Raw genomic sequence first — 108,678 nt, 5'->3', positions numbered from 1 at the left:
AGCTTCAAAACCAGCCCAAAGTGGCTGAACAGGAGATCAAAAGTCCTCTGAAAAGGGCCTCAGAGGCAATTTACGGTAAAAGGCACTCTTTTCTGCTCACTGCCTCCGGCTCAAACCCCGTTTGTCCAGAGATTCCTTAGGCAAGTGCACAAAGCTCGTGGGCTAGCTGTTCGCCGCTGCGCAGGGCACCCTCAATCCGCCCAAATCCCACCCCCGCAATGAAGTCGCCGCAGAATCCCACCCGGCTGCTTGGGCAGCAACTGAGTTCGGAGGGCAGCCCGGGCGCCAAGGGAAAAGCGGCACCCCAGCGCATCAGCTGGCGATCAGCCGTGGCCAGGTTTAGGCCAGGCAACCAGGGGGCCATCACCTGCTCAAGAGCGGTGGTGAGGGCAGCGATCACCGTATCTTCGCGGCCCTCATCGGGGGGCAGCTGAAGCATGCGGGCCACGGCGGAATGGGTGCCATAGACATCAAGGTGATCGGCGGCAAAGGAGTGGCTGGAGTGGGCCACCACGGCGCAGCGACCGTCGGACAAGGGCTGAACGGTGATCCGCTGCAGCCCCCAGCGCTGCTGGGCTGCCGCATCGAAATGGAGCAGGCTGAAAGGAAGACTGGCCCAAGGTCCTGCCGCGGCTGCCTCAAGCAGCACCAGCAGATTGCTGCGGGCCTCAGCGCGGATGCCGGCGATCACAGTGAGGGCATGCTCCAGCCGGAGGTCGCCCAGCCGTTCTGCAGCCTGCTTGAGGGGTACCTCCTCCCAGCCAAAGATCTGCCTGCTGCGCGGATGGGCCAGCAGGGTGCTGCTCAGCACAAGCCAATGGGCCTGCCCCAGTAACTCCCCCTCCCGATCCAGCAGCTGCCAGAGACCATCCTTCCAATCGAGGTGGCGCACCAGGGTGCCGTAGTGGGGTTGCCACGCTTCGCCAGCCTCGCCGGCAAGGCTCAACAGTCCTTTGCAGAGATGATCCATGCCACCCCGACCCCGGTAGAGCTGGCCGAGCCCCAGGGCATCAGCCTGGCCTGGCCGCAGGGTCGCTTCCCCCTGGAGCTGGGCGATCAAACCAGGCCAAGGCTCAATCCAGCCCCCCGCCAGCAGGGGCTGCAACAACAGCGGCTCCATTGCGCCGGTGATGTTGAGCAGGGGCGCGCCGTGATCGATGCGCAGCCCACGATCCTGGCGGGAGCGCCGGGTGCTGGCCCGTCCGCCCGGGCCTCGCCCTGTCTCCCAAAGGCTGAAGGTTCCAGTGTAACCCAAGCGGCGCAGCTGGGCAACGAAAGCGCAGCCCGATACCCCGGCCCCGATCACGGCGATGGATTCCGGGCCCGAGCTGGGCATACACAACAACTAAACCGCTAGGCCTTCAGGATGACAGCGATCTCCAAGGCTGCAGCCGATGATTGGCCCCCCGGCACTTGACCATCCGGTACTGGTGTTTGACGGAGGCTGTCCCTTCTGCCGCCATTTCGCGGAGCTGGCGGAACTGCGCAGTGGCATCCCGAACTTGGCGATCCGCGATGGCCGCAGCGATAGCGAACTGAGGCGGCAGCTGCGGCAGCAGGGCTGGGACCTGAGCCGGGGTGCCGTGGTGTTGGCAGAGGGCCGGGTGCTGCATGGAGCCGAGGCGATTCAGTGGATTTGCAGCCGGCTGGAGCCCAGCGCCACCCTGCTGCAGCTGCTCGGCCCGCTCCTCGCCACACCGGGAAGAGCAAAGCGCCTTTACCCGGTGCTGCTGCTGGCCCGGCGCCTCGCCCTGGCCGTGCAGGGATTACCTCTGGATCCGGACCAACCAGCTGGGCAGGCTGCAACAGGTAGCGTGAATTGATAAGGGAGTGGCTGTGGCGCGGTTTTTAGTGGTGCTCAAACCCGGCGTGCCGCTGGAGGCCGCCGCCATGCTGGAGGCCCTCCAGCCTGTACTAGAGGGTCTCAGAGCGGAGATCGAGCACCGCACACCAGCCCACCTCAGCGCCATGATCCGCGGCGGCGGTGAAACCCAGCGCATGCAGCTTTTCGCCGATGTGCAATCAAAAGCAGATGGCAAGGTGCTGGAGCTGGTGCTGCTGAGTCGCGAAGCCATGGGCACTACCGCCCCCCACACCCGCGAGGTTTTCAAGCTGCTGCTGGAGTTGATTCAGCGACATGTGCCATCCATGCCTCTCACCTTCCGCTCCGACCGGGACGGCCCACTGCCAATCGGAGCCTGAGCCAATCGGGGACTGACCGGCCATCCCCGAAATTTAATAAAGGCTTAGGATTTGCTGGTAGGTCCTGGATTTGCTCCGTGAACGAGAACCACCCCGTGCTGCTCTCGCTCGACGCCGAGCTCGATCACCTGCGCAGCGCCTACATCCAACAGCCCAACGAGCAGACCCGCTACCAGCTGGTACGCCTCGAACAGCTGATCCAGCAGTGGGCACCGGGTCACTCCAGCAACGGCTGAAATTCCTCAGGGATTGCACCACGGGCAGTGGCCCGGATCGGCTGAGGAGAGTCCATCTCGGCGTGGTCGCTCCACCCGAACGATTCGATCCCAGCCGGGGCTAGCGTTTTACCACCTACGCCACCTGGTTGATTCGCGACGCCATCAACAATGCCCTGGCGGCTTCAGCTGCTCAATGAACTGCCAAAACAGGAAGCCGAGCTGCTGCGATTGCGCTACGGAATAGCAGCAGGGAAACCTTTGAGCGTGAGCTCCACGGCCCGGCAGATGGGCGACACACGAGACACGGCCCGTGGGCGGGAGAGACGAAACAATGCCTTGATCCGGCGACTTTCGGTGCGCTTCATTGATCACCTTGAAGCCTGACCCCATGACCTGGCACCCCCACCTCTGGCATCCCACCACCCAGGTGGCCAGCAGCCCCGAGCCGCTGCAGGTGCGTTCAGCCCGGGGCAGTGAGCTGGAGCTCAGCGATGGCCGCCGCCTGATTGACGCGATCAGCAGCTGGTGGGTCACCCTGCACGGCCACGCCGAGCCAGCCATTGCGGCGGCGATCGCCCGTCAGGCCCAGCAGTTGGAGCAGGTGATCTTCGCCAACTTCAGCCACGAACCCGCCGAGCAGCTCGCCACTCGGATCAGTGCGCTCACGGGCCTCGAGCGGCTGTTCTTCTCCGACAACGGCTCCACCGCCGTGGAGGTAGCCCTCAAGATCGCCTGGCAGTGGTGGCGCAACCAGGGCAGCGAACGCCGCCAGGTGATCGCCTTTGAGGGGGCCTACCACGGCGACACCTTCGGAGCGATGGCTCTGGGGGAGCGCTCGCTGTTCACCGACCCCTATGAGCCACTGCTATTTGCCGTAGCCCGGGTGGCCTGGCCCCACAGCCACTGGGGCGACGACGCAGTGGAGCAAAGAGAACAGGTCGCCCTTCGCCAACTCGAACAGGCCCTAGAGACGCCCACCGCGGCCGTGATCCTCGAACCCTTGATCCAGGGGGCGAGCGGCATGCGGGTGGTGCGGCCGGCCTTCCTGCGGGCGGTGGCCGAGCGGGTCCAGGCTGCTGGAGCCCTGCTGATTGCCGATGAGGTGTTCACAGGCTTCGGCCGCACCGGCGACCTGTTCGCCTGCCGGCGGGCCGGTATTCAGCCCGACCTGATGGCCCTCTCCAAAGGCCTCACCGGTGGCTTCCTGCCAATGGGGGCAACGATGGCCAGCGAGCGCCTCTATCAGGGGTTCATCAGCGAACGGCCGGAGGCCACCTTCTTCCACGGGCACAGCTTCACCGCCAATCCCCTGGGATGTGCAGCGGCCCTGGCCAGCCTGGATCTGCTCCAGGCCAACCCCGAGCGCTTCCAGCAGTTCGAGGTGCGCCACACGCCACTGCTGGAAGTTCTGTCCCGACACCCGCTGGTGCGGCGCCCCCGCTGCGTCGGCACCATGGCGGCCTGGGATGTGGACGCCGGCGAAGCCAGCTACCTCAATCCCGTGGGCAAGCAGATCCAGCGCCACTGCCTGCAACAGGGCGTGTACCTACGCCCCCTGGGCAACGTGGTGTATCTGCTGCCGCCCCTGGGCATCAACGAAGACCAGCTAGATCGCTGCTACTCAGTGGTGAAGCAGGCGATGGATACGCTGATGCCGGTCTGAACCCCCTAGCTATCCAGCCTGCAGGGTCGACAGACGCCGGCCCAGCAACAGCAGACCCAGCACGGTGGTACCACTCACCATCAGCACTAAGGCAGAGAACTGGGCGGCGGTGATCACCCCACTGGCCAGGGCCGTGGAGGCAAACACCAGACCAGGCAGGCCCCGGGGGATAAGGCCAAACACCACCACCCAGCGATCCACCCCGGCCGCCTGATCTCGGCTGCTGATACCAAGCCCGCAGATCAACTTGCAGCCAATCGCCAGCAGCAACAGCACCAGGGCCAGCCACCAGGCCGAGGGCTGCAACAGGGTGGCCGCCTGGATGCGCATCCCCACCCCTAGGAAATAGAGGGGCAGAAACACCTCCGACAGCAGGGCCAGGTTGCCCCGCAGCTCGCTGGCCTCGGTGCTCCCTTCCCCCATCGGCGCCAGGCGATTGAACAGCACCCCACCCCAGAGCGCCCCAAGCAGGCTGGTCACCCCGGTGACCTCACCGATCCAGCTGCAGCCGATCAACAGCAGCAACATTCCTAGGGGCCCCGGCTGCCAGGGCCCGTGGCGCCGCAACCACCAGCTCGACAGCGGCACGCTCAGCAGGGCCAAGACCGGACCGAGCAGCACCAGCCAACCTGACCCGGCCAAACCGGCAACACCACCCTGACCGGCGCCCGCCAACAGCATGGAGCCAGTGAGGAGGGCGATGGCAGGCAGATCGTCGAGCACCGACACCCCCACCAGCAGGCGACCGGAGGGGGTTTTCAAGGCACCAAGCTGGCCTAGGGCCCGCAGGGTCACCCCGGTGCCCGTGGCACTGAGCACGGCCACAAAGAGCAGGGTGGTGGCCGTGGAGAGACCGAAGCCCTGCTGCAGCGGCCACCAGGCCAGCAGCGGCGTCAGCGCCGAGAGCAACACCGTGCGCAGCACTGCCGCTGGCCGGGAGCCCAACAAGCCGCCGCGCACCTCCAGACCCACCTGAAAAAACAGGGTGAGCACCCCCAGCTCCAGCAGACCGGAGAGGGAGCGGATCTGCTCGAATGGCAGCACGGTGTTGCCTAGGGCAAAGCCCACTCCCAGCTCCAGCACGATCGCCGGCACCGCCCAGCGGGCGAGCCGGGTTGCCGTCAACCGGGCCAGCAGGGCCCCCACCAACAACAGCAGCAGGGTCGTGAGCAGGGAGGAACCCAAGGGAGCCAGCGGGGCGAGGGTGGCGAAGGTGGATCAGCCCGGCAGGATCACGCGATCAATCACGTGCACAATGCCGTTGTCGCAGGCAATGTCTGCGGTTACCACTGTGGCGTTCTTCACCTCAAAGGGCTCGCTACGGCGGATCGGGATCGGAGCCCCCTCCAAGCTCGGCCACTCGGCCTGGGCCACCAGGGCCTCGCGGGTGTAGGCACCAGCCAGCACGTGGTACTTGAGGATTCGAGCCAACTGGGGTGGGTTGTCTACCAACGTTTGCACCGTGCCCGCAGGCAGTGCAGCAAAGGCATCGTCCACCGGGGCAAACACCGTGAAGGAGCCCGGGCCCTCCAGGGCGCCGCGCAGGCCGGCGGCATCGACGGCCGCCAGCAGGGTGTTGAAGGCGCCGGCGGCGAGGGCGGTTTCCAGAATCGTGGCCATGGCAGCTCTCCTAGCGGTAATCCTGGGTTTGAATGTCGGGAAGGCGCGCCTCGGGCCGCAGGAAACGATCCATCTGGGCCTCAAAGAAGCGGCGGTTGGCCGCAAGATGCTCCGGGTCGGTGTCGTCGAGGGGATAGAGCAAGGCACAGCGCAACGCCTGGATCACTGCCGAAGTCACGTTGTACATCGAGCGCTGAAAGGTGATGCCCAACTGGATCAGCTGGTCTTCCTCACCGCGCTTGTGGGTCTTGTACATCTCCTGCAAATAGGGAGGCAGAAAATGCAGCATGTCCTGCATTAATAAGGTGGGAGGAATGCCGGCGGATCCCACCGGGAACACATCGGCATAGAGGATGCCGTAGTGGAAGTCGGCTTGATCAGCCGGCACCTGATAGGCCTGGGCGTTGTAGCTCTTGGTGCCGCGGAAAGGTGAGGTGCGGTAAAACACCGCCTCCACATAGGGCAACGCCGCCTCATAGAGCCAGGTGAAGCCCTCGCTCTTGGGAATGATCTCGAAGCACTCGCCCCGGATGAACACATGGTGGTAGATCGGCCGCCCCGCCACCGCGAAGATGCCGTTGACGAGGAAGTCCATCGCCTCGGGAACGGAGGTGAGCTTCCCCTCGTCGTAGAGGTCGCTCATCTCAAAGAACACCGGCGCCATCACCTCCCAGAACAGGCCGAGGTTGGCGTAGAAGGAGAGTTGCTTGACCTGCTCCATAAACATATCCGGGAACAGCTTATAGAGCCCCAGCATCACCAAATTGCCCTTGAAGTAGGCCTTGATCGCCCGATCCGCATTGGCCTTGTAGACGTCGCCCTCCAGGAAGTCGTTGAAGCGGCCTCCCATGCCCTGGTGCCAGAACATGGCCTGCATGCAGGCCTCGGCAAATTCCATATTCACCCGGTCGTGCCAAAGGTGATGCAGCAGCTTGGGCATGCGGCGGGTCTCACCCCGCTCCATAAACTCCAGTAGCTCCGGATGGGCCTTTTCACCGCCACGCCAGATCCTCAGCTTGGATTGATCACCGGCGTAGCTATTGGGGAGATCGAGATACTCCTTAGAAATAAAATACTTGAATGCGGGAAGCGGATTGAGAAATACCCGCTCAGCTATATATAAAAGATCGCGCCAATAAAAATCCATCGGCACGGCGTAGGCCTTATAGATACCGATGATCTGCTGCAGGTTCTCGGGGGTATCAGGCAGCATTGATCCTCCCGCCTCAAGCCGGTGGATCACCTCTGCGTAGGGATGGGTTGAGGGAGGAATCAGGGGTGTGCGGACACCCGGGGTCGAAACGATGGGTGTCATACGGGCAGTTGGGTGCGGAGGGCAAGGGCAGCGGTGGCGGTTTCACTCCAGCCGGTGAGGCCTAGGGGCCATAGGCCGGTGAGCAGCACCAGCAGGGTGAGCACAACGGCCGGCAATCGCTCGCCCAGGCTGGTGCCCTGCCAGTCAGCTCGGGAATTATCGAGCCGGCCAAAACCAACCCGATTGAATAGCCGCACCGCATAAACAGCAGTAAAACCAGAGGCCACCAGGCACACCAACGTTGCCCTGGGAAAGACGGTCCAGCTGCCCTCAAACACCAGAAGTTCTGCAGGGAAGCCAGCCAGTCCGGGAATGCCAGCGGCGGCCATCAGGGCAAGCAACAACAAACCCATCGTGAATGGCAGGCCCCGAATCGGATTGAGCAGGCCGGATAGCTCGGCAATAACCGTGGTGCCGGTCTTGCGCTGGATTAGCTCAACGCAGGCAAATAGCAGGGCCACTATTAAGCCGTGAGCAATCACCTGAGCCATCACCCCCTGCAGGCTCAAGGGGGTGGCGGCAGCCAGAGCCAATACCAGCAAGCCCATATGGCCAAGCGAGCTGTAGGCCATCAGGCGGCGCATATCTGTAGCCGCAACAGCGTTAAGGGCGCCATACACGGCGCTAATGGCACCAGCAGCAGCGATCCAGGGGGAAAAAGCGGTCCAGGCGTCTGGCAATAGGCCCACACCGAAGCGCAGCAGGCCGTAGGCACCAAGTTTGGAAACGGCCCCCCCCAGCAACATCACCACCGGAGCCGGTGCCTGGCTGTAGCTAAAAGGTTGCCAACCGTGCAGCGGCACCACGGGCAACTTCAGGCCAAAAGCAAGCAGCAGCAGGGCCAGCACCCAGGCCTGGGCAGCTGGAGCGAGGGGCGTTGCCGCCAGGGCCTCAAAACTGAAGCTCACGGTGCTGCTCGCCGCGCCCTGACCCAACCAACCGAAGGCCAGTACCCCACCAAGCAGGCTGAGGCCAGAAACTGCGCCATAAAGCAGGAAGCGCGTGGCAGCTCCTGCTCGTCGCTCCCCTCCCCAGATAGCCACCAGCAGCGTGGTGGGGATCAACACCAGTTCAAATGCCAGCACAAACAACAAGGCATTGCGGGCGAGGAAGGCGCCCACCACACCGAAGTTGGTGGCAAGCATTAAGGAGAAGTAGAGGCGCGAGCGGCCCTGGTCGGCAGGAGAGGCCAACACCGCCATAGCAGTAAGCAGGGCGGTGAGCAGCACCAGGGGCAGGGAGATGCCATCGAGACCGAGCTCCAGGGCAAGGCCCAGGCGAGGCAACCAGGTAAGGCTGAGGTCGGCGGGGGGCTGCAGCCAGCAGTACACCCCAACCAAAAACTGGGCCAGGGCGGCCAGGGCGGCCAGGGAGCGCACCAGGGCGGGACGACCCTCCGGCAATCGGGAAAGCAGCAAACCCGCAACCCCGGGGATCAGCAGCAGTAGCAGCAGCGGGGAAGAGGTCACGGCAGCAAGGACAGGGGTAAGGGTGCGGGGCTGGCCAACAGCCAGGCAGCCATCAGCAGCACCCCCAGCACCAGGCTGAGGGCATAGGCCTGGGAGCGGCCGGAGGTGGTGAGGCTTAGCCGGCGGGCTCCAGCCATGGCTGCGGCCCCGGTGCCACCACTGAAACCATCCACCAGGCGGCTATCACTCCAGGCGCCAAAGCGGGCTAGAGCCAGCACCAGGGCCACCACGGTGCGGTGATAAAAGCGCTCGGTTTGCATGTCATGGGCGAGCCACTCCTGCAGGCCTGATAGGGCCTGGGGCAGCCGGGCCAGGCCGTGGGGCCGCAGGTAGAAGGCAGCGGAGAAGCCCCCTCCCACCAGGGTGGATACGAGAAGAGGCCAGGCCAGCGGTCCCCAACCGGGCAGGGGAGTGAGGCTGAATACGCCATTGCGCACCAACAATTGAGGCAGGTGCAGCTCCATACCCATCAACACGGTGGTGGGCAACACCATCAACCACAACACCTCGGCGGAGCGCTGGGTGAAGGGTGTGGGGCGACCGCCCCAGATTTGGCCGAATACACGGATCAAGCCTGCGCTGATCAGGCAATTGGTGAGCAGCACCAAGCCACCCAGCAGCCAGGGGTGGCCGCTGGCTGCTGTGAGAGCGAGCAGCTCGCGCAAGGCGGCAAAACTGGCGAAGGGAGGCAATCCCATCAGGCCAGCAGCCCCGGTGAGGAAAGCCAGGCCCATCAGCGGCCGCCGGCTCCAAAGCCCACCCAGCTGGGTGAGGTTCTGGGTCACGTTGCTGATCACGATGGTGCCAATGGACATCAGGATCAGGGCCATCGGCAGCGGATAAACGAGCAGCAGGTGATCGGCCACCGCTGTGCCACCCAAACCCACCGCCACAAACAGCAAACCAAGCCAGCTGCTCACCAAGAAGGAGAGGGCTCGCTTGACATCCACCTGAGCCAGGGCAATCAGCGAGGCCACCACCGCCGTGGTGCCGCCAACGGCAACCAGCACGGCCTGCACCAGCGGGCTCAGTTCGATGAGGGGCTCCAGGCGCAGCAGCACCCAGGCACCACCAACCACCACTACCGAGTTGCGCAGCACGGTGGAGGGCAGGGGGCTCTCCATGGCCTCATCCAGCCAGAGGTGCAGTGGAATTTGGGCGCACTTGCCCATGGGGCCGGCGATCAGGGCTAGCAGGATCAACGTGAATCCGGCCGGCAGGGGTTGGCCGTTGTTGGTGAGATCGGCGGCCCATCCCTGCAGGCCATGAAAATTCCAGGTGCCGCTCACCGGCAACAGGGCAATTACCCCCGCCAGCAAGATCAGGTCGCCGATGCGCTTGGTGAGAAAGGCGTCGCGAGCCCCTTTCACCACCAGGGGTTGGTTGTACCAGGTGCCCACGATCAGGTAGGTGCCCAGGGTTAGCAACTCGAGAATTACGTAGCTGAAGAACACCGAATCTGTGAGCACCAGACCACACAGACCCGCCTCAAAGAAGCTCAGGCAGCCAAAGAAGCGGGGCCAACCCCAGTCCATTTCCATGTAGCCGATGGCGTAGATCTGAACCAGCAGGTGCAAGCCGGTGATCACGGTCATGGCGATCAGCACTGGCTCGGTCACCAGCCCGTCGAAGCCGACCCTTAGCCCTGCCGTCTCGAGCCAGGTCCAGCTGAAGCTCACGGGCCTATAGAGGGCCTGGGCCCCAGCAGCGGCATTGGTGTGCAAGGCCGTTAGCGCTAGCAAGCTGTGGCTGAAGGCCACGGCCACCATGGCCAAGTTGAGGTAGCCGCAGGGGCGCGGGCCGGTGCGGGAGATCACCCCCGGCGACCAGGCCAGCGACAAAAGGGCCGCCAGCAAGGGATAGAAAGGAACCAACCAGGCGGTTTGAAGCAGAGCAACAGTCATCGTGTCAACCAGGCAATAGAAATCTCAACGGCTCAGGCATGTGAAAGATGACGAATACGCCTGCGGATCGGTAACGATAGAAACAGACGCATCGGCTTGGGGCGGCAAAAGTAGATCAAATCCAATCGGTGTCAGTAGAAGTGCTTATCAATCGTCGAGATCACTTGGAGTCCCTCTCAGCTCCAAACTCCTCCACTCTGTAAAAACTTCTCCACTTTGTAAAAACCATGGCCTGCCCAAAATGCGGCTGCCGCCTACTCACCAAGGTGGGGCGCTCTAAGAAGATGCTGATCTGCAGCGATTGCAGCAACCCACTCGAACAATCATCTGATCAGCTTGCCTCCCAGTGGCGCCATCTCTCAACGCTTATGGTTGTGTTGATGGTGGCTGGAGTGCCTGTGTTTCACACCCTGGTTTCAGGTATGGTTAGCTCCACGTCCACACCACTAAGTAGGGAATCTCAAATAGAAAAGATCAACTAGCCAGGTCCATCGGAGTTTTGGCCCTAACTCTCACTGCCAGCGGCCCGGCTGCGCAGCTGCCACACCCGCAGCAGAGCCACCACTCCACAGACGAGCGCAATCTCCAACACCAGCTTGATCCCTCCGGCCCAGGGGGCCAGCAGCCCCTCCACCTGGCCGTAGGCCTGGCCCATCTCCCTGCCCGCCAGGGTGAGCAAGGTGGTCCAGATCAGGCTGCCCGCGGTTGTCCAGGCGAGAAACTTCGCCTGGGGCATTAATTCAATGCCAGCCGGCACGGACACCAGGGTCCGCACCCCTGGGATCAGTCGTCCCCAGAACACCACCGCCGAACCATGGCGGTTGAACCAGCGACGGCTCCTGGCTAGCCAGCCAGCCAGCGATCCGCTCCTCATTTATCCAGCGGCCGATGCCATACCAAAACCAGGCCCCCAGCACGGTGCCCACCAGTCCGGCAGCCACCGTGGGGAGCAATTGCAGCCGGCCCGCATGCACTAGATAGCCGGCGTAGGGCATCAAAACTTCTGAGGGAATGGGCGGAATGAGATTTTCCAGCAGCATCACCAAAGCAACCGCTCCATAACCGAGCAGGGGGTTGGTCTCTACCGCGGCGCTGATCAGGTCTGGCAGCCCGTCGATCAACTGCTGAATCAATGGTGAAATCCCGGCACAGGACTGTGACTAGGGTAGGCATCACCAACGCAACATCAGCCTGACCAGCACACCCTGGAACGCTCTTAAGACCTGGCGCCAGCGCCTCACGGTGCCCCAATTCACCGTGGTCACCGGTGCTCTGGTGATCGCCGTCGGCACGGTGCTGCTGGCAAGCCCGCTTTGCTCCACCGATGACGTGGGGCTATGGCAAGCCCTGTTCACCGTGACCTCGGCAATCACGGTAACTGGCCTTTCGATCATCGATGTGAGCCGCGATCTGACGCCCTTAGGCCAACTGACACTGGCGGGATTGATCATCACCGGCGGCCTTGGCCTAATGGCGATCACCACCTTTTTGCAGGGCTTCGTGCAGGGAAATTCAGGGCTGCGCCAACGGCTAGACAAGGGCCGGGCCCTGGATGAATTCGGGGTAGGCGGCATCGGCCCCACCTTCAACAGCATCCTGATCACGGGCTTCTGTGTGATGGGGATCGGCACGGTGGTGCTCTACGCCTTTGGCTTCACCGACATCGCCAATCCGCTTGAGCGCTTCTGGGCTTCTCTTTTTCACTGCATTAGCGCTTACAACAACGCCGGCTTTGGCCTCTGGGGCGACAACCTGGTGCGCTACCGGGACAACCCGGTGGTGAATGGCGTGATCGCCTCGATGATCGTGGTGGGCGGCATCGGCTGGCGGGTGATCAACGACCTCTGGACCAATCGCGCCCGCCTGCAAGGGCTGCGCCGGCTCAGCCTGCATACCCGGCTGGTGCTGCGCAGCACGGCCTTGTTAATCGTGTTTGGGGCCCTGGGACTGATGTTCACCGAACAATTCGCCGCCGGTGGCGTAATCGAAAATCTGCAGTGGTGGCAGGATATTCAAGTCACCCTGTTCCAGTCGATCTCGGCGCGCACGGCAGGGTTCAACACCGTGCCGCTCTCAATTAAGACCTTCTCGGATGCGGGCCTGCTGCTGCTGATCGTGCTGATGTTTATTGGTGCCAGCCCGGGCGGCACCGGTGGTGGCATCAAGACCACCACCTTCGCCACCTTGATGGGGGCTACCCGCTCCACCCTGCAAGGGCGCGAGGAGGTGGTGATCCATCGGCGCCAGATCCCTGACACCGTGGTGCTGCGTGCCGTGGGGGTCGTCATGGCATCAGCAATCTTCGTGATTTTGATGGCCCTGCTGCTGGGGATTGGCCCAACAACCTCCGGGGAGCCCACCCGCACCACCTTCAACTTCCTCGAAAAGCTGTTCACCTGCATGTCGGCCTTCGGCACCGTGGGCCTGGATCTGGGGGTTACCGCCCAGCTCAACCGCTGGGGCCAGCTGGTGCTGATGGTGGGCATGTTTGTAGGCAGACTGGGCATCCTGCTGCTCCTTTCGGCGATCTACGGCAGCCGGCCCCAACCCCGCGTGGGCTATCCCCGCGAAGAGATCTACATCTGAATCCCCTGAACAGGTTGACTCCATGACGAACTGGTGGCATTGGAATCCGTCTGAAGGCGCCATCAAAGGTGGCTTCGCTGTGATCGGAGTGGGGCGCTTTGGTTCCGCCGTATGCAGCGAACTGATCAAGGCCGGAGCTGAAGTGCTGGCGATCGATCTCAGCCAGCGGGCCATTGATGAGCTGCGTCAAATCGAGCCAGCCATCGAGGCGCGGGTTGTGGACTGCACAGACGAAGAAGCCCTGAGGGCCGCCGGCGTGCTCGACATGACCACCGTGGTGATAGCCATGAGAGAGCCGATCGAGGCCAGCGTTACCGCTGCTTTGATCGTTAAGGACAGCCCCGGCAGCCAGGTAAAGCAGGTAATCGCGCGGGCCACCAGTGATCTGCACGTGAAAATGCTGCAGCGGGTGGGCGCCGATCGGGTGGTTTTTCCCTCAAAGATGCAGGGTCAACGCTTAGGAATAGAACTGGTGCGGCCAAACATGTTGGAGCGCCTGCGCCTCGACGACCGCAACAGCATCGAGGAGATTCGGGTGCCCGAAGCCTTCATTGGCCAGTCATTGCGCGAGATCAATTTGCGCAAGAACTTCAATGTGAGCGTGCTGGCCGCCGGGCCTGACAACCAGCTCACGGTGAACCCGCCCGCCTCCCACGTGCTCGAGGCGGGCGAGCTACTGGTGGTGATGGGCGCCAGTGAAGCCTTGGCCAAACTGCCGGGCAGCTGAAAACCGGCATCCTCCTGGCCTAGTCAGGAGAGTTGCCCTCCATGGCATTCACCAGATGACGTGGTGAGTGCCTGAGCGAGCGGTCTCAGGCCCGCTGCCTCTGACGCATGGAATCCCAGAAAGCTACGACGAGGAGGCCGATGCCTATAAGCCCGGCGCACCATTCGGGTACATGAACGTTGTGCTGGGCCAAGGGAATCCCGGCCAGCATCAACAACCCCAGCGCGCCGATGGCGTAGTGGGCTCCGTGCTCCAGATAGATCAACTGGTCGAGGGCCTTCTCCCGGCTCAGCATCACCGTGAGCGAGCGAATAAAGAGCGCTCCTAGGCCCAGGCCCGTGATGATCAGCGCCAGATCGGTGGTGATCGCAAAGGCGCCGATCGCGCCATCGAGGCTGAAGGAGGCATCAAGCAACTCGAGGTAGATCAGGCTGGCAACACCGCTCTTGGCAGCCATACTTCCCGCCGCCGGATCTCCGCCGCCGAAGAATTCCGCCAGGGAAGTGCTGAGGATCTGCAGCACCAGGCCGATCAGACCGGCAAAAAGAACATCGCTGCGCAAACTGCCAGGCAGGACAAAGGCCACACCCATCAAAATGATCAACCCCAGAGCGACCTCCAGGGAGGGAACCCTTCCGGCGCTGCTCAGACGCACCTCGAGCACCTCCACCCAGTGCAGCGTTTTGGCCTCATCGATGAAATAGCGCAGAAACACCATCAACAGAAACATCCCCCCGAAGGCGAGGATCCGCGGTTCAGCCAACTCCAATAGCGCGTGGTATTCCTCGGGGTGATGCAGAGCCGCGTCGAGGGCTTGCCCCAGACCGATCCCCCCAGCCAGGCTCACCAGCAGCAAAGGCCCCAGAAAACGCACTCCAAACACCGGGATCACCAGACCCCAACTGAGAAAAAAACGCTGCTGGCCTGGGGTGAGGTGCTCCAGCACCCGCGCATTCACCACCGCGTTATCAAAGGAGAGGCTGATCTCCAGCGCCAGCAGCACCAGGGTGAGCCAGGTGGCCTCAAGACCCGCAGGGCTCAGACCACCATGGCTGACGAAAACTGCCACCAGGCCCACGGCACAGCACAGCAGCGGGAAACGCACGTAGCGCAGCAGGCGGCCCATGGATGTACCCAAACCCTATGAGCTTGAAGCCTGATAGACCCGCTGGCTGGCCGATGACATCAATTGTCGGGGCCTGAAAGCGAGCAAAACGCCCGAGACCGGCCAACCAACCTCAATCTCCCTAAATCCCATCTAGTAACCGATGTATATTTTCGAGTGTAGGGGTTGTGCCTTATGAATGCTTTTCTTACCGCCGCCATGGAGCCCTCTGGGGCCATCACCCTGGCGGTGTTTGCCCTGGCGATCCTGCTGTTCGTGACCGGCTGGCTAGCCCCTGAAGTCACTGGGTTACTGGCGGCAGCCCTGCTTGTGACCTTCCGAGTGCTCAAGCCCGATGAGGCCGTACAGGGGTTCGGCAGCCCAGCCCTGATCACCTTGATGGGCCTCTTCGCCGTGTCGGCGGGCCTGTTCCGCAGCGGTGGCCTGGATCGTCTGAGAGCCCTGATCGCCAGCGATGCCATCCGCAGTCCAAAACGAATGATTGCCCTGATGGTGGCAGTGGTGGCGCCGATCTCCGGATTTATCCCCAACACCCCGATCGTGGCGACCCTGCTGCCAGTGGTGGAAGGCTGGTGCCACCGGCGAGGGGTATCGCCTTCGAAGGTATTGCTGCCGCTGTCATTTGCGACGGTGTTGGGCGGCACCATCTCCCTGCTGGGCACCTCCACCAACCTGCTGGCCAGCGATGTGAGTAGCCAACTCGGCTTTGGTCCCCTCGAGCTGTTCAGCTTCACAGCCATCGGTATCCCCGTCTGGCTGCTGGGGGGGCTCTACATGTTGTGGGCTTCCGACCGGCTCCTACCGGATCGCGGCCTCGACGACGGCGATTTGCTGGGATCCCTCGCCCGGGAGGGCTATCTCACCGAGGTACTGGTGCCGGAGGGCTCCGAGCTGGCGGGCCAATCGCTGCACAACAGCCGTCTGCAGCGCCGCTACGACGTAGACGTGCTCGAACTGCAGCGCGGTAGCGAGGTCTTCAGCGCCCCCTTGGCCGACCGCACCCTCCAGGTAGGCGATCGTCTTGTGCTGCGTTGCAACCGGGAAACCCTGCTGCGTCTCCAGCAGGAGCGCACGGTGGTGCTGTCACCGCCGGCGGAGCAAGAGGAGGCCCTTGAGGAAATGAAGCATCCCGCGGTCACCAGCATGCGCATGGTGGAAGTGCTTCTTCCGAACGGCTCCACCATTACCGGCACCAGCGTGCGAGACCTTCGCTTCCGTCAGCGCTACAACGCCACCCTGCTGGCGGTACGTCGCGGCAATCAGGTGCTGCGTGAATTGCTCGGTCAAGTCGTGCTTCAAGCCGGCGATGTGTTGCTACTGCAGGCGCCCCTTGATGCCATTCGCGGCCTGCAGGCCAACAACGATCTGGTGCTGCTGGACGAACTGGAAAAGGACATGCCCACCACCAACCGCAAATGGGTAGCGGTTCTGGTGGCATCCCTGGTGATCATCCTGCCTCTGTTCAAAGTGCTCAACCTGATGGCCGCTGTTCTTCTGGCAGTGGTGGTGATGGTGGCCACCGGCTGCCTGCGACCCGGGGAACTGCAGCGATCCATCCGTTGGGACGTGATCTTGCTGCTGGGTTCGCTCTCCTGCTTCAGCGAAGCGATGCAGAAAACCGGCCTGGCCGAGGCACTGGCGCAGGATCTGCTGCATGGCCTTCAGGGGTGGTCGGCTTACGGGGTCCTGTTCGTGGTCTTCGTGATCGCCCAACTCTTCACCGAAGCCCTCAGCAACGGCACCACCGTTGTATTGCTGATGCCAATCGCCACCGCCATAGCCCAGGGGCTTTCGCTGCCACCGATGGCGTTCATCTTTGCCATTACCTTCGCGGCCAGCCAGAGCTTCCTTACCCCGATCGGATACCAAACCAACCTGATGGTGTTCGGGCCTGGGCGCTATCGCTTTCTGGACATGACGCGCTACGGGGCGCCACTCACCATCGGACTGGCGATCGTGGTTCCCTGGCTGATCTGCCGCAAATTTGGGATCTAAGCAAAACTAGATAGAACACTTGATTCAGCAATTAAGAACGCCAGCGGAATTTCTTGCAAATCCACCTCAACAGCAGCCACAGCATTCCCCCAACTACCGCCCCAAAAAGGATCCCAACTAGAACGCTGGTAAATGGTTTAAGAGCAGCTGCAACACCTGCGTAACCAGCCCCAAGGGTCTGACCGGCAACGGTTAGCAGCAGGATCCAAATCAGGCTGCCTGCCGTAGTCCAAATCAGAAACAAAGGCTGGGGCATCATCTCGATGCCAGCTGGCAACGACACCAACGTGCGGACCCCGGGGATAATCCGCCCCCAAAACACCACCGCTACTCCGTGGCGATTGAACCAGCGGCGGCTGCGGGCCAGGTCCGCAGGCCTCAAACCAAACCAGCGGCCATGGTTTGCCAACCACTGCTCCAGCTGCTCCTCGTTGATTAGACGGCCGATTCCATACCAAAACCAAGCCCCCAGCACCGTGCCCAACAGGCCTGCAAGCACTACAGGAAATAGCTGAAGCCTTCCCTGCTGGATCAGAAAGCCTGCCAGCGGCATCACCACCTCCGAAGGAATAGGTGGCACCAGATTTTCCAGCAACATCACCAGGGCAATTGCCCCATATCCCAGAAGCGGGTTGGTGTCCACCGCCGCCAGGAGAAGCTGGGGAAGCTTCTCCATCAAGGCGGACAGCTCGGCCATCAACCCATTGCGGCAGGGGTGTTAGCCCGGCGGCGGTTCCACCACTGCCGGAAAACCTTCTCAGCCTCGAGGTAGGTGAAGAACAACAGGCTCACCCCAACGCACACCATCAGATCGACAAGGGCCAGGGGCTCTGTACCAAAGAAACGGGAGAGCCAGGGAACATAAAGCAGCAGCAACTGGAGGCCACTGGTGAATACCACAGCCCAGAGCAGCCAGGGATTACTGAAGGGGTTCACTTGCAACAAGGGGCGCTCACTGCGAGCCGAAAGGGCATGACCCATTTGGGCCAGGCACAAGGTGGTGAACACCATGGTTTTCCAGGGGCCGTCCACGCCCTGGGTGCGGTAAAACCACACCATCATGGCAATCGTCATTAAGCCGAACACCAGACCAACTCGCACGATGTAGCGACCAATGCCCCTGGCAAAGATCGATTCACCCGGCCGAGCAGGGTCCCGGTCCATCAGGCCGGCCTCCGCCGGCTCGAGGGCCAGCGCTAGGGCAGGCACCCCGTCTGTGACCAGATTCATCCAAAGGATCTGCAAAGGAGTTAGAGGAACGCCAATCAGTCCAACCAGGGGAGCCGCCGAAATCGTGACCAACTCGCCGACATTGCTACCCAAAATGTATTTAACGAAGCGGCGAATATTGGCGTACACCAGTCGCCCCTCCTCAACCGCGCTAACAATCGTGGCGAAGTTGTCATCCAGCAGCACCATGTCGGATGCCTCCTTGCTCACCTCCGTGCCGGTGATGCCCATGGCTACACCGATATGGGCTTGCTTAAGGGCCGGGGCGTCGTTGACCCCATCTCCCGTCATCGCTACCACTTGGCCATTGGCCTGCAGGGCCTTAACGATGCGCAGCTTCTGCTCAGGCGGCACCCGGGCATAGACACTGCAGCGAGCTACCACCGCGCGCAGCTCCTCATCACTGCAAGCTTCCAGTTCCCGCCCCAGCACCACCTCACCATCGAGGGTGGTTAGACCAATTTTTGAACCAATGGCCCTGGCGGTGAGCGGGTGATCGCCGGTGATCATCACGGGCCGAATGCCAGCACCGCGGCAGATCGCCACCGCCTCAGTGACCTCGGGCCGTGCCGGATCCAGCTGGGCCATCAGGCCAATCAACACCAAACCCGAGAGGTCTTGCTGCGGACTGGAATGGTGGGGAGCACAGGCAAAGGCCAGCACCCGCAAGCCCGAGGCCGCCAGGTCGCGGGCTTGATCGATCCACCACTGGAGCTGATTGGGGCTGAGCGCCACTACCCCGGAACCATCCAGCCAGCTGCTGCAGCTAGCCAGGATCACTTCAGGGGCACCCTTGCTGATCATCAGCTGACTGGAGCCTTCTGCCGCTGCCCCGAGGGGAGCCTGGAGGCTGCCGTCCGGATCATTCACCCATACCGCCATCAACTGACGCTCTGAGCTGAAAGGAATCTCGGCCTTGCGGGCATAGCGCTGCCTGAGCTCGAAATCGTCGAAACCAGCCTTACCAGCCACCACGGCCAAGGCTCCTTCCGTGGGGTCGCCAAGCACCTCCCAGGCCCCCTCTGCTCCTTGGCGCAACTCGGCATCACTGCAGAGCACACCGGCCTGCAGCAGCAGATTCTGCAAACCAGGATGGGCCCCGGCCAAGGGAGCCTCAGGTGCTGCCAGGAGCGCTGTCGTGAATTCGCCGGTGGGCTCGTAGCCCTGGCCACCCACCAGCACCGATTGATTGCCGAAGCGCAGCTCCTGAACAACCTGGCGATTTTGGGTGAGGGTACCGGTTTTGTCTGAGCAGATCACGGTGACAGAGCCCAAAGCCTCCACCGCCGGCAGACGCCGAATCAGGGCAGCACGCCGCACCATGCGCTGGGTGCCGATCGCCAGGGTGACGGTGATCACGGCCGGCAAGCCCTCGGGCACAATCGCCACCGCCATCGACAGGGAAACTTCGAGCAGGTCGAACGGGTCTTGACCCAGCAGCAACCCAAGACCCACAACAATTGCCACCAGGGCCAGGGCTGTGCCAACCAGCACCTTGGCTAGACCATCGAGCCTCTCCTGCAGGGGGGTGCTCTCGCCGCCAGCGGTGTTGATCAGGGTGGCTATCTGACCCAGCTCAGTGGCCATGCCGGTAGAGGTCACTACCGCAACCCCCCTTCCCCGCACCACCTCGGTGCCCTGGAACATGCAGTTCTGTCGCTCCAGCATCGGTGTGGCTGAATCCAGCACCAGCTCGGCTCGCTTAAACACGGCCTCCGACTCACCAGTGAGGGCGGCTTCTCTCACTCCCAGATCAGCCGTCTCGAGTAGGCGCCCATCAGCCGGCACCCGATCGCCGGCCTCGAGGCGGATCAGGTCGCCCGGCACCAGCTCCTCACTCGACAACTTCTGCCACTGGCCGTCGCGGCGCACCTGCACCTGGGGTTGGGACATATCGCGCAGTGCCAGCAGCGCCTTCTGGGCCCGGCTCTCCTGCAGATAGCCCAGTAGGCCATTGAGAGCAACGATCACCACAATCGCGATCGCATCCTTAGGGAACTTCTGCTCCACATAGGCCACGCCGGCGGAAACAGCAGCAACCGCCAGCAACATGATCAACATCACGTTGCTGAACTGGTCCCACAGGATCAACAAGTTGCTGCGACCAGCTGCAAGTTCAAGCCGGTTGGGGCCAGTAGCGGCCAGACGCCGGCTTGCCTCTGCCGTGCTCAGCCCAGCCTCCCCGCTCTGCAGCTCCTGCAGGCAGGATTGCCCATCGATGGCATGCCAGTTCTGGGGCATGGGAGTTGTCATGAAATCAGAAGTAGTTGGAATAGATGATTAGGGAGGACTCAGCTGATCTGGCTGAGGAACTGCTTACTGCGCTCATGGCGCGGGTTAGTAAAAAACTGCTGCGGCGGCGCCACCTCAACCACCTCGCCATCAGCCATAAGCACCACTCGGCTTGCAACCTTACGCGCAAAGCGCACCTCATGGCTTACCACCACCATGGTCATGCCGTCGCGGGCCAGCTCCTGCATAACTGCCAGCACCTCCTGCACCATCTCGGGATCTAGGGCACTGGTGGGCTCGTCAAACAACATGATGCGGGGCTCCATGCAAAGCGAGCGAGCAATCGCCACCCGCTGCTGCTGACCGCCGGAAAGCTGGCCTGGAAATTTGTGGGCCTGCTCGGCGATCCCAACCCGCTCCAACAACTCCAGGGCCTGGCGCTCCACCTCAGCTTTAGGGCGCTTGCGCACCTTCACCGGCGCCAGGGTGAGGTTGTCGAGCACCGTGAGGTGGGGAAACAAATTGAACTGCTGGAACACCATGCCAACCTCCCGGCGGATCGCATCTATGCGGCGCAAATCGTCGCTGATTTCAATGCCATCCACCACGATTGAGCCCTTCTGAAAATCCTCCATGGCATTGAAGGTGCGCAGGAAGGTGCTCTTACCTGAGCCCGACGGACCCATGATCACGACCACCTCGCCCTGGTGGACGCAAAGATCAACTCCCCGCAGGGCATGGAAGCCGTTGGGATACCACTTCTCGACCCCACGGGCCTCGATCATCAGGGCGGGGGAGCTGATCATGCCTGGGGCGCAGAGGGGGAATGGGGATTAAGGCGAGTTTCTAAGGCGCGACTGCCCAGCCCAAGGGCCGCGCAACAACTCCAAAACAAAATGGCGAGCACTAAGTACACCTCCGCGTTCTTACCAAGAAACATTGGGTTGGCCATCACCGTACGGGCGGTGCCGAGTAGGTCAAGCAGGCCGATCAAGGAGAGCAAGGTGGTGTCTTGCAGCAGGGATATGAATTGGCCCACCGTGGCTGGCAGAGCAACTCGTAGGGCTTGGGGAAGAACCACATGCACCAGAGCCAGAGGCACCGACAAGCCCAGGGAGCGGGCCGCCTCCAACTGACCCGCAGGCACCGCTACCAAACCTGATCGCACCGCCTCAGCCACATAGGCAGCAGCAAAGAAGGTGAGCACCCAGGCAGCCCGCCAAACCCGATCGGGAGCCAACCCCCCTGGCAGGAGGAAGCCGAGGATGTTCTGCCCCAGAAACAGCAGGGTAATAAGTGGTGCACCGCGGATGAACTCGATGTAGATCACCGAGCCCCAGCGCAGCAGCGGCAGCTCGCTACGGCGACCAAGGGCGAGCAGAACCCCTAAGGGAAAGCAGAGCAGAATGGCAAAAGTGGCCATCAACACCGTGAGCAGCAAGCCACCCCACTCAGAAGGCGGCACCTGGACCAGACCCAGGCCACCACTAATCAGCACCATCCCCACCAGGTAAAGCAAGGGCCAAAGCAGGGGAATCAGCCGGCGGAAAGCCTGGGGAATGGCTGGCCCGTAGCGCCCCGCCGCCCAGCGGGCCAGCAGCAACAGACCCGCAATCCCCCACCAACGCGCCTGGATGGCAAGGGTTAGCTGTAGGGCCATGGGCCGCCAGAGGGCGAGCACCCCCAGGATTGCGGCGGCCCAGCGGTCGTTGCGGGGCCAAAGAGCACGAACAGCACCGGAGCCGGGAAAAGCCCTCAACAGACCCCAACTCAGCCCAGTTGCCAGGGCCAGCAAGGTAGTGAGCAGCCATAGGCGCCACTGCTGCTCCACTGGATAGCGACCTACAGCAAACAGGGTGCTGTTGGCACTGAGCACGGCCCATTGGGCCTGGAATAGGGCCCAGCGGAAAAAGCCCAAGGCCGCTGCCAGCAGGGCGGCCAGCAGGGCGATTGAAATCAAGCCATCGAGTCGGCTGCCAAAGAGCTCCTTTTGCAATCTGCGCAAGGGACTCGCTCGCACCACCAGAGGAGCTGTACTTGCCATTTCAGCGTTCTCTCAGCTGCACCAAGCCATTCAGCCCGTTCATCAGGGCAGAAATCACGAGGTCGATCACTAAATAAGAACCCAACAAGATCAACATCACCTCAATGGCACGGCCGGTTTGATTCAGGGTCGTTTCCGAAACTGAATAGAGATCGGTGAAACCGCAGGCCACTGCCAGTGAGGAATTCTTGGCCAGTGAAATGTATTGGCTGTTGAGCCCCGGCACAATTACGCGCAAGGCTTGGGGCAAAACGATTCGCCGCAGGGTCAGCAGGGGCGGAAAACCCAATGAGGTGGCTGCCTCCCACTGTCCCTTGGGCACAGAGGCAATACCGCCGCGCACCACCTCGGCGATAAAGGCAGCGGTATAAACCACCAGCCCGGTGAGCAGGGCCCCAAATTCAACGGTGAAGCGCAGAGGGGCCTGCCAAACCCCATCTACCAATTCGGGGGAGCCTAAAAACAGTCCTGATTTAGCGAGCACTAGCCCCGGCAGTTGCAGAGCGTCACGGCCATTCGGCAAGGCCAAAAAAACTACGAAATACCAAAAGATCAGTTGCAGCAGCAGGGGAATATTGCGAATCACCTCCACATACACCCGAGCCAGTCTGCGCAGCAGCCCATTGCTGCTGAAAGAAGCAGTGCCTATAAGGGTGCCGAGGACAGTCGCACCCACCAAGCCTGCGATCACTACCCGCAGGGTGTTGACCAATCCCGCCAGCATGGCTCGCCAGTAGGGAAGGCTGGCATCAAACGGCAGGATTGTTTCAGCCAGATCAAATCCCGCTGGTTGCCCCAGCCAGCTCCAGCTGAGCAGCAGGCCCCGGGCGGTGAGGTTGAGCAGCAGGTTGGTGAGCAGAAATGCCACCACCACCCCAATTACCAGAGCCACCGCCCCCTGAACAAGCCAGGGTAGGTAGCGGCGGTTGCGCCACCAGGGGGTGACTTCAGATCGGCTCGTCATGGCAGTGTGCCGGCGCTAACGGAACTCACAGGAAGGGAGGCGAATACATCAAGCCCCCTTGACGCCATTGCTGATTCACACCTCGCTCCAGCTTGAGGGGCGATCCCGTGCCCACATTGCGCTCGAACACCTCGCCGTAGTTACCCACAGCCTTCACGGTCCGAACCACGAAATCGGCAGGCAACCCCAGCTGCTTGCCAAGATCGCCCTCCACTCCAAAAAAGCGGCGAAGCTGGGCAAGGTTTTTGTTTGCTTTGGCCTCAGCCACCTTTGCGTCGATGTTGGCGGCAGTGATGCCCATCTCCTCAGCCTGAATGAGGCTGTAAACGACCCAGCGCACGGCATCAGCCCAGGCCGGATCGGCATTAACAGTGGCAGGGTTGAGGGGCTCCTTGCTCAATACATCTGGAAGCAGGATGTGTTCAGAGGGCTTCGGGAAACCGGTTCGCTTTGCTGCTAGCTGGGAGCGATCGGTGGTGACGGCAACGCAGCGGCCCTGCAGATAGGCCGCGTAGGTCTGATCTCCCGACTGAAATTTGAGTGGGGTGTAGGTGGCATTGAGCTCCCGCATACGGTCGGCCAGGTTGAGTTCTGATGCCGTTCCGGTCTCCACGCAGATCGGCTTGCCGGCAACGTCCTTAAGGGATCGAATGCCGCTGGTGGCGGGCACCATCACGGCCTGGCCATCAAAGAAGGTGGTGGGGGCAAAGGCGAGAGCATTACCGCCAGGCGCATCGCGACTGAGGGTCATGGTGGTGTTGCGGGAAAGTAGGTCAACTTCACCGCTGCTCAGAGCCGCAAAGCGTTCGGTGGCACTGAGGTCGCGGTAAGTGACCTTGGCAGGATCCGATAAAACCGCAGCCGCTGTTGCCTTACAAATGTCTACGTCCAGGCCGCTGTAGCTGCCGTCAGGACTCACAAAACTGAAACCCGGCAGCTTGCCGTCCACACCACAGATCAAGCTACCCCGAGCCTTAATTGCGGCCATTTTCTGGCTTTGAACTCCACCCCCATCACTGGCGCAGCCCACCAGGGCCAGGGACGCGATCAGGGGTACGGCGGCAGTGAACCGGTGAAGCTGGACCATGGATAATTCCGCTGTCGGACCAGTGTTACATCAAGGGTAGGGTGGCGCCATTAATGCTATTGATCAGAGCTATGGCTAACCGTCAACAACGCCTCGAGTGGATATTTGAGCGTTGGCTGTGGCGCTTCCGGCTGATCGCGATTGTGCCGGTGGTGATGAGCCTGCTCAGTGCTGCAGCCGCATACCTTGCCGGCACCTTGGAGGTGCTTGGGGCCCTGAAAGCGCTGCTCAAAGGCTCAGGCGACACCAGTTACGCAATCGCCCTGCAGCTGGGCAAGTTGGTGGGAGGAGTCGACCTTTACTTGATCGGCATCGCCCTGATGATCTTTGGCTACGGGGTGTATGAGCTGCTGATCTCCAACATTGAAGCGGCGCACGAGGACGGCAAAGACGGCGGCAGCGGCCTGCTCGACATTCGCAGCCTCGATGACCTCAAGGAAAAGTTGGTAAAGGTGATCGTAGTGGCGTTGATAGTGTCGGCCTTCAAGGCCATGTTGGTCTTCCCAATCCATAGCACCACCAACCTGCTGGTATTCAGCGGCAGCGTGTTGTTGTTGGCCCTGAGCGCCTGGCTGGTGGCTGGCGGCAAAAAGCCCCCCACGCCTAGGTGAGGGCCTTGGTCCTTGATCCTTGGCCCTTCAGCGCCCACCAAGCCGGCAGGGCAAACAGACAGCAATAGAGGGCCGGCCCCCACTGCCAGCCCTGCTCCTCCAGCAGCCAGCTGCACACCACTGGAGCGGTGCCAGCAAATAGGGCCATAGCCAGGCTGTAGGCGATCGAAAAAACTGTGCAGCGCTGTCGCACTGGCACCCACTCCACCGCCAGCACCCCCTGCCCGCCCATGGACATCATCACGGGCAACACCCCGAGCAGCTGACCCATAACTAGGCCGCTGGGGCCGGCCAACTGCACCACAGGCAAGGCGATCGGAGTAACTAGGGCCAGCAGAAGTGTGCCGAGCCGGTTGACCTGCAACTTACCCCAGCGATCCGCCAGCACGCCGCCCAGCAGCACCACGGGCAGGCCAATGGTCTGTATCACGGTAGAGGTGCTATTGGCCTGGGCCAAGCTTGAGCCGGGCTGGTGAGCGCTGTAGTCGACCAGGTAGACAAACAGCACATAAAAGACGACGTTGGCGAAGGAAACCAACGCAATGATGCGCAGCACCAGCGGACCCTGCTGACGCACCTCGGCCAGCCGCCCCCCCATCGCCCGCAGCAAGCCAACCGCACCAGCAGGTTGCGGATCGCTGTGATGGGGCTCCAAGGTTTCTGGCATGCGCCGCCGCATCCACAGGCCCAGGAAAGCCACCAGCCCACCCAGGGCGAAGGGGAGCCGCCAGCCCCAGGCATCCATGGCGGCATCGCCGAGGGAGCGGGCCAGCAAGGCCACGGTGAGGGATCCCAGGCTGAACCCCACCAGGCCACCGGCGGTAGCCAGGCTGGCCAGCAAGCCCTGCTGACCAGGGGGGGCCGCTTCGGTGGCGTAGGTCATCGAACCGGTGAATTCACCACCCACCGAAAACCCTTGCACCATGCGTAGGCCCAGCAGAGCCAGCCCAGCCCCCGCACCCCACTGGGCATGAGTCGGCAACAGGGCAATCAACAGGCTGGCGGCGCCCATCAGCACGATGCTGAGGCTGAGCATGTTGCGGCGGCCAAGCAGGTCGCCGATTGGGCCGAGCACCAGGCTGCCCACGGGCCGCATCAGGTAACCCACCGCAAACACGCCGAAGGCGGCCAATGCCTGCAGGCCCGGATCCTCGGCCGGGAAAAAGGCATGGCCGAGGGGGGTGGCTACATAGCCGTAAACGGCAAAGTCGAACCACTCGAGGGCATTGCCCAGCAGGGCGGCCAGGGTGGCGGCGCGCCGCTGCTGCGGTGTGAGATCCATTGTCAGAGACCGTTACTTGAATCGAGTTGGCTGCTCTCCCACCCTTCGAGGATCCGATCCAGGGGCACCCAACGCCCACCGAGCCGGGCTAGGACAATGATCATCGTAATCGGGAAATCGCGGTTAACTATTAACGGAACCACCATGAGGCCCTCGCCAGCAGAGGCCACACCGCAAAGACCGACCACCACCAAGACGTTAAAAATATTTTTACCCAGAATTTTGCTGATGGCGATATCGCCGCAGTCTTGAATCGTGGAGATCAAACTCTCAAATACCCCTGGCACGATGGTGCCTAGAGACACCACTGTGGGGGCGATCACAATCTGGTTAGTACTCAACAACAGAGCAAGGCAGAGGAGCCACCCGCTCACAAACAACTCGCCACTGGCCAAAGTGGCCTCGGTGAGGGCTGCCGAAGAATCGATATTGGGATTCTGTACGGTCCAGCCGCCGACAGGGGCCAAGCCGGGGACTGCGACCTACGATTTCTCTAGAACTTAGGCAGACATTTCGAGTGATTGATCCGGACGTCACAATTGCCGCAGCTGCCTCGGCCCAGTCCGATGAGCTCGAAAGCCTCTTTAGCTTTCTGGGCCAGATTCAGCAGGATGGTGCCCTGCGAGACCTGCTTAACGATGTGATATCAGCTCCCGATGTGGTGGCCATAGCCGCCGATCAGGGCTTCAACTTCCAGGCCTCCACATTGCTGGGACTGTTCGAGCGCTGCAATGAAGCGCCTCTGGCGCGCCAGGGGCTGATGGACGAAAAGTTGATTCGTGTCTACCTGCAGCGGCAGCGCCTGCAGGCCCCATGACCGCAACCAAACGCCAAGCTCTGCTTGGTCTCTGGCAGCAGCAGGTCCAGGCATGGGCCCAGAACGGCGAACTTGTGAGCGCCGCTGTCCATGCCCTGGGATTGGGTAAGGAGCCTTTGGCTCTGACCGCTTTGGCTGAGGCCTTAGCCCAGGGCGATTTCAGTGGTCTGCCAACGGTGGAGTTGATGGCAGACGACGAATTGCCCGGGGCCCGCAGCCATTTTTCAGAAAGCAGCCAAACGGTATTTCTCAACACCAGCTGGCTGGCTGGTTCTGACCAAGACGCCGTACTGCATGAGTTGACGCTGCGCTGGGGCGAGCATCTGGATGTGCTGTTAAACACCTCCGACACCCCTGGAGACGAGGGCAGCCACTTTGCGGCCCTGCTCAGCGCTGGCCTAGCAACTCCTCCCAAGTGAGCGGTTGGGAGGGGGGACGTCCTTGGGGACGGGAGTGCAGCGGGCAGCTGGGATAGCTGGTGCGGCTTGAGCGGGATGGGGACGGGGAAACAATAAACATGGAAAAGTGAATCGATATGGATCTCGCACCGAAGGATTGCCATTCCCCTATGGGGAATTCACACGGAGCAATCGCTAAGCAGAACAATCAAACTGGACTGAGCTGACTTGGCCAACAGATCTGACTTGGCAGACTGATTGGCCTTCCCCAGGAAGCGCAGGGGATGCATGGTGCTTGTTCTGGCCTGCGCAAGCTCTTAGAGCTAGCCGGCTTCCGCCAGACCCATCCATCATAGCCCGAGAGCAGGCACCCCTTCGCTTGAGCAATTCAAATGATGGGTTTGAGCAACAAAGCACCCACGAATAGGGCCGTATAAATGCTGAGCAGCAGCAAACCCTGGTACCAGGTCAGGGAATCCCCTTCCGTCACCCAGTGCACGGCAAAGGCGGTGGCCCCAAGGCAGGCAAGGGCCTGGGGCGGGAAGGTGAGGTGTAGGAAACGCCCCATTAGCGGTCCGAGCAGCACCAGGACGGGCAATACGAACAACATCAACTGGACACTGGATTCGACGGTGCTGGCCATCGCCAGGGCCATGCGACCTCGACTGGCCGCCCGAAAGGCGACCAGAGCTTCTGGAATTGCAGAAAACAACGGCAACAACAACATGCCTACAAATAGGGGGGTGACCGCACTGCCTTCGACCAGTTCTTCGAGCCCAGCCACCAAGTGTTCCGAAACCCCGGCAATGGCCAGGGCCACCAAAACCAGCACCCCCACAATTGCCAGCAGCGACGACTGGGACTCGCTGGTAGCACTAGCTTCTGCGATCTCCCTCTCAACAGCAAATAGCCGCCGATGGGTACCAAGTTGATATAGGTAGGAAAGCAGATAAGCCAGCATCACAATCACCGCTACAACCAGGGAGTAGACGGCAAACAGATCAAATACTTTGCTGCCCTCGGTGATCGGGTGCATCGAGTCCCAGAAAAAGATCGAGGGGACCGACATCAAAATCACACTTATCAGCAACTGGCGGGTGCTCAGGCCACGACTGTGGCGATTGAGATCCACCACCAACTCCCGCCTCCCAGCCACGATCGTGCTGATTCCGAGCACCAACAGACTGTTGGTGATCACGGCACCGGCAATGCTCAACACCACCAGGTCGTAAAGGCCACTTTTCAAGGCCGTCAAGGCGATCACCAGCTCAAGCAAATTGCCCAGGGTGACGTTCAGCAGCCCTCCCAACCGCTCACCAACGCGGTGCACAAGGCGATCGACCAGCTCAGCTGTGATCTGGGCCAGGGGGATCAGGGCGAGGCCGCAAAGCAGGAAATAGGGGAGCTTGAAAGGGCCCGCCGCCTCAGGCGGCACCACAATCGCCACTGCACTCACCAGCAGCAGCAGCTTCCAGCGACCACTCAAAACTTCTCGAATCAGCACCGGGCAAATCCAACCAAAATCAATGGGGGCAGGGGGACTTGAACCCCCACAACGTTGCCGTCTGCGGATTTTAAGTCCGCTGCGTCTACCAATTCCGCCATGCCCCCTTCGTGGCCATCCTAAATTGGTGGCAACAAGAAGGTTTGCCGTGCAGCTGCCCGGGTTTCTTCAATCCGTTTCGCCTGATCTACTGCTGGTGCTGGTGGCCTATGCCCTGATCGGAGGCGCCTATCTAGTGGCCGTGCCCCTGCTGCTCTACGCCTGGATGATCAAGCGTTGGACGGTGATGGGCAAGCTCGAGCGCTTCGGGGTCTACGGGCTGGTGTTCCTGTTTTTCCCTGGTCTGATCTTGTTTGCTCCCTTCATCAACCTGCGCATGGCAGGTCAGGGCAACGTGCTCTCATGACCAACGGTCGGGCCCTGCTGCTGGCCCTAGGGGTATTCGGCTTGGGCGGCGGCGGTTATTGGATTTTTCAGGCCGGGGGCTTTGAGGGCTTTTCTGCTGGTATCGCCGCCTCTGCCCTGCTGATGGTGCTGGTACTCGCCTGGACGGGCAGCTACCTGTTTCGGGTGGTCACAGGCAAAATGACCTTTATCCAGCAGCGGCGCCAATACCGCGAGGCCTACGACGCCTTCACCACTGAGGCTCTGCAGCGCAAGTTTGACGCCCTCAGCCCCGAAGAGCAGGAGCGACTCCTGCGCGAAACGGGCCAGCTGCCAGAAGCTCCCCAGGGAGAGACATAGGCTCACTGGCCGAAGCCCTTATCGCTGCTGTGTCTGCTGCTTTGTCTGCCTCCCCCACCCAAATCCAGCAGCGTTTCATCTCCCTTCGCCAACAGGGACGTTGCGCCCTGATGCCGTTTTTGATGGCGGGCGATCCGGATCTGACCCACACCCGGGCCAGCCTGCTGGCCCTGCAGGCCAATGGCGCCGACCTGGTGGAGCTCGGCATTCCCTACAGCGATCCCTTGGCCGATGGACCGGTGATCCAGGCCGCCGCCAGCCGAGCCCTGAAAGCTGGCACCACTCCAGCCGGGGTGCTGGAGATGCTTAGCTCCCTCAAGGGTGAACTGACCATGCCCGTGGTGCTGTTCACCTACAGCAACCCCTTGCTCAACCGCGGCATGGAGGCCTTCTGTGCCGCCGCCGCCGCCGCTGGTGCCGCTGGCTTGGTGGTGCCCGACCTACCCCTTGAGGAGGCCGAGAAACTCTCAGTAATCGCAGCAGCTGCCGGCCTCGATCTGGTGCTGCTAGTGGCGCCCACCACACCAGCCGAGCGCATGGGAAGAATCCATCAGGCCAGCCGCGGCTTCACCTACCTGGTGAGCGTCACCGGCGTGACCGGGGTGCGCACAAACCTTGAATCCCGGGTGGGCGATCTGGTGGGCCAACTCAAGACCATGGGAGATACGCCAATCGCCGTGGGCTTTGGCATTTCCGGCCCCGAGCAAGCCCGTCAGGTGCGCGACTGGGGCGCCGATGGAGCAATTGTGGGTAGTGCCCTAGTGAAAGTGATGGCGGCCGCCCATGGCCAGCAGGGCGACGTTGCCGCCGCGGCCGGGAGCTTCTGCGCCGAGTTGCGGGCCGGGCTCGACGCTTAAGCCCCTCATGCTGTTTTCCCCCGCCTGCGAGCGCAACAAAGGGCCGATCCTGGCTGTGCTTAAAGAGTGGTTGCCGGCCCACGCCCAAGTACTTGAGATCGGCTCAGGCAGCGGCCAGCACGCAGCTTTCTTCTGCCAGCAGATCGCAGGGATCGGCTGGCAGCCCAGTGAACGCCAAGAGAGCCTCACGGATCTGCAGGCCCAGCTGGAGGCCCTTAGCCCCACGCTGCCAGCCGCCATAGCCCTGGATGTCACGGACGCTGGGCAGTGGCCATGCCAGAGCTTCGATGCTGTATTCAGTGCCAATACGGCTCACATCATGTCGGCCGCGGCCGTAACCCATCTATTAGCCGGAGCCTCGCGGGTGTTGCGGCCTAGCGGGCTGCTGCTGCTCTATGGCCCCTTCCACGACGGCGGCATACACACTGCCGCCAGCAACGCCGCCTTCGACCAGCACCTGCGCAGTCTCGATCCAGCCATGGGGGTGCGTGATGCCATTGAGCTGGTGCAGCAAGCCCAAAACCTCGGTCTCGAGCTCCTAGCCGATCTGCCCCTGCCGGCCAACAATCGAATGCTGGTGCTAGAGCGTCGATGAACGAGGCAACCAACGAGGCAACCAAGCTATTCAGCGCGGTGGCCGCGTCCTACGCCCGCCACCGGATCACCTACCCCGCAGCCTTCTTCGAGGCCTTCCTGGGCCACCTGGCCAGCAACCCCCTGGTGTGGGACTGCGGCTGCGGCAGCGGCCAGGCCGCAATCGACCTGGCAACCGCCGGTGCCCGGGTGATTGCCACAGACGCCAGTGCGGCCCAGCTCTCAGCCGCCCGCCCCCACCCCCAGATCCGCTATCAGCTAGCTGAGGCATGCAGCAGTGGTCTGGACAACGCCAGCGTCGACGGGGTGCTGGTGGCGGCCGCAGTGCACTGGTTTGCCGGCGATGCTTTCAACACCGAAGTGCGGCGAGTGTGCAAATCGGGGGCTGTAGTGGCCTGGATTGGCTACCTGCCGTTCCGCTTGGCGGATCCACGACTCCAGTCAGCACTAGATACGTTCCACAGCGTCACCCTGGCCCCCTGGTGGCCCGCCGAGCGCCGCTGGGTGGAGCAGAGCTACGCCGGTTTGGCCTTCCCAGCTGAGGAGTGGCCGTTTCCGGCGGGGCTATGGATCGAACGCCACTGGACCCTGGCCGAACTGATCGCCCATATCGGCACCTGGTCAGCGGTGCAGCGCAGCCGTGAGGCCGGTAGCGATCCACTCCCTAACCTTCAGGCTGAGCTGGAGTCCCTATGGCCCGAGATGGGTCAGGCTGCCCTGCTGGTGCGCTGGCCCTTTATTGGTCGCTGGGGCCAGCTGTAGCCAGTAGGCGGCGTAGGCCGCTGAACAGCCGATCGAGGGCCTCAGCCAGATCCGCAGCGTCGAGCAGGCCGTAGCTGAGCCGCAACACCGGCCCAGCGTCGTTGGAATCCAGCCCGAAGCTGCCGCCGCTCAGGGTCGCCACCCGGTGCTCGAGCACCAGCCGCCGCATCAGCGTGTCCGCATCGAACGACAACGGCACAGCAACTTGCAGCAGGGCGTAGAAGGCCCCATCTGGCTGGGCCAGCAAGCGCACCGGCAAGCCCTGGGCCTGCTGCTCTGCCACGGCAGCCAGCAGCTGCAGGCGCAGCTTCGCCAGGGCTGCGATCCTGGGCGCGCACCAGGCCGGTCCGGCAGCTAAGGCGGCACGGGCGGCGTGCTGGGTGAGTCGGGGCGGACAGATCAGCACCGTGTCCTGCACCTTCAACAAGGAAGGCAGCAGCGCCTGCGGTACGGCCATGTAGCCCAACCGCCAGCCCGCCAGGCCATAGGCCTTCGAGAGCGAGTGCAGCGACACGGTGTGGGCGGCGCTGCCCGGCAGGGAACCGGCGCTCCAGTGGGGCTCCTCGCCGTAAACGAACTGCTCGTAGGCCTCATCGCTGATGTGAAACAGGCCGTGCAACGCACAGAGCTGGTTGATTGCCGCCAACACCCGGGCCGGAATCACCACGCCACTAGGGTTATTTGGCGACACGGTGACGATGGCCCTGGTGCGCGGGGTGATTGCCGCCGCCAGCCGCTCCGGATCGGGTATCAGGCCCGCCTGCACCGGGACTGGCACCGCACCGGCCAGCTGCACCGCCATCACGTGGTTGAAATAAAAGGGCACAGGCAGGATCACCTCGCTGGGTTCCCCTGGGGGACCCGCTGCGATCACTTGTGCTACCGCGTTGAAAGCCATGTTGCTGCCGGCTGTGACCAGCAGCTCAGCCCCTATGAGATCGAGGTCGTTCTGGTTGGTGAGCTTGGCGGTGATTACCGCCAGCAGCTCTGGATCACCCAGGAGTGGCCCGTAACGGTGCAGCGCTGGCCCCCCGGTCGCCAGGGCCTCGGCCACGGCAAGCGCTACGCCCGGTGGCGGATCCCAGCCCACCATTCCCTGGGCCAGCGACAGGGTGCCGGGGGTCTGGTGCACTAGGGCCGCCAGCTCAGGAATAATTGGGCTGAGTACCTTCGCCAACCGCTGGCTTGGGCCCGGTAGGGGGTAAGCGGGATCGCTCACAGCCCTAAGGGTCAAGGGTTGTATTTGGCAGTTGACTGCTTAACGCAGGTCGCCTTGGCTTGATCCAAGCTTTGGCCTTTGCTGTAGCCGTCGGCAATGCAGCCACAGGTCTCGTCGACCATGCCAGCAGGTGGTGTTTTGCCTGCCTTCTTGAAGTCATCCTGCATGGCGCTGGAGCATTTGCCGACGATGATCTGCTTGATCATGTTGGCTTGGGCAGGAGCCGCGAAAAAGGCAGCGCTAGCAAGAACGAGACAGGAGCGAAGCACGTTTATTTGGAAACTTGTCGAACCCGTCTTAACACCATTGATCGGCAACCAGTAAGTCGGTAACCCCGTAATGTCAGGCCCCGATCACTCCCAACACCATGCGCTTCGTGCTCTGGGGTACCTACTGCGATGACGCCCTCGAAAAACGCGGCCCCTATCGGGAAGAGCACCTGGCCGGACTGCAGGGCCTTAAGGACGCCGGCACCCTGATCACCCTGGGCCCCACCGAAGGCAGCACCCATGTGTTCGGGATCTACGAGGCCGACAGCAAAGAGAAGGTTGAAGCCCTGGTTAAGGCAGATGTCTACTGGCGCAATGGCATCTGGACTGAGGTGCAGGTGTATCCCTGGATCCAGGCCTTCTGAAGCAAGTTCAGACCTTGGGCCAATCCAGCTGGGCCTGCTGCCACACGTAGCCCGCCACCGCCTCTGCTCCCCCTTCCCCAAGCACGGCTGCATAACCAGACATCTGGCCCTGGCCGGCGGCGGCAATTACGGCGATCCGCTCCGGACCATCGATGCCATTTCGCTCCAGGGCAGCCAGGTGCAAGTTTTTGCCGCGGCGAATGATGTTGCCCCCATTTACGTGGCAGCCAGCGCAATGGTTGGCAAACAGCTCAGCCCCATCCGCCGCAGGGGCAGCCCAAACCGGGCCAGCACTTATTACCAGCGCCGCCATCACAACGGCAAACCATCTCAACCTGGCCAACCCCAACCCCCGCAACAACTTCTGCAGCATCTTGGCAATCTTGCTATTGATGATTCCAGTGTGCCGATGATTCCAGTGTGCGCCTGCAGGCGCTAAACAGGGTCCTACGCCGCCACCTGGGTCCTGGCTAGCCCCTTGCCACCCGTCACCCTGCTGCACAGCGCCGACTGGCAGATCGGCAAGCCCTATGCCCGGGTCAGCGATCCAGACAAACGCGCCCTGCTGCGCAAGGTGCGGCTCCAGGCAATCGGCCGTATCGCAACCCACGCCGCCGTCACAGCAGCTGACTTGGTAGTGGTAGCTGGGGATCTGTTCGACTCACCCACGCCTGGTGCAGCGGATGTGAGTGCCGTGTGTGCCGCCATCGGCACGATCCCTTGTGCCGTGCTGGTGATCCCCGGCAACCACGACCACGGTGCCCCAGGCAGCGTGTGGCATACGCCCTATTTCCAGGCGGAGCAGGGGCGCCGCGCCGCCAACCTGCAGGTGTTGCTGGAGGCCACACCCATCGAACTGGAGAGAGTGGTAGTGCTGCCCTGTCCGCTCCTGCGTCGCACTGATGCAAGCGATCCCTGCGGCTGGCTCAACGGCCTCAACTGGACTGAGCTGCCTAAAAACAAGCCCAGGTTGGTGCTCGCCCATGGCTCGGTTCACGGCTTTGGTGCCACCGACCTTGATGCCGCTGGCGAGCCAGACGACGACAACCCCGGCGATGCCAGCAACCGGCTGCGGCTGGAGGGGGCCTGGTTGGAGCATGTTGACTATGTGGCCTTAGGCGACTGGCACGGCCTCAAACGGGTATCAGAGAAGGTTTGGTATAGCGGCACCCCTGAAGCAGATCGCTTTCCCCGCAGCGCCGACTACCGCTGCGGCCAGGTGTTGCAGGTGCAGCTTGGGCGGGGCGTGGTGCCCCAGGTGAGCCCCTTGGCCACCGGAAACCTGGGCTGGCATCCCCTGCGCATCCAGCTGCAGCAGGACAGCGACCTCGAGCGTCTGGAGGTTCAGCTAGATGCTCTGCTCGGCGGGCGCATCGGCAGCGACCTGCTGCTGCTGGAGGTGGACGGCAGCCTCAGCCTGGCTGGCCATCGCCGCTACGCGGAACTGCTGGAGCGCCTGGATGCCCAGCTGCTGCGCCTGAAGCTGCGTGGACGCTGTGAAGCGGCGCCCGGAGATGCCGAACTAGCCGAGCTCACCCAGCGCCCCGGCGATCCCCTGGTTGCCCGGGTTGCCCAAGAGCTGCATCGCTGTCTTAAGGCCCCTGGCGACGCCGACCCCACGGTGGTGCGTCTAGCCCTCAGCGAGCTGCACCAAACCGTGGCCCAGTTGCAGGGGTAAACATGCGCCTGCTCCACACCACCCTGCGCCAGGTGCGCTTGCACCAGCAGCTCGAGCTCCAGTTCGATCCCCGCTTCACCCTGCTGGGCGGCCCCAATGAGGCGGGCAAGAGCACGGTGGTGGAGGCCCTGCACAAGGTGCTGTTCCTGAAGGCCACTGCCACGGGCCGGGCGGTAGACGAAATGCGCTCCCGCCTGCACAGCGGCCTGCCGGAGGTGGAACTGGGCTTTGAGGCGGCCGGCGCCCGTTGGGAGCTACGCAAGCGCTTTTCCGGCGCAAGTGGCACCTGCCAGCTCAGCAGCGATGCTGGCCTGGCCCTGCGGGGGGCGGCGGCGGAGGAGCAGCTGGCCCGTCTACTGGGGGTGGATGGGCCAATCGAGGGCAGGCGCCACAGTCAGTTGCCGCTGCGCTGGGCCCACCTCTGGGTGCGCCAGGGGGAGGCCGGCACCAACCTGCTGGGCAGCCCCAGCGAGGCCTACGACGTTGAACAGCTGGTACAACAACTGCAGCAGCGGGGCGCGGCGGCTGCGGCCCTGGAATCCCCCCTCGACCGCCTGGTAAGCGAGCAGCTGCAGGCCCGGCTCGACCAGCAGTTCACGGCCACAGGCAAGGTGAAAGCCGGCTCCCCCCTGGCCGCGGCCCGCCAGCGCTGCTCAAGCGCCCTACAGAACCTGCAGCAGGCCCAATCGCTCCAAGCTGAGCTGGAAGCGGCCATGGAGCAGCTGCGCCAATCAGGTCAAAGGTTGCAGCTGATCGAAGCCCAGGAGCGACCGCAGCTGCAGCGAGCTCTCCAGCTGGAGGCCCAGGTGCGGCTGCGGCGAGCCCAGATCGAGCCCCTGCGCCAGCAACTGAGCAATCTTGAGCAGGCCCTATCGCAGCTGCAAGCGGTGCAGCGGCAGCTGGGCGAACTAGGAGCGCAGCAGCAGGACTGGCAGCTGCAACGCGCCAGCCGGCAACAGCAATCCCGCAGCTTGGAAGCCAATTGCCAAAGCTCAGAGCAGGCCTGCCAGAAGCTGAAAAACCAGCAGCAGCAACAGGTCGAGCGTCTAGAGCTGGCCCAGCAACTGCTCGATCTAGCCAACCTCGAGCGGGAAGGTCAGCAGCTCCTAGAGCATCAACAACAATTTCAGCGGCTCCAGCTCCAGGCGGAACAGTGCAAGCAGAGCCTTGCCCAGCTGGCCCCGATCGATGCCGCCGCTGTGAAGGCCCTGCGGCAGGCCGAACAGCAATGGGCCCAGGCCGAAGCCCGCAGCCAGGCCATGGCGACAGCGATCTGTTTGATTGAGGCGGATCAGCCCGTAAGCCTCGCCGGCCAGCCCCTATCGCCTGGAGAAACGGTTCAGCTAAATGGCAGCGCCGAGCTGGCGGTGGGCTGCGGGGTAAGGCTGCAAATCAGCCCTGGGGGAGGGGAGGCGACCGCCCAAGCTGCGGCTGCCCTGCAGCACAGCGGTGCGGCCCTGCGCGAGCTGCAGAGCTCAATTGGCGTGGCCAACAGCGAAGCGGCAGAAGTGATTGCCCAGCAGCGCCAGGCCCTGGAGCTCGAGCTGGCCAACCTGCGCCAAGCGGCCAGCGCCATCCCCTGGAGTCGCTTGGAAGAGCAGATCGCCGCCCTTGAGCCGAGGCGTCAGCGCCTGCTCAGCCGGCTGGCACACCTTCAATTGCAGCGCCAGCGCCTGGCCGAAAGCGGCGAGCTGCCCCAGGGGCGCGCGGAGCTCGAGGCCTGGATCGAGGAGCTGCGGCAACAAGCCAACGAGCTCAGTCAAAAGCAGCAGCAGGCCGAAGCCGAGCGCACAAGCTGGCGCCAGCAGCTGGAGCAGCAGCACCGAAGCAGCCAGGAGCTGGAGCGAAACCTCGAGCAACTCACGGGCTCCCTGAGCACCTTGGCGGAACGCCAACTAGCCCTACAAGCCAGTCACGGTGATGCGCAGCAACTAACTGATGCGGTGAACAGCAGCCGCCAGGCCCTGCTCATCCAAGAGGCGGAGTTGTCTGCTCTGGATAAGGAACTGCTCGACAAGCTGCCAGCTGGCGGCGCCATCGAGCAGCGCCTACGCCTGCTCGATGGCGAGAAAGACGCCCTGCTCACCAGCCGCGGCCAAAACGAGCAACGCTGCCTCACTCTTAGCTCGGATGATCCAACGGCATTAGTGGAACATCGCCAGGCAGCCTGGGAGTCGGCCCAGGCAGATCTGGAGGCGCTGGAGCTCCAAACCCAGGCATTGCAGATGTTGCAGAACCTGTTTCACCAGACCCGCCAGGATTTCTCCCAGCGCTACAGCGAACCGCTGGAGCAGGCCATTGGGCCCTACCTCCACTACCTGCAAAACGGCAGGCACCAGGCAAGCCTGGACTTTGACCCCAAAAGTGGGTTTGGCAATTTCGAACTTCAGCAGGGCCAACACCGCTTTGGCTTCGAGCAGCTAAGTGGAGGCATGCGCGAACAATTAGCCGCCGCCCTGCGCTTGGCCATTGCGGAGGTGCTCCAACCCGCCTACGACGATTGCCTGCCGTTGATATTCGACGACGCCTTTACCAACAGCGATCAACAGCGCCTGCAAGCGCTGCAGCAGATGCTGCGCCGAGGGGCCAACCACGGCATGCAACTGATCCTGCTGTCCTGCAACCCGAATGACTATCAGGAGCTAGCTGTCGAGCTTGGCAGTGAGATCGCCCTAGCCGCCTGACCAGAGAGTCGTGGGCGGCAAGACAAAAAAAACCCCGGACCAGCCGGGGTAAACAATCAATAGATGCTTAAGCAGGGTCCAGTGGGGACGCTGCTATCACTCTTCGTCTTCGTCGGTGGCACCGGCGGGAATCAGGCGGATCTGCTTGCGGCCGAGCTTGATCTCGAACTCATCGCCGGGCTTGAGATCAAGCAGTGCCGTATAGGCCTTGCCGATCAGCAGGTTGCCATTGCCTTGCACGGTAGCGATGTAGCTGAGTTTGCGGCCGCCCTTGCCAACCTTGCCAGCACCGCCAAGCTCAACGCCCTTGGCTTCAAGCAGGGCCTCATAGAAGGCAGTGAAATTAAGGCGCTCTCCGCCGTCCTTCTTATTGGAGACATAGCCGCAGGCCCGGACGATCTCCGACTTACCCACATCGCCAAGCTCTTTGACCTTGGCAAGCAGTTCTGATCCTGTGAGCATCGATTTAGGGGATTGGTGGGTGAATTGGCGGGGCTTAAGAGGTTTGCCCCTGGGAATTACATTCAGAATTTACACCATTAACTGCAGCTGCCAAGCTTTGCCAGGCAATTCAATGCCTAAACATTCAGCCCATTTCGATGCTGGCTGGCAGCGGTGATAGAAAGCAGGCTGAACCCAGCAACGGGATGGAAAACCTGCGGGTGCTGCATCCCGTCGATCTCGATCAAGTAGCAGCGGTGTATCACGACGCCGTGATCAGCCAAGCCAAAGGCCTTTATAGCCAAGCTCAGATTGCGGCATGGGCCAACCATGCCCACACCAGCAATGCTGTTCGCGAAGCCCTGCATAGGGGCTATGGCCTAGCCAGCTGCGCAGCCAACAACCAAAACATTATTGAAGCTTTTGGGGTGCTTGATCCGCCGCAACGGCTATCGCTTCTCTATTGCCGCGGCAGGGCCTCCCGGCAGGGAAGGGGCCGCCTAATCCTGCAGTCCCTTGAAAGCCACGCCTGGCAACAGGGGGGCCGCCAGTTGCACACCGAGGCGAGCCAGCTTTCCAAGCCGCTTTTGCTCCAGCTCGGCTGGCAGATCGAGGCCGAAGAGAAGGTGATATTTGCTGGGGAATCCTTCCAGCGATGGCGGATGATCAAAGACCTGAGCCAGCAAAACGAACGGGGCCGCGATGGCTGAAGCCCAATTGCAGCAATTTCTCGAGAAGGTACGCCAGCTGAATGCCTTCGTGGCCCTCAGCGAGGCCGAGCCATCCCTGCGCCAGGCCCTGAGGGACTGCAGTGATCACCACGGGGTGGTGGAACTAGCCCGCAGCCGGGGCTTCGAGATCGGCCGGCGCTGGGGTGAAACCGATTCCCCCCGCCAACCTGAAGCCAATCTATTAACTACTCCCTGCCCTCTTGAGGGACAGGAAATCAGTGTCGTTTTAGTGGATCAAAAAAACTGGCGACTTGAGCGGATCCACTCCTGCCTAGCAGCCAGTCCTGAGGGTTTTTGGTACGACCAAGAGGAACACGAGTGGGTAACCCTGCTCCAAGGCAGCGCCCTGCTTGAGCTAGACGGTGAGACGGTGCCTGTAGAGCTCTGCCGAGGTGACAGCCTGCTGATTCCAGCCCACCGGCGGCACCGGCTGCTCGCTACGGATCCTGCTCCGGGGACCGTATGGCTGGCCCTGTTCTGGCGGGAGGCTGGCGAATGTTGACGCTGCGAACCAGCCAGAACGCCGCCGCTAGGGCGAGCACCGCAATACCTAGCCCGCCGAGAAGCTCAGGCTTGTTTTCGGCCCCGGGGGGCAGCACGATCACCTTGCGAGCTACAGCGGTCATGGCTGTGAGCAACACCAGCTCGATCTGCACCACATGACGGCGCAGATAGGAGGTCACGTTTTGGAGCACCTCCACCGCAATTAGCAGGGTGAGCAGATCGCCCAAGACCGCATTGATCTTGCTGCTGAGCCAGGGCGTATCGGGCTGGAGCACAGCCGCGGTTACACCGATCGTTAACTGCACGGTGCCAGCTACCAACACCACCAGCAACACGAGGCCAAGCAGCTTGGCCAGGGATTGCTCGCTGCGATCGATCAGCTCGAGATAGGTGGCGTCTTGCCAGAGCCGGCGCAGTTTTTTGATCACAGTCGCCAATTAATTCTTGAACTGCTCATAGATAGGTCGGGCTTGGGTGTCGCTGGGGGAGCTTTCCAGCTGGGTGTCACAAGTGATGGATCCATCCGCTGCTGTGACGCAATTTTTGGGCTTGACCTTGGTGGATGGCCCCACGGAACTGCCCGGGCCCAAAAGAAAACTTTCCGCCTGGGCAAAGACCGGAGCCACGGCGAGCAAGGTGCTGGCGGCAAGGATTGTCAAAGAAACGCCTGGGAGCAGCATCGAAGCAATAGCTGTTATTTGCCCACTCTGAACGGCCATGCTCAGGTTTGCTGGTCTTGGCGAATTTCCTGCAACAGCAGATCTAGCTGCCCCAGCGAAGCCTCCAACCCCAGCCGACCCGCCCCCTCGCTCTGGCCCGCTCCATCTTCATTTTGCCAGAGCTCCTCAACGCCACACAGCTGCTGGGCGAGGCCAGGCAACCCGTCGCGGTTGTGAGTGCGTTGCAGCACCTCAAGCAGGACGGGCATCCGAATCGAAGCAGCTTGCAGAGCGCGCCTGAGATCCGCCTGGGTGCGTCCGGTGTGGCGCAGCCAGTCTTTGAGAAAGCTCTGCAGATCATCGAGCTCTGCACCTGTGAGGCTGGCCATCGCTATCAGCGGTTCAGGGGAAACCATTGATCCAGTCTGCGCTGGGCCCGCAACTGCACCGCCGGGGTGCGATGGCGACTGCACAAACCAAGCAAGGCCGTAACGGCCACAAGATCGTCGCTGAAGCCCGCCGCCGGAATGAAATCTGGAATCAGATCTAGGGGCACCAGCAGGTAGGTGAGCGCGGCCAGCACGGTGAGTTTGGCCGGTGCAGGGGTCTGGGGGTCAAGCAACAGCTCCAGACATTCCAGGGCCGGCCTGGCCAGGGTGCGGCCAGCTCGGCGCAACAACTTGAGCAACACCACCTCATTCACCTCGGTGCTCTCCAGCACCTGGGCATCAACGACGGGAGCATCCGTTGCGGAAGCATCCCCTGAGGTCGGATCTACAAACACGGTCACGGCAGCACTGCAGCCAACCTGCTCATTCAAGGAGCAAACGACAGCTACTCGGCTTCCACCAAACCGCTATCGATGCCGGTTTTCCGCAATTTGCGCAGGGCCCGCTGCAGCACCTGGCGGCAATACTCCCGGCTGCAATCGAGCTGGCGGGCCACTTCAGCCAGGGTCCGCCATTCATGGCTGCTATCGAGACCGAAGCGCTGCATCACCACCGTGAGCTCCTTAGGGGTGAGGTTGGCGCGTTCGAGCAGTGTCCACACCGCGGCCGTGCGCTCGGCAAGCTCAACGCGCTCCATCGGCGGCAGCTCCGGGCTGGGCAACACATCAACCAGCTCAAAGGGATCAGACTTCGATTTCACCACCCCCTGCAGGCTCACGGTGATGCTGCGTAGTTCGCAGCCCAGCAAATCATCCACTGCCGCCTGGGGCAGATGCATCATCTGGGCCAACTGGGCTGGCCTAGGTGCAACTCCGTTGGCCTGGAGATAGCGAGCTTTGGCAGCCCGCAATTTTGTGAGTTTTTCATTCACATTGACGGGAATGCGAATGGTGCGGCTCTGGGTGGATAGGGCGCGGGTTAGACCCTGTCGAATCCACCAATAGGCGTAAGTACTAAAGCGATGACCGCGGCTGGGATCGTATTTCTCCACGGCGCGAGTGAGCCCAAGGGTGCCCTCCTGGATTAGGTCCAGCAGCTCTAGGCCCTTGTTCTGGTAGCGCTTGGCCAGGTTGACCACCAGCCGCAGGTTGGCCGTGATCATTTGGTTTTTGGCCAGCTCACCGGCTTTGAGGGTGCAGCGCTCCAGATCATTGAAGTCGCAAGCAGGTCCCGAGCCACCGGCATCACGGCAGCGCTCCTGCAAAAGGGCCATGGCCTGCACCTTGCGACCCAAGGTGAGCTCCTGCTCGGGTGTCAACAACTGATGACGGCCAATTTCACCTAAAAAGACGCTCAAGGAGCTCGCCATGGATCACCTAAGCAATGAATTGAACCTAAGGGCAATCAGCAAGCACAAACGGACTAACAGAAAAGCTTCCGACTTTCAAAATTCCATCGCAATCCCCGTGCTTGTTCAACTTTCACAATGGCTGCTGATTTCAGCTCCCTGTTGGGCAGGGCAGCAGGCAAGATGACTGGCCGGTTACGGTTGGCAAGATTTGCCTACTACATATGCCTGGCTTGGCTGCCATCCCCCCTGAAGTGCTCTCCCGCGCTGGGGTGGCCTACGTGCACTACGTGAGCTTCATGCTCTGTTTTGGCGCCTTGGTGCTGGAGCGGCGCTTGATCAAGCCAAATCCAAACAAGGCCGATGCCACCTTGATGGTGATCACCGATGTGGTGTATGGCCTGGCAGCCCTTGCCCTGCTGGTGAGCGGGATTCTGCGGGTTCTGTACTTCGGCCAGGGAAGCGAGTTTTATACGGAGAACCCCCTGTTCTGGTGGAAGGTTGGGCTCTATCTAGGGGTGGGAGGGCTGTCGCTTTACCCCACCATCACCTACATCCTCTGGGCTATCCCGCTGCGCAAGGGCGAGCTGCCCCAAGTAAGCGAAGCTCTCGCCACCCGTCTGGGCTGGATTCTCAATATCGAGTTGGTGGGCTTTGCCCTTGTGCCCCTACTAGCCACCTTGATGGCCCGCGGCGTCGGCCTGCCTGCCTGATGCTGCGGCGATTAAGCCGGCGATTAAATCGAGCGAGTTTGCCGGCTTGCGGCCTGGTGCTTGCTCTGGCCCTTTTTCCAGTCAGGGCATTGACAGCCGAAGCAGCTGCAGGTGATTACCGCCAGCGGCTGGTTCCCACATCCCACGGCTGGCCCAAGCGCCAAAGCTGGTGCGTGTGGATCGAGCCCGCCGCAGCGACCGGGCCTGCCGCCCGTTGGGATCAGCTTTGGCTGCAAGCCGTGGAAGCGGCGCTGGCAAGCTGGGCTGAATTGGTCACGATTCACCGCAGCGAAAGCAGGGAATCGGCCCAAGTACAGATATTGAGGCGCCGGCCACCTCTGCAGCGGGGCCGGGCCAGCCATGGCCGAGCCGAGCTAGCTCTGGCGACGAACAAGCCAGGCGCCCCCCCCAAAATCGAGCCGCGGGTACTGGTGAGCATCAGCCCTGGGCAGCGACCTGACGCCATCCAGGCCACGGCCCTGCACGAACTTGGCCACGCCTTCGGGATGTGGGGACACAGTGATCAGCCCCAAGACGCCATGGCGGGCGTGCCCGGGCCAACCCCCGTGCTGCAACTCACGGCCCGGGATCGGGCCACTTTTATATGGCTGCAACAGCAGCCCGGTCTTCCAGGCAGTGACGCAACTGCAGCCGGGGACCAGGTCGGCTGCCATTAATTGCGCAATGTTGCGCATTGTCAAGTTGTCTGATGATCCAACGAATCTTTTAAAGAGCGCTTGAAAAAACTTATACGTTGCTCGCCTTGAGGATTTTTCACCCCTGTGCCCTTGCCCGTTCTGGCCACCAAGCCACTCACCAACAGCGCTCGTGTCAGCAGCTTTCTGGCCGCCGGTGAGGAAAGCCCCCGCCAGATCGACACCGCTTGCCTGGTGCGGGATCCGGCAGCCACCGATGCTGTGATTGAGCAGGCCTACCGTCAGATCTACTTTCACGCCTTTAAAGTAGATCGTGATGCGGTGCTGGAATCCCAGCTGCGCTCCGGTCAGATCAGCACCCGCGACTTCATCCGCCAACTCCTGCTCTCTGAGAAGTTTCAGAGGGATTTTTATCGCTGCAATAGCAATTACAGGGTGGTGGAACAGGTGGTGGGTCGGGTATTTGGCCGACCGGTGCATGGCCAAGCTGAACAGATCGCCTGGTCGATCGTGATCGCCGAGCAGGGGCTGCCCAAGTTTGTTGACGCGCTACTGAATTCCGACGAATACCGCGACAACTTCGGCGACAACCTGGTGCCTTTTCAGCGCTCGCGGGTACTTCCCGGCCAGGCCGTAGGCACCATGCCCTTCAACCAGCAAGCCCCCCGCTACGACTCCTACTGGCGAGAAGCGATGGCCAGGCGCGCACCCGCTGGAGGATTAAACCCCTGGACCGACGGCGGCGGCTGGGCGCGCCCAGCCTGGCTGGAAGGCCAGCCCACACCAAGGGTCCAAGCTATCTGGCAATACACCGTGGCAACTGGTGGCTTTGTGCTCACCGGCCTGGTGATCTGGATTGCTGCGGCCATGCTCAGCACGGGCTGAGGCGGCCCTCAGTCCCGCCGGGGCGCGCCGCGGCGGGCGGCCAGTACCTGCTGCACCTGCCGCCAGCTGACTCCGTGGTGGGCAAGGGCTACCTGCAGGTGGAAGACGATATCGGCCGCTTCAGCGGCGATCTCGTCGGCGTTGTCGTCCTTGCAGGCCATCACGAATTCGGCGCTCTCCTCCCCGATCTTCTTGAGGATCCGGTTGTCGCCCCCCTCCAACAATTTGTTGGTGTAGCTGCCGGGCTCGGGAAGGTCGCGGCGCCCTTCTATCACCCGCATCAGTTCGGTGCAGACATCTGCCGGCGGCTGAGCGGCCAATGGCCCCCCGGCCGTGGGCTCGGGACCGTTGTCGTAGAAGCAGCTGCGGGCACCGGTGTGGCAAGCCACATCGCCGCTCTGCTCAATGCTGAGCAGCAGCACGTCGGCGTCACAGTCGTAGCGCAGGCCCTTGAGCTGCTGGATGTGGCCGCTGGTGGCCCCCTTGTGCCATAGCTCCTGGCGCGAGCGGCTCCAGTAGTGCACCTCGCCGCTGGCGAGGGTGCGCTCGATCGCCTGCTGGTTCATCCAGGCCACCATCAAAACGGCGCCATCGAGCCAGTCCTGGGCGACAGCGGGGATCAAACCAGCTTCGTTGAAGCGCAAGGCCCCAATGAATTGAGGGTCTGGGGGCTGAAATACTGCTGACAAGGCCCTTGCGCTGCTGCTGTCCCGATCCTCACCCATGCCCACTCCGGCCTACAGCTGCAGTAAAACTTTCAGCGGTTATCCCTGTTGCCATCGCCAATGGCGCCACCAGGGCCACTGCCGCTTCGTGCATGGCTACAGCCGCAGTTTTAGCTTCTGGTTTCGGGCCACTGAACTCGACGACTGTGGCTTTGTGGTGGATTTCTCCAGCCTGAAACAGCTCGAAGCCCGGCTGGCAGATCAATTCGACCACACCTTTCTGGCCAATGCCGATGACCCCCTCCTCTCCACCTGGCGCCAGCTGCACGACCAGGGCGCCCTCGACCTGAGGGTGATGACCAATGTGGGCATGGAGGCCAGCGCCGAGCTGGTGTGGGGCTGGGCCAACGAACTGCTGCACGGCCGCGACAGCGGCCGCAGCTGCTGCTGGAAGGTGGAGGCGAGGGAAAACGAGAAGAATGCCGCTTGTTTTGAAGCCCTGCCGGGGTGGTTCAAAACCTGATATCTGACAAGTAATGAGTGGGCCAGGGGCGTGAGGCTTCAAAATTGGCCCTCTATGCACTAGTACCGCCCGATGGACCGATCCCTCCTCCTACTAACCGCTGCCCTGTTGCTGCCCCCTACTGCCCTGGCTGAGCCCACAGGGAGTAGTGGTGGAGTTCAGGCGCTGTACCCCACTAAAGCCGCGGCCGAAAAAGCAGCCAAGCATTTCCACTGCACCGGAGCGCACCAGATGGGCGATCAATGGATGCCCTGCACCAAACACGCCGATGGCTCTGGCAGCCATACGCCGGCCCACTGATGGCCAAGTGCGGCGACAAACCCAAACTGCTGGCCATCGGCATCGCCCCCCAGGGCATCATCTCGATCGGCATCGTGCCAATGGGGGTCGTGAGCATTGGGGTGGTGCCGATGGGCGTGCTGAGCCTCGGTGCGGTGGGCATGGGGGTAATCAATATCTGCGTGGTGGGCATGGGCATCGTTGTGGCTGGCGTCAACGTGATGGGCGTCTGGAACGCCGGAGCTAGCTCCCCCCACCAGCACCACCAAGCGGCCACCGGGACCCATCCCCCAAACCTCTACGCCTACCCAAGCAAGCAGGAAGCCCTGATCAAAGCCAAACAGCTGGGCTGCAACGGTGTCCATGCGATGGGTTCGCTGTGGATGCCCTGTGCCACCCATCCCGAGCTCGAGCCACCCCCAGCTGCGCAAAGCCGAAGACCCTGAATCAGCGTCCATGATGTCCATCCCTGCGGGTTGCTCTTGGCACAGCTGGCCACTGCCTGGGCGATTTTTCAGGGTCTGCTGCTCGAAGCCCTGCCGTTTCTGCTGATTGGCGTCGGTATCGCCAGCCTGGCCCGCTGGCTGGCCCCTGGAGGTGCCTGGCTGCGGCAGTTGCCCGCCCACCCCCTGCTCGGGCCCCTCACCGGTGCCGCCCTTGGCTTTGCCCTACCCGCTTGTGAATGCGGCAACGTGCCGGTGGCACGGCGGCTGCTGGCCGGTGGTGCCCCGGTTGGCACGGCCCTGGGCTTTTTGTTTGCCGCGCCGGTGCTGAATCCAATCGTGCTGGCCAGCACCTGGGCCGCCTTTCCCAACCAGCCCTGGCTGCTGGCGGCCCGCCCCGGAGCAGCCCTGCTGCTGGCGGTGCTGCTGGCCACGGTGCTGCGCCTGCTGCCCGAGGCCGAATTACTAGATCCAGTGCTGCTCGAAGAACGGCGGCTGAGCCAGCCCTTGGCCCAGGTGGGGCTACTGGAGCGTCGCAGCGGGCTTGTGGGTGCCATCGGCGCCAAGGTGCAGCCCGTCCAGGTGGCGCGGCCGCCCTTGCAGGAGTTGCTCCAGCACGGCAGCCGCGAATTTCTCGATCTGGCCGCCCTGCTGGTGCTGGGTTGTGCCATCGCCGCCACGGTGCAAACCTTGCTGCCGCGCAACTGGCTGCTGGCGGTGGGGGGAGCACCAACCATCTCTGTGCTGAGCCTGATGCTGCTGGCGGTGGTGGTTTCGGTTTGCTCCAGCGTTGATGCCTTCCTCGCCCTGGGCTTCGCTGCCCAGGTCACCCCGGGAGCGCTGCTGGCCTTTCTGGTGCTGGGCCCGGTGGTCGACCTGAAGCTGCTGGGACTGTTCCGGGTGCTGTTTAAGCCCAAGGCCATCGCCCTCACCAGTGCCGCCGCCGCGGTGGTCGTGCTGGTGCTGGGGCAATGGGTCAATTTGCTGCTGCTGTGATGCGCGCCTTCGCTCTGGGGCTCTGGGGAGCCGTGCTGCTGCAAAGCAGCCTCAGCGGCAGGCTGGATCTCTTGCTCAGCGGCGTTTTCCACCCACTGGTGGGGCTTAGCGGTGTGGCATTGCTGCTGCTGGCGGGCCTGCTGCTGGCTGAACTGGCGCTAAGGGGCCGGGAAAGTCCAGCCCCATCGCGACGCCAAGCCATCCCAAAAACCTGGTGGCTGAGCGCCGCAGTGGCTTTGCTGGTGTTGGCGATTCCCCCCAACCCCTCCTTCAGCACCCTGGCCGCCAACCGGCCCGCCGAGCTGGGCGATGAGACTGAGCTGAGCTTCGTGCTGCCGCCAGCCCAGCGCAGCCTCACCGATTGGGTGCGCTTGCTGCGCAGCCAACCCGACCCCAGCCTCTACGCGGGTGATCCCGTGCGGATCAGCGGCTTTGTCTTGCCCCAGCCAGGTGAGCCCCCCCAGCTGGCCAGGCTGCTGGTGCGCTGTTGCCTCGCCGATGCCACCCCGGTGGGCCTGCCGGTGCGCTGGCCGGCCGGCCGGCAGCCCCGGGCGGATCAATGGCTGGCGGTGGAGGGCACCATGGCTATTGAAGAACGCAACGGCCAGAGCCGCAGCGTGGTGGTAGCGCAGCGAATCACGCCGATTGCCCGGCCCAAGCGACCCCTGGAACCATGACGGCAACGGGGCAACGGATCACGTTGGTGCTGGCGGCAGGACTCGCCCTGGCCTTGCTGCAGCAACAACTACTGCTATTACGCCCCCCACGACTGCTGGAACTGGAGTCAAGCAGCGCCAGCTCCGGTCCAGCAGCCCTAGACCTGCGCTTCAGCCGACCGATGAGCAGATCCAGCCTGGTGGGCTCCAGCAGCCTGCAACCCCAGCTGGCCTGGATGTGGCTGGGGGAAAGCAACCCCCTGCGCCTGCTGCTGCTTCCAGGCCAAACCATCCCCGGACCATTGCGGTTGCTGCTGGCAGGGGTCGACCGCCGCAACCTGCCCCTGGGCCGCCAGCAGTGGCACTGGGACCCCCGGCCGCGCTTGCTGGCGGTGATGCCCGTGGCCGGCGGCGAACAGCTGCAGCTGCAACGACGCGATGGCAGCTGGCAGGCGCTGACCCCGGTGTGGCCGCAGCTGGCCCAAGTGCAGCCCCTCGGCAACGGTGCCGGTGTGGCCGTGCTCAGTGGTGATGGCATGGGCAGCCACCGTCTCTGGCTGCTGCCGCTGCAGCAACACAACCTGGTGCGCGAACCGCAGCGCCTCTCCGAACCGGTGGCGGGTGGGCTTCAACCCCTAGACGACGCAGCCCTGCTGTTTGCCCACCTGAGCAGCAACCGACGCGGCGACCTGCTGGTGCAATCGTCCACCACCGCCCTGGATCCGGGGAGCACCAGTGTGCGTACCGCCCAGGGGCGCAAATGGCCCCTGCCCCACTCTGCTTCTGGCCCCATGCAGCTGCTCCCCGAGGGAGGCGGAGTGGTGGTGCCTGAGCTTGAAGGCCTCACCCTGCACAACCTGCCGGGCCAACCCCGCCGGCGCCAGCTGCTGCCTGGCAGTAGGGAGCTCAGCAGTTTCTGCCCCGTGAGCGGCCGCGCCCTGCTGGTGAGGCACTGGCCCGACTACCGGCGCTCCCTTGAGCTGGTGGAGCCGGGCCAACCGCCGCGGCAGCTTTGGATCGGCAGCGAAGCCGTCCTGGCCAGCGCCTGCGACCGGGGTGGGGATCGGGTCTGGCTGGTAGTGAGCAACTGGGCGCAGGGATCCCAGCCCCTGATGCTGGCCCTCGATCGCCGCGGCCAACTGCTCAAGCAACGCTCCTTGAAGGGCTGGGAGGTGGAGCCGGGAGCGCCGATGTTGTTTGATCCCACCCGCCAGCAGCTGCTGCTCACCCTGCGCTCAGGCAGCCACGCCAAGCCGGTGCTGGTGGATGGCAGCAGCCTCAGCCTGCAACCCCTGGCCAAGCCGGTGCGCCTGGCCCTGTGGCTACCCGCTGGCTGATAGGCGCCGGTGCTGCAGGGAGGCCAGGGGCAGCAGGCCCATGCACAGCACCCCGATCAAGGGACCGGGCGGCAGGTTCACAGCTGGCTGGATCGCCAACAGAAAGCCGCCACCGCTGATCCCCATACCCACCAGGGCCGAGCGCCCCAGGGCTTGGCGCAGGCTGGCGGCTCCAGCCAAGGCCACTAGGGCCGGAGCACCCATCAAGGCAATCACCAGCACCACCCCTACGGCGGTCATGGCGCTCACCACCGTGAAGGCCGTCACCAGGGTGAGCAGTAGCCGCAGCCGCTGCACCGGCAGACCAGCACTGGCGGCGCCGAGGGGATCCACCCCCAGATACACGTAGTGGTGATAGCGCCAAGCGAGCAGCAGCAGCACCGCCACCAGGGCCAGCAGGCTGCGCAGCAGGTCGGCAGGAGCGGCGGCCAGCAGATCGCCAAACAGCACCGCCTCCAGATCGACCCGGATGTGCAGCAGGGGAATCAACAGCACCCCTAAACCGAGAAAGCCAGCCAGCACGGTGTTGAGCACCGCCTCATCGCCCCCTTCCCCAGAACGATCACCACGGCTGAGCCGCTCCGCCAACAGGGCACCGGCTAGGCCGCTAATCACCCCACCGAGGCCCGGATCAAGCCGCAGGGCCAGCGCCAGGGCCAAACCCGGCAACACCGCGTGCGACACGAGATTTGCCAGGAACAGGCGCCGCTGCACCAGCAGCAAGGTGCCGGCCAATGGGCAGAGGCCGCCGATCACCAGCGCCAGCACCAGGGGCAGCAGCCACCAAAGAGTCTCCATAGGATCAGCGCACTACGCCCCAGCCACTCTGGCCATGCCCACCCAGGTTGCCGCGTCAAACGACCGCCAGCAGCTGCTGCTTACGGCGTTGCGCCAAGCCGACCGGGAACTCTCCGGCCAGGACCTGCACGCCCTGCTGCGCCAAGGCTCCCAGCCCATGGGGCTGGCTACGGTTTATCGCCACCTGCGCCAGCTACAACAGCGGGGCTGGATCCGCTGCCGCCACCTGCCCAGCGGCGAGGCTCTGTTCGCCCCCACAGAGCGCGACGAACACCACCTCACCTGTGTCGACTGCGGCGCCACGGTGGTTCTTAATAACTGCCCCATGCACGACGTGCACCTAGACGGCGGCCAGAGCGCAGGCTTCCAGCTGCTATTTCACACCCTGGAATTTTTCGGGCTCTGCGGAAGTTGTCAACAGCGCCAGGCCAGCTAGCGCCAGCCCATCAACCGCAGCAGTGGTTGCCTACCCGCAGGTCGCCGAGGGCCTGGCGCACCTGCTGGGGGCTGCCGTCGGCGAGCAGGGAGCGATCAAGCACCAGCACCCGGTCGTAGGCATCGAGGTCGCGGCCCCAGTCGTGGCTGCTCACCAGCAGGGTGAGACCGGCATCGCGCAGCTGGCCCATCACCTTGAGCAGCTGGGTGCGTGAAGGGGGGTCGATGGCAGCGCAGGGCTCATCCAGCAGCAGCAGCCTGGCTGGCTGCACCAAGGTGCGGGCCAGCAGGGCTCGCTGCTGCTGGCCACCGGACAACTGATCCAGGCGCCTGCCGGCCAACCCGGCCAGGCCCACCCGCTGCAGGGCGGCTTCCACATCGCAGCAGCCAGGACGCTTGGCGGCCATCCGCCCCAGGGCCACCAACTCCCGGACACTGATAGGGAAGTGCCAGGCGATCTCCCCCCGCTGGGGCATCAGGGCCAACTGCTGCCGCGCCAGGGCCAAGGTGAGGGGCACCCCATCGAGCCGGATCGAACCGCTCTCGATTGGCAGCTGACCCTCAATGGCCTGCAGGAGGGTGCTTTTGCCAGCGCCGTTGGGGCCCACCAGGGCGGTGAGCGTGCCGGGCTCGAGCGCAAAAGCCACACCATCGAGAGCCAGCTCGCCGCCGCGGCGCACCCGCAGCTCACTCACCTCAAGCGACACGCAACACCGTCAGTGCAACCGCAAACCTAACGACGGTCGCGCACCAGCACCCGCGCCCCCAGCACGGCAAACACCGACACCGCCGCCGTGGCCCCGAGGTCTCCGCCGATCCCCGCCAGGCGCGGAGCGAAGCTGAAGCTCAGCAGGGCGAACAGCAGGCCCATTGCCAGCAACAGGGGCACCGGGCGAGGGGCTAGCCGCTCTGGAGCTGTCATACCGACGAAACTGGCACCCAGCCACATGGCCGCCAAGGGCCCCGGCGCCAGCTCCAAAGAAGGGGGCAGCAGGGCCAGGAGCAAGGCAACCACCAGGGAGGGCAGGGCGGAGCCCAGCACCACCCCGAAGCCCCAGTAGTAGCTGAGCCTATGGGTGAGTAGCGGAGAGAGCAGGGAGGCGATCAGCACCAGCCAGCGCTCTGCGCCGGTAAAGGCATGCAGAGGGGCGCCGGCACCGATCGCACCGGAGACCAGGGCCAGCCCCGTGGCGCCGAGCACCCCCAGAAAGGCGATGGTTCCAAGCTTGCCGCCGATCCCGCTCCAACTGTTCTTCAGGAGCGACAACGCCAGTCCGGCCAGCACCCCGGCCAGCACCACCCAGCCTGGATGGCCGAGCACCAGCTCAGAGGTCATCCCAGCAAACGCCCCGCAATACACCGGGCCAGCCACCCCCTGGCAACGACGGCTGGAATGGCCGATGGCCTCGACCAGCCCGCCAGCAGCACCAACCAGCGCCGCAGCCAGTGCCACCGAAACAAGCGCTCCACGGCTCAGGGCCAGCACGACCAGAGCGGCGAAAGCTGCCAGCAGCACGGGCGCGGGCTGGATCGCTCCAGGGGGGCCATGGCCCGCATGCCGCAAAAAGCCCAGCAGAACCACCAGCGCCAGCAGCAGCAGCGCCAACGCCATCCCGCCCGGAGCCCCCAGCACGAAGGCATCGAGATAAAAAAACAGCAGCACACCCGCCATCAGCAGGGCGTGAGGCCTGGTCAGAGCAGAACGATCCATGCCCTGTATCAGCGGCATCAACTCCAACAATCCCACCTGGAGGGCGGCAGAACGAGCCACAGCCCACCCCCAAGCAACACCTTGAGAACCATTATCATTCGCGGAACCAGGCGCGCCAGCCATGCCCCGTATCCCCGCTCCCGCCGCTGCCTCTCTCGCTCTGGCATTGGCAGCAGCCGTAGGACTGCAGGCTTGCCGCACTCCCCCACCGGCCGACGTGATCGCTGCCGACGGGGTCCTTTGCGACATCACACAACGCCTGGCCGCCAGCAACATGCGGGTGAGCTGCCTTTTGCAGCCAGGCGACGACCCCCATCAATTCCGGCTAACGCCCCAGCAGAGCCGGGAACTCAGCCAGGCCCAGCTGGTACTGATCAACGGCTTCGGCCTCACCCCAGCCCTCGCCGAACTGACCAAGCCGGGATCAAGCCAAACCAAAACCGTGGCCGTAGCCGAGCTGGCCGTACCCAACAGCCCCGTCCTAGAGGCCGCGCAACCCAAGACCGCCGATTCTCACCAGCACCGCGATGAGCATGGCCAGCACCACGATGAGGAGGAGCATGCCCATGGCGACCGGGATCCCCACGTGTGGCACGACCCAACCCAGGCGGCCGCCCTGGTGCTGCTGGTGGCCCAGCAACTTCAGCAGCTAAAGCCTGCTGCCCAAGCCCCCATTGCCGCCCGGGCCCAGGCGATGACGACGACCCTGCAGCAGCTGAACGCCTGGAACCGCCGGCAACTTGCCACCATTCCCACCGCCAGCCCCCTGGCCACCGGACACCGGGCTTTTGCCAGCCTGGCCCGGGCCTACGGACTGGAGGAACTGGCGGTGGTGGATGCCAGCAGCGGCAGCGACACCCTGCGCCCCCAGGCATTCCAGGCCGTGCTGGAGCAATTGCGGCGCGAGCAGGTGCCGATGCTGTTCGCCGAACAGCTGCCGGCAGGCAAAGCGCTGCAGAGGGTCAGCAGCCTCAGCGGTGTGCCCATCGCCGCCGCACCACTGGTGGCCGATGGTCTGGCAGCGGAACCCGATGGCAACGGCAACCTGGTGGCCACCCTCGCCGCCAACACCTGCCTGATCGTCAACGGCCTGGGCGGCCGCTGCGACGCATCCGGCCAGCAGGCCCTGAGCCAGCGCTGGAAGGCCATTCGCTGACACCCAACCGACAGCCTCGGCGAGAATCGTTCTCATTCTTGCCATAGACTGGCTCCATGACCCGCTTCGCAGCCGTGAAAATTCGCCCAATCCTGCTGATTGCAGCAACTGCTGCTGGATTACTGGCACCGGTAACCGCAGCTGCCGTTGAATTCGAGCCCGCCGACCTCAATACCGGCATCAGCCAGTTCTCTGATCTGCGCCCCACCGACTGGGCCTATCAGGCGCTGACCAACCTGGTGGAGAAATACGGCTGCGTCGCCGGCTACCCCAACGGCACCTTCAGTGGTGGGCAGGCCATGACCCGCTTTGAGGCCGCCGCCCTGCTCAACGCCTGTCTTGATCGCGTCACTGAAGTGACCGACACGCTCAAGCGGCTGATGGCCGAGTTTGCGCAGGAACTGGCCGTGCTCAAGGGCCGCGTCGATGGCCTCGAAGCAAAAGCGGGCGAAATCGAGGCCAGCCAGTTCTCGACCACCACCAAGCTCTCCGGCCTGGCCAGCTTCGTGGTGGGCGGAGTGAGCAACAATCCTGCCGGTGAGCAGGTCACGTTCAACTACGACCTGCAGCTCAACCTCGACACCAGCTTCAGCGGCAAGGATCTGCTGCGCACGGTGCTGCGGGCCGGCAACTTCGATGGCGATCGCAATGCCTTCGGCGGCGGCCTCTCCACCCTGGAGATCGCCTTCCAGGAAGAGGGTGGCCCCGATGTGGTGGGCATCGACAAGATCTTTTATCAGTTCCCGCTTGGGCAGTCTCCGATCGGCGGCCAGTTCACTGCCACCCTCGGCGGCCGGGTGGGCCAGGAAGACATGCTCGCCCTCTGGCCCAGCGTCTACCCCAGCGACACCATCCTCAACGTCCTCACCCTCAACGGTGCACCGCTGGCCTACAACAAAAACCTCGGCCCAGGCCTGGGCCTCTGGTGGCAACAGAACGGCTGGAGCGTGAGCGCTAACTACGTGGCCGGCAATGGTGCCGATTCCGCCCAGGGCCTGTTCAGCAGCAGCTCAGCAGGCACCAGCAGCGTGCAGCTGGGCTACGGCCAGGAGAACTGGGGCATCGCCGCGCTCTATTCATATGTCGAGGCCGGTGTGGGTGTGCCCGGGGCCACCCCGTTCATCACCACCCAGATCGAGGAGAACGGCGTCAACACCAATGCCTTTGGCATCAGCGGCTTCTGGCAGCCCGCCGAGAGTGGCTGGCTGCCCTCGATCAGCGCTGGTTACGGCGTCAACGGCAGCTCCGGCTCAGACCTGCGCACCAGCCAGTCATGGATGGTGGGCCTGCAATGGAGCGATGTGCTGGCTGAGGGCAACAGCTTTGGCATGGGAGTGGGCCAACCCGCCTTTGCAACCGCCACCCGCAATGGGGCTGCCAGCGAATCCGGCGTGTGGGCTTGGGAGTGGTGGTACCAGTGGCAGGTCACCGACGCCATCTCCGTGACCCCGGCGATCTTCTTTCTCAACAATCCTGGAGGGAGTGGGGATGGGGCCAACCAATTCGGTGCCCTGATCAAAACCAGCTTCCGGTTCTGAGCCGAGCCAACCCGTTGCTCCAATGGATTGCGGCAACGGGTTCCTAGTGTCATCACAGCTAAGCCATGCGCCATTCCATGACCGCCAGTGCCACCCCCACGGGCCTGCCCGTGACAATCCTCACCGGCTTTCTGGGGGCGGGTAAGACCACCCTGCTCAACCACATTCTCAGCAATCAGCAGGGGGTCAAAACCGCCGTGCTGGTCAACGAATTCGGTGAAATCGGCATCGACAACGACCTGATTGTTGCCACCGGCGAAGACATGGTGGAACTGAGCAACGGCTGCATCTGCTGCTCAATCAACGGCGAACTGCTCGAGGCGGTTTACCGCATCCTGGAGCGCCCCGATCCGGTGGACTATCTGGTGGTGGAGACCACCGGCCTGGCCGATCCCCTGCCGGTGGCCATGACCTTCCTCGGCAGCGACCTGCGAGATGCCACCAGGCTCGACTCCATCATCACCCTGGTAGACGCCGAGAACTTCAGCGACGAGCTGCTGGAGGGTGATGTGGCCCGGGCCCAGATCGTTTACAGCGACATGCTGTTACTAAACAAATGCGACCTAGTAGCTGAGGAGCGGCTGGCGGCCCTGGAGGCCCAGTTGCGCGAGATCAAGACCGATGCCCGCATCCTGCGCTCGGTCAAGGGCGAAGTGCCCCTGCCGCTGCTGCTCAGCGTGGGGCTGTTCGAAAGCGACAAAATCGTTGCCCAGCAGCAGCTCAGCGCCGAGCCAGACCACAGCTCCTGTGACCACGACCACGGCCACTGCGAGCACGAGCACCACGATCACGAACACCACGAGCACCACAATCACGATCACCACGACCACAATCATCACAAGCACGATCACGCCGCTCACCCCGATCACGCAGCCATCGAGGGATTCACCTCGTTGTCGTTTGCGGCGGAGGGGCCTTTCGCCCTGCGCAAATTTCAGAACTTTCTCGATAACCAGCTGCCAGCTGAGGTGTTTCGCGCCAAGGGGATCCTCTGGTTCAACGAAAGTGAGCGCCGCCATGTGTTCCACCTGGCTGGCAAGCGCTTCTCAATCGACGATTCCGACTGGCCAGAGGGCTCAGGACGCAAGAACCAGATCGTGCTGATCGGTAAAAATCTCGACCACGCTCAGTTGCGCCGGCAATTGCAGGTGTGCGTTGCCAAAGATTCCGGCAAGGGCTTCGCTTGAACGGGATACTGACTTAGAGGATCCAGCCATTTCATGATGTCCACCACCCTGCGCCAACTGGCCCCGGCCGCCGCCGCTGGCCTGGCCCTCAGCCTGTTGTCGACCCTGCCAGCAGGTGCCCATGGCTTGGCAGGCGCTGGCCTGGCCGCAGGAGCAAGCCATCCGCTGCTTGGGCTAGACCACTTGCTGTTACTGCTTGGCGTTGGCGGCGCTGCCGCCTTGGCAGGCCCATCCCTATTGCTGGTGGCCCTGGCTGCAGCGATTTCTGGCGGCTTGTATGGGGCCTTAGGGGGCAACCTGCCAGGAGCTGAGGTGTTAGCAGCATTGATGGTGTCTGGTCTTGGCCTAGCGCTGGCTGCACGCCAGGGCCAGCTGCTGGCCGTAGTGCTGGCAGGAGGAGTGGCTATTCACGCCATGCTGCATGGCCAGGAAGCCACAGGCAGCAGCGCAGATCTGTTGGGCTGGTGGCTGGGGGCGAGTCTCAGCTCAGCGGCCGTGGTGGGTGCAAGTTTCGCCGTGATTCGCCAACTAGCACCCAGCTGGGGAAGGCGCTTTGCAGGTGCTCTCTGCATCGGCGGAGCGCTGCTAGCACTTGCGCAGTTGGCGTGAGAACCGTCCTAAGCGGACACTTTTGTTACACAAGCACCTTGCTGAGCTAGCTACGCTTATCAAAGCGAAATTAAACGCCATGGCCGAGCTAATCCTTTTCTCCGGCGTTTTCGCCTTGTTTGGCTTGGCTTTTTGGCTCGCCACTGATTCAGATGATGACAACGGTGGTGGTGGCCTGATGCAGCCCGTGCTGGTCCCAGTGCGCGTCAGGCAAAACCGGTGATATTGATTACATCATTCTGAATCAATAGTTTCAACCCCCATCGGCTCAATCCAATAGAAGTATGGCTTGTTGATTCCCCAGTGGACATCAACAAATTTCTGTTGTGAAGAGTCCATGAATCAGTTCCATCGCCTATTGCTGGCCCCTGCAATTTTTGGCGTAGTTTTGCCAGCCTTGGCCGCCCCAGACACCGCCTTTGCCAATGAAATCTCGTCGCTGAATGGCAGGGAGGCAATCAATGACTACATGGAGCAACAAGAAATTGACGAGCTCAAGGCTTGGCGCTCGCGCAACCAGGTCACCAGCGTCAACCAATTTTCCGAAGTAAGGCCAACCGACTGGGCTTACCAAGCACTGACCAACTTGGTGGAAAAGTACGGCTGCGTGGCCGGCTATCCCAACGGCACCTACAAGGGTGGCCAGGCCATGACCCGCTACGAGGCAGCAGCCCTTTTGAATGCCTGCCTCGACCGTGTCACCGAAGTGACCGACGAACTGCAGAGGTTGATGGATGAATTCAAGAAAGAACTAGCGGTGCTGAAGGGCCGCGTCGACGGACTTGAGGCCAAGGTGGGCACATTGGAGGCCCAGCAGTTTTCCACCACCACCAAGCTCAAGGGCGAGGTGAACTTCATCCTGGGTGGCGTACCCGACTACAACTCGGACACGAGGGTTGGAACTCCTCCCGTTACTGTTGGCAGGCAGGATCGCACTACCTTCAATTATGACCTGCGCCTGAATCTTGATACCAGCTTCACCGGCAAGGACCTGCTCAGAACCCGCCTGCGCTCGGGTAATTTCACGGCCTTCAATCCCTTCAACGCTGGAGACAGTCTGTTCAAGTTGGACAAGGCCTCCAGCACTAATGCGGGAGCATCAGGCGTTGGTGGCATCGATACGTTGTCGATCGATCGCCTCTATTACCAGTTCCCGGTGGGCAAGCAATTCACGCTTACCGCCGGTGCCCTGGTGCGCAACACTGAAATTCTCGCCTTCATCCCCACCGCCTACCGCTCCCAGCTGATCGATTTCTTTGCCGTCGCTGGCACACCCGGCGTCTACAACAAAGTGACGGGTCAGGGTTTTGGTGCCGTCTGGAAGCAGAAGGTGGCCAAGGGCCAGGGCTTCTGGAACGCCTCGCTCAACTTCATCGCCCAGGACGGTGAAATCTCCAACGAGGGGATCTTCGACAGCGACGGCAGCCTCAACACCACCGCCCAGTTTGGCTACAAGGGCACCAACTGGGGGGCGGCGGTGGCCTATCGCAACGGCACCTTTGGCACCCGCACGATCAATGCCAATGGGACGGCCAATAAAAGCCTTGTTGGAAGCCAAGACTCCAACAGTTTCTCGATCGCTGGCTACTGGCAGCCCGTCGAAACGGGAATCATGCCTTCGATCAGTGTCGGCTACGGCTTCACGGACATCAGTGGTTCTGGCAGCCCCGCCGCCGCCAGCAGCTGGGCCGACGATTCCCAATCCTGGTATGTGGCGCTTCAGTGGGATGACGCCTTCGCTAAGGGCAATTCCGCCGGCATTGCCCTCGGTCAGAACCCCAGTGCTGGAACAGGCATAGATGATCCTCTCTCTATTGAGCTCTTCTACAAGTACCAGGTAACTGACAACATCTCAATCACTCCAGGGCTCTTCTACATCACCAACAGTTCCAACCAGGTGAATGACAAAGATCTTTGGGGTGGAGTGATTCAAACCCAGTTCCGCTTCTGATCAAGAAGCAAATCCACCTTGGGCGTAGCAATAGTTACGTCCAAGGCTTGCATTGATCACAGGGGGCAGGCGTGAGCGTTCTTAGCCTGAGTGCATTGTCAACGCCAAATCCATTTACCACGTGACTCACCCACCCATCACCAGCCGCCAACGTTCCAGCCCCTGGGGCCTACCCCTTGGCTTTTGTGCCCTAGCCGCTACCACCCTTGCTGGTGCCATCGGGGTAGCGGGCATGGCCCAGAACCGCCCCCAGGAAGTAAATGTCTATTCCGGAAGGCACTACAACACTGATAAACAGCTCTATAGCGAGTTCACCAGACGCACCGGCATCAAGGTGAACCTGCTGGAGGGTAAAGATGACGAGCTGATCCAGCGCCTGAAGAGCGAGGGCAACAACAGCAAAGCCGACCTGCTGGTACTGGTGGATGCGGCCCGGATTTACCGAGCCCAGGAGGCCAATTTGTTTAGGTCGATTCGCTCCGCTGAACTCAACAAGGACGTGCCGGCCAACCTTCGGGACCCCAAAGGCCAATGGTTTGCCCTGACCCGCCGGGCCCGCCCCGTAATGGTCAACCCAGCAATCGTGAAGCCCGGCCTAATCCGCAGCTACGCCGACCTCAGCCGTCCGGAGCTCAAAGACAAGCTCTGCCTCCGCAACCGCGCCAGCGTCTACAACCAGTCGCTCACGGCCGATGAGCTGGTGCGGCGCGGCAAACCTGCCACCCAGCAATGGCTGCAGGGCATGCTCGCCAACACCAAAAGGCCCTTCTTTACCTCCGACACCCCAATGCTGCGGGCCGTGGGACAGGGACAGTGCGGCGCTGCTGTGGCCAATCAGTACTACCTAGCGCGCATGCTGCAAGACAAGAACAGCACTGAGCGCAACACCGCTTCGAAGCTGAAAGTTGTGTGGCCCAACCCCACCCACATCAATATTTCGGCCGGTGGCGTCACCCGCAGCTCCCGCAATCCCGAGGGTGCGCAACGCTTGCTGGAATTCCTGGTTTCTCCCCAATCCGGGGCGGGCTACGCCGCCGCCAACAACGAATACCCCCTCAAGGGCTGGGGCAACAACCCGACCCTGAAGGCATTCGGCACTTTTAAGGCCTCACCGGTGTCCATGGAGCAGCTGGGACGCCGCAACCGCGAAGCGGTGCAACTGATGACGCAGGCTGGCTGGGAGTAACGACTTGGCATCGCGTTGACGCCCTCCACGATCCAAGGCGCCCCTGCGCAGGGACAAGGCACCCCAGGGCAGGGACCGGGCCGCTCCAGCAGCCGGACCTGGCTCTTACTGGTTGTGATTTTGGCAAGTGGGCTCGCCCTATTGCCCCTGCTCGCCCTGTTGAAGGACGTGTTGATCAACAGGGGCGAAAGCAAGCTGGAGCTGGGATTTGACGGACTCAGACAGGTGCGGGGCACCTTGCTGCTGGTTGCAGGGGAAGGGCTCTTAGGTGCCGTAGTGGGAACTGCCATCGGCTGGCTCACCGCGGTTTGCCGCTTCCCAGGCCGCCGCTGGCTGCGCATCGCCCAACTGGTGCCAATGGCCTTCCCTGCATACCTTCTGGCTGCCAGCCTGATCGACTGGGGCAGCTACCGGGGCCTGCGCATCCATGGCCTGGGCTGGGCCATCTTGCTGCTCACCCTGGCTAACTACAGCTACGTATTTCTGCTGAGCACCGAGAGCTTCTCTGTTAGTGGCAGGCGGCTCCTGGAGGCCAGCCGCAGCCTCGGCGTGGGCCCCTGGAGAAGTTTTTTTCGCGTAGCCCTGCCAATTGCCCTGCCCTCGATCGGCGCCGGCATTGCCCTCAGCGCCATGGAGGTCGTGAACGATCTCGGCGCGGTGCGACTGCTCGGCGTGCCCAGCCTCTCTGCTGGCATCCTCGATCGCTGGCAGGTGGATGGCGATCCCCAGGGTGCGGCGCTGCTATCACTGGTCGCTCTGGCGATCGTGGCGGTTTTGATCGCCAGCGAACGTCAATTGCGCCAACGCAGTCGGCGCTGGAACCTGGAAGGCGGAACGGGCAGCGCCCACGTTTGGCATCTGGCGGGCTGGCGCGCCGCCCTAGCCCAGTTGTTCTGTGTGCTGCCACCCCTTATCGCTGTGGCCATTCCAGCCCTCTGGATTCAGCAGGGCTGGCAAGGGCTGCAGAGCGAATCGTTCGCAGAACTGGGCCAACTGGCAAGCCGCAGCCTCGGTCTTGCCCTTATAGCCACTGCGGTGACCTGCCTTGGTTCGCTGCTGCTGGCCATCTGCCGGCGCTGGAGCCCCCAGCCTCTGGTGCAACAGCTCAGCTTTATCGCTGGCTTGGGATACGCCATTCCCGGCAGTGTGCTGGCCCTGGGGCTGATCGCGCTGGGCGGCCCCCTCGGCTTCAGCCCACTGCTGCTGTTGCTCTGGGGCTACGGCGACCGCTTCATCGCTGTCTCAAAGCAGGGGCTTGATGCTGCGCTTGAGCGCATACCCCCCAGCATCGACGAAACGGCGACCAGCCTGGGCTGCGACTGGCTGGCGGTGTTGCGGCGGATTCACCTGCCCCTGCTGCGGGGGCCGCTGCTGGTGGGATCACTGCTGGTCTTTGTAGATGTGGTGAAAGAACTGCCAATCACCCTGGCCCTGCGGCCCTTCGATTTCGACACCCTGGCGGTGCGCGTATTCCAATACGCCAGTGATGAAAGGGTTGGTGCCGCAATGGCACCAGCCGTAATGATCATGGCGTTTGGCTTGCTAGCGGCATTTGCCCTAGTGCCAACCCTGGAACAGCGCGACTGAGCGCAACCGATCAGGCCCCCTCCAATCAGGCGGCAGCCAAAGGGGCGGAATCAACTAATTCCGGTGCCAGGCGCATGCCGACCTCGCCAATAGGAGCCTCGAGCAGCTGGGCCTGGCGAATCCGTGAAATCAGCCTCGTGGTGGTAACCCGGGTGGTGCCGATCAATTCACCGATCCGTTCATGGGTGAGACGAAACGGCAGATCGCACCAGCTACCGCAGCGACGACCGAGTCGGCGCACCAGCAGACCAAACAATGCATGTAGCCGCTGGTCAGCGCTGCCTAAGTGACGGATGCGCAGTAGCTGCAAGGTCCATTCATTGACGGCATCAAAGCCTTGGCCCTGCCGGAGCGTGGCGTCGCTACGGAAGCTCAAAGGCGTGAGCGCCTCAACGCAGACGCCCTCACTGCAGAGGCGGTCAGTGCATAGCTGATCCCCCGCCTGCAGGAAAGCCAGGGTCATCCCCTCGGTTTCCTCGCAGGGGCAATAAACGCGAGCCACACCATCCAGCACCTCAATGCAGCTGCCAGTAGGGAGCAGGGCGGGGTTTAACAGCACGGTTTGACCAACCGGCATGCGCACTGCGGCAAGGGGATCGGCTGGCAGAAAGCGAAAACTCATGGCCGCGGCAAGGCTTATTGCGAATGACTCGCAACCTAAACAAGAACGCCGCCTTTTGCAAGCGATTCTCAATAACAACAAGCAATTGCAAGTGCGCATGGCCCGAGCCTGGCCCAGGGCAATTGCGCTTTTTGTCTACTTTTTCAGCAATTGCAAACGGCTAACGCACGCAAACTCGGCCTTTGTAGCTATGGGCTACAACTTGCAGCCAAAATCATCCGCCGTAGTTCAGTCTGGGATTACTTTGCACCGACGCTGGGGATTTTCCCTTCATGTTGAACCGCAACCCCATGTGCAGCCGCATCGGCCTGCTGGTCGCTGCCGCGAGCCTGCTGGCGGCAGCTCCAGCCCTAGCCCAAACAGAAACCCTCTACAAACTCGATACCAAGTGCAGCATCAAAGGCGGTGAACCGCAGGCCTGCGTAGTGGAGGCTGTTAACGAAGGCAAAGCCACTCTCTACCGCCACATCATCGGCAAAAACGTCGAAACGATTCGGGTAACAGATAGCCCAGTGAGGATGAGTGTCTGGGTTGACAGCACCAAAACCTGGAAAAGCCTCGATAACGCAGCAGCTCGCTTCTCTACGAACACGATCTGCTTCAACGGGCGTGACCTGTGCGTGATCAACCCCAATTACCTCAACAGTGTTAGAGAGGATCGCCCTGACGCAACTGCAGGCCGCGACCTGATCAAGGTGCAATTCGGCGCTGATGGCCGCATAGATCTCACCTGCTACGACGACGGCTGTAAGGGGGTGGGCAAATGACCAGTGCTCAAGACAAGCCGTGGAGCGGCCTCGGACTGGCTCTGGCGGGAGTGTTGGCCCTACCGATCGGCAGTGCGTTTGCCTTTGACCGGCCCGTGATGAATAACGCCATGCCGGATAGCGGCACAGCCCAACTGCTTGCCCGCGGAGGTGGAGGTGGATCCCGTGGTGGTGGCGGCGGATCCCGTGGTGGTGGCGGCGGATCCCGAGGCGGATCCCTTGGCGGTGGCAGTGGCATGCGCGCCGGTGGCAACAGCGGCTTCGGCAATGCCGGAGCGGGCCTTAACCGCGGTTCAACCAAACCAGCAGGTGGCTGGAGCAACAACGCAAGGGTTGGTGCTGGCGCGGGTGGGGCCGGAGGACCTTCCTTGAACCGACCAGCGGCCGTTAACCGACCGGCGGCAGGCACACGTCAGCTACCAGGCGCTGGCCAGGGAGGTGACCGGATGGCCAACCGCGATGGCAATCGCAACCTCAACCGCGACGTAAACCGAAACACCAATCGAGATATAAACCGCGATGTAAACCGGAACGTAAACAGGAATGTAAACAGGAATGTAAACCGCAACTGGAACCGCACTGTCAATATCAATAATGTCAACGTTCGTCCCGGCTGGGCAAGGCCCGGATGGGGAGTAGCGCGGCCCTGGAACTACGGCTGGTACGGAGGCTGGTCCACCCCAACCTGGGGCTGGTGGGGTGCTCGGGCGGCGGCCTGGGGAGTGGCAACTCTTGCCACTGCAGCAATTATCAACGACGCCGTTGACAATGCTGTTAGCAGCAACGCCACTTACATTGTGGTGCCCAACACTAACTACCAGTTGCTATACGGAACGGTTCAACCATCCGGCAGCAATTCAGTTAGTTTTGTAATGCAGGCCAATGGCAGCAACTACCAACTGACTGCCAACTGCAACCAGGGCACAATCAACGGGCAAGAGCCCAGCAACGCCGAAGAAGCCGAACTCCTAAATGCCGCCTGCCAAGTGGCATACGGATCGGTTTAACCGGCTAACAACCCGTGGATCTGTCGCCCTAGCCGTGGCAGATCCAATTAAGCATGATGGCAAAAATGGCAGCCATCTTTCAACCATAAATGTGTTAGCCAAAAAGATGGCGCTAAATTTTGGCGAGCACGTCATGCACCAGACCAAAGCCATACCCATCTTGATAGGGCTCACCCTGACGGGTGGCCTCACAAGTGAGCTGCGCGCCCAGCAGTCTGCGCCTGCAGCTGGTGATCGACCTACCGAAGAGTCTCCCGCTGGCTCCACCAACCAGCCAGCGGCAGCGACCTCCCCTTGGGCGAGCACCATCGAGCTATATGGCTTTGCACCGATCAGCACTACCGGAACAACAACTGTCTCAAATGGGACAAGAAACTTCAGTGCCGACACCGATCTAAATCTTGGTGATGTTCTATCAAAGCTGAAGTGGGCCACCTCACTACGCGGCAGCATCGAAAAGGATCGCCTTGGTCTTTTGGTCGATCTGGATTACGTCAAACTTGGGCAATACGGATCAACGACCGGCCAGCGTGGAATCTTCACGGGGAGTGCTGAAGTCACCGCTACTCAGGGTATTTACGACCTTGCCCTGCGCTATCGCTTTGGGGATCGAGAAGCTGCAGTGGGCAAGCCGGGGCAATTCAGCCTGATCCCCTACGCCGGCATACGGATAATCGATGCCCAGTTGGATGTGGCAGCCCAGATTCAAGGCAGTGGAGGTCGGGTCAGTTTCCAACGACAAGGCAACTTTGGACGCACCTGGGTTCAACCCCTACTGGGCACACAAGCTACGGTGTTTCTCTCTCCCCGCTTAAGGGCCTTTGCCCGCGCCGACATCGGTGGCTTTGGGCTAAGTGGATCAGAAGATCTTTCCGGAAATGCCCAAGTTGGCCTTGGCTATGCAGTGGGCAACAATACAGATCTAAATATTTCTTGGCGATATGCCGGGATCAACTACAATACTGGCGACACTCCCGATAGTGGCTACAGCAGCTATCGAAACGGCTTTGAAATTGGTCTAAAATTCTTCTTCTAATTCAATGAAACGCCGCACCACAGTTCTCTCAGACTTCAAGGACTTCGTCAACAAAGGCAATGTTGTCGATCTCGCTGTTGCCGTAGTTATCGGCGGAGCTTTTGGCAAAGTAGTAGATGCGGTCGTCAGCCTTGTGATGACCTCACTACTTGCTCCTGCCCTTAAAGCTGCCAATGTGTCCGCTATTAGCGCCTGGCCAGCGGGAGCGGTGATCGTGGCGCTGATCAATTTCATCGTGATCGCCTTCGTGGTGTTCCTGATCGTGCGCGGCATTGAAGCCATGAAGCGTGGCGAACGAACGATCTCCGCTCCCACTTCCGATCCCCAGGCTCAACTTGCTGCTGCCGCTAACCGCCTGGCGGAAGCTTTAGAGCGTCGCCAGCTCTGAGGGCCTCACTACACAGCGAAAACCCATATGGCCCGTGGAGGTATCAAGCCCCTGGGCCATTCGAGCTGCTGGTCGGTAACGACGGCAATAGCTAGGTGCACATAAATAAGAACCGCCCTTAACCACTTTGCGTGGTTGCTCGCCGTGCTGGGAGTGGCGATCGATGCTCGCTTCACGCGCTTTGGCTTGGGCGGCATCGGCACAACAGCCTCCCGTGCTCTGCTGGTGCTGGCCGTACCAGCTATCGGTCCACTCCCACACATTGCCGATCATGTCGATAAGCCCATAGCCGTTGGCAGGAAAAGCACCTACAGGGGAGGTGCGCTCGTAGCCATCTAAACGGTTGTTGTGGTGGGGGAAATCACCCTGAAAGGTATTAGCTAGGGGCACCCCACCGGGATACAGCTCTTCACCCCAGGCAAACTCGGCATTGCCCAGGCCACCCCAAGCGGCCCGCTCCCATTCCACCTCCGTAGGCAACTGTTTGCCGCACCAGCTGGCGTAGGCCAAAACGTCGTCCCAGGCGACATGGACCACCGGATGCTGCTCGCGGCGCTTAATCGAGCTTCCCGGCCCCTCCGGATGGCGCCAGCTTGCTCCGGCGAGATATTGCCACCAGCGGTAGTGACTTCCAGGCCCCAGCGGCCCCGGGGGCGGCACAAAAACTATTGATGCCGGAGCCAATCGTTCCTGACTGGCGCCGGGATAGTGAGCGGGATTTGCAGGCTGCTCCGCCAGCGTGCAGTGGCCGGTGGCTTTCACAAAGCTCCGAAACTGAGCATTTGTGACAGGAGTGCGATCGATCCAGAAGCCCTCTACTTCTACGTCATGGGCCGGAGCCTCCTCTGGGTAGTGGTGGTCTGACCCCATCCGGAAACCGCCCGCCGGTATCCACACCATTCCGGGGAATGGGGGACGACCGGGGGATCGGGCGGTGCCGGCTGACATGGCGGCAGGATCAGGGTCCGCCGACAGTATTCACCATCTTCTCCATCACCTGCTGCAGCGAGAAGCTGGCAGCCTTTTGGCGGGGTGGGAATTCAGCGAAGGTGGCGAGGAACTGGGCCACATAGGTCTGGGCTGGTACCAGAAGGAAAATATGATCAAACATCCAGTCCCAATAGGTGTTTGAAGTCACATCAGCGCGCTCATAGGGGTCGGTGAGCAGGTTGAAGATCTTGGGTACCCGCAGAGCCGTAAACGGTTCGGCCCAGATCTGGCAGGTGCCCTGGGAGCGCTGCTCCATGAACACAAACTTCCAGTTGTCGTAACGCAGGCCTGTGAGGTCGCCGTCGTCGGAGAAGTAGAAGAACTCAACCCGGGGACTCTTCTCAGCCTGGCCAGTCCAGTAGTCGAGCATGTTGTAACCATCAAGATGCACCTTGAAGGTCTTATTACCCACCTGATAGCCCGCCTTAAGCTTCTCCTTGATATCAGGCTCACCAGCCGCCGCAAGGATGGTGGGCAGCCAGTCGAGGTGGCTACAAATACCGGAGAAGATGGTGCCTTGAGCGATATGCCCCGGCCAGCGAACTAGGGCCGGGACCCGATAAGCCCCTTCCCAATTGGTGTTCTTCTCGCTGCGGAAGGGTGTCATGCCGGCATCGGGCCAGCTGTTCATGTGGGGACCGTTGTCGGTGCCGTACATCACGATTGTGTCGTCGGTGACACCCAACTCGTCGAGCAGGTTGAGCATTTCACCAATGCACTCATCGTGATAGATCATCACATCGTGATACTCCGACTGCCAGCGACCGCTGCGGCCCACATCCTGGGGACGCGCATAGGTGCGGAAATGCATGTGGGTGGTGTTGAACCAGACAAAGAAAGGCTCGCCAGAGGCAACGGCATCGCGAATGAAACGCTTTGCCTCAACCATGAATTCATCATCGGCCGTCTCCATCCGCTTACGGGTTAGGGGGCCGGTGTTTTCAATCCGTTGGGTGCCATCACCATTAGCCCAGCAATGCAAAACACCGCGGGGGCCGAAGCGCTCCTTGAAGTTCGGGAAATCTTCAGGCTTGGGATAGTCGCGCAGCTCCGGCTCCTCCTCGGCATTGAGGTGATAGAGGTTGCCGAAAAACTCATCAAAACCGTGCATGGTCGGCAGATGCTCATCGCGATCGCCGAAGTGGTTTTTGCCAAACTGGCCGGTGCGATAGCCCTGGGGCTTGAGCAGTTCAGCAATGGTGGGATCTTCCGCTTTAAAGCCAGCTTCGGCGCCAGGAAGCCCCACCTTGCTGAGACCGGTGCGGAAGACGCTCTGACCGGAGATGAAGGCTGCACGGCCAGCGGTGCAGCTCTGTTCAGCGTAGTAGTGAATGAAGCGACCACCCTCTTTGGCTACGCGGTCAATGTTGGGGGTCTGATAGCCCATCAAGCCATCGCTGTAGCAACTCAGATTGCTTTGGCCGATGTCGTCACCCCAGAGGATGAGAACGTTGGGTTTTCCGTTTGGCATGGGAAGCAAGAAGACGAATACGCCTGCTTAAAGGATGGAATGGCTGTAGAACATCGCTGGAAACGTATGCACTTCTTCACACCAAGATATTCAGGCAAGAATTTATTTGCGCAAATGCAAATATTGGCGCAAATGCAAAGAATCAATGCTAGCAGCGAATCTGCCAGATCAATGGCTATCCAACATATTTCAGGCCTGAAGACTCCGCTGCCATCTCAGAAATGGAATCGATAGCAACACAGTTATCAATAGATACACCAGGATCCCAAGTTTGACGGCGGGCACTTCCGGGGCATAAGTGCTGGCCAGTAATAGCGCCAGGCCCGGGTTACGCATCGATGTGGCTAACGCCAGGGTGATCCCCAGGCAGGGATCCCGATTCGTTAGGCCATAGCCCAAAGCCAGGCTGATCAACACCAAAGCCGCCATTACCGGCAGGGCAATCAGATTGGCGCCCACATAGGTAACCAAAAGCGGCGCCGTTTTCCACAACACCACTAACACGAGCAGCAACACCAGCCCATTAGCGAGGCGATCGAGGGGGGTCTCCAGTCGGCTTGCCCACCTAGGCACGAAGCGCCTGAATAACAAGCCCAACAACAGCGGCAGCAGCTGGACTAGGGCCACCTGCTTGGCTACGTGGTGAGACTGAACCTGCCAACCCTCAACTCCAAAGATGCGGGTGAAGCCGCTCGCCAGCAGGGGAATGGTGATGATCGCCGCCAGGGCTGCGGCCACCTGGAGCAGGGCTGCCAGGATGCGATCCCCTCCCTGCTTGCCTGCCTTGCGCAGCAGCAGAGGAGCACTAGGGCAAACAGCCATCAGGGCGATAGAAAATCGCGCCGGCTGGGAGATAGCCATGGTAGGTGGCCACAACAGCAGCAAAGCCGCTGCCACCGGCACGAGCAGGCAGGTGCCGACTAGGCCCCGCAGCAGCAGACCCCGGTGCTGCTGCCAGCGAGTTAAGCCATCGAGGGGCAAGCCCAGCCCCAGGGCAAACATGATCGCGAACAGGGTTGCAGAAACCAGCAGGGGCGGAGATTGAGACATCGGAGCAAGGCGCGGAACAGCAGATCAAAAGGAGCCAATTAGCTGTTGTTAGCCGCCGGCGCGGGCAGCAATCAGCACCAATGCCAGCACCCCGATCAAAGTGAGCATCACAGCTGTAGCGGCAGCTATTTGGGGCTTGTCTCTGTAGACGTAGTCGTCTTGATGCAGGCGGCGCAGCTCTCGGCGGTATTGGACCGTGGCACCCGCCATGGCGAGAATCCCAGTGATGGTGAAGGCCGCAGCCACCAGCTGCACCCCCCACTCCACCTGGGCACCTTGGCCACCGGCGGCACGATCAATTGCTCCGACAATCTTGTCTAAGCCGAAGCCAAAGCTGATCAGGGAGAGACAGGTGCGGATCCAGGCCATGAGGGTGCGTTCAGCCGCATCCCGGTTGCGTTGCTTGGCCAGTTCGTTGGTGAGATTCATGGGCGCCCCTCCGGGCTCAGGGATCGATGGGATGCTTCGGCCTCCAAATCACGGGCTAAAAACACATTGAGCAAGGTGCGAATCACCGCGACAACGCCCAATTGCACCAGATGGGCACCGGTAGGGGCAGTGGAGGTGGCGACGATGTCTGCCCCGAGCTGAAACTCCAGAGCCATCGCCAACCAGCTGCCGAAGGTGAGCCTCACCGCCTGAAAGGAACTGGGGCCGCGCCGCCGGGCACGCCAGCCCTGCCAGGCTTGGCGCAGGGTGATCAACAAACCGAGCAGCACCGTGCCCAGGGAGAGGGCCTCAAGCACGCTGCGCAGGGCCATGGCCAGGGTGGCCAGTCCCTGATCAAAAACAAGCAAAAAGCTTGGCTCGGAGCTAGGCATCGAAGTCAGCTGGCAAGCATGGGTGCATTCACTTTCCCAAAGCTAAGTAGCACTGCAGATGCCGTCAGCTGCGCTGACGCTTTTGCAAAAGGCTGCGTTTAGGAGTTGCCTTGAGATGTATTCGGGAACTACTCAGCCGCCGCACAGCTGGGGCAGAGGGCCCGAACGTTGAGCACGCACTCAAGCAAGCGGAAGCCATAGCCACCCGCGGCCCGCTCGCCAGCCTGGAGCACCGCAGAATTTTCAAATTCTTCAGTGCGGCCACAACGCACACACACCAGATGGTGATGGTCGCGGTGGGCATCACTGGCCAGCTCAAAGCGGCGACCACCCTCGGGCAGCTCCAGCTCCTGCAGCAGCCCCATGGAGCTCAAAAGCCGCAGGGTGCGATACACGGTGGCGAGCGACACCCGCTCCTCGCTGCGCAGCAGGCGCTGGTGCACCTCTTCAGCACCCAGGTGGCTGCCTTCCCCAATGCGCTCAAACAGGGCCAGCACCCGCTGGCGCTGGGGCGTCAGCCTCTGGCCGCGATCGTGCAGGCTTGAGCGCAGGCCATCACCACCGGCGGGAAGGGTTGCAGGGGGGGGCTGGGCTCCAGGGCTGAGTCGGGCGGTCACAGCGTGATCCCAGGCTTCTCAACAATAGATGCAGTTGCGAAGAGGTGCCATGAGCAAACCCCGGGCCGTCTTCCTCGATGCCCTCAGCCTGGGCCCGGTAGACCTGGCCCCCCTGGAGCGTCTGGTGGCTGCCCTTGCGGCTGAGCTCCGGAGCCATATCTAGGAATGACAGGTCGCAACGGTTCGACAACACTGCAGGGAATCGGCACCCCTGCCATGACCCACTCCCATCCATGCCTGCTCGGTTACGCAATCGCAGCGGTGCTGGCCATCGGCGGCCCAGCCGCTGCCCTGGCAGCACCCGCCAACCCCACCCGGGCCTCCCTTCAAGGAGTCACCTTCACTGTGAGCAGCAAGGGGGAGGGCTCGGTGCGGCAACTGACCATCGCCACCAGCGGCACCCCCAGGCCATTGCCCCGATTCGGCAGGAGATTCTCGGCAGCGTCAGCGGTGTGGAGGTGGCCGACCTCGACGCAAACGGACTGCCCGAGGTGTATGTGTTCATCACCAGTGCCGGCAGTGGCAGCTACGGCTCGATGGAGGGTTGGGCCCTGAACAAGGGGCGCCGCTCACTCTCCACGATTCACATGCCGGAGCTCACCGGGCAGGCGGCCCAGGGCTACCAGGGCCACGATGAATTCGCGGTGGTGGAGCTCACCCTGGCCCGCCGATTCCCGATTTACCGCCCTGGCGATAACAATGCCAAGCCCACTGGGGGCACCCGGCAGATCAGCTACAAGCTCGTGCCGGGAGAGGCGAGCTGGCAGCTAAAGCCAGTGCGGGTCGACACCTACTGAGATGTCAGGTCGTGGGTGGAAGCGGCCGGCAGGTGGGGTGTGCGCCACCCTGCTCGGCGTGGCACTCCTGCAGCCCCTGGGGGCCAAGGCCCGCAGTGACGCACTGCAGGAGGCCATCGCCGGGTTTGAGCAGCGGGGGTTCGTGATCCGCCGGGAGCATCCCCGCTGCGCGGAGCCCCAGCTCTTTGGGTTGTACGTGCGCGGCCGGCGCGAGGTGGTGGTCTGCCCCAGGGGTAACCAGCTGGGAACCCTGCTGCACGAGAGCTGGCACGCGGTGCAGTCGCTTTGCCTGCGTGAGAAACCCCTGCTGGGTCTCGATGCGCTGCTGCCGCGGCTAAGACGCCGCGATCGCCTGGAGCTGCAGGTGCTCTACCGGCCGGAGAGATGGCAAAGGGAGGCGGAGGCCCGGGTGATGGCCCGCGAACCCCTGGATCGGTACCTGCAGACCCTGGATCGCTCCTGCACGGCCGCAGTGCCCGAGGCGCCGAAGGCAAACTGAACCCATCTCCCCAGGTCGCGAGCTGCCATGCCCACCCAAGCCGCCGTGCAGGCCTATTACGGCCAGGAGCTCACCGGCACGGCCGACCTAAAGACCAGCGCCTGCTGCGATGTCGACGCGGTGCCGGCTTGGCTGCGGCCGCTGCTGGCCCGGATCCACCCCGATGTGCTGGCGCGCTACTACGGCTGCGGCCTGGTGTGCCCGCCCCTGCTGGAGGGCTGCCGCATCCTCGATCTGGGCTGCGGCACGGGCCGGGACGTCTACGCCCTGGCCCAGCTGGTGGGGCCCAGCGGCTCGGTGGTGGGAGTCGACATGACGGCGGAGCAGCTAGCGGTGGCCCGCGAGCACCTGGCCTTCCATGCCGAGCAGTTCGGCTACGCCAACGTGTCGTTTCTGGAGGGCACGATCGAAGCCCTCGAGGCGCTGCACCTGGAGCCCGGCAGTTTCGATGTGGTGGTGAGCAACTGCGTTCTCAACCTCTCCACCGACAAGGCGGCGGTGCTGCAGGGGGTGAAACGACTGCTCAAGCCAGGCGGAGAGATGTATTTCTCCGATGTGTACGTCGATCGGCGCCTACCTGAAGCGGTTCGGCGCGATCCGGTGCTCTACGGCGAATGCCTGGGCGGAGCGCTCTACTGGAACGACTTCCTGCGCCTCGCCAAGGGCGCCGGCTTCCCCGACCCGCGGCTGGTGAGCGACCGCGAGTTCCGGATCACCGAGCCTGCCCTGGCGCCGCTGGTGGGCGAGGCCCACTTCTATGCCGCCACCTACCGCCTGTTCCACATCGCCGAGCTGGAAGATGCCTGCGAAGACCACGGCCAGGCCGTGATCTACCGCGGCACGATCCCCCACCACCCCCACCGCTTCGACCTCGATGGCCACCACGCCATCGAAACCGGGCGGGTGTTTCCGGTGTGCGGCAACACCTTCCGCATGCTGCAGAACACGCGGTTTGCCCCCCATTTCTCCTTCATCGGCGACTTCAGCCGCCACTACGGCCTCTTCCCAGGCTGCGGCAGCAGCCTGCCCTTCACGGGCAGCGGCTCCGGTGAAGCGGCTAGCAACGGCAGCTGTTGCTAATGAAAGACGCCCTGCTGGCACCGCTGTTTTCGGGACCGGCCCTCACCCCTGTGCTCGACAGCCACGACTTCGACCAGTGGCGGCTGGTGATTGAAGGCACCCTCGGGGACCATCGCAGCACCCTCCGCTCCCCGTCCAGCAGCTTCCGTACCCGCGTGGCCATCGGCCAGGCGGGCCCCCTGCAAGTGGTGCACCTGCAGGGGCAGGGACAGATGGAGCTGCAACGCATCCAGGAAGCCGACAAGGCGGTGCTGTGGTTGCCTCTCCAGGGCTGGAGCCAGGAACGGATCAACGGCCGCTGGGAGACCGCTGAGCCCGGCGAAGCCCTGCTGATGCGGCCGGGCGATGGGCTGGAAGGCATCACGAGCCTGCGGATGGAGGGGCTCTCGATCGTGCTGCCTCCCGATCAGCTCGAATTCAACTCACCAGCCCGGATCGGGGCCGGACGTCACAACCGGGCCCTGGTGAAGGCCGCCCTGGGCTTTGCCGAGGCCGTTGCCATGGGCCGCGCCGGGGCCGAGCATGCCGCACTGGAGCTGCTGGATGTTCTCCAGAGCTGGGAACTCCAAACCTCCCTCCTGCAGGGCCAGCCCCGGGAGCGCATCACCGCAGTGCGGCGGCGGGCCTATGTGGAGCAAACCCGCCAGTGGATGGACCTCCACCTGCACGAGGCCATCGACATCCGCCGAATCGCCACTGCGATGGGCGTGTCGACCCGAACGCTGCAATACGCCTTCCTGGATGATCGGGGCCATTCGCCCATGGCGGAACTGAAGCGACTGCGCCTGCGGCGCCTGCGCCAGCTGTTGCTCGATCCCGAGCAGCGCCAGCACTCCACCGCCGAGCTGATGGTGCGCGCCGGCTTGCTGGCCTGCGGAGCCACCGCCGCCGATTACCGCCGTTACTGCGGGGAATCGCCGCGCGAAACCCGCCAGCCATCCCAAAACAGATGATCCACGGGGCTGGGCTGGAGCGGCCGGCACACGTTGAACTGCTGCCGCACCTCCCCCAGAGGAAGAGGAGCCAGGGCGAAATGGTCCACCAGGGAGAAATCGGCGCTGCAGGCACTGCCACGCTTTAGTTCTGAAGCCAGCAGATAGACAGGGGCCGCAACTGTCCATAAAGGCACCCACCTCAATGCTTCGAATCTGATCGGCCTTACCATGCGGGCCCACTGCTGCTGGATGGCGACGACCGCACTGCCATGACGTCCCCCCCGGCTGCCACGGCCTTTCACCCCGTTGTTGAGAGCTCCGAGTTCGAGCACTGGCGCTCCAGCCTGCAGGCAGTGATGGGGGAGTGCCGTGTCAACTGTGCTGGGCTCGACAGGCAAGTGTTTCAAGCCAGCATTCAGATGGCTTCTGCCGGGCCGCTCACACTGGTGGAACTGCGTGGCGAAGGGGCGGAGCTGGATCTGTGGCGGCAGCAGAGCTCAGAGATGGCGGTGCTCTGGATTCCCGAGCGCGGTTGGACGTGCGATCGGCAGGGCGATCGGGGCGACGACATGATCACCAGTACTGGTCAGGGCCTTTGGATTGCTCCGGGGGCCGACCTGCAAGGCCGCATCTCGGCCACCTCTGTGGGAGTGTCGATTCTGGTGCCGCGCCAGATGCTCGCGGGCTTCGGCGACGGGTTGAGCGGCACCGCCGTGCTCGATCCCTTCCGCCGCGATCGGCAGCCGGCCACGATGGCGTTGTTGCGCCAGGCCCGCGAGCTGATTGCGGTGGCGCGTTGGCACTCCCAATGGCTTGATCACAGCGCAGGTCTGTTCTGGCAGGCCCTGCTCAGCCATGGGCAGTCCCTCGGATGCAGACCGCACATCGACCTTGCGCCCGACGTTCTTACCGATCGTTTTCTCGAACTGGTGCAGCACAAGTTGCAGCGCAACCCTCAGACCCCCTTCGCACTGGGGGCTCTGGCTCTGGAGCTGCATTGCTCGGCGCGAACGCTGCAGAACCACCTGCGCAGCGAGCTTGATGCCACGCCCCGTGAGGTGTGGGCAGCCGTGGCGGGCCAGGTCTCCCCGAACGGCCCTGTTACGGGCGTAGCTGCTCCAGCAGAAGCTGGGTGAACGCCACGCAAAGCGGTGCATGAAGAGGCTGTAGCCCGTTCCGGGGTGGTTCATGGGAGGGCGTGGATTCACGAGCCGGTGGGCAGCTGGGTGATGCGCGGGCACCAGTCACGCGCCACGGCCAGGGCCACGGGGTCGTTGAGCACGGGCTGCCAGCCGCGCTGGTAGTTGCCGGGCAGGCGCACATCGCCGATGCGATCAAACGTTTGGTCGCGGCAGTCGAGTTGGTAGTTGAAGTAATGGCGCAGCGACCCGGCGGGGGTGCCACCGGTGAGGCTCGGGCCGACGTAGCCCTCGCGCCAGCAGCGGTTGCCATCGCACCGGATTGTGCCGGGGTTGCCGGCATTGAGCTGGGCTGGCACCGCTGGCCACTCGATCACGCTGTGGCCGGTGAAGCCGAGGTAGCGCCCCCAGCTGCCGCGCAGATTGAGCTGCCGCAGGGTTGCGGTGTCGTAGCTGTAGGGGCTCGGAACCGGCACCACCACCACATCGGCCAACGCGGCTGCCGGCCAGCCGAAGACGGCCAGCACCAGGGCGAGCGGTGTGAACGGGCGTTTACTGGAAGAGTGCATTGAGGAGGTTGCCGATGGCGCTGCCAACGGCGGCATTGCGGTTGGAAGACTCCTGAGTGGCGACGAGTTTGTAGTCGCCGAAGCGGAAAATGCCGGTGTTGCCGTGGTCGATGAAAGTCACTGGCCAGATGCCGCCGAAGCCATCACGAATTTGGTATTGACTGCCGTTCTGTCGAAAGACGTAGTTACTGCCATTCTGCAGTTGCACCTCGTAGAGGTTCTGGTCGCCCTTGCGCACCTGCTTGAGCCTGCATGTGCCGTCGAAAATGCGCTGGCCGCTGCGGCTCAGGCTGCAGAGCCCAGTGCCACTGATCTTTTGCGGCTGTAAGGGCTGCCCATTGGCACTGTTGCTGCCGAAGAGTTGCTGGGTCAGTCCGGGTGCCACCTTTGTTGCGCTCCAGCCATCATTCCAACAAGTTCGCCTGGGCACGCTGCAGGCCTGGCCGGTGCTCAGGCGGAAATCGCGACTGTTGGTTTGGTTGAGGTTGGCAGTGAGGTTGTTAGCAGCTCCCTGGCCATACACATCAGCAGTGATGCCAATTGAGGGGCCGTAGCTGTCGTAGCAAGTGCGGCCAACTGAATCACACACCACGCCCTGGCGTGGGTAGCTGAGACCAGCGGGTTGGGCCAGAGCTGCGCTGTTGATAACAAGCGGCAGTGTCGCACTCAATAGGAGAACGAATTGTTTCAAGTTGACAGGCCAGAAAATCTCAATTAAGGCTAAATGTGGATTTAGGGCGTGGCCTGTCTCGGGATAGGTCTTTCGCTGAGACTGCCGGCTGGTTCGTCAGAATTCCTTCAACTCATGGGCTCTGAGATGACGTCTTCAAGCCAAGCAAGGCGCCTGCTGGTTGCGGCAGCAGCCTGCCTCACCGCGGTGGTGGTCATGCCGCTCCAGGCTAGGGCGGAGCCACCGCAGGCTCTGGCGATTCTGCTTAAGCAGCTGCAGGCCAAGCCAATGGGCCTGTACGACGGCGTTCGCTTTTTCCGCGTGGCCCAGCCTGGCGGCGGCTCGCTCACGCTCACGGTGAGCTGTGAACGTGAGCAATGGCGCGTGCAGAACAGCGACAGTGCCCAAGGCCGCCCGAGCTTTTACGACGCGCCGTTCCTCTCCGCCAAGGGCGTGGCCCAGACATGGCTGTGCAAGGCGCCAGCTCGCATACTCGAGTGAGAGGCCTGAGTCGTTAAGCCCTGAGATTGAGCTGGGTTTCCCTGGCTCAGTTGGCGGAAGGGAGCCAACTGGAGGAGTCGTCTGCCACGCGCTGTTGGATATGAAGATCCATCAGCTGGTCATGGTTTCATCTTGAGCCAGGGGCAACGCTTCACGCTCCATCCTCGCCACGATCTGCGTGAGTAAGGCACGTTCGGCGGCCCACTGAGCACCGGTTCGGGTGATCAGCAGCACGCTTAGTTCGACAGCCAGAGGGGTGATCCGCTTGACACCACGGATCAGCGGTGGTTCCAGCAGAAGATCCTTCCATTCCGGCTTGGCGGCAAACAGCACACATTCTTCTGCGAGCACGCTCAGCACGCGCTCAAGCTGAGGACTTCTCGGTGGGAGGGGAACCACGAGCTCCACACCAGAGCGAATCCGGGTGTGATTGACCACCTGTTCACAGCGGCTGTTGGGGATCACTACCACACGCTGATCCAAGGCACGCAGCTCGGTGGTGAGGATGCCAACGTCTTCGACGGTTCCCTCGAGGGCATCCACCTGTACCCAGTCACCAACGGCGTAGTGGTCTTCAATGAGCACAACAACTCCTGCTGCAAAATCCCGCAGCAGTCCCTGAAACACCAGGGCTAGGGCACCGAGGACTGCACCGCCGGCCAGCCACGACGCCACCGGCGTGGCGGCGAGTCCGGGGATTCCGCTGATCACCAGCGCCAGTAGCACCACCACACCTGACAGGCTGAGCAGACGCTGTCCGGCCTGCAGCAGGTTGAGAGAACGCTGCTCACGCCGCGCCTGCAGTTCAGCTGGCACATTGGGGCTGCTGCGCCATTGCCGTAGCAACAGACGGAGCAGCAGGCGCAGCGCCAGCACCACGGCGCCTACGGCGGCTGCCTTGGTGAGGATGTCGAGCGGTTGCAGCAGCAGCCCAAGCGCCAGCGGGATGCGGCCCGGAATCGCCGCCACGGCAAAACCCACCATGGCCAGCCCTTGCAGCAGCACCAGCACAAAGCTGATCCGGCTCGCCAAAAGCAGCCAAGGTGTGGACTGCTGAGCACGTGGGGCACGTTGCGGTTGTGGCGTCCACCGTTCGCTCAACTGTCGGCGTAACCGGTTCCACAGCTGCAGGGTGAGCGCCGTGGTGAGGAGCAGGAACAGCTCAACGGCCACAGTCACGCGGATCCGCAGACCAAGCTGATCGGGCTGCATCGTGCGCCTGGCATGACGAAGCCGCCGTTGCAGCACTGATTGCCACTGATTGGCCAGCTGCTGGGGCGTGAAGCCATGCAGCTGCCCATCCGCTGCAGTCACCGTGAGCAGCGGCAACGGAACGGCGCGCCCAGGCAGGCGGGCTTGCAGCAACACGCTGCCCGCAGGACCAGCGACGCGCTCCACCACCAACTGGTCCGCGGAACCGTGCACGGCCCAGGGATCGCCACTGCAGAGCTGCTGCTCTCGTGGGCCGCCCAGCACTAGGCGTTCCAGGATGGTTTCCGAGAGCTGTTCGGCTTGCGTGCAAAGGCTCTGGTTGGCATAGAGCAAGCTCAGGTTGCCTTCAATCACCTCGGCGCGGCGCTGGGCACTCACCACCGATCCGCTGCCCGGCAGTTCTGGTGAAGCCACCACTAGGGCAGGAACGCCGAGGATGCGCACCGGCGCCACTTCAAAGCTACCCGTGTGTTGCGAACTCACATCAGTGGGTCTGGCTTGAGCTGGAGTAACCGGTTCAGCCCGTAAGGGCTGGATCAGCACCAGCACCGCCAAACAGGTGGCCAGGGCACAGAGCCATCGCTGCAGACTTCTCAGGCGCTTGATCACCACCAGAGGGGTTTGCATCAGTTGAGTAACATGCTGTTTCAGCTCTTGTTAGAGCAAGCCCTTGCTTCTGGAGCCATCATCAGATTCACCAAGGCCGGGCCCTGCGGGCCAACATTGCCGGACAGTTGAGCAATGGCCGACAGGGTTGCGACATCGTAGCGAGTTTCATAGCTCCTGGCCATGCATGTGCAGTACTTGGCCAGGTTCTTGACGTCAACTGTCTTGCTTTGGAGGCAGCCTTTGATAAATCCATCGCTGAATTGTTTGGTTGGCTGCGCATTCGCAGGATTGCTTTGTGCGTGGCCTGGAGTAAACGCCACGAGGCTTGTGATTGCAGAGCCTAAAAGTGTAGCGACTAGGAGAAAGGCGTGATTCATATTGGCGATGTCAAGGAATGAGGGGTGAGCTGGATCAGCAGCAGTAAATCAGCGGTTTACTTTGCTGATGGCCCCCATCCCTAGAGGGGCGCTGCCTACAAGTGATTTGAGCTGTTCCATGGCACGTTGGGAAATAAGTTCTTGTTCGGCTAGGCGATTTTCAAGCTGTTCAATTCTGCTCATGAATGTTGCGATCAGCTCTGTCGTTGCCTTGCTGCTGGGTGTGCTCGTTTCAGAGTGTTGAGCCTTGAGCAGCTTGTCGAGCTGAGTTTTGAGGATGCCGATTTGGTTGTCGCGGGATTTGACTTCTGCTTGAATCTTTTGAATGGTTCCTTGAACATTGGAAAGTTCTTTGGAAGCCTCGGCTGTTGGTTTGCTAGAGGGCTTGGCGATGCGACCTAGGGGGAAGGAGAAGCCGAGGCGACCAGCCACAGACGGTGTTGACCCGTACTGATAGTTGACGGAGGGTGCGTAAGCAAGCGCGCCGTTGAGGTGCAGGCGGTCGGCGATGCGAACTGCACAACCGGCAGAAATCGCATACTCGGATCCATAGCCACCCGTGCCCACGCCGCAGCGCATGGGCTCGTCTTCCATGAGAGAAACCTGCGGAACGGCTGACATGGCGGAGGCGATGGCACCAACCGATTCGACGGCTTGGCCAAGGCCGCTAACTGCCGATTCCAGCTTGGGAATGGTGGTGTTGACCGCTTGATCGACCTGTTGCAACGAGACGGATGAGCGTTGCAGGGTGCCGTCATTGTTGGCTGCCACCAAGTCAGTGCCCGAGCCGGAGAGGCCTGGCATGGTGACATCATCTTGCTGTGTGCCGATCACAACCTGATTGTTGCGGGTGGTGATGGCACCGGCACCGATGGCGGTGGCCCGTACTCCTGTTGCCGTGGCTCCGGCACCAAGAGCAGTCACATCCGTCCCGCTGGCGAGCGAACCAGTGCCGAGCGCGAGGGAATTGGTATTGAAGCCTTCAGCACGTGCACCGAAACCAATGGCGGTGACGTTTCGGCCATTGGCCACAGCGCCCGTGCCGAAGGCAAAGGCATTGAAGCCATTGGCCAGGGCATTGGAGCCAATGGCGATACCATCTTCGGCTGTGGAGTTAGCAGCGAAACCAACGGCGAGGGAGCCTTCGCCCTGGGATTTGGCGAGGACGCCAATGGCGGTAGACCCATTTCCAGAGGCATTGGTTTCGGCTCCGAGGGCTGTAGAGCCGAGTGCTGCATCTGCTCTGCTGTTCGCTCCAATGGCAGTGTCAAAGGCACCTTTGGCCTCAGCATTGGGGCCATAGCAGGATGAATTGGCGCCTACTAGGGTGCAAAAGGTGGTGCCGTTGGGGATGGCGGCTAAAGCGACTTTGCCGTTGGCATCGGTTGAGAGGAAGGTTGTACCACTGCCCGGATTTGTATTTTTGTAGTTGTTGAAAACAACATCTCCACCTACCGTGAGGTTGCCACCGATGGCCTGACTGCCACTGATCAGCAAATCACTGCCGATGGTTGTGGCGCCTGTATAGCGATTGAGAGTGCCATCTGCAGTGGCAAATAAGAATTGGTTGCCAATGCCTGCAACACTTGGCGCTGTGACGGTCTCTAGAGATGTGCCGATTACAACCTGATTGTTGCGGGTGGTGATGGCACCGGCGCCTAGTGCTGTTGAATTTAAGAAAGTCGATAAAGAGTTGCGTCCAATAGCTGTGGCATTTCTATTTCTTGCATTAGCCCCCTCGCCAATCGCTATGCTTCCTTGGCCGCCTGTGGCGAGAGAGAATTCCCCCAGGGCTATTGAAGCCTTGCCGTCAGCTACAGCCAACGTTCCCATGGCTAGGCTCCCATTTTCTGCCTTTGAAAGAAAGCCAATTGCAGTTGACCCTAAGCCTTCACTACTGGAATTCTTACCTATGGCTATCGCTGATTCGCCACTCAAGGCAATTGCATCAGTTCCTATTGCAATGCCTGACTCATTCCCCTTTCGAACGAGGGCCCCGAATCCCAATGCGATGGAACTAGGGGAGTTGCCAAGGACAGTCGCAGCGGGACCGATAGCAACCGAGTTTTGGGAACCCGAAATTGTAGCAGAACGTCCAATCGCGATCGAATTATCGGCGTTTTCTTTGAGAGCTTTCTGTTCAGTAACACTGGCGAATGTGCCTATGGCGATGGACTCGGTTGTTCGTGCGCTAGTCTGAACGCCAATTGCGATTGCAGAGGTTCTATACTGTATTAAATCCTCTCCTCCGCCAGCAACTGAAGAGACGCCAATTGCAATTCCAGTATCATAGGCTGCTGTTCTCGCCCCGATAGCTATTGCTTTGCCCGCCACATCCGCTGGTACTGTAGGCGCGGAAGGCGTCGTTCTTGCTTCAGTTTGATGTCCAATAGCAAGAGCTTCAATTGCATGAGCGGTCGCCCCAGCGCCGATAGCCATTGCATAGTCTCCCCTTGCATCGGCTACCTCCGCCGTTGCATTGGGATTGAGTGACCCACTGGGTTGTTGGTAAATAATGAAGCTGTTTGGATTCTCAACATTCGTGACGGGCCCGTAAATCCGAGATTGTCCAAAGGCCTGGTCTGCCACTGCAATGCAGGATGCGCCATGTAGAAGCGAAAGAAAGGCAATTCTTGCGGAAAGCTTCATATTTTTTTTAATTATAAATGCTTCGCAAGCGTAGCCAGCCTTCTTCTGTTGCCAAGTTGGTCTCATTGGTCTTTCGCTTGTCTGATTGGGGGGTGGCCCGCCAAGTGGTGTAACTTCCTGGGCTCAGGGCCCCTGCGGGGGAATGGGTGGCCCAGTTTGTGACTGAGCTGGCGCAACTGCTTGGTAGCGGCACCTCCGGCGAACTGATCCCTGAACTGGCGCACCAGGGCCTGCAGTTCTTAATCGAGGCCGAGGCCGCTGCTGCCATCTGATGTGCTGATTGCCATCAGCGCACTAACTAACTAACTCACACCTCAATGTACTCTCCATCAGTGCCTTGTGTTCATCCTTTAATTGCGATCTGGCAGAACTTCAATAGAGCCCTAAGCCCCCTAGCCAACAACTCGCTGATCACGCCACGCGGCAGCAGGGCCAGGGGCAAGAACCACACGACGTTGAAGAAAAACAGCGGCAAATAGGCGGTGCAGGCCAGCAGCACCAACAGGCCGGCGCCCAGCACATCGCTGGCGATCAAGGCGCGCCAACTGCGGTGCCCCATCTGCCACACCGCCAGTGCCACGCTGGGCAGCCAGCCCGCCAGCAGGAGCATCTGCCCCACCTGAGCTGGCGTGAGCCCGGCCCCCACCGGGCCCGATGCACGACTGGACAGCAGCCCGATCCAGGCCAGGCCAAGACCCAGCTGCAACACCAGCCAGCGAAGGGATCGACGTCGATGGGCCATCGCCCCATGCTGATATCAACCTCGATGCCCTGCCGCGTGGCCCCATCCGTCCACGGAGAAGCCCTGAGTCATCTGGGCGTCGCGGGCTACCGCTCCTTGCAGCAGCTGATGCTGCCCCTCGGCCCGCTCACAGTTGTGAGCGGCGCCAACGGCTGTGGCAAGAGCAACCTCTACCGAGCCCTGGGGTTGGTGGCCGCCGCCGCCCGCGGCGATCTGGTAGCCACCCTGGCCGCAGAAGGGGGATTGCCGGCGGTGCTTTGGGCTGGCCCGGAGCGGGGCAGCCAGGGAAGCAGGCTGCGGCTCGGCTTCGCGGGGGAGTCGTTGTCATACGCAATGGAACTGGGCTACCGCGCGGACGATCAGACCAGCGCCTTCCTGCTCGATCCAGAGATCAAACGGGAATGGATATGGGCTGGCGGGGCCTTTCACCCGCGCAGCCTGTTGGTGCAACGCAACGGCGCCGTGGTGGAGCGCTGCGGCAACAGCCAAACTCCCCTGGCCCTGGAGGTGTCGCCCCACGAGAGCCTGTTCACAGCTGTCTCCGATCCGCTCGAGGCGCCGGAGGTGTTTCAGCTGCGGCGCACGATCCTGAGCTGGCGCTTCTACGACAGCTTTCGCACCGATCGCCAGGCGCCGGCGCGGCTCTCGCGCCTCGCCACCCGCACGCCATCGTTGGCGGCCGATGGCGGCGATCTTGCGGCTGCGGTGCAGACGATTTTCGAAATCGGGGATGGCGAGGGCCTGCAGGCTGCCATCGGCGAGGCCTTTCCGGGTTCCCGGCTCACGGTGGACATCAGCCAGCCCAGTTTTCGCCTGCAGCTCCACCAGCCAGGGCTGCTTCGCCCCCTGGAGGCAGCCGAACTCTCCGATGGCACGCTGCGCTATCTGCTGCTGGCGGCAGCACTATTTAGCCCGCGGCTGCCACCCCTGCTGGTGCTGAACGAACCCGAAAACAGCCTCCACCCCGATCTGCTGGCACCCCTGGCGCGGATGATCGATACGGTGGCCCAGCGCACCCAGATGTGGGTAATCGCCCACGCCGAGACCCTGATCTCTGCCCTGGAACACACCGACGGTTGTCGGCTGCTGCGGTTGAAACGGGATCAGGGAGCAACCGTATTACCCGACCAATCGGCGCTGGATCGGGCTGCCTGGCGCTGGCCCTGATCGCTCACGACGACCAGAAAAACCACAAACCATTGCTGGCTGAAAACGCTACCAAAAGCTAACATTTTCAACAGCAATCTAAAGGCATCTTATACTTAGTGAGACCATAGACTCTGCAATGTCTTTTAAACGCAAGTTTGGCCTGCTTGGCGCCCTCTTAATCACCAGCACGGCCTTAGCAGTTCCCTCCCAAGCCGAAACCGTAGCAAGAGCAAATGGCCGTTGCCAGCTGAAAGAGAATGGCTACCAAGCCTATAACGGCTACTGCACGGTGAAGCAAAAGCAAAATGGAGGAACCAGCATTTTTGTTGTCGACCTGGAGAACGGAAATCGGTTCCAGTTTTCCGGACCTAACCGTCAACAACTGCATGTAGAAACTCCTTCAGGAATTGAACAGAATGTGCTGTTTGAAGACCAGGGCAGCATGGGGCGATTCACCTGGAACGACGGCCGATTAACCCGTCAACTAGCGGTGAAAACAGACACAGTCACCAACCCAAATGCCCAGTTTGACGATCACCACAGCACCTCCACTGGAGCCACCTTGGCTGGGGCTGCCGTGGGTGCCTTGATTGGAGCTCTGCTCTCTGGTGGCAAGCACAGCAACGGATCCACTGGGGCCGAGGGCCAGCCCGTGCCGGAACTTCAGAATCTGGTGGGAGGTGATTCCGGCTATGTCGAGAGCCGTCTTACCTCTTCGGGATACACCTATATCCAATCCAGCCCAAGGGAAAATGGCATGGACTCCTTCTGGAAGCACGGGGGAAGCTGTGTGGACGTGCGCAGCATCCTGAATCGCTACCAGTCCTTTACCTACGCCAACCCGTCGCGCTGTCGTTGAGCAAATCACAGGGTGCAGGATTAAAGTTCTGCACCCCTGAAGGTCACAGGAAAGTTCAATCTCACATCACGGAAGTTTGCTCCAGCAATCTCACACTCGGCAACCGAAACGGGCATCAGTCGCCTATTCAAAGTCCGAGGTTAGGGCGGTGCCCATCCAGCCTGGCCGTGAGCGCCGCCAGCAGATCGGCAATGGTCACCACCAGCCGGTAGCTGATGGCGATCGCCAGCAGCGGCGCCTCGGGAATGGCAAAGCCGAGGCGCAGCAGCAGCACCGACTCGAACACGCCCAGACCGCCGGGGGCCCCGGGAACCACCAGGCCAGCGGTCCAGGCCAGGGCGAAGCCCGCCAGCCAGCCGCCCCAGCTGAGGCTGTAGGAGAGGTCGAAGGCCTGCACGCAGCAGGCAAAGCCGCCAAAGCGCAGCAGCACAAATCCAAACTGCACCAGCAGCGGCGGCCAGGGATAGGAGCGAATCGGCGCAGTGGCGGCCGCCTCGATGTCCATGCCCAGCGCCGAGACCTTGCGGCGCTCCAGGCGACTGAGCAGGGGGTTGAGCCAACTGGGCCAGAGCAAGGCCAAGGGCAACAACCCCAACAAAGCCAGGCCGTGTTGCCAGCCGCCCGCAGACATCAGCGCCAGGGCCGCCACCGCCGCCACCAAGGGGTCCAGCAGCACCGCCACCAGGGCCAGAGCGCCCGGGGCCGGGGCCGCCAAGGGGGCCTCAGCGCTGCGCAACAGCTGCACGCGACTGCTGAGGTGCCAGATGCCACCGGGCAGGAATTTGCGCAGGTTGGTATCGAGGTAGACCCGCACCAGTTCGCCCCAGCGGGGGCGCAGCCCGAGCCAGCGCAACACCACGCCGAAGGCCAGGCCGTTGGCCACCAGGCTCAGCAAACTCACGCCCACCCCCAGCAGCAACCACAGCCAGCCCTGGCGATCGAGGCTGAGCTGCAGCAGCTGGCGCCCGTGGCCCACTAGGGCCGCCAGCAGGAAACCAAAACTCAGCAAGCTGATCCACAGCTTCAAGCCGCCGGGCAGGGGCGGCAAGCCCTCCCACCAGGCGACCAAACGAGTCTGCCCGTGGCGGCAGCGCTGAAGCAGGGCGTGGATAAAGGGCTGCATGCTTAAAGCTGGTTGGCTGGAGCTAGCTGGGCAAGTTGGCGTCAGGCTGGGCCTCGAGGGCCTGCTGCACAACCAACCGCACCTGATCGATCCCCAGTGTGTGCTGGCGCGCAAGAGCTGCCAGGTCGTCGTGTTCCGGCTTGCTGCGCCAGCGGCCGTCGGGAAGCTGGACCTGCTTGAGCCGCACCTCCCCCAGGGGCGTTGCCAGCTGCCGGCTGCGGCGCGGCAGCACCCAGCGGGTCTGGGGATGTTCGCGCAACCCCAGGGTGGTGCTGTGCCGCCACCACACCCGGCGCAACCTCTCCGCCTGCTCGGGGGCTAGCAGGGCCGTGAGCAGCTGGGCGGTGCGTCCTTTCTTCATGGCGATCGCCTGGCTGAACACCTCCAGGGCCCCGGCCTGGCGCAGTTCCTCAGCCAGGAAAGCCAGATCCTCCGCCGTAGCGTCATCGATCTGGGCCTGCTGCACCAGCACGGTTTCTAGCTGGGCAGGATGCTCGAGATGGGCGTAACCGGCCCAGGGATGATCGGCCAGGGTGAGCCGCAGCAGGTTGGGGCGATCCAGACTGCGGGAGCCCAGCCCCACGCCTACCCGCTTAGGCACGTGGGTGGGTGGATGGCCAAAGCGCGTTGCCCAGCAGGCTGCTAAGGCCAGACCGGTGGGGGTGGTGAGTTCGCCGGGGGGGAAGCCCTCGGCTGAGGCCAGGGGAATCGCCCGCAAGCGGGCCAGCTCCAATACGGCAGGCGCCGGCAGGGGCAGGGTGCCGTGGGCCGTAGCCACCAGACCATGACCCGCCGGCGGCGGGCTGCACACCAGTTGCTCCACCCCAAAGTGCAGCAGGCCGGCGCACACACCCACCACATCCACCAGGGCATCGAGGGCGCCCACCTCGTGGAAGTGCACCTGCTCGGGGCTGTGGCCATGCACCGCCGCCTCAGCCGCCGCCAGCAGACCAAACACTTCCAGCACCCGCTGCTGCAAAGGCGCCGGCCAAGGGGCCGCCTGTAACTGGCTCCGCAGATCGCCCCAGAGCCGATGGGCTGGCTGGGGCTCCAGGCTCAGCACCTCCAAATGCAGACCGCGCAGGCCGCCGCTGCGGCGCTCCTCAAGCTCCAAGCGGTAGGCCCCGGCCAGGCCGAGGGCGGACAGGGGGCCATGGATCTCCGCCTGCGGCAGCCCCAGATCCAGCAGAGCAGCCAAAAGCATGTTGCCGGCTAGGCCCGTGGGCGCATCCAGCAGCGCCAGCACCGCCTCAGGCCTCCCCAACCAGGGGGCGTCCCAGCCTTGGCGCCAGGGCCAGCAGGGCATCGGCCTCGCTCTGCAATTGCTGTTGACTGGCGCGCAACTGGGCCTCCACCTCGCGGCGGGCCCGGCGCTGTTCCCGTTGGGCGGTATCAACGTCTTGGCCGGATAGGCCCCATAGCCGCCCCAGCAGGGCCCGGTCGTCGGAGCCGCCCACGCTCTGGCCGTAAACCAGCTGCTCAGCCACCATGCCCGCCTGCAGCACCCGGCTCCAACGCCGCAGCTCCTCGGCCGGCAACTTGGCATGGGCCGGCGGCTCGAGTTCGGTGCTGCCGCTGGTGTTGAGGCCGGCCCGCAGGCAGGCCAGGGAACCCACCAGCACCTGGCGCACCGCCATCTCCTCCTGACGCGCTACCAACAGGTGACCTGCCTCATGAATCGCAATCCGCCGCAGGCGGGCGCGACCACCAGGCAGGGCCTCAGCTAGCACATGACCGCCGCGGCCACCGAAGCGGGCCGCATCCAAGGTGAGGCTGCCCAAGCCCAAGCCCGCTATCAGGGTCACAATCCAGGGCGATAGGCCCAGGAAGGGGCCAAGAATCGCCGCCAAGCTGATCAAGGCCACGGCTAGGCCAGCAGCCAGAGGTTGGGTCATGGCCAGCGCCCCCAACTAGACAATTAAGTAGCCGGCCGGCTGACGGGGCTGGGGCGTTGGCCGGCCTGGCTTGGCGCCGCCGGCCGGCCCTTGCCGCCCTTGCCGCCTTTGCTCGCGGCACCGTCGCGGCGTCCCTTGCCACCACGGTTGCCCCGCTGGGCAACCGGACCGATCACTTCAAAGCTCTCCAGTTGCAACTGCTGAGCCTGACGGCGCAGATTGAGCGCCACGAAGTGGCGCAAATGCTCGAGGGGCACATCCCCCTTCAACTGCAGCTTGAAGGGCACGGGCCGACTGCCATCAGGGCGGGGCATCACCCGCACCTTCACCACCAGATCGCCGGTTTCAGGGCGGGTGTAAATCAGCTCGCCGCGCACCGAGAAGTAGTCGTCTCCCTCTGGCAGGGCGTCGTCTGAGCTGACGGCAGCAGAGCTATCGACAGCTGGGGATACAGCTTCCTCGCCAGCGGCCAGGGTGCTGGGCTCCCACACACCCACCATCTGCAGATGCAACCCCTCCTCCTCCCTGGAGCGTGGGTAGACCACCCAGAGGTGAGGCTCTTCCAGGTTGAGGTGGCGACGCATCAGGGTAAGTAGCCGGCCAAGCACTACTGCTTCCAGCTCGGTGCCATCAGCCGTGCGAATCACCCCACGGGTGAGCTGCTCGGCATCGGTGGGCACGTAGACACCGCGCACCACGCCAATGGCCCGGTATTGAGTGGGTTCGGTTACCGCTGAAATCGGATGTTGGCGCATGAGCTGAACTTTAAGGGCCCCCTAGCCGGGAGACAAAGGGCAGACTTACATCCCAACGCAGGCCGCCTGCCAATGCCCGCCGCTGCCAACCGCTCCGGGATCTGGCCTGTGCTTGCCTTCGTCGGGGCCGGGGCACTGTGCGTCGCTGCTGGCTGGTGGCTTGGACAGCTTCAGAACGGTTCGACTGGATCCGATCCCTCCCGCGCGGCCCTGGAGCGTCAGGCCTCTTCCCTGCAGCAGCAGCTCAACCAAGGCGAGGCCAGCCAGGCAGAACAGCAGCGGCTGCTGGAGCTACTGGTGGCGCTCGATCGCAAAGCCGAGGCCACAGCGCTGCTGGAGCGATTAGCCGACCAGCAACCCCAGCAATGGTCGCTGCGGCTGCTGCTAGCCGAACTACGCCGCGACCAGCAGGACCGCAGCGGCGCTGAGCGGGAGCTGCGCCAACTGCTCAACCTGCGGCCCGACCAGATCGAGGGACTGCAGCTGATGGCTCTACTGCAACTGGAGATGGGGCGTGGAGCCCAAGCCCAAAGCCAGCTGGAGGCGGCGCTGCAAAGGGCCAGCAAGCCCCAGCTAAAGCCGGAAGCCCTGCCGATCGGCCTGCTGCTCGCCAACTTGCTGCAAAGACGGGGCCAGCCGGGCCAGGGTGAATCGCTGCTGCTCAAATTGGCCACAGAATTCCCCAGCGACCAACGTCCCTTGCTGGCGCGGGCGATGCTGCAGCAGGAGCGTGGCGACATCAAGGGCGCCCAGGAGTCGCTGGCGTTAGCTCGCTCCCGAAAAACGGGACCAAGCGACCCGCGGCTAGATCAGGTGGCTGCCGCCTGGGGTTTGGCGCCGCTCAGGGACCCTTCACCAGTGACGCCGGAGAAGCAGACGCCGGCGGCGCTGGCGGAGAGTGGAAATCCCTGAGGGCCGCGTCCACCGCATCGCCAGGCGGAGTGGCGTCGTCCATGGCGGTGGCCTTGCGCAGCTTGTTCATCAAGTCGATCGGGTTAGCGGAGTCGATCACCGATCCACCCCGATTCGTGCCGGTGCCGTAGTCGAGCTCCCGCTCCTGCTGGGGGCTGCTGATCGTTTGGCCGTAGCCCTTCTCCTGGGCCCTGGCCGCTCCAACTCCAACTACCGAAGCAACTCCAACTACAGAAGCAACCCCCGCAGCCAAGGCAAGCGATGCGCCGATGTAACCCAGGGCATGGCACCCCAGAGCCTTGCATCCCAGGGTCTTGCTTCCCAGGGTCTTGCTTCCCAGTGCACTGGCAGAGCGTGTGGTGGGAGGGTGCGAACTATCAGCGGCCATTGGTTATGTACTCCGATGCTCTCCAAGTCCCATCCTAGGTGCGTTCCCCAGGGTGGGTTTCGGCCGCCTCCCTGCTGACCCCCTACCTATGAAGATCGCCACCTGGAACGTCAACTCGGTGCGGACCCGCCTCGACCAGGTGCTGGCCTGGCTGCAACAGGAACGTCCCGATGTGCTGTGCCTGCAGGAAACCAAGGTGACCGATGAGCTCTTCCCGCGTGAAGCCTTTGAGGCCCTGGGCTACGCGGTGGCCATCAGCGGCCAGAAGGCCTACAACGGCGTCGCCATCCTCAGCCTGCTGCCCCTCGACGACGTGCAGATCGGCTTTGAGGCCCTACTGCCCGCCGAACAAGAAGCAGCCGATCTCAGCGAGCAGAAACGGGTGATCAGCGCCCTGATCGACGGCATCCGGGTGCTGAATCTCTATGTGCCCAACGGGAGCTCGCTCAAGAGCGAAAAGTACGCCTACAAGCTTGAGTGGTTGGCCTGCCTGCGGCGCTACCTAGAGGAACAGGAGCGCCAGGGAGATCCCCTCTGCATGGTAGGCGACTTCAACATCGGCCCCGAGGCCCGCGACATCCACGACCCGGAGCGACTCAGCGGCGGCATCATGGCTAGCGCAGCGGAGCGCTCAGCCCTGCATCAGGTGCTGGGCGAGCGGCTCACAGACGTGTTTCGGGTGTTCGAACCAGAGGCCGGGCACTGGAGCTGGTGGGACTACCGCACCGGCGCCTGGGACCGGGACCGGGGCTGGCGTATCGACCACATTTACCTCTGCGAACAACTGCTCGCCTGCGCCACCGGCTGCGTGATCCACAAGGCCACCCGCGGCAATGAGCAGCCCAGCGACCACGCGCCAGTGGTGGTGAATCTGGTGTGGCCGCCTGAAGCCGACGACTGGAACTAAGGACTGGAGCTGAGCCCGCTCAGAACACCACCGCTTCATCGGGCAGCGCCTGGCCCTGGGCCTGCAGCACCGCCACCCTGCGGGCCGATTCGCCGCAACTACTTGGGGTGGGGAAGATCTTGCCGGGATTAGCAATATTCAGCGGATCGAAGGCCCGGCGCACCAGCTGCATAGTGGCCAGGTCATCGGGGCCGTACATCCAGTCGAGGTAGCAGCGCTTATCGCTACCCACGCCGTGCTCGCCGCTGATGCTGCCCCCTTCATCCACACACAGCCGCAGGATTGCTGCAGCAAGGGCCTTCACCCGCTCCTCGATGCCGGGCTCCTGGGCCGAATAAAGGATCAGGGGGTGCAGGTTGCCGTCGCCGGCATGAAAAACATTGGCCACGGGCAAGCCGTAGCTGGCGCTGAGCTGCTCAATCGCCGCCAGCACCCGGGGCAGAGCACTGCGGGGCACTACGCCGTCCTGGAGGTAGTAGCTCGGGAAGCGGCGACCCAAGGCTGATACGGCCGATTTGCGCCCTTTCCACAGAAGGGCGCGCTCCTGGGCATCGGTGGCCTGGCGCACGGTGCGGGCGCCCGCCTGGGAGCAGAGCTGGGTGGCGAGCTGCACCGCCGCGGCCACCTCCCCCTCCTGACCATCCAGCTCGATCAACAGCAGCGCTGCCGCATCGCGGGGGTATTCATCAACGCCGAAATAGTCGTTCACCGCCTCGATCGTGAGGCGATCCATCATTTCCATGCCAGCAGGCAGCAAGCCGGCAGCAGTCACCTGCCGCACCGCCTCACCGGCCGCTTCCATGCTGGTGAAATCGGCCAGCAGCACGGCCACGCTCTGGGGCGCCCGTAGCAGCCTCAGGGTGATCGCCGTAGCGATACCCAAAGTGCCCTCACTGCCTATGAAGGCGCCGCGCAGATCGAGTTCGGGAGTTTCGTCGAGCTCACTGCCCAGGCTGGTAACGCTGCCATCGGGCAAAACCACCTCTAGCCCCAGCACGTGGTTGCTGGTCACGCCGTATTTGAGGCAGTGCACGCCACCGGAATTTTCGGCCACGTTGCCGCCGATGCTGCAGGCCACCTGGCTGGAGGGGTCTGGGGCGTAATAAAAGCCATCGCCCGCCACCGCCCGCGTCACCCAGCTGTTGATCACACCGGGCTGCACCGTGATGCGCTGGTTTTCCAGATCTATGGCCAGCACCTGGCGCATGCGACTGGTGACGATCACCAGGGACTCGATCTCGGCTACGGCCCCGCCGGAGAGGCCCGTGCCACTACCCCGAGCCACAAACGGCACCCCCTGCTGGTGGCAGAGCTTTACCGCGGCAGCCACCTGGGCCGTCGTCTCAGGCAGCACCACCAGGGGGGGCTGGTGCCGGCTCAGGGTGAGGCCATCGCAGTCGTAGGCCAGCAGCTCCTGGCGCGCCGACACCACGGCGCGGGGTGGCAGGAACTGGCGTAACTGCCGCTCCAACTCTGGCCAATTGACGCCCAGATGACACTTCGCAAGAGGCCCAACTTACCGAAAAAGCACTACGGGCCGGTTTTGGGTAAGGATGGTTGACGGTTTTGTCCCTCTGCGGGTTCCGCTTTGACCTCGGCTGCCACCTCCGCTCCGGCCTCGGGTTCTGCCCTCAACACCAGCCGCTCCCAGGAGCTCTTCAATGCTGCCCAGAGCTTGATGCCAGGTGGCGTCAGCTCGCCGGTGCGGGCGTTTAAGTCGGTCGGCGGCCAGCCGATCGTCTTCGATCGGGTCAAGGGCTCCTACGCCTGGGACGTAGACGGCAACCGCTACATCGACTACATCGGCAGCTGGGGGCCGGCCATCTGCGGCCATGCCCACCCCGAGGTGATCGCCGCCCTGCACGAAGCCCTCGACAAGGGAACCAGCTTCGGCGCCCCCTGCGCCCTGGAAAACACCCTCGCCGAGATGGTGATCGCCGCGGTGCCATCGGTGGAGATGGTGCGCTTCGTCAACAGCGGCACCGAGGCCTGCATGTCGGTGCTGCGCCTGATGCGCGCCTTCACCGGCCGCGAAAAGATCATCAAGTTCGAGGGCTGTTATCACGGCCACGCCGACATGTTTTTGGTGAAGGCCGGCTCCGGGGTGGCCACCCTGGGCTTGCCCGATTCCCCTGGCGTGCCGCGCAGCACCGCCGCCAGCACCCTCACCGCCCCCTACAACGACCTGGAAGCTGTCAAGCAGCTCTTCGCCGAGAACCCCGGTGAAATCGCCGGCTTGATTCTTGAGCCTGTGGTGGGCAATGCGGGCTTCATCACCCCCGAGCCTGGCTTCCTCGAGGGCATCCGCGAGCTCACCAAGGAGAACGGCGCCCTGCTGGTATTCGACGAGGTGATGACCGGCTTCCGCATCAGCTACGGCGGCGCCCAGGCCAAATTCGGCGTCACCCCCGACCTCACCACCATGGGCAAAGTGATCGGTGGCGGCCTGCCCGTGGGGGCCTACGGCGGCAGGGCCGACATCATGTCGATGGTGGCCCCAGCCGGCCCCATGTATCAAGCCGGCACCCTCAGCGGCAATCCCCTGGCGATGACCGCCGGCATCAAGACCCTGCAGCTGCTGCAGCAGCCCGGCACCTACGAGCGCCTAGAGGTAATCACCAAGCGGCTGGTCGCCGGCATCCTTGATGCTGCCCGCAGCGCCGGTCTGCCTATCTGCGGCGGCTCGATCAGCGCCATGTTTGGTTTCTTCCTCTGCGATGGCCCGGTGCGCAACTTCGAGGATGCCAAGGCGGCTGACACCGTGCGTTTCGGCAAACTGCATCGCGCCATGCTCGAGCGCGGCGTCTACCTGGCCCCAAGCGCCTTCGAGGCGGGCTTCACCTCCCTGGCCCACTCAGACGCTGACATCGACGCCACCATCGCGGCATTCCGCGAATGCTTCGCAGCGGTGGCTTGACCCCGGCTCCCATGAAGCGTCGTCTTGCCTCCAGCCTGGCCGCCTTGCTCTCTGCTGCTGCTGCACTCAGCGCCTGCCAGGGCACAGAGGATCAGGGTCCAGTCAATCTGAGCAAGGGCGTTCCCGTTGGGGCCGTATTGGCACTCACCGGCAATGCCAACGTCTATGGCCAAGACCAGAAAATCGGCATCGAGCTCTCCCTGGCAGCCCTCAATGGCGCCGGCGGCGTTAACGGCAAACCGCTATCCCTAAGCATCGAAGACGGGGGCAGCGCGGAGCCCAGTGCCAACGCTGCCGTCTCCTTGCAGATCAACCGGGGCATACTTGCCCTGATCGGCCCCACCCTCTCCCAGCAATCATTTTCTGCCGGTCCGATCGCCCAGCGCCGGGGCGTGCCCTTGGTGGCTCCTTCTAATACCGCTACCGGCATTCCGGAGATCGGCTATTTCATTAGCCGGGTATCAGCCCAAAGCTCGGTGATCGCGCCGCTCTCGATTGCCAAGGCCCTGCAACTCAACCCGGGCATCCGCCGGGCAGCGGTTTTTTACGCCCAAGACGACGCATACAGCACCGCAGAGACGGTGATCTTCCAGCAGGCCCTCACAGCCAAGGGACTCAAGCCAGTCACGGTGCAACGCACCCAGCTCAACGACCAGGACTTCCAGAGCCAGATCACCGCCGCCCTAAATCAGAAGCCTGATCTGGTGGTGCTGTCGCTGCAGGCGATGGATGGCGGCAACCTCATTCGCCAGCTGCGGGAGCTCGGCTACCGCGGCGCGATCGTGGTGGGCAATGGTATGAACACGCCAAACATCTACCCGATCTGCCAGAAATATTGCGACGGCATCTTGATCGCCCAGGCCTACAGCCCGGAGCTTCAGACGCCAGCCAACCAACGCTTTACCGCAGCCTTCGCTGCCGCCCAGGCCCGCAATCCCAAGGTCAGCCCGATCCCACCCCAGCTCACCGCCCAGGCGTACACAGCCATGCAGGTGATCGGCGAAGCGCTCGCCCGGCTCGATCGCAGGCAACCCCTCAAGGGCCTCCCGCTAGCCCAGGCCCGCAAGGCCCTGATGGCTGAAATCCTCGGCGGCACCTACCAAACCCCCCTCGGTGAAATCCGCTTCACGCCGGAGGGCGAGGTGATTCAGAAAAACTTCTTTGTCGCCCAGGTGCGCATGAATGCTGGGGGCAAAAGCGGACGCTTTAGCCTGCTGCCTTAGGGAAGCGGCATGGAAGGCCTGCTGCAACTGCTGTTCAACGGGCTTTCGGTAGGAGCTGTATACGCCCTGTTTGCCCTTGGCTACACCTTGGTGTTTTCAGTGCTGGGGGTGATCAACTTCGCCCACGGGGCGATCTTCACCATGGGGGCCTACTTCACCTATCTGCTGATTGGGGGCGCGGTGGGGGCTAATGGTTTATTGGCCGGCCTGCAGTTCCCCTTTGCCCTGCCCTTCTGGCTGGCTCTGCCACTGGCGGGCATAGCCGCAGCCGCCGTGGCCCTAGTGGTGGAGCGCATCGCCTTCCGCCCCCTGCGCGATCGAGGCTCCGATCCCCTGCTGGCCCTGATCACCAGCCTTGGGGCCGGTGTGATTTTGGTGAACCTGATCCAGCTGCTGGTGGGAGCCGAGAGCTATTCGATTCCTGTGGGCACCCTTGGCTCCCTGCCGGCGGCGCTGAGCATCGCCGGCGCCAAGGTGCGCACCGTGCAGGTGATGCTGCTGGCCATCTCCGGCCTGCTGCTGGCAGCCCTTTCAATCTGGATAAACGGCAGCCGCAGCGGCAAGGCGCTGCAAGCCGTTTCCGAAGACCCGGTCACCGCCCAGCTGCTCGGCATCAACAGCGCTCGCGTGATCCAGATCGCCTTTGGCATCAGCGGCTTCCTGGCCGGCATGGCCGGCGGCCTGGTGGGGTTGAGCATCAGCATCGCCGGGCCTTACTTCGGCATTGGCTATGGGCTTAAGGGGCTGGGAGTACTAGTGCTGGGCGGGCTCGGCAGCGTGCCTGGGGCCGTGCTTGGTGGCTTGATCATCGGCCTGGCCGAGGCCTGCGTGCCCGCCGATCTATCGGGCTACAAAGATGCGGTCTCCTTTGGCTTCCTGTTCCTGGTGCTGTTGGTCAGGCCCCAGGGTCTGCTAGGCCGACCCCAGGCCAACAAGGTGTGATCAGCATGGACGCCGGCCTGCTCGAACAAATGCTGCTGGGGGCCCTACTGGGCCTGTCGGTGTACCTGCCCCTGCGCTGCGGCCAGCTCTCCCTCGCCACTCCGGGCTTCTTCGCCATCGGCGGCACGGTGGCAGCCCTGCTATCAACGCGGGTCCCCGCCCTAGCCGGCAGCGGCAGCACCTACCCAATCACTTCAGTTTTGCTGGAAATGGCTCTAGCGGCCCTGCTCACAGGCGTGCTGGCCCTGGGCCTGGGCAGGGTGGTGCTGCGGCTGCGGGGCATCTACCTAGCCATCGCCACGATCGCCCTGGTCGAGATTCTGCGGGTTGTCACCCTCAACCTGGAATTCACTGGCGGAGCCCTGGGCATCTTCGGCATCCCCCAGCCCTTCAATAGCGCCGCTGGCTACGCCGCCTTCACCCTGGCGCTGTTGGCCCTGATCTGCTGGCTATGCGACCGGCTCGAAAAGACCCGGCCCGGCCGGGCCATGGCCGCCATCCGCGACGACGAACTGGCCGCCGCCAGCCAGGGCATCAACACCGCCGACACCAAACTGCTCGCTTTTGTACTGAGTGCTCTGGTGGCGGGAATCACCGGCGTGGTTGCGGCCCACTTCCTCAACTCCTGGAACGCCAAGCTGGGCAACTTCGACGCCAGCATCACCACCCTGGCGTTTGTGGTGTTCGGCGGCTCGCGCACCTGGCTGGGGCCGGTGTTTGGCGGGCTGCTGCTCACCGCCCTACCAGAGCTGCTGCGCCCGGTCGGCGACCTGCGCCTAATCGTGTTTGGTGCCGTGATTTTGGTCGGTCCCCTGTTCTTTCCCCAGGGAGTGATCACCCCGGAGCTGTTCAAGTGGTTCAAGCCGCGAATAGGAGGCATCACCACGGCAGCAGCGCAGGGGGTAAAGCAATGAACCTGCTCCAGCTTGAGGATGTGGGGGTCCGCTTTGGTGGCCTGCGGGCCTTGCAGGGTGTCGATCTTGAGGTGAAGCAGGGCGAGATTTTTGGCCTGCTCGGCCCCAACGGTGCCGGCAAGACCACCCTGTTCAACGTGATTTCTGGCCTCACCGCCCCCAGCAGCGGCACCGTGCGCTGGCGAGGGGCAAGCCTTGCTGGCCTCAGCAGCCACCGCATTGCCCGCCTCGGCATCGCTCGTACCTTCCAGAATCTGCGGCTATTTAGCAGCATGAGCTGCCTTGAAAATGTGCTCGTGGGAATGCATCAGCACGCCCGTCAGCCGCCCCTCGCAGCCCTGCTGCAAACCCAGTCCTTTCGCCGCCGCGAATCCCAGCTGCAGCAAGAGGCTCTAGCGCTGCTTGACCTATTTCAACTGGAAGCCACTGCCCACCAAGACGCCGCCAGCCTCTCCTATGGAGACCGGCGCCGGCTGGAGATGGCTCGGGCCCTGGCCAGCCGTCCCCAGCTCCTGCTGCTCGATGAGCCGGCCGCTGGCATGAACCCCTCAGAGAAAGATGAGCTGCGGGAGCTGATTCGGCGCATCCGGGACCAGTTCAAGCTGACGGTGCTGATCATTGAGCACCATGTGCCCTTGATGTTGGGCCTGTGCGACCGGCTGGCGGTGCTCAACTTCGGCCAACGCATCGCCCTGGGCAGCCCCGACCAGGTGCGGCGCGACCCGGCGGTGATCGAGGCCTATCTGGGCGGTGGCACATGAACGGCCCCCAAGCGCCCCTGCTCGAGCTGCGCAACCTGGTGGTGCGGTACGGCAGCATCACGGCCCTGCATGGCATCAATCTGAAGGTGCAAGCTGGCGAGTTGGTGACCCTGCTAGGAGCCAATGGCGCCGGTAAAAGCACCACTCTGCGTGCCATCTCCGGCCTGATTCACCCCGTCGGCGGCGAAATCCTCTGGCATGGCGGCTTGATCAATCGCCTGCGCACCGAGCGCACCGTGAAGTTGGGCATAAGCCACTGCCCGGAGGGCCGGCGCGTGCTCAGCCGCCAGTCGGTAGCCGACAACCTGGCCCTGGGCGCCTGGTTGCGCCGGAACAAAGTCGCTATCGCCTCAGATCTGGAGCGCTGCTACGCCTTGTTTCCCCGCCTGGCCGAGCGCCGCAGCCAGCTGGCCGGCTCCCTCTCCGGAGGAGAGCAGCAGATGCTCGCCATCAGCCGCTCCCTGATGGCCAGGCCCACCCTGTTGATGCTGGATGAGCCGAGCCTGGGATTAGCGCCCCGGCTCGTAGCCGAGGTGATGGCCGCTCTGTCCCAGCTGCACCGAGACGGGCTCACCATTCTGCTTGTAGAGCAAAACGCCCAGGCCGCCCTGACCATTGCAGATCGTGGCCTAGTGCTGGAGGCGGGCAGCATCAGCGCCGGCGGCAGCGCAGAACAACTCCTGGCCGACAACAGCCTCCAGGCTTCCTATCTGGGGGCGAACTGAGCAGCTGCAGCTCAATCGTTCTCGGTAGCTCCAAAGCAATGCATCAGGGCATCGCCCCAGCTGTTGATTGCCGCTAGCTCGTGGTCCTTGGCGCTGCCCAAGGCCTTGGCGTGCTCGCGCAGCAGCACTGTCTTATCGATGGCATGTCCATGCTCAGCCGCCATGGCCACGATGTCGTCTACGCCGGCAGCGGCATGCAGCTTGTCGCGGAGGGAGGCATCACCAGCAACGCGGGCCACAAAGGCCTGGATAGACGCAACAGACATGACTGACTCAGTAACCAGAGCTACTACTAGCAGGCCAAACCATGGCGGGCTCGATACGTTGAGGCGAGTGTCAAGGCAACAATGGCCCGCGAACGCTTCTTCCTTGAGCTCGATCCACCAGATAGCAGTCTCAAAATCCTGCCCCACGTGGTGGTGGTGGGCGGGGGCTTCGCCGGACTCAAGGCCTGCCATGCCCTAATTGGCAAGCCGGTGCGCGTCACCCTGATCGATAAACGCAACTTCAGCCTGTTCCAACCCCTGCTTTATCAGGTAGCGACAGGGCTGGTTGCGGAGGGGGATGTGGCCTCACCCCTGCGTCAGCTGGTGGGCCAGGCACCCAATGTGCAGGTCTTATTGGGTGAAGTGGAAGAGATCGACACCCAGGCCAAGCAGATCGTGTTCAACGACCGGCAGCTGGCCTACGACCACCTGATCCTGGCGGCCGGCTCCGGCAGCAGTTACTTCGGCCACGACGAATGGCGCGAAGCAGCGCCACCGATGAAGATTCTCGAGCACGCCGATGAGATCCGCCGGCGGGTGCTGCTGGCCCTTGAGGAGGCCGAGCAGACCCCCGATCCGGCGCGGCGGGCCTTTCTGCAATCGGTCGTCGTCGTGGGTGGCGGACCTTCGGGTTGCGAACTCTCCGGCTCCCTGATGGAGCTGATGACCCATGCCCTCGGCCGCGACTTCAAGCAGCTCGATCCCGGCCAGTGCAAGGTGACCCTGGTGGACCCGGGGGACCGGGTGCTGCGAGCGATGGATCCGAGCCTCTCGGCCGCCGCCGGCAGCTACCTGCAGTCCGCAGGGGTAGAGCTACTGCTGGGTGGACGGGTTCAGGCAATCGAAGCGGAGAAAGTGGTTGTTAACACCAGCGAAGGTGCCCGCACCCTGGAAGCCGCCACCATCTGCTGGACCGCCGGCGTGAAGGCCTCCCATCTGGGCCAGGTGCTGGCCGATGCCAGCGGTTGCACCGTCGACCGAGGCGGACGGGTGGTGGTGGGGCCCGACTTCTCGATCCCGGATCATCCGGAGATCCGCGTAATCGGCGACCTGTGCTCCTACAGCCACACCGCCGATGGCAAACCCCTGGCGGGTATGGCCGGGCCAGCAGTGCAAATGGGCGGCTGGGTGGCGGCCGACATAGTGGCCAAAATTCAAGGCCGCGCCCACAAAGCCTTCCAGTTCACCGATTTCGGCACCATGGCGGTACTTGGTCCGCTGCACGCCGTAGCCGACCTCCGCGGCCTCAAGGTGAGTGGCCTGCCGGGCTGGATCCTCTGGGGCCTGGCCCACTTGATGTTCATGCCCGCCAATGAAAATCGGTTGACCCTGCTCACCAAATGGTTGTGGGCGATCGCCACCCGTCAGCGGGCCTCGATGCTGATCACCGGTCGTCCGAATCAGCACCTGAATGTGGAGGTGGGCCTGGAGCGCCCTCTTGCCAATCCCTGATCTCCTGCTTCTCAGACTGCAGGGTGTAACGACTGATCAGCAAGCCCATCACGATGGCCAGATACAGCGGCCCAGAGATGCTCAAGGCCACACTGGCCATTTGGGAAGGCGGCAGGGCGGGGATTATGTCGCCGTAACCCACGGTTGTAAGACTGACGAAGGCGAAGTAGTGGATACGGGTGAAATCGAGGTCCCAGATCCGATGTGCCGCTGAATCCGCTCCCAAGCCAGCCAGCAGCAGTTCCCGACCTCCATCGGCCTGGTTGATGAAGCTGCCGGGCGCCACGGTCTCCAGGGCTCCGAACAGCAAACCACCGCTGATTCCCAGCAGTAGATAGCCAGCCACCGCTCCGCCGAGCACGGCCATGCGGATCTGGGTTTCCTGAGCCAGGCAGATCAGGAGACGCTTCAAGCTCCAGAAAATAAAGGCCGTTGTGGCCAGGAGAACGGCAAACCCCACAAAGGCGAAATCGCGGGGACTGCACATCCAGAGGAGCTGGAACAGCAGGGTCAGCACACCAAGCCGGCGATAGGCGGTGTCAGGCCAGCGGTGGTGGGTCTGATGGGCACGGATTGGGCCGCCGAGCTCAACTGACAGCAGAACCATCAAAGCGACCGTACCGAGGGCCCCGATCCGATGAATCGGGAACGGCACCCCCATGGAGGCGACCACACCAGTAGCAATCAAAAAGAGGTGCCGATAGAAGCGGTGTCGATAAAAAAGGAGATGTCGATTGATCATGTGCGCCAGCGAAAACGGCCAAGAATCAAGGCGATCAGAATGGCCACATAGAGCTGCCCCACCACGGTGATCACCGTGGTCACCACCTGGCCGCCCACATGGCTGGTTTTGAGCACCGTGGTGCCGATGGTGGTGAGCATGGTGAAGGAGGCAGCCATCAGCGCAGGCGCCACCGACACATTGGGCAGCGCCGCCGTGGATCCCACCGCGGGCAGGGACGTGAGGTCGAAGGCGGCGGGATCGAGCACCCAGAGGGCGGTGAGCAGCAACCCACCTGCCATACCAACCAGCATGTAGCCAGAAGCGGCACCCATCACCACCGACACGGTGACAAAGGGCTCGCGGGTGAGGGTTTTAACTTTGCGGAGCACAGCAAGCGACAAAAAGACCAGCCAGACGATCACGTGGGGAATGGTGAGCGCCCGCCCCACTGCTGGCCAGAGGTTGAGTGACAGGTGCCAGATCAATTCAAGGGCGATGGCCAGCCCGCCCAGGCCATAAATCAGCGGGCGGGTTTTGCGGAGGGGCGAATAGCGGCTGACGAACACCATCAACACCAACGCCAGCAGAATCAGCAGAAACGCCAACAGCCAGATCTGGGCCTGGGCCACCGGCAGCAGCAGCAACAAGGCGACTTCAGTCGCCAATGTCAGCCAATATCCGCGGTGGCGCCCGCGCAAGCGAGTGATCTCTGCAGGAGTGAGGCGCATGGCGGCCTCCTCAGCTCCGAAACACCTAGAGCCCGGGGCTGCTCTGCATGATGCCGCCGTCAGCAAAGATAGTTGTGGCCGTGATGTAGCTAGCGGCGTCGCTGGCCAGGAAGCCCACCACCCTGGCAATCTCCTCGGGCTGGGCCATGCGGCCTAGGGGAATGGCGGCGTTGAGTTTGGCCAGCAACTCCGGGTTGTTCATGGTGGAGTCGTTGATCGGTGTGGCCACGGCGCCTGGGCCCACATTCACCATCGTGATGCCATGGGAGGCCAGCTCCAGTCCGGCGGTGCGGGTGAGCATGCGCACCCCTCCCTTGGCGCAGCAGTAGGGAGTGTTCTCAGGCATCGGCCAGTCTTCGTGCACCGAAGAGATGTTGATGATACGGCCACCGCCACCCTGGGCGATCATCTGCTTGGCGGCGTACTGACAGGCAAAGAACACGCCCCGCAGATTTACATCCAGTACCTTGTCGAAATCATCGGGAGTGGTGTTCAGAATCGAGGTGCGGGTCTCAACGCCGGCATTGTTGACCATCACATCCAGGCGGCCGTATTTGGCCACGGCCTCCTGCACCAGCCGCTGGAGATCATCAAGATTGGAAACATCGGCATGAACGCCGTAGCTGCTGCCGCCATAGCTACCGATCTCCCGCTCCAGCTCCTCCGTGGCCTCGGGATGGGAGCGGTAGTCGATCACCACCTTGGCGCCGAGTTCAGCCAGATTTTCAACGATCGCCTTGCCGATGCCGCTGTTGCCACCGGTCACGATGGCCACCTTGCCCTGCAGGAAGGTGGAGAGCATCTGATTAGCGTATGGGTTGCTAGAAGCCATTGGTCGTTGAGGAAAAACAGCGGGTTCTCCGTTGTAGTTGGCGAACCAGTACTGAAATCGTAGGGCGGGTTCGCGCAAGCCGCAGCAATCGATACATCAGTGCATGACAAGGCTTTCTCAGACGGAAAAGTCAGGACCTCAAAACACATGTCACCAAAGCAACTCGGCGAGCATCGAGTCACATCGAGGGGATCACATCAAGCAGGATGCGCCCTGAGAATCACAATTGATTACGCAAAAGGTCAATGATCAAAACCATTTATAGATTGCAATCACAATTCACTAAGGCTGACCGGCGCTACTCATGGATCAATCCCGACCATTGGAGCGGATCACAGGCCAGCTCCACAAAAGCATCGGTGCGACCCTGGCAGGCTTCTTGATCCTTGGTACAGCGCTGATCACTGGCTGTCAGAAAAGCCTGGAGAATCCACCGATGGGAGCCGCCTGCCTGCCAGGCAACCCTGATGCAAAACAATGCCGCAAGGTGTCGATCACCAATAATCCACCATATCCAGAAGCGCAATCACCACAATTAACTGTTATAGCCCTAGACCCTGCCTTTGAAGCCATCGTTGGACGCACACCCAATCTTGTCCCTCTCGCAACAGGCTTCGGTTTTCTTGAGGGACCCGTTTTTATCAAGCACAAAGATGGCAGCGGCGGGATCCTATTCGTCACCGATCAGATACACAACAGCATCTATGCAATGCGATGGAAAGGGCTGATTAACGGCCAGATCACCCCAGCATCCTGGGACGCTCCACAACTCTTCCGCAATCCTTCCGGCGTGGCCGATGGGCAGACCCCTGATCTGCAAGGCAACCTGCTGACGGCAGAAACCACCGGCAGGCGTGTATCGATCACCCGATCCATCACGGCAAACCTGAGCAGCCCAGACCCCCAGGCCCCCACCTTGGTCGGGAGCTATCAAGGCAAACGCCTGAATTCACCCAATGATCTGGTGGTCAAGGCTGATGGCAGCGTTTGGTTTACGGATCCCAGCTACGGTTCTCTGCAATTCCCCCCCCAACCAGCCGAACTACCAAACAACGTCTACCGCTTTGACCCTCGCACAAAGCAATTGACCGTTGTCGAACCAAACCTGGTGATGCCCAATGGCATCGCCTTTGGGCCCAAAGAAAAAACCCTTTACATCATTGACAGCGGTGCCATTCAGGGTCCGCGAACCTATTTCCCCTACCTACCCCATCGCATCTACGCGTATGACGTCAGTGCCGATGGCAAGAGCATCAACAACAAGCGCCTGCTCGCCAACGTGGCGCCAGGATTCCCCGACGGGATGCGGCTGGACGAAAAAGGAAATATCTATGTGGGCACCTTGGAGGGCATCCACGTGCTCAATCCCCAAGGCAAACTCATCGGTAAGTTTCTGATGGCGAAACAAACAGCCAATCTGAGCTTCGGTGGCGCCAACAACGATATTCTCTTCATTGGATCCAGCGACACGCTGTGGGCCGTGAAACTGAAGGCACGCGGCCTTGTGCCACTGCGCACGCTAGCGGACAACCCCTAACTTAGTTTCCTGAAGCCGCAGGAGCATTATCCAGACGAATGACACGGGAGCCGTTGTTTCCCACGGCTCCTGCAAAACTGTTGATCAGACTGGGATGAATGGCGGCTCCAATGCTTTCAGCCTGGCGCTGGGGAAACAACACCTGAAAGGTCAGAGAACCACTGACCCCAGTTAGCTCATCATAATTGGAAGCGAGAGTCGCGCTCCAAGAGCGCGCAAAAGAATAAGTGAACTGCAACTGTCCTCCAACAGCCGAACCGGTGCTATCACTACCCACTACATAAACCCTGGGCTGAACTGCGAGACCTGGATAGCCCGTTGGCAGCGACACTTGAAGATTAACGGATGCCAAAGGGGTGTCCCCAGAAGCAGTGGCACCGGGGGGAGTCATGGGCAGCCCCATTGTTAACACCAACTGATAGTCCCGCTTTGTATATTCAAATGCAGCCCCAATCTGTTGATAATACTCGCCCTGCTGCCAGAGGCTATCGTAGCCAACACTTGCACCACGAAACGCATTGCCCTGTTCAAACAGTGTCCTCACACCAAGGCGCGCACTCTGACCGAAAGCCTGAAAAAAATCCGAACCAGCAGAAGCACCGATCAACGGCTGCTCCGATGCAAAAACCTTGGCATCAAAAAAATATCGATCGCGCGCTGTTTGAGCAAGGGGAACGATATAGTCATATTCAAGCCGATTAGATGAATATGGCTGGGGAATCACCAGCTTGATCATCTGAGAGGCGCCAAGCTTCAACGGCTCTTTTGCAGCGCGTTCATGGCTTTGTGCAGGAGCAGCCAGAATCAAAACCCCCAATGAAAGTGCTGCTTTGCCACCAATCAGGCGCCCAGTTTGATTCATTACCGCTGAGACAGTGCAGCAAGGCCTTTTGGAGCAATAATGCAAACAGAGAGCAGCGCCAAAGCCAGAGCCACCCAGGCACCCCAGCCAAACAACGTTGAGATTGGAAGCTGAAGCGCTTGCTGCAGAGTGCCTCCACCAAAGGCAGCCAAACCAAAGCCCAGCTGATACGAAGCAATCAACAGGCCAGCCACAGATTCACCAAGCCAATTCAGTCGCTTTTGCCCAAAGCTGATGATCAACGGCAACATCGCCGAGCAGCCGAAACCTGCAAGAGCGAATAGCACAAGGGCGCTGCTATCGTCGCCAGAAGTCAAACGGCTGATGGCCACTAGGACGACAGCCAGAAAAACTGGCAAGCCGGGCAAGAGCAATTTAGGTGTAAGCCAGCGGGACACACCTGAGAAGAACAGCCTTCCGATGGTAACCATCGCCCAAAAAACAGTGAGCGCCATCGAAGCAATCTGAGGCGGGCTTTCAACACGCCGAGACATCAACAAAACCGACCAATTGCCATTCAAGGTTTCAATCAGCCCATACAGAATAGCCACCAGCACAAACAGCACCAATAGCCCAGGGGCTCCCGGCTGGAGCCCAGCCATTGCGCCCCCGTCCTGAACTTTTGAACTCAGTTGCAACGGCTGGGCACGACACGCCACCAGAAGAAGCGCCGCTGCCACCAGCACAGTCAGGGGAAGCAGCCACCAGATGCCGGGTCCGACCACCAGAGCGGCCAACGCAGGGGCCAAGGCAGTGCCCAGACCCAGCAGAGCATTCAGCATCAGAATCGACTGATCCACCCGTTGCGGCTGGAAGTCGGCGATAAAGGTATTAAGGAGGGGCACCACAGCGCCAAAACCAAACCCCATCAGTGCTGTTGCCGTCAGCAGCATCGGCAGGGCAACCGTGGGCTCATGGATCCACAAAGAGCTCAGCAGAAGCACACCCATCGAGGCCGTGTCGGCCATCAATCCGAGCAACAGGAGATCTTTTGCTCCCCAAAGCCGGGAGAGCTTTCCGCCCAGGAAAGAAGCTGCGATGGCAGCGATCACCTGTGGCAAAAAGATCAAGCCATAGGAACTGCTTGACAAGCCATAGCCGTTCGTTGACGTCAGAACCGTACTGATGGCGGGGAAGGTTACCAACGCGACCCCTTGCATCACACCGACCAGGAGAAGCACTACCTGCTCAAGGCTGTGGTCTGCCGTGGATTCAGGAACAGCTCGGAGCTGGGCGTCAGATAGATCGCGCATCAGAAATCGGATTCACAAACAGCCAAAAACGATTCGGGGCGATTTGCATCAGTCAAGGGTTTATTAGTTGATGCCCCTACAGGCAGATCGTACCCCGGTTGCCCTGAACGGACAGCACCATCCCAATCCGCCTTCGGCAGCTTGAAGGTCAACGGATTCCACCGGCCATTGGCCATGCGGTGCCAGCGGGCGCTGACATGGGTTCGTCACAGGGTGCTGGCCACCGACATGATCGGTAGGTTGCACTTCTGGCACGGATGCCACGCTTCCTACCTTCACGCCACGGCCAACCACCTCCGTGGGCACCGGCCAGAAGCAGACCCAACCGACTGTGAGCGTCACCAGCCCAGCGAGGGCAAACAACACCTGGCCTTCCGGATCGGCGGCCTGGCGACGAACCCAGCTCCAGGCATCAGCAGCCAACATTCACCGCCCCAGACGCTCCCGCAGATGGTCGCCCACCCGCAGGGCATTGGCGATGGCCGTGAGTGAAGGGTTCACCGCGCCGATGGTCGGCATGAAACTGGTATCGACCACGTAGAGGTTGTCGAGGTCATGGGCCTTGCAGTTGAGGTCCAGCACTGAGGTGGCCGGATCGTCGCCGAAGCGGCAGGTGCCGGCCTGGTGCGCCACGGCGGCAATACCCATGGCGTTCTTGACATAAATCTGGCGCTCCACCAAATGCTTCTTGAGATAGAGCTGGTCCAGCATCCCGGTAAGCCGGCCGTAGAGCCGCTGGGCGGCGGTTGGGTTGTTGGGCGTGTAGTCCAGATGAATCTGGCCCTCGCCATCGATGGTCACCCGGTTGTTGGGGTCGGGCAGATCTTCCGATGAGATCCAGAAATCGACAGCGTGCTCAGCGATTTTGTCCATCGACCAACCCGGCATCACGAAGGTTTCGAGCGGCGCATAGCCCTTCATGATCGTGCCGTTGGTCTTACCCGTCATCTGGATATTGCCCATCGGGTAGTCAAAGTCGGCATCCCCCAGATACCAATCGTTGATCGAAAGCGTCTTCTGGAACACGGTGGTATTGGGCTCGTGGGCCAGGGCCACCATCGCCTTGCTGTTGTGGGACATGTAATTGCGTCCCACCTGGTCGGAGCTGTTGGCCAGCCCGCGGGGGTGCTGGTCGTTGGCTGACATCAGCAGCAGCCGGGCCGTATTGGCGGCACCACAACTCACCACCACCACATCACCCCGCACGGTCATCGGTTGACCATCCCGCTCCAGCTGCACGGCCTGCACGCTGCGGCCCGAGGCGTCGGTCTGCAGGCGGCGCACATGGGCCCGGGTGAGTAGCGAGACATTCGGAGCAGCCAGGGCCGGCCGCATGCCGAGCACGTCCGCATCGGATTTGGCATGCACCAGACAGGGGAAGCCATCGCAGCAATTGCATCTGCGGCAACGGCTGAAGGCCATGTTGGCCTCATCCAGCATCACCCCGGTAGGGGCATGGAAGGGATGCAATCCGGCCAAGCGCAGATCATCCACCAGCTTCTGGATACGGGGCTCATGGGCCACCGGCGGATGGGGATAGGGGCCGCTGCAGGGGGGCTCGGTGGGATCTTCACCCCGCTGACCATGCACGTGGTACATCTCTTCCGCCCGCTGGTAATAGGGCTCGAAGTCGCTGTAACGCAGGGGCCAGGCTGGCGAAATGCCATCGAAGTGATGAAGCTGCTCAAAATCCTGCTGCCGCAGCCGGAAGTGGGCCGCGCCATACATCTTGGTAGCCCCACCGACGAAGTAATGGCTGCCGGGCTGAAACGGCTTGCCGTGCTTGTCGTGCCACACATCCTTGGAGACATAGCGACCCTTCTGGAAGACCTCCTCCGCATCCCAGTTCTGGGGTTCTTGCGGGAGCCAGTCGCCACGCTCCAGCACCAGAATCTTCAGGCCGCTGGGGGCCAGGTGGCGCGCCAGGGTGCCGCCGCCGGCACCGCTGCCGATGATCACCACATCAAAGTGGGCCCCATCGGCCACCTCCAACTGGCCGGCATTCGGCAAGGGCGAAATTGCCAGGGAAGGACCAGGAAGCTCGGTGCGATTAGAAGGATGAGCCATGGCTGAGTAGAGGAGGCAGTCGAAAAAGAAGCAGGCAGTCCCTTGCGTTAACCAGATGAATAACGACTCAACTGGTTGACCATCTTGGCGACGGTGGCGCTCCATCCGGTCTGGTGGGAAGCACCCACACCCCGGCCATTATCTCCGTGAAAATATTCGTTGAACTGGATCAGATCCCGCCAGTGGGGATCGTTCTGGAACAACTCCACATCACCATTGAAGGCCCTCCGCCCGGATTTATCCCGCCTGAAGAGTCCCACCAGGCGCTTCTCGAGCTCGAGCGACACCTCCCAGAGATTGAGCCAGTTGCCGGAGCGCGTGGGGAACTCCACCTTGAAATTGTCCCCGTAGTAATGGGCGTATTTCTGCAATGACTCAATCAGCAGGAAGTTGATTGGCATCCACACCGGCCCACGCCAATTGGAATTGCCGCCAAACATCGCCACAGGACTGTCCCCAGGGCTGTAGGTGAGGGTCTGACTATCGGAGCCCTCTGTGAACGAATAGGGATGGTCTTCGTACACCTTGGAGAGGGAGCGGATTCCGTAGGAGGAGAGGAATTCCTCTTCATCAAACATCCGCTCACAGATCCGCCGCAGGCGATCCTCCGGCACGAGGGTGTAGAGGATACGGTCGTTATGCCACTGGCCTAAATTGTGTTCTAGCCAGGTGGGCGTGGTGCGCTCATGCACAAACCAGGCCATGCTTTTGAGCACATCAAGCACGGGCAGGCGACCCACGGTTTCACGGTCAAAACTCGCCACCGCCAGCAGGGGAACCAAACCCGAAAGGGAGCGAGTGCGCAGGTAGTCGGTGCTGCCGTCGGGCCGCTTGATCACGTCGTAGTAAAAGCCATCGTCGTCATCCCAGTTCAGGAAGCCTCTTTCTGAAGGAGTATTGAGGGTGATGGCCAGTTGCGTGAAGTCGTAAACAAAGCGCTCGCAGGTGTCGGCATACTCAGGCTCCTCACGGCTCAGCTCCACCGAGATGTTGAGCAGATTTAGGCTGAGGGAAGCCATCCAGGCCGTGCCATCGCACTGCTCAATGCGGCTGCCATCGGCCAGGGGGAAACGCCGATCAAAAACGGCGATGTTGTCGAGGCCTAGAAACCCCCCCTCAAACACGTTGTCGCCGGAGCGATCGTTGCGGTTGGCCCACCAGCCGTATTCGAGCAACAGCTTGCGCAGGGCGGCCCGCAGGAAGGGCTGATCGGCCTGGCCGGTGTGTTTGCGATCGATTTGGTATATCCGCATCGCCGCCCAGGCGCCGATCGGCGGATTGGGATCGGAGAGAGCCCACTCATAGGCGGGGGTTTGGGCGCTGGGGGCTGTGTAGTGGGGGCTGCGCAGCAACATCGCCTGCTGCTTGGCCACCTCTGGATCGAAGATGG

General features: G+C 62.4%; 117 protein-coding genes, 1 tRNA gene and 1 pseudogene (1 of these 119 cut by a window edge). 62 read left to right on the top strand and 57 right to left on the bottom strand.

The genetic code is table 11. From position 1 onward, the window contains the following. Positions 1–136 precede the first annotated feature (136 nt). Positions 137–1,336, bottom strand: a complete 1,200-nt coding sequence (locus C7K55_RS08010; RefSeq protein WP_106502882.1) for an NAD(P)-binding protein — start codon at positions 1,334–1,336, stop codon at positions 137–139. Between the two features lie 58 nt (positions 1,337–1,394). Here C7K55_RS08010 and C7K55_RS08005 point away from each other — a divergent pair, with 58 nt between their 5' ends. The 5 genes from C7K55_RS08005 (at position 1,395) to bioA (ending at position 4,083) form a co-directional block, all read left to right on the top strand. Continuing rightward, complete coding sequence (locus tag C7K55_RS08005; protein WP_106502881.1) at positions 1,395–1,823, top strand: DCC1-like thiol-disulfide oxidoreductase family protein; 429 nt, start codon at positions 1,395–1,397, stop codon at positions 1,821–1,823. A 13-nt stretch (positions 1,824–1,836) separates the two neighbouring features. Next, a complete protein-coding gene (locus C7K55_RS08000; RefSeq protein ID WP_127432010.1) occupies positions 1,837–2,202 on the top strand; it encodes a hypothetical protein in 366 nt (121 codons plus the stop codon). Between the two features lie 77 nt (positions 2,203–2,279). Continuing rightward, positions 2,280–2,438: a hypothetical protein gene (locus C7K55_RS13765; protein ID WP_193486226.1), complete on the top strand. Its 159-nt coding sequence runs from the start codon at positions 2,280–2,282 to the stop codon at positions 2,436–2,438. 150 nt (positions 2,439–2,588) lie between these two features. Then, a complete protein-coding gene (locus C7K55_RS07995; protein ID WP_106502879.1) occupies positions 2,589–2,804 on the top strand; it encodes a sigma factor-like helix-turn-helix DNA-binding protein in 216 nt (71 codons plus the stop codon). A 4-nt stretch (positions 2,805–2,808) separates the two neighbouring features. Beyond that, a complete protein-coding gene (bioA, locus tag C7K55_RS07990; protein ID WP_106502878.1) occupies positions 2,809–4,083 on the top strand; it encodes an adenosylmethionine--8-amino-7-oxononanoate transaminase in 1,275 nt (424 codons plus the stop codon). 9 nt (positions 4,084–4,092) lie between these two features. On the opposite strand, the gene C7K55_RS07985 is transcribed toward bioA, so the two are convergent. The 6 genes and pseudogenes from C7K55_RS07985 to C7K55_RS07960 all read right to left on the bottom strand — a co-directional run bounded on the left by C7K55_RS07985 (position 4,093) and on the right by C7K55_RS07960 (position 11,524). After that, entirely contained in the window at positions 4,093–5,268 is a 1,176-nt protein-coding gene (locus C7K55_RS07985; protein WP_161956149.1) for a cation:proton antiporter, read from the bottom strand. 33 nt (positions 5,269–5,301) lie between these two features. Beyond that, on the bottom strand, positions 5,302–5,703 hold the full coding sequence (locus C7K55_RS07980; protein ID WP_106502876.1) for a fasciclin domain-containing protein: 402 nt from the start codon (positions 5,701–5,703) through the stop codon (positions 5,302–5,304). 10 nt (positions 5,704–5,713) lie between these two features. Continuing rightward, the gene (locus tag C7K55_RS07975) at positions 5,714–7,018 is read right to left on the bottom strand and encodes a CO2 hydration protein (protein ID WP_106502875.1); all 1,305 of its coding nucleotides are present in this window, start codon (positions 7,016–7,018) and stop codon (positions 5,714–5,716) included. Further along, positions 7,015–8,487 carry an NADH-quinone oxidoreductase subunit M gene (locus tag C7K55_RS07970; protein ID WP_106502874.1) on the bottom strand — a complete coding sequence of 491 codons (1,473 nt, stop codon included), beginning with the start codon at positions 8,485–8,487 and terminating at the stop codon, positions 7,015–7,017. Before C7K55_RS07970 ends, C7K55_RS07975 begins: the two co-directional genes overlap by 4 nt. Then, complete coding sequence (locus tag C7K55_RS07965; protein ID WP_106502873.1) at positions 8,484–10,391, bottom strand: NAD(P)H-quinone oxidoreductase subunit F; 1,908 nt, start codon at positions 10,389–10,391, stop codon at positions 8,484–8,486. Before C7K55_RS07965 ends, C7K55_RS07970 begins: the two co-directional genes overlap by 4 nt. A gap of 505 nt (positions 10,392–10,896) precedes the next feature. Beyond that, positions 10,897–11,524, bottom strand: a pseudogene (locus C7K55_RS07960) (DedA family protein). Between the two features lie 109 nt (positions 11,525–11,633). Here C7K55_RS07960 and C7K55_RS07955 point away from each other — a divergent pair. Both C7K55_RS07955 and C7K55_RS07950 read left to right on the top strand, forming a co-directional pair. Then, complete coding sequence (locus tag C7K55_RS07955) at positions 11,634–12,977, top strand: TrkH family potassium uptake protein (protein WP_241518258.1); 1,344 nt, start codon at positions 11,634–11,636, stop codon at positions 12,975–12,977. A 22-nt stretch (positions 12,978–12,999) separates the two neighbouring features. Then, on the top strand, positions 13,000–13,704 hold the full coding sequence (locus tag C7K55_RS07950) for a potassium channel family protein (RefSeq protein WP_106502871.1): 705 nt from the start codon (positions 13,000–13,002) through the stop codon (positions 13,702–13,704). An 85-nt stretch (positions 13,705–13,789) separates the two neighbouring features. On the opposite strand, the gene C7K55_RS07945 is transcribed toward C7K55_RS07950, so the two are convergent. Beyond that, positions 13,790–14,830, bottom strand: coding sequence for a DUF475 domain-containing protein (locus C7K55_RS07945; RefSeq protein WP_106502870.1), 1,041 nt, complete (start codon positions 14,828–14,830; stop codon positions 13,790–13,792). A 174-nt stretch (positions 14,831–15,004) separates the two neighbouring features. Here C7K55_RS07945 and C7K55_RS07940 point away from each other — a divergent pair, with 174 nt between their 5' ends. After that, positions 15,005–16,825, top strand: coding sequence for an SLC13 family permease (locus tag C7K55_RS07940; RefSeq protein WP_106502869.1), 1,821 nt, complete (start codon positions 15,005–15,007; stop codon positions 16,823–16,825). A gap of 31 nt (positions 16,826–16,856) precedes the next feature. Here C7K55_RS07940 and C7K55_RS07935 read toward each other — a convergent pair whose 3' ends face one another. From C7K55_RS07935 to C7K55_RS07910, 6 genes are read right to left on the bottom strand one after another with little or no spacing between them, the layout of a single operon-like run. Further along, the gene (locus C7K55_RS07935; RefSeq protein WP_106502868.1) at positions 16,857–17,522 is read right to left on the bottom strand and encodes a DedA family protein; all 666 of its coding nucleotides are present in this window, start codon (positions 17,520–17,522) and stop codon (positions 16,857–16,859) included. Continuing rightward, on the bottom strand, positions 17,522–20,308 hold the full coding sequence (locus tag C7K55_RS07930; protein ID WP_106502867.1) for a cation-translocating P-type ATPase: 2,787 nt from the start codon (positions 20,306–20,308) through the stop codon (positions 17,522–17,524). The genes C7K55_RS07935 and C7K55_RS07930 overlap by 1 nt, the downstream gene beginning before the upstream one ends. A gap of 38 nt (positions 20,309–20,346) precedes the next feature. Further along, on the bottom strand, positions 20,347–21,093 hold the full coding sequence (locus tag C7K55_RS07925; protein ID WP_106502866.1) for an amino acid ABC transporter ATP-binding protein: 747 nt from the start codon (positions 21,091–21,093) through the stop codon (positions 20,347–20,349). Further along, positions 21,090–22,331 (bottom strand): amino acid ABC transporter permease, encoded by a 1,242-nt coding sequence (locus C7K55_RS07920; RefSeq protein ID WP_106502865.1) that lies wholly within the window; start codon positions 22,329–22,331, stop codon positions 21,090–21,092. Before C7K55_RS07920 ends, C7K55_RS07925 begins: the two co-directional genes overlap by 4 nt. A 1-nt stretch (position 22,332) precedes the next feature. Then, positions 22,333–23,295, bottom strand: a complete 963-nt coding sequence (locus tag C7K55_RS07915) for an ABC transporter permease subunit (protein WP_106502864.1) — start codon at positions 23,293–23,295, stop codon at positions 22,333–22,335. A 25-nt stretch (positions 23,296–23,320) separates the two neighbouring features. Continuing rightward, positions 23,321–24,382, bottom strand: a complete 1,062-nt coding sequence (locus C7K55_RS07910) for an amino acid ABC transporter substrate-binding protein (RefSeq protein ID WP_106502863.1) — start codon at positions 24,380–24,382, stop codon at positions 23,321–23,323. A 71-nt stretch (positions 24,383–24,453) separates the two neighbouring features. Here C7K55_RS07910 and C7K55_RS07905 point away from each other — a divergent pair, with 71 nt between their 5' ends. Beyond that, complete coding sequence (locus C7K55_RS07905; RefSeq protein ID WP_106502862.1) at positions 24,454–24,993, top strand: YqhA family protein; 540 nt, start codon at positions 24,454–24,456, stop codon at positions 24,991–24,993. On the opposite strand, the gene C7K55_RS07900 is transcribed toward C7K55_RS07905, so the two are convergent. Then, entirely contained in the window at positions 24,986–26,275 is a 1,290-nt protein-coding gene (locus C7K55_RS07900) for an MFS transporter (RefSeq protein ID WP_106502861.1), read from the bottom strand. The genes C7K55_RS07905 and C7K55_RS07900 overlap by 8 nt on opposite strands. A gap of 2 nt (positions 26,276–26,277) precedes the next feature. After that, positions 26,278–26,649: a hypothetical protein gene (locus tag C7K55_RS07895; protein ID WP_277621539.1), complete on the bottom strand. Its 372-nt coding sequence runs from the start codon at positions 26,647–26,649 to the stop codon at positions 26,278–26,280. Positions 26,650–26,792: 143 nt separating this feature from the next. Between C7K55_RS07895 and C7K55_RS07890 the strand changes: the two genes are divergently transcribed. Together C7K55_RS07890 and C7K55_RS07885 are read left to right on the top strand one after the other, a co-directional pair. Beyond that, positions 26,793–27,092 carry a Nif11-like leader peptide family natural product precursor gene (locus C7K55_RS07890; RefSeq protein WP_241518256.1) on the top strand — a complete coding sequence of 100 codons (300 nt, stop codon included), beginning with the start codon at positions 26,793–26,795 and terminating at the stop codon, positions 27,090–27,092. Continuing rightward, entirely contained in the window at positions 27,089–27,511 is a 423-nt protein-coding gene (locus tag C7K55_RS07885; RefSeq protein WP_106502860.1) for a hypothetical protein, read from the top strand. The genes C7K55_RS07890 and C7K55_RS07885 overlap by 4 nt, the downstream gene beginning before the upstream one ends. A 367-nt stretch (positions 27,512–27,878) precedes the next feature. On the opposite strand, the gene C7K55_RS07880 is transcribed toward C7K55_RS07885, so the two are convergent. Together C7K55_RS07880 and C7K55_RS07875 are read right to left on the bottom strand one after the other, a co-directional pair. Further along, on the bottom strand, positions 27,879–28,976 hold the full coding sequence (locus C7K55_RS07880) for a calcium:cation antiporter (RefSeq protein ID WP_241518255.1): 1,098 nt from the start codon (positions 28,974–28,976) through the stop codon (positions 27,879–27,881). 41 nt (positions 28,977–29,017) lie between these two features. Beyond that, a tRNA-Leu gene (locus C7K55_RS07875) sits at positions 29,018–29,101 on the bottom strand. A 41-nt stretch (positions 29,102–29,142) separates the two neighbouring features. Between C7K55_RS07875 and C7K55_RS07870 the strand changes: the two genes are divergently transcribed. From C7K55_RS07870 to C7K55_RS07850, 5 genes are read left to right on the top strand one after another with little or no spacing between them, the layout of a single operon-like run. Continuing rightward, positions 29,143–29,400, top strand: a complete 258-nt coding sequence (locus tag C7K55_RS07870; RefSeq protein ID WP_106502858.1) for an NAD(P)H-quinone oxidoreductase subunit L — start codon at positions 29,143–29,145, stop codon at positions 29,398–29,400. Then, complete coding sequence (locus C7K55_RS07865; protein ID WP_106502857.1) at positions 29,397–29,738, top strand: DUF3007 family protein; 342 nt, start codon at positions 29,397–29,399, stop codon at positions 29,736–29,738. Before C7K55_RS07870 ends, C7K55_RS07865 begins: the two co-directional genes overlap by 4 nt. Before the next feature lie 41 nt (positions 29,739–29,779). Continuing rightward, a complete protein-coding gene (gene trpA, locus C7K55_RS07860; RefSeq protein WP_106502856.1) occupies positions 29,780–30,595 on the top strand; it encodes a tryptophan synthase subunit alpha in 816 nt (271 codons plus the stop codon). A gap of 7 nt (positions 30,596–30,602) precedes the next feature. Further along, positions 30,603–31,190 (top strand): DUF938 domain-containing protein, encoded by a 588-nt coding sequence (locus C7K55_RS07855; protein ID WP_106502855.1) that lies wholly within the window; start codon positions 30,603–30,605, stop codon positions 31,188–31,190. Beyond that, positions 31,187–31,951, top strand: a complete 765-nt coding sequence (locus C7K55_RS07850) for a class I SAM-dependent methyltransferase (RefSeq protein WP_106502854.1) — start codon at positions 31,187–31,189, stop codon at positions 31,949–31,951. Before C7K55_RS07855 ends, C7K55_RS07850 begins: the two co-directional genes overlap by 4 nt. On the opposite strand, the gene C7K55_RS07845 is transcribed toward C7K55_RS07850, so the two are convergent. After that, entirely contained in the window at positions 31,926–33,170 is a 1,245-nt protein-coding gene (locus tag C7K55_RS07845) for an aminotransferase class I/II-fold pyridoxal phosphate-dependent enzyme (RefSeq protein ID WP_241518254.1), read from the bottom strand. The two genes, C7K55_RS07850 and C7K55_RS07845, sit on opposite strands and share 26 nt — an antisense overlap. 11 nt (positions 33,171–33,181) lie before the next feature. Continuing rightward, positions 33,182–33,376: a hypothetical protein gene (locus C7K55_RS07840; protein ID WP_106502853.1), complete on the bottom strand. Its 195-nt coding sequence runs from the start codon at positions 33,374–33,376 to the stop codon at positions 33,182–33,184. A 161-nt stretch (positions 33,377–33,537) separates the two neighbouring features. Here C7K55_RS07840 and C7K55_RS07835 point away from each other — a divergent pair, with 161 nt between their 5' ends. Continuing rightward, positions 33,538–33,804 (top strand): YciI family protein, encoded by a 267-nt coding sequence (locus C7K55_RS07835; RefSeq protein WP_106502852.1) that lies wholly within the window; start codon positions 33,538–33,540, stop codon positions 33,802–33,804. 7 nt (positions 33,805–33,811) lie between these two features. Here C7K55_RS07835 and C7K55_RS07830 read toward each other — a convergent pair whose 3' ends face one another. Continuing rightward, positions 33,812–34,117 carry a c-type cytochrome gene (locus C7K55_RS07830; protein ID WP_241518264.1) on the bottom strand — a complete coding sequence of 102 codons (306 nt, stop codon included), beginning with the start codon at positions 34,115–34,117 and terminating at the stop codon, positions 33,812–33,814. A gap of 165 nt (positions 34,118–34,282) precedes the next feature. Between C7K55_RS07830 and C7K55_RS07825 the strand changes: the two genes are divergently transcribed. Both C7K55_RS07825 and C7K55_RS07820 read left to right on the top strand, forming a co-directional pair. Further along, positions 34,283–35,482 carry a DNA repair exonuclease gene (locus C7K55_RS07825; protein ID WP_241518253.1) on the top strand — a complete coding sequence of 400 codons (1,200 nt, stop codon included), beginning with the start codon at positions 34,283–34,285 and terminating at the stop codon, positions 35,480–35,482. A gap of 2 nt (positions 35,483–35,484) precedes the next feature. Beyond that, entirely contained in the window at positions 35,485–38,166 is a 2,682-nt protein-coding gene (locus C7K55_RS07820; protein ID WP_106502849.1) for an AAA family ATPase, read from the top strand. A gap of 96 nt (positions 38,167–38,262) precedes the next feature. Here C7K55_RS07820 and C7K55_RS07815 read toward each other — a convergent pair whose 3' ends face one another. After that, positions 38,263–38,628, bottom strand: coding sequence for an AbrB family transcriptional regulator (locus tag C7K55_RS07815; RefSeq protein WP_106502848.1), 366 nt, complete (start codon positions 38,626–38,628; stop codon positions 38,263–38,265). A gap of 137 nt (positions 38,629–38,765) precedes the next feature. Here C7K55_RS07815 and C7K55_RS07810 point away from each other — a divergent pair, with 137 nt between their 5' ends. After that, positions 38,766–39,317 carry a GNAT family N-acetyltransferase gene (locus C7K55_RS07810; RefSeq protein ID WP_241518252.1) on the top strand — a complete coding sequence of 184 codons (552 nt, stop codon included), beginning with the start codon at positions 38,766–38,768 and terminating at the stop codon, positions 39,315–39,317. Further along, complete coding sequence (locus C7K55_RS07805; protein ID WP_106502847.1) at positions 39,310–39,840, top strand: Nif11 domain/cupin domain-containing protein; 531 nt, start codon at positions 39,310–39,312, stop codon at positions 39,838–39,840. The genes C7K55_RS07810 and C7K55_RS07805 overlap by 8 nt, the downstream gene beginning before the upstream one ends. Here C7K55_RS07805 and C7K55_RS07800 read toward each other — a convergent pair. The 4 genes from C7K55_RS07800 to C7K55_RS07780 form a co-directional block, all read right to left on the bottom strand. Further along, positions 39,776–40,279: a phosphate-starvation-inducible PsiE family protein gene (locus tag C7K55_RS07800; protein ID WP_241518251.1), complete on the bottom strand. Its 504-nt coding sequence runs from the start codon at positions 40,277–40,279 to the stop codon at positions 39,776–39,778. The two genes, C7K55_RS07805 and C7K55_RS07800, sit on opposite strands and share 65 nt — an antisense overlap. 284 nt (positions 40,280–40,563) lie before the next feature. Beyond that, complete coding sequence (locus tag C7K55_RS07790) at positions 40,564–40,890, bottom strand: hypothetical protein (RefSeq protein ID WP_106502846.1); 327 nt, start codon at positions 40,888–40,890, stop codon at positions 40,564–40,566. A gap of 5 nt (positions 40,891–40,895) precedes the next feature. After that, positions 40,896–41,285 (bottom strand): YkvA family protein, encoded by a 390-nt coding sequence (locus C7K55_RS07785; RefSeq protein WP_106632213.1) that lies wholly within the window; start codon positions 41,283–41,285, stop codon positions 40,896–40,898. 50 nt (positions 41,286–41,335) lie between these two features. Further along, the gene (locus C7K55_RS07780; protein ID WP_106502845.1) at positions 41,336–42,259 is read right to left on the bottom strand and encodes a sigma-70 family RNA polymerase sigma factor; all 924 of its coding nucleotides are present in this window, start codon (positions 42,257–42,259) and stop codon (positions 41,336–41,338) included. Between the two features lie 212 nt (positions 42,260–42,471). Here C7K55_RS07780 and C7K55_RS07775 point away from each other — a divergent pair, with 212 nt between their 5' ends. The 3 genes from C7K55_RS07775 to C7K55_RS07765 all read left to right on the top strand — a co-directional run bounded on the left by C7K55_RS07775 (position 42,472) and on the right by C7K55_RS07765 (position 44,492). Next, positions 42,472–42,951, top strand: a complete 480-nt coding sequence (locus C7K55_RS07775) for a DUF2214 family protein (protein WP_396093408.1) — start codon at positions 42,472–42,474, stop codon at positions 42,949–42,951. An 89-nt stretch (positions 42,952–43,040) separates the two neighbouring features. Continuing rightward, positions 43,041–43,628 carry a zinc metalloprotease gene (locus C7K55_RS07770; protein ID WP_106632212.1) on the top strand — a complete coding sequence of 196 codons (588 nt, stop codon included), beginning with the start codon at positions 43,041–43,043 and terminating at the stop codon, positions 43,626–43,628. A gap of 105 nt (positions 43,629–43,733) precedes the next feature. Next, the gene (locus tag C7K55_RS07765) at positions 43,734–44,492 is read left to right on the top strand and encodes a phycobilisome rod-core linker polypeptide (protein WP_106502843.1); all 759 of its coding nucleotides are present in this window, start codon (positions 43,734–43,736) and stop codon (positions 44,490–44,492) included. 8 nt (positions 44,493–44,500) lie between these two features. Here the strand turns inward: C7K55_RS07765 and hisIE are convergent, their stop codons facing one another. Next, positions 44,501–45,217 (bottom strand): bifunctional phosphoribosyl-AMP cyclohydrolase/phosphoribosyl-ATP diphosphatase HisIE, encoded by a 717-nt coding sequence (gene hisIE / locus C7K55_RS07760; RefSeq protein WP_106502842.1) that lies wholly within the window; start codon positions 45,215–45,217, stop codon positions 44,501–44,503. On the opposite strand from hisIE, the gene C7K55_RS07755 reads away from it, so the two are divergent. From C7K55_RS07755 to C7K55_RS07730, 6 genes are all read left to right on the top strand, one after another. Beyond that, positions 45,216–45,680, top strand: a complete 465-nt coding sequence (locus C7K55_RS07755) for a 6-carboxytetrahydropterin synthase (protein WP_106502841.1) — start codon at positions 45,216–45,218, stop codon at positions 45,678–45,680. The genes hisIE and C7K55_RS07755 overlap by 2 nt on opposite strands. 72 nt (positions 45,681–45,752) lie before the next feature. Then, on the top strand, positions 45,753–45,980 hold the full coding sequence (locus C7K55_RS07750) for a hypothetical protein (RefSeq protein ID WP_106502840.1): 228 nt from the start codon (positions 45,753–45,755) through the stop codon (positions 45,978–45,980). After that, positions 45,980–46,405 (top strand): hypothetical protein, encoded by a 426-nt coding sequence (locus tag C7K55_RS07745; protein WP_106502839.1) that lies wholly within the window; start codon positions 45,980–45,982, stop codon positions 46,403–46,405. The genes C7K55_RS07750 and C7K55_RS07745 overlap by 1 nt, the downstream gene beginning before the upstream one ends. A 36-nt stretch (positions 46,406–46,441) precedes the next feature. Next, positions 46,442–47,398: a permease gene (locus tag C7K55_RS07740; RefSeq protein WP_106502899.1), complete on the top strand. Its 957-nt coding sequence runs from the start codon at positions 46,442–46,444 to the stop codon at positions 47,396–47,398. Then, positions 47,374–48,075 (top strand): TIGR03943 family putative permease subunit, encoded by a 702-nt coding sequence (locus tag C7K55_RS07735; RefSeq protein ID WP_106502838.1) that lies wholly within the window; start codon positions 47,374–47,376, stop codon positions 48,073–48,075. The genes C7K55_RS07740 and C7K55_RS07735 overlap by 25 nt, the downstream gene beginning before the upstream one ends. Further along, complete coding sequence (locus tag C7K55_RS07730; RefSeq protein ID WP_106502837.1) at positions 48,072–49,391, top strand: hypothetical protein; 1,320 nt, start codon at positions 48,072–48,074, stop codon at positions 49,389–49,391. Before C7K55_RS07735 ends, C7K55_RS07730 begins: the two co-directional genes overlap by 4 nt. Here C7K55_RS07730 and C7K55_RS07725 read toward each other — a convergent pair. Next, on the bottom strand, positions 49,377–50,189 hold the full coding sequence (locus tag C7K55_RS07725; protein ID WP_106502836.1) for a metal ABC transporter permease: 813 nt from the start codon (positions 50,187–50,189) through the stop codon (positions 49,377–49,379). The genes C7K55_RS07730 and C7K55_RS07725 overlap by 15 nt on opposite strands. 34 nt (positions 50,190–50,223) lie before the next feature. Here C7K55_RS07725 and C7K55_RS07720 point away from each other — a divergent pair, with 34 nt between their 5' ends. After that, on the top strand, positions 50,224–50,625 hold the full coding sequence (locus C7K55_RS07720) for a Fur family transcriptional regulator (protein WP_106502835.1): 402 nt from the start codon (positions 50,224–50,226) through the stop codon (positions 50,623–50,625). A 10-nt stretch (positions 50,626–50,635) separates the two neighbouring features. Here the strand turns inward: C7K55_RS07720 and C7K55_RS07715 are convergent, their stop codons facing one another. Both C7K55_RS07715 and C7K55_RS07710 read right to left on the bottom strand, forming a co-directional pair. Next, positions 50,636–51,331, bottom strand: coding sequence for a metal ABC transporter ATP-binding protein (locus tag C7K55_RS07715; protein WP_106502834.1), 696 nt, complete (start codon positions 51,329–51,331; stop codon positions 50,636–50,638). A gap of 26 nt (positions 51,332–51,357) precedes the next feature. Next, positions 51,358–52,395: a hypothetical protein gene (locus C7K55_RS07710; protein WP_106502833.1), complete on the bottom strand. Its 1,038-nt coding sequence runs from the start codon at positions 52,393–52,395 to the stop codon at positions 51,358–51,360. Between the two features lie 61 nt (positions 52,396–52,456). Between C7K55_RS07710 and C7K55_RS07705 the strand changes: the two genes are divergently transcribed. The 7 genes from C7K55_RS07705 (at position 52,457) to C7K55_RS07675 (ending at position 61,549) form a co-directional block, all read left to right on the top strand. Next, a complete protein-coding gene (locus C7K55_RS07705) occupies positions 52,457–53,491 on the top strand; it encodes a metal ABC transporter substrate-binding protein (RefSeq protein WP_106502832.1) in 1,035 nt (344 codons plus the stop codon). Between the two features lie 56 nt (positions 53,492–53,547). Continuing rightward, positions 53,548–55,029, top strand: a complete 1,482-nt coding sequence (locus C7K55_RS07700) for an iron uptake porin (RefSeq protein WP_106502831.1) — start codon at positions 53,548–53,550, stop codon at positions 55,027–55,029. A gap of 77 nt (positions 55,030–55,106) precedes the next feature. Next, positions 55,107–56,216, top strand: a complete 1,110-nt coding sequence (locus C7K55_RS07695; protein ID WP_241518249.1) for a CobW family GTP-binding protein — start codon at positions 55,107–55,109, stop codon at positions 56,214–56,216. Positions 56,217–56,252: 36 nt separating this feature from the next. Beyond that, on the top strand, positions 56,253–56,825 hold the full coding sequence (locus tag C7K55_RS07690) for a HupE/UreJ family protein (RefSeq protein WP_241518248.1): 573 nt from the start codon (positions 56,253–56,255) through the stop codon (positions 56,823–56,825). 337 nt (positions 56,826–57,162) lie between these two features. After that, positions 57,163–58,776, top strand: a complete 1,614-nt coding sequence (locus tag C7K55_RS07685) for an iron uptake porin (protein WP_106502828.1) — start codon at positions 57,163–57,165, stop codon at positions 58,774–58,776. A 121-nt stretch (positions 58,777–58,897) separates the two neighbouring features. Further along, the gene (locus tag C7K55_RS07680) at positions 58,898–59,962 is read left to right on the top strand and encodes an extracellular solute-binding protein (RefSeq protein ID WP_241518247.1); all 1,065 of its coding nucleotides are present in this window, start codon (positions 58,898–58,900) and stop codon (positions 59,960–59,962) included. A gap of 141 nt (positions 59,963–60,103) precedes the next feature. Further along, the gene (locus C7K55_RS07675; RefSeq protein ID WP_338152868.1) at positions 60,104–61,549 is read left to right on the top strand and encodes an ABC transporter permease; all 1,446 of its coding nucleotides are present in this window, start codon (positions 60,104–60,106) and stop codon (positions 61,547–61,549) included. Between the two features lie 25 nt (positions 61,550–61,574). Here C7K55_RS07675 and C7K55_RS07670 read toward each other — a convergent pair whose 3' ends face one another. Continuing rightward, positions 61,575–62,171 carry a Crp/Fnr family transcriptional regulator gene (locus C7K55_RS07670; protein WP_106502827.1) on the bottom strand — a complete coding sequence of 199 codons (597 nt, stop codon included), beginning with the start codon at positions 62,169–62,171 and terminating at the stop codon, positions 61,575–61,577. A 272-nt stretch (positions 62,172–62,443) separates the two neighbouring features. Here C7K55_RS07670 and C7K55_RS07665 point away from each other — a divergent pair, with 272 nt between their 5' ends. From C7K55_RS07665 to mscL, 5 genes are all read left to right on the top strand, one after another. Beyond that, positions 62,444–62,938 (top strand): hypothetical protein, encoded by a 495-nt coding sequence (locus C7K55_RS07665; protein WP_106502826.1) that lies wholly within the window; start codon positions 62,444–62,446, stop codon positions 62,936–62,938. A 138-nt stretch (positions 62,939–63,076) separates the two neighbouring features. Continuing rightward, positions 63,077–63,310, top strand: a complete 234-nt coding sequence (locus C7K55_RS13605) for a hypothetical protein (RefSeq protein WP_161956148.1) — start codon at positions 63,077–63,079, stop codon at positions 63,308–63,310. A gap of 74 nt (positions 63,311–63,384) precedes the next feature. Next, positions 63,385–63,945, top strand: a complete 561-nt coding sequence (locus C7K55_RS14055; protein WP_241518246.1) for a hypothetical protein — start codon at positions 63,385–63,387, stop codon at positions 63,943–63,945. 34 nt (positions 63,946–63,979) lie between these two features. Next, positions 63,980–64,981: a hypothetical protein gene (locus tag C7K55_RS07650; RefSeq protein ID WP_106502824.1), complete on the top strand. Its 1,002-nt coding sequence runs from the start codon at positions 63,980–63,982 to the stop codon at positions 64,979–64,981. 4 nt (positions 64,982–64,985) lie between these two features. Beyond that, positions 64,986–65,369, top strand: a complete 384-nt coding sequence (mscL, locus tag C7K55_RS07645; protein ID WP_106502823.1) for a large conductance mechanosensitive channel protein MscL — start codon at positions 64,986–64,988, stop codon at positions 65,367–65,369. Here the strand turns inward: mscL and C7K55_RS07640 are convergent. From C7K55_RS07640 to C7K55_RS07615, 6 genes are all read right to left on the bottom strand, one after another. Beyond that, entirely contained in the window at positions 65,349–66,317 is a 969-nt protein-coding gene (locus C7K55_RS07640; RefSeq protein ID WP_241518245.1) for a formylglycine-generating enzyme family protein, read from the bottom strand. The genes mscL and C7K55_RS07640 overlap by 21 nt on opposite strands. Before the next feature lie 10 nt (positions 66,318–66,327). Further along, complete coding sequence (locus tag C7K55_RS07635) at positions 66,328–67,830, bottom strand: arylsulfatase (RefSeq protein ID WP_106502821.1); 1,503 nt, start codon at positions 67,828–67,830, stop codon at positions 66,328–66,330. A gap of 189 nt (positions 67,831–68,019) precedes the next feature. Next, entirely contained in the window at positions 68,020–68,880 is an 861-nt protein-coding gene (locus C7K55_RS07630) for a bile acid:sodium symporter (RefSeq protein ID WP_106502820.1), read from the bottom strand. 48 nt (positions 68,881–68,928) lie between these two features. Then, positions 68,929–69,309, bottom strand: coding sequence for a YidH family protein (locus C7K55_RS07625; RefSeq protein WP_106502819.1), 381 nt, complete (start codon positions 69,307–69,309; stop codon positions 68,929–68,931). Continuing rightward, the gene (locus C7K55_RS07620; RefSeq protein WP_106502818.1) at positions 69,306–69,701 is read right to left on the bottom strand and encodes a DUF1622 domain-containing protein; all 396 of its coding nucleotides are present in this window, start codon (positions 69,699–69,701) and stop codon (positions 69,306–69,308) included. Before C7K55_RS07620 ends, C7K55_RS07625 begins: the two co-directional genes overlap by 4 nt. Before the next feature lie 128 nt (positions 69,702–69,829). Continuing rightward, complete coding sequence (locus C7K55_RS07615; protein ID WP_106502817.1) at positions 69,830–70,318, bottom strand: Fur family transcriptional regulator; 489 nt, start codon at positions 70,316–70,318, stop codon at positions 69,830–69,832. A 233-nt stretch (positions 70,319–70,551) separates the two neighbouring features. Between C7K55_RS07615 and C7K55_RS07610 the strand changes: the two genes are divergently transcribed. The 5 genes from C7K55_RS07610 to C7K55_RS07590 all read left to right on the top strand — a co-directional run bounded on the left by C7K55_RS07610 (position 70,552) and on the right by C7K55_RS07590 (position 74,765). Next, on the top strand, positions 70,552–71,115 hold the full coding sequence (locus tag C7K55_RS07610) for a hypothetical protein (RefSeq protein WP_106502816.1): 564 nt from the start codon (positions 70,552–70,554) through the stop codon (positions 71,113–71,115). A 1-nt stretch (position 71,116) separates the two neighbouring features. Further along, the gene (locus tag C7K55_RS07605; RefSeq protein WP_106502815.1) at positions 71,117–71,614 is read left to right on the top strand and encodes a hypothetical protein; all 498 of its coding nucleotides are present in this window, start codon (positions 71,117–71,119) and stop codon (positions 71,612–71,614) included. 27 nt (positions 71,615–71,641) lie between these two features. After that, entirely contained in the window at positions 71,642–72,694 is a 1,053-nt protein-coding gene (locus tag C7K55_RS07600) for a methyltransferase domain-containing protein (protein WP_106502814.1), read from the top strand. Then, complete coding sequence (locus C7K55_RS07595) at positions 72,694–73,647, top strand: helix-turn-helix domain-containing protein (RefSeq protein WP_106502813.1); 954 nt, start codon at positions 72,694–72,696, stop codon at positions 73,645–73,647. The genes C7K55_RS07600 and C7K55_RS07595 overlap by 1 nt, the downstream gene beginning before the upstream one ends. A gap of 251 nt (positions 73,648–73,898) precedes the next feature. Beyond that, on the top strand, positions 73,899–74,765 hold the full coding sequence (locus tag C7K55_RS07590; RefSeq protein WP_106502812.1) for a cupin domain-containing protein: 867 nt from the start codon (positions 73,899–73,901) through the stop codon (positions 74,763–74,765). Between the two features lie 68 nt (positions 74,766–74,833). Here the strand turns inward: C7K55_RS07590 and C7K55_RS07585 are convergent, their stop codons facing one another. Beyond that, the gene (locus C7K55_RS07585; protein ID WP_127432008.1) at positions 74,834–75,337 is read right to left on the bottom strand and encodes a hypothetical protein; all 504 of its coding nucleotides are present in this window, start codon (positions 75,335–75,337) and stop codon (positions 74,834–74,836) included. After that, complete coding sequence (locus C7K55_RS07580; RefSeq protein ID WP_106502810.1) at positions 75,321–76,028, bottom strand: YcgJ family protein; 708 nt, start codon at positions 76,026–76,028, stop codon at positions 75,321–75,323. The genes C7K55_RS07585 and C7K55_RS07580 overlap by 17 nt, the downstream gene beginning before the upstream one ends. A 126-nt stretch (positions 76,029–76,154) precedes the next feature. Here C7K55_RS07580 and C7K55_RS07575 point away from each other — a divergent pair, with 126 nt between their 5' ends. Continuing rightward, positions 76,155–76,508 carry a hypothetical protein gene (locus C7K55_RS07575; RefSeq protein WP_241518244.1) on the top strand — a complete coding sequence of 118 codons (354 nt, stop codon included), beginning with the start codon at positions 76,155–76,157 and terminating at the stop codon, positions 76,506–76,508. Positions 76,509–76,619: 111 nt separating this feature from the next. Here C7K55_RS07575 and C7K55_RS07570 read toward each other — a convergent pair whose 3' ends face one another. Genes C7K55_RS07570 through C7K55_RS07560 form a run of 3 tightly spaced genes read right to left on the bottom strand, consistent with a single transcriptional unit; the run spans position 76,620 to position 81,421 of the window. Then, the gene (locus C7K55_RS07570; protein ID WP_106502809.1) at positions 76,620–78,347 is read right to left on the bottom strand and encodes a mechanosensitive ion channel family protein; all 1,728 of its coding nucleotides are present in this window, start codon (positions 78,345–78,347) and stop codon (positions 76,620–76,622) included. A 20-nt stretch (positions 78,348–78,367) separates the two neighbouring features. Continuing rightward, positions 78,368–78,706, bottom strand: a complete 339-nt coding sequence (locus C7K55_RS07565) for a hypothetical protein (RefSeq protein ID WP_127432007.1) — start codon at positions 78,704–78,706, stop codon at positions 78,368–78,370. 48 nt (positions 78,707–78,754) lie between these two features. Then, positions 78,755–81,421 carry a YadA-like family protein gene (locus tag C7K55_RS07560; protein WP_106502807.1) on the bottom strand — a complete coding sequence of 889 codons (2,667 nt, stop codon included), beginning with the start codon at positions 81,419–81,421 and terminating at the stop codon, positions 78,755–78,757. Between the two features lie 80 nt (positions 81,422–81,501). Between C7K55_RS07560 and C7K55_RS14150 the strand changes: the two genes are divergently transcribed. Next, positions 81,502–81,627 carry a hypothetical protein gene (locus tag C7K55_RS14150; protein WP_277621538.1) on the top strand — a complete coding sequence of 42 codons (126 nt, stop codon included), beginning with the start codon at positions 81,502–81,504 and terminating at the stop codon, positions 81,625–81,627. A 71-nt stretch (positions 81,628–81,698) separates the two neighbouring features. Here the strand turns inward: C7K55_RS14150 and C7K55_RS07555 are convergent, their stop codons facing one another. Continuing rightward, positions 81,699–82,097 (bottom strand): hypothetical protein, encoded by a 399-nt coding sequence (locus C7K55_RS07555; RefSeq protein WP_106502806.1) that lies wholly within the window; start codon positions 82,095–82,097, stop codon positions 81,699–81,701. A 36-nt stretch (positions 82,098–82,133) separates the two neighbouring features. Between C7K55_RS07555 and C7K55_RS07550 the strand changes: the two genes are divergently transcribed. Together C7K55_RS07550 and C7K55_RS13880 are read left to right on the top strand one after the other, a co-directional pair. Further along, positions 82,134–83,264: an AAA family ATPase gene (locus C7K55_RS07550; protein ID WP_241518243.1), complete on the top strand. Its 1,131-nt coding sequence runs from the start codon at positions 82,134–82,136 to the stop codon at positions 83,262–83,264. A 424-nt stretch (positions 83,265–83,688) separates the two neighbouring features. After that, positions 83,689–84,105: a hypothetical protein gene (locus C7K55_RS13880; RefSeq protein WP_127432006.1), complete on the top strand. Its 417-nt coding sequence runs from the start codon at positions 83,689–83,691 to the stop codon at positions 84,103–84,105. Between the two features lie 127 nt (positions 84,106–84,232). Here the strand turns inward: C7K55_RS13880 and C7K55_RS07540 are convergent, their stop codons facing one another. Genes C7K55_RS07540 through C7K55_RS07525 form a run of 4 tightly spaced genes read right to left on the bottom strand, consistent with a single transcriptional unit; the run spans position 84,233 to position 87,878 of the window. Further along, the gene (locus C7K55_RS07540) at positions 84,233–85,228 is read right to left on the bottom strand and encodes a lysylphosphatidylglycerol synthase domain-containing protein (RefSeq protein WP_106502804.1); all 996 of its coding nucleotides are present in this window, start codon (positions 85,226–85,228) and stop codon (positions 84,233–84,235) included. A gap of 22 nt (positions 85,229–85,250) precedes the next feature. Beyond that, positions 85,251–86,432, bottom strand: coding sequence for a nickel pincer cofactor biosynthesis protein LarC (larC, locus tag C7K55_RS07535; protein WP_241518261.1), 1,182 nt, complete (start codon positions 86,430–86,432; stop codon positions 85,251–85,253). A 46-nt stretch (positions 86,433–86,478) separates the two neighbouring features. Further along, positions 86,479–87,123 carry a hypothetical protein gene (locus C7K55_RS07530; protein WP_106502802.1) on the bottom strand — a complete coding sequence of 215 codons (645 nt, stop codon included), beginning with the start codon at positions 87,121–87,123 and terminating at the stop codon, positions 86,479–86,481. Positions 87,124–87,146: 23 nt separating this feature from the next. Continuing rightward, on the bottom strand, positions 87,147–87,878 hold the full coding sequence (locus C7K55_RS07525; protein ID WP_106502801.1) for a hypothetical protein: 732 nt from the start codon (positions 87,876–87,878) through the stop codon (positions 87,147–87,149). A 72-nt stretch (positions 87,879–87,950) separates the two neighbouring features. Between C7K55_RS07525 and C7K55_RS07520 the strand changes: the two genes are divergently transcribed. Next, a complete protein-coding gene (locus C7K55_RS07520) occupies positions 87,951–88,790 on the top strand; it encodes a tetratricopeptide repeat protein (protein WP_106502800.1) in 840 nt (279 codons plus the stop codon). Here C7K55_RS07520 and C7K55_RS07515 read toward each other — a convergent pair. Continuing rightward, complete coding sequence (locus tag C7K55_RS07515) at positions 88,720–89,043, bottom strand: hypothetical protein (RefSeq protein ID WP_241518242.1); 324 nt, start codon at positions 89,041–89,043, stop codon at positions 88,720–88,722. The two genes, C7K55_RS07520 and C7K55_RS07515, sit on opposite strands and share 71 nt — an antisense overlap. Positions 89,044–89,266: 223 nt before the next feature. Here C7K55_RS07515 and xth point away from each other — a divergent pair, with 223 nt between their 5' ends. Further along, on the top strand, positions 89,267–90,085 hold the full coding sequence (gene xth / locus C7K55_RS07510) for an exodeoxyribonuclease III (RefSeq protein WP_106502799.1): 819 nt from the start codon (positions 89,267–89,269) through the stop codon (positions 90,083–90,085). Positions 90,086–90,104: 19 nt separating this feature from the next. Here the strand turns inward: xth and C7K55_RS07505 are convergent, their stop codons facing one another. Next, complete coding sequence (locus C7K55_RS07505) at positions 90,105–91,556, bottom strand: FAD-linked oxidase C-terminal domain-containing protein (RefSeq protein ID WP_396094827.1); 1,452 nt, start codon at positions 91,554–91,556, stop codon at positions 90,105–90,107. A gap of 207 nt (positions 91,557–91,763) precedes the next feature. Here C7K55_RS07505 and hemL point away from each other — a divergent pair, with 207 nt between their 5' ends. From hemL to C7K55_RS07475, 6 genes are read left to right on the top strand one after another with little or no spacing between them, the layout of a single operon-like run. After that, positions 91,764–93,002: a glutamate-1-semialdehyde 2,1-aminomutase gene (gene hemL / locus C7K55_RS07500; protein WP_241518260.1), complete on the top strand. Its 1,239-nt coding sequence runs from the start codon at positions 91,764–91,766 to the stop codon at positions 93,000–93,002. Positions 93,003–93,013: 11 nt separating this feature from the next. Then, complete coding sequence (locus C7K55_RS07495; protein ID WP_241518241.1) at positions 93,014–94,225, top strand: ABC transporter substrate-binding protein; 1,212 nt, start codon at positions 93,014–93,016, stop codon at positions 94,223–94,225. Between the two features lie 9 nt (positions 94,226–94,234). Next, complete coding sequence (locus tag C7K55_RS07490) at positions 94,235–95,167, top strand: branched-chain amino acid ABC transporter permease (protein WP_106502795.1); 933 nt, start codon at positions 94,235–94,237, stop codon at positions 95,165–95,167. Positions 95,168–95,172: 5 nt separating this feature from the next. Further along, on the top strand, positions 95,173–96,081 hold the full coding sequence (locus C7K55_RS07485) for a branched-chain amino acid ABC transporter permease (protein ID WP_106502893.1): 909 nt from the start codon (positions 95,173–95,175) through the stop codon (positions 96,079–96,081). Beyond that, positions 96,078–96,842 carry an ABC transporter ATP-binding protein gene (locus C7K55_RS07480; protein ID WP_106502794.1) on the top strand — a complete coding sequence of 255 codons (765 nt, stop codon included), beginning with the start codon at positions 96,078–96,080 and terminating at the stop codon, positions 96,840–96,842. Before C7K55_RS07485 ends, C7K55_RS07480 begins: the two co-directional genes overlap by 4 nt. Then, on the top strand, positions 96,839–97,567 hold the full coding sequence (locus C7K55_RS07475; protein ID WP_106502793.1) for an ABC transporter ATP-binding protein: 729 nt from the start codon (positions 96,839–96,841) through the stop codon (positions 97,565–97,567). The genes C7K55_RS07480 and C7K55_RS07475 overlap by 4 nt, the downstream gene beginning before the upstream one ends. An 11-nt stretch (positions 97,568–97,578) precedes the next feature. On the opposite strand, the gene C7K55_RS13595 is transcribed toward C7K55_RS07475, so the two are convergent. Beyond that, positions 97,579–97,833, bottom strand: coding sequence for a Nif11-like leader peptide family natural product precursor (locus tag C7K55_RS13595; protein WP_161956147.1), 255 nt, complete (start codon positions 97,831–97,833; stop codon positions 97,579–97,581). An 81-nt stretch (positions 97,834–97,914) separates the two neighbouring features. Between C7K55_RS13595 and C7K55_RS07465 the strand changes: the two genes are divergently transcribed. Continuing rightward, complete coding sequence (locus C7K55_RS07465; protein WP_106502792.1) at positions 97,915–99,285, top strand: NAD(P)/FAD-dependent oxidoreductase; 1,371 nt, start codon at positions 97,915–97,917, stop codon at positions 99,283–99,285. Here the strand turns inward: C7K55_RS07465 and C7K55_RS07460 are convergent. From C7K55_RS07460 to C7K55_RS07450, 3 genes are read right to left on the bottom strand one after another with little or no spacing between them, the layout of a single operon-like run. Further along, positions 99,218–100,027, bottom strand: coding sequence for a potassium channel family protein (locus C7K55_RS07460; RefSeq protein WP_106502791.1), 810 nt, complete (start codon positions 100,025–100,027; stop codon positions 99,218–99,220). The two genes, C7K55_RS07465 and C7K55_RS07460, sit on opposite strands and share 68 nt — an antisense overlap. Continuing rightward, a complete protein-coding gene (locus C7K55_RS07455) occupies positions 100,024–100,737 on the bottom strand; it encodes a hypothetical protein (RefSeq protein WP_127432005.1) in 714 nt (237 codons plus the stop codon). Before C7K55_RS07455 ends, C7K55_RS07460 begins: the two co-directional genes overlap by 4 nt. 25 nt (positions 100,738–100,762) lie before the next feature. Continuing rightward, the gene (locus C7K55_RS07450) at positions 100,763–101,539 is read right to left on the bottom strand and encodes an SDR family NAD(P)-dependent oxidoreductase (RefSeq protein ID WP_106502789.1); all 777 of its coding nucleotides are present in this window, start codon (positions 101,537–101,539) and stop codon (positions 100,763–100,765) included. A gap of 352 nt (positions 101,540–101,891) precedes the next feature. Between C7K55_RS07450 and C7K55_RS07445 the strand changes: the two genes are divergently transcribed. Further along, entirely contained in the window at positions 101,892–103,106 is a 1,215-nt protein-coding gene (locus C7K55_RS07445) for an SMP-30/gluconolactonase/LRE family protein (protein WP_206603495.1), read from the top strand. Position 103,107: 1 nt separating this feature from the next. Here C7K55_RS07445 and C7K55_RS07440 read toward each other — a convergent pair whose 3' ends face one another. From C7K55_RS07440 to C7K55_RS07420, 4 genes are all read right to left on the bottom strand, one after another. Beyond that, positions 103,108–103,968 carry a hypothetical protein gene (locus tag C7K55_RS07440; RefSeq protein WP_106502788.1) on the bottom strand — a complete coding sequence of 287 codons (861 nt, stop codon included), beginning with the start codon at positions 103,966–103,968 and terminating at the stop codon, positions 103,108–103,110. Beyond that, positions 103,968–105,221 carry an MFS transporter gene (locus tag C7K55_RS07435; RefSeq protein ID WP_106502787.1) on the bottom strand — a complete coding sequence of 418 codons (1,254 nt, stop codon included), beginning with the start codon at positions 105,219–105,221 and terminating at the stop codon, positions 103,968–103,970. Before C7K55_RS07435 ends, C7K55_RS07440 begins: the two co-directional genes overlap by 1 nt. Before the next feature lie 426 nt (positions 105,222–105,647). Further along, positions 105,648–107,288 carry a GMC family oxidoreductase gene (locus tag C7K55_RS07425; protein WP_106502785.1) on the bottom strand — a complete coding sequence of 547 codons (1,641 nt, stop codon included), beginning with the start codon at positions 107,286–107,288 and terminating at the stop codon, positions 105,648–105,650. 47 nt (positions 107,289–107,335) lie between these two features. After that, positions 107,336–108,678 carry the end of an MGH1-like glycoside hydrolase domain-containing protein gene (locus C7K55_RS07420; RefSeq protein ID WP_117434962.1) on the bottom strand. Its footprint extends 1,354 nt past the window's final position, so only the last 1,343 of its 2,697 coding nucleotides appear in the window; its start codon lies off the right edge, out of view; the stop codon is at positions 107,336–107,338.

The sequence above is a fragment of the Cyanobium usitatum str. Tous genome (genome assembly GCF_003011885.1).
GTDB classification, from domain to species: Bacteria; Cyanobacteriota; Cyanobacteriia; order PCC-6307; family Cyanobiaceae; genus Cyanobium_A; species Cyanobium_A usitatum.
The sequence above is the reverse complement of the archived record's forward strand: the minus strand, read 5'-3'. Positions and strand labels throughout refer to the sequence as shown.

Bases quoted from the DNA above. Each gene is read 5' to 3' on its own strand.
- C7K55_RS07530 (WP_106502802.1), bottom strand. From the start codon at position 87,123: ATGACCCAACCTCTGGCTGCTGGCCTAGCCGTGGCCTTGATCAGCTTG.
- C7K55_RS07790 (WP_106502846.1), bottom strand. From the start codon at position 40,890: ATGGCCAGCCTCACAGGTGCAGAGCTCGATGATCTGCAGAGCTTTCTC.
- C7K55_RS07995 (WP_106502879.1), top strand. From the start codon at position 2,589: ATGCCCTGGCGGCTTCAGCTGCTCAATGAACTGCCAAAACAGGAAGCC.
- C7K55_RS07820 (WP_106502849.1), top strand. From the start codon at position 35,485: ATGCGCCTGCTCCACACCACCCTGCGCCAGGTGCGCTTGCACCAGCAG.
- bioA (WP_106502878.1), top strand. From the start codon at position 2,809: ATGACCTGGCACCCCCACCTCTGGCATCCCACCACCCAGGTGGCCAGC.
- C7K55_RS07435 (WP_106502787.1), bottom strand. From the start codon at position 105,221: ATGCGCGATCTATCTGACGCCCAGCTCCGAGCTGTTCCTGAATCCACG.
- C7K55_RS07735 (WP_106502838.1), top strand. From the start codon at position 47,374: ATGGGTCAATTTGCTGCTGCTGTGATGCGCGCCTTCGCTCTGGGGCTC.
- C7K55_RS13880 (WP_127432006.1), top strand. From the start codon at position 83,689: ATGGGGCGATTCACCTGGAACGACGGCCGATTAACCCGTCAACTAGCG.
- C7K55_RS08005 (WP_106502881.1), top strand. From the start codon at position 1,395: ATGATTGGCCCCCCGGCACTTGACCATCCGGTACTGGTGTTTGACGGA.
- C7K55_RS07475 (WP_106502793.1), top strand. From the start codon at position 96,839: ATGAACGGCCCCCAAGCGCCCCTGCTCGAGCTGCGCAACCTGGTGGTG.
- C7K55_RS08010 (WP_106502882.1), bottom strand. From the start codon at position 1,336: ATGCCCAGCTCGGGCCCGGAATCCATCGCCGTGATCGGGGCCGGGGTA.
- C7K55_RS07490 (WP_106502795.1), top strand. From the start codon at position 94,235: ATGGAAGGCCTGCTGCAACTGCTGTTCAACGGGCTTTCGGTAGGAGCT.
- hemL (WP_241518260.1), top strand. From the start codon at position 91,764: ATGCCAGGTGGCGTCAGCTCGCCGGTGCGGGCGTTTAAGTCGGTCGGC.
- C7K55_RS07560 (WP_106502807.1), bottom strand. From the start codon at position 81,421: ATGAGACCAACTTGGCAACAGAAGAAGGCTGGCTACGCTTGCGAAGCA.
- C7K55_RS07640 (WP_241518245.1), bottom strand. From the start codon at position 66,317: ATGTCAGCCGGCACCGCCCGATCCCCCGGTCGTCCCCCATTCCCCGGA.
- C7K55_RS07480 (WP_106502794.1), top strand. From the start codon at position 96,078: ATGAACCTGCTCCAGCTTGAGGATGTGGGGGTCCGCTTTGGTGGCCTG.
- C7K55_RS07835 (WP_106502852.1), top strand. From the start codon at position 33,538: ATGCGCTTCGTGCTCTGGGGTACCTACTGCGATGACGCCCTCGAAAAA.
- C7K55_RS07980 (WP_106502876.1), bottom strand. From the start codon at position 5,703: ATGGCCACGATTCTGGAAACCGCCCTCGCCGCCGGCGCCTTCAACACC.
- C7K55_RS07705 (WP_106502832.1), top strand. From the start codon at position 52,457: ATGCCCCGTATCCCCGCTCCCGCCGCTGCCTCTCTCGCTCTGGCATTG.
- C7K55_RS07815 (WP_106502848.1), bottom strand. From the start codon at position 38,628: ATGCTCACAGGATCAGAACTGCTTGCCAAGGTCAAAGAGCTTGGCGAT.
- C7K55_RS07635 (WP_106502821.1), bottom strand. From the start codon at position 67,830: ATGCCAAACGGAAAACCCAACGTTCTCATCCTCTGGGGTGACGACATC.
- C7K55_RS07940 (WP_106502869.1), top strand. From the start codon at position 15,005: ATGAATGCTTTTCTTACCGCCGCCATGGAGCCCTCTGGGGCCATCACC.
- C7K55_RS07910 (WP_106502863.1), bottom strand. From the start codon at position 24,382: ATGGTCCAGCTTCACCGGTTCACTGCCGCCGTACCCCTGATCGCGTCC.
- C7K55_RS07905 (WP_106502862.1), top strand. From the start codon at position 24,454: ATGGCTAACCGTCAACAACGCCTCGAGTGGATATTTGAGCGTTGGCTG.
- C7K55_RS07755 (WP_106502841.1), top strand. From the start codon at position 45,216: ATGCCCACTCCGGCCTACAGCTGCAGTAAAACTTTCAGCGGTTATCCC.
- C7K55_RS07425 (WP_106502785.1), bottom strand. From the start codon at position 107,288: ATGGCTCATCCTTCTAATCGCACCGAGCTTCCTGGTCCTTCCCTGGCA.
- C7K55_RS07730 (WP_106502837.1), top strand. From the start codon at position 48,072: ATGACGGCAACGGGGCAACGGATCACGTTGGTGCTGGCGGCAGGACTC.
- C7K55_RS07915 (WP_106502864.1), bottom strand. From the start codon at position 23,295: ATGACGAGCCGATCTGAAGTCACCCCCTGGTGGCGCAACCGCCGCTAC.
- C7K55_RS07555 (WP_106502806.1), bottom strand. From the start codon at position 82,097: ATGGCCCATCGACGTCGATCCCTTCGCTGGCTGGTGTTGCAGCTGGGT.
- C7K55_RS07590 (WP_106502812.1), top strand. From the start codon at position 73,899: ATGACGTCCCCCCCGGCTGCCACGGCCTTTCACCCCGTTGTTGAGAGC.
- C7K55_RS07900 (WP_106502861.1), bottom strand. From the start codon at position 26,275: ATGGATCTCACACCGCAGCAGCGGCGCGCCGCCACCCTGGCCGCCCTG.
- C7K55_RS07810 (WP_241518252.1), top strand. From the start codon at position 38,766: ATGCTGGCTGGCAGCGGTGATAGAAAGCAGGCTGAACCCAGCAACGGG.
- C7K55_RS07840 (WP_106502853.1), bottom strand. From the start codon at position 33,376: ATGATCAAGCAGATCATCGTCGGCAAATGCTCCAGCGCCATGCAGGAT.
- C7K55_RS07685 (WP_106502828.1), top strand. From the start codon at position 57,163: ATGAATCAGTTCCATCGCCTATTGCTGGCCCCTGCAATTTTTGGCGTA.
- C7K55_RS07565 (WP_127432007.1), bottom strand. From the start codon at position 78,706: ATGAATCACGCCTTTCTCCTAGTCGCTACACTTTTAGGCTCTGCAATC.
- C7K55_RS07605 (WP_106502815.1), top strand. From the start codon at position 71,117: ATGTCAGGTCGTGGGTGGAAGCGGCCGGCAGGTGGGGTGTGCGCCACC.
- C7K55_RS07455 (WP_127432005.1), bottom strand. From the start codon at position 100,737: ATGCGCCTCACTCCTGCAGAGATCACTCGCTTGCGCGGGCGCCACCGC.
- C7K55_RS07485 (WP_106502893.1), top strand. From the start codon at position 95,173: ATGGACGCCGGCCTGCTCGAACAAATGCTGCTGGGGGCCCTACTGGGC.
- larC (WP_241518261.1), bottom strand. From the start codon at position 86,432: ATGCTTTTGGCTGCTCTGCTGGATCTGGGGCTGCCGCAGGCGGAGATC.
- C7K55_RS07855 (WP_106502855.1), top strand. From the start codon at position 30,603: ATGCTGTTTTCCCCCGCCTGCGAGCGCAACAAAGGGCCGATCCTGGCT.
- C7K55_RS07575 (WP_241518244.1), top strand. From the start codon at position 76,155: ATGACGTCTTCAAGCCAAGCAAGGCGCCTGCTGGTTGCGGCAGCAGCC.
- C7K55_RS07930 (WP_106502867.1), bottom strand. From the start codon at position 20,308: ATGACAACTCCCATGCCCCAGAACTGGCATGCCATCGATGGGCAATCC.
- C7K55_RS07750 (WP_106502840.1), top strand. From the start codon at position 45,753: ATGGACCGATCCCTCCTCCTACTAACCGCTGCCCTGTTGCTGCCCCCT.
- C7K55_RS07695 (WP_241518249.1), top strand. From the start codon at position 55,107: ATGACCGCCAGTGCCACCCCCACGGGCCTGCCCGTGACAATCCTCACC.
- xth (WP_106502799.1), top strand. From the start codon at position 89,267: ATGAAGATCGCCACCTGGAACGTCAACTCGGTGCGGACCCGCCTCGAC.
- mscL (WP_106502823.1), top strand. From the start codon at position 64,986: ATGAAACGCCGCACCACAGTTCTCTCAGACTTCAAGGACTTCGTCAAC.
- C7K55_RS07585 (WP_127432008.1), bottom strand. From the start codon at position 75,337: ATGCACTCTTCCAGTAAACGCCCGTTCACACCGCTCGCCCTGGTGCTG.
- C7K55_RS07625 (WP_106502819.1), bottom strand. From the start codon at position 69,309: ATGAATCTCACCAACGAACTGGCCAAGCAACGCAACCGGGATGCGGCT.
- C7K55_RS07945 (WP_106502870.1), bottom strand. From the start codon at position 14,830: ATGGGCCGCCTGCTGCGCTACGTGCGTTTCCCGCTGCTGTGCTGTGCC.
- C7K55_RS07520 (WP_106502800.1), top strand. From the start codon at position 87,951: ATGCCCGCCGCTGCCAACCGCTCCGGGATCTGGCCTGTGCTTGCCTTC.
- C7K55_RS13595 (WP_161956147.1), bottom strand. From the start codon at position 97,833: ATGTCTGTTGCGTCTATCCAGGCCTTTGTGGCCCGCGTTGCTGGTGAT.
- C7K55_RS07850 (WP_106502854.1), top strand. From the start codon at position 31,187: ATGAACGAGGCAACCAACGAGGCAACCAAGCTATTCAGCGCGGTGGCC.
- C7K55_RS07920 (WP_106502865.1), bottom strand. From the start codon at position 22,331: ATGGCAAGTACAGCTCCTCTGGTGGTGCGAGCGAGTCCCTTGCGCAGA.
- C7K55_RS07495 (WP_241518241.1), top strand. From the start codon at position 93,014: ATGAAGCGTCGTCTTGCCTCCAGCCTGGCCGCCTTGCTCTCTGCTGCT.
- C7K55_RS07570 (WP_106502809.1), bottom strand. From the start codon at position 78,347: ATGCAAACCCCTCTGGTGGTGATCAAGCGCCTGAGAAGTCTGCAGCGA.
- C7K55_RS07670 (WP_106502827.1), bottom strand. From the start codon at position 62,171: ATGAGTTTTCGCTTTCTGCCAGCCGATCCCCTTGCCGCAGTGCGCATG.
- C7K55_RS07690 (WP_241518248.1), top strand. From the start codon at position 56,253: ATGTCCACCACCCTGCGCCAACTGGCCCCGGCCGCCGCCGCTGGCCTG.
- C7K55_RS14055 (WP_241518246.1), top strand. From the start codon at position 63,385: ATGGCCAACCGCGATGGCAATCGCAACCTCAACCGCGACGTAAACCGA.
- C7K55_RS07600 (WP_106502814.1), top strand. From the start codon at position 71,642: ATGCCCACCCAAGCCGCCGTGCAGGCCTATTACGGCCAGGAGCTCACC.
- C7K55_RS07805 (WP_106502847.1), top strand. From the start codon at position 39,310: ATGGCTGAAGCCCAATTGCAGCAATTTCTCGAGAAGGTACGCCAGCTG.
- C7K55_RS07780 (WP_106502845.1), bottom strand. From the start codon at position 42,259: ATGGCGAGCTCCTTGAGCGTCTTTTTAGGTGAAATTGGCCGTCATCAG.
- C7K55_RS07620 (WP_106502818.1), bottom strand. From the start codon at position 69,701: ATGCCTAGCTCCGAGCCAAGCTTTTTGCTTGTTTTTGATCAGGGACTG.
- C7K55_RS07925 (WP_106502866.1), bottom strand. From the start codon at position 21,093: ATGATCAGCTCCCCCGCCCTGATGATCGAGGCCCGTGGGGTCGAGAAG.
- C7K55_RS07665 (WP_106502826.1), top strand. From the start codon at position 62,444: ATGTTGAACCGCAACCCCATGTGCAGCCGCATCGGCCTGCTGGTCGCT.
- C7K55_RS07595 (WP_106502813.1), top strand. From the start codon at position 72,694: ATGAAAGACGCCCTGCTGGCACCGCTGTTTTCGGGACCGGCCCTCACC.
- C7K55_RS07745 (WP_106502839.1), top strand. From the start codon at position 45,980: ATGGCCAAGTGCGGCGACAAACCCAAACTGCTGGCCATCGGCATCGCC.
- C7K55_RS07450 (WP_106502789.1), bottom strand. From the start codon at position 101,539: ATGCTCTCCACCTTCCTGCAGGGCAAGGTGGCCATCGTGACCGGTGGC.
- C7K55_RS07610 (WP_106502816.1), top strand. From the start codon at position 70,552: ATGCCTGCTCGGTTACGCAATCGCAGCGGTGCTGGCCATCGGCGGCCC.
- C7K55_RS07975 (WP_106502875.1), bottom strand. From the start codon at position 7,018: ATGACACCCATCGTTTCGACCCCGGGTGTCCGCACACCCCTGATTCCT.
- C7K55_RS07885 (WP_106502860.1), top strand. From the start codon at position 27,089: ATGACCGCAACCAAACGCCAAGCTCTGCTTGGTCTCTGGCAGCAGCAG.
- C7K55_RS07830 (WP_241518264.1), bottom strand. From the start codon at position 34,117: ATGGCGGCGCTGGTAATAAGTGCTGGCCCGGTTTGGGCTGCCCCTGCG.
- C7K55_RS07465 (WP_106502792.1), top strand. From the start codon at position 97,915: ATGGCCCGCGAACGCTTCTTCCTTGAGCTCGATCCACCAGATAGCAGT.
- C7K55_RS07540 (WP_106502804.1), bottom strand. From the start codon at position 85,228: ATGCAGCCCTTTATCCACGCCCTGCTTCAGCGCTGCCGCCACGGGCAG.
- C7K55_RS07935 (WP_106502868.1), bottom strand. From the start codon at position 17,522: ATGGCCGAGCTGTCCGCCTTGATGGAGAAGCTTCCCCAGCTTCTCCTG.
- C7K55_RS07700 (WP_106502831.1), top strand. From the start codon at position 53,548: ATGACCCGCTTCGCAGCCGTGAAAATTCGCCCAATCCTGCTGATTGCA.
- C7K55_RS07460 (WP_106502791.1), bottom strand. From the start codon at position 100,027: ATGATCAATCGACATCTCCTTTTTTATCGACACCGCTTCTATCGGCAC.
- C7K55_RS07965 (WP_106502873.1), bottom strand. From the start codon at position 10,391: ATGACTGTTGCTCTGCTTCAAACCGCCTGGTTGGTTCCTTTCTATCCC.
- C7K55_RS07440 (WP_106502788.1), bottom strand. From the start codon at position 103,968: ATGAATCAAACTGGGCGCCTGATTGGTGGCAAAGCAGCACTTTCATTG.
- C7K55_RS07725 (WP_106502836.1), bottom strand. From the start codon at position 50,189: ATGGAGACTCTTTGGTGGCTGCTGCCCCTGGTGCTGGCGCTGGTGATC.
- hisIE (WP_106502842.1), bottom strand. From the start codon at position 45,217: ATGGGTGAGGATCGGGACAGCAGCAGCGCAAGGGCCTTGTCAGCAGTA.
- C7K55_RS07630 (WP_106502820.1), bottom strand. From the start codon at position 68,880: ATGTCTCAATCTCCGCCCCTGCTGGTTTCTGCAACCCTGTTCGCGATC.
- C7K55_RS07525 (WP_106502801.1), bottom strand. From the start codon at position 87,878: ATGCGCCAACATCCGATTTCAGCGGTAACCGAACCCACTCAATACCGG.
- C7K55_RS07720 (WP_106502835.1), top strand. From the start codon at position 50,224: ATGCCCACCCAGGTTGCCGCGTCAAACGACCGCCAGCAGCTGCTGCTT.
- C7K55_RS07950 (WP_106502871.1), top strand. From the start codon at position 13,000: ATGACGAACTGGTGGCATTGGAATCCGTCTGAAGGCGCCATCAAAGGT.
- C7K55_RS07865 (WP_106502857.1), top strand. From the start codon at position 29,397: ATGACCAACGGTCGGGCCCTGCTGCTGGCCCTAGGGGTATTCGGCTTG.